Below are 114652 nucleotides of genomic sequence, written 5' to 3' on the forward strand. Positions count from 1 at the left end.
CACGCCGGGCTTTCAGCCCTCAGATCCTTCCCAAAAAAAGGAGGTCATCGGCCACGCCACTTTTTCCCTGATGGCATTGCGTTTACGCGGAACTCCAACCCTGTTTGAGACCTTCTAGGAAAGGTGAGTCCGTCTTGTGAGGTTGCCATCTGCTAATAGCATCATGCCTCCTCGATTTTCTTGGAGGCATTGATCCCAAACGACAGGATTCCTGCCAGGGTGAAGGCGATCGCGCAGGCGATGAAGAGTTCCTGTTGGTCACCGTTTTTGTCGAAGGTCTTCAGGAGCCATCCGGCGGTGGCGGCCTGGATGGCGGCGCCAAAGTTGCCCCACATGTTGGCCCAGCCGAAGATGGGGGCGACGTTGCGTCCGCCGACATCCTGGGCCCAGGCCCAGACGGCAGGCAGGGCGGAGTCGGTGGAGAAGACCATGAGTCCCAGGCACACGGCGAGCAGCCAGGGGCTGTCGGCCCACAGGCAGGCCAGGCACATGCCCGCTGAAAGGAAACGGGTGACGGACAGGGGAAGCAATCTTCCGAGCCGCAGGCCCAGCTTGCGCGTCAACCAGTCCGTGAGCAGTCCACCCAGGAGCAGGCCGAACATGCCGATAAACAGCGTGAGCGTCGAGATGTAGCCGTTCATGTCCTCACTCAGGTGGCGCACATCCCGCAGATAAGTGGACATGGAGTTGATGACAAAGGCCCAGCCGAAGTTGGTAAGCATCTGGTAGAAGCACATCATCCACAGGCTGCGGTCACGAAGGACCGCCTTGAGCGGAAACCGGTAGCCGGTGCCTGCTGGATTAGCGTCAGGAGTGGGAACCGGTCTGCCTTCTGCCAGCAGCGCGCGCTCTGCCTCATTACTGCCGGGGTGTTCCTCCGGCGTCTCCCGGAAGGCTAGCCAGAAGAGCCAGGCTACCAGCAACCCCGACAGCCCATACGCCCACCCCGCCCAGCGCCAGCTGCCGAAAAGGAGGATCACTTTCACCGTGATGAGCGGGGCCAGCACAAAACCCAACCGTCCGCCGAGCGATACCACGCCGCTGGCAAAGCCCCGCCAGTTGATATGGGCCCAGCGGCTCAGGAGGCTGCCACTGATGGGGTAGGCCCCTGCCTCCGCGATGCCGCAGCCGATGCGGGCGATGAAGAGCATCGCCACGCCATTGGCAAAACCGGACAGGGCGGTGAAGGCACTCCATAACACAATGAGCACGGTCATGAGGGTGCGCTTGCCAAAGCGTTCTGCCAACCAGCCAGCTGGCACTTGGGCCAGGGCATAGGCCCAAAAGAAGGCGCTCTTCAGGTGACTCGCCTGATCGTTGGTGAGATGGATCTCGTCTTTGAATGACTGGGAATCCAGCATCCATGCCAGACACGCGCGGTCGATGTACATCAGGAACGCCGAGAGGGTCGTGACGGCGAGAATCCAGTGGCGGACAGGCGTGGGCGAAGTGTTCAAACGGGTGACAAGTTCAAGCAACTACGCTGCCACTCGCACCGGGTCTTAGTGGATGAGCACTAATGTATCACAACGGGAGACATTGAGGTGGGGCAGAGGGGAGGGGCAAGAAACTTCAATATTCAAAAAGCAAACTCCAACGGGAGCCAAAGACACGAATGCTCCAGGCAAGGTGGTGGGGTCGGGCGGGTGTGAAGGTTCTCTCGCGTGATTCGCGTAGACGGCGGGGTAGGGCGGATCCTGCGCGAGGGAGCTCAACTTCAACGTGATGCAGAGAAATGGGCGGTCGGCACCTGGGAAAACGGGGCCGTCGGGGGCCGTCTGTCAAGCGAGTTTACCGTCAGGCTTGGCAAGCGAAAATCGCCCCCCTGCACGTTTTGGGTTGCCGCTGGCGGGTGGGGTCGCTAATTCACCCCTGCACGTTCCTCCCCCTCATTGATCCATGAATCTGAAACACGTTGAAACCATCGCCCGCGAGCTGAATGTCAAAGCTGCGCAGGTGAGTGCCACGGCCACGCTGATCGCCGAAGGCGGCACCGTCCCGTTCATCGCCCGTTATCGTAAAGAGGTCACCGGCTCGCTGGATGAGGTGGCCATCACCGGGATCCGCGACGGCATGCTGCGTCTGGCCCAGCTCGATGAGCGCCGTGAAGCGATCGTGAAGTCCCTGGATGAGCGCAAGCTCATGACGGATGCCCTCAAATCGAAGATCGAAAAGGCTGAGACCATGGCCGTGCTGGAGGACTTGTTTGCCCCCTTCCGTCCGAAGCGTCGCACCCGTGCCACCATCGCCAAAGAAAAGGGTCTCGAGCCCCTGGCCGACTTCATCGAGCAGAACCAGCCCATCTCCAGCGCTGATCCGGCCAAGGAAGCGGAAAACTATATCAAGACCGAAGACGTGGCGGATGACCTGAAAGTCGCCAATGCGGAAGAAGCCCTGGCAGGTGCCCGCGACATCATCGCAGAGCGCGTGAGCGATGCCGCAGAAGCTCGTGCTGCCATTCGGCGGCTCATCGCAGAGCAGGCCACCATCAGCTCCAAGGTGATGTTTGGGAAGGAAGAGGACAAGGACGCCGCGAAGTTCCGCGACTACTTTGACTGGAGTGAGCCGCTCAAGGCCATCCCTTCCCACCGGATGCTCGCGATCCGTCGTGGTGAAAAGGAAGGCTTCCTCATGATGCGCATCACCGCACCTGAAGGTGAGGCCATCCGGCTTCTCGAATCGCAGTTTGTGAAGGGGCATACCGCCTGCGCCAAGCAGGTGTCCGAAGCCGTGCAGGATGGTTACAAGCGTCTTCTGGCTCCCTCCATGGAGACCGAAGCTCGGCTTGAAGGCAAGAAGAAGGCGGACGCTGATGCAGTGAAGGTCTTTGCAGATAATCTCCGCGAACTCCTCCTGGCTGCTCCGCTGGGCCAGAAGCGGGTGATGGGCGTGGACCCCGGCTTCCGCACCGGTTGTAAGATCGTGTGCCTCGATGCGCAGGGCAAGCTGTTGCACAACGACGTGATCTACCTGCTTGGTGAGGGCAACTCACTTGTGCAGGCCCGAACCCTGATTCTCAACCTGGTGGAACGCTTCAAGATTGAAGCCGTGGCGATCGGCAACGGCACTGCCAGCCGCGAGACAGAGATGTTCTTCAACAAGATTGGTCTGCCCAAGTCCATTCTCATCCTCATGGTGAATGAGAGCGGTGCTTCCATCTACTCCGCCAGTGAAGTGGCCCGTGAAGAATTCCCCAATCACGACATCACGGTGCGTGGTTCTGTATCCATCGCCCGCCGTCTCATGGATCCCCTTGCCGAGCTGGTGAAGCTCGATCCCAAGTCCATCGGGGTGGGCCAGTATCAGCATGATGTGGATCAGACCCTGCTGAAGGACGGGCTGGACGACGTGGTCATGAGCAGTGTAAACGCCGTGGGTGTGGAAGTGAACACGGCGAGCAAGCAGCTTCTGTCCTACGTCTCCGGATTGAACCAGAGCTTGGCTGCCAACATCGTGGCGTACCGCAATGAGAACGGTCCTTTCAAGAGCCGTGCTGAGCTGCGCAACGTGCCGCGTCTTGGTGACAAAGCATTTGAGCAAGCCGCCGGCTTCCTGCGCATCCGTGCTGCGGAAAACCCGCTGGACTCCAGCGCCGTGCACCCGGAGCGCTATGAAGTGGTGACCCGCATGGCGAAGGATCTCTCCTCCGATGTGAGTGACCTTCTGACCAAAGAAGAGCTGCGCAAGAAGATCGACCTTAAGAAGTACGTCACGGAAGAGGTCGGCCTGCCCACCCTTCAAGACATCGTGAACGAGCTTGCCAAACCCGGGCGTGACCCGCGCAAGCAGTACGAGGTGTTCAAGTTCCAGGAAGGCGTGGAAAAGCCGGAAGACCTTAAGGTCGGCATGAAGCTCCCGGGCATCGTCACCAACGTGACCGCCTTTGGTGCCTTTGTGGACATCGGCGTGCACCAGGACGGTCTCGTTCACGTGAGCCAGCTCTCAGATCACTTTGTGAAGGATGCCAGCGAGGTGGTGAAGGTGCAGCAGAAGGTGCAGGTGACCGTGACGGAAGTGGATCTCCAGCGCAAGCGCATCGCCCTCTCGATGAAATCCAATCCCGACTTTGAGAAGAAGTCCGGCGGCGGCGGCGCGGGCGGTGGCAATCGCCAAGGCCCTGGTGGTGGTGGCGGCGGCGGCGGAAATCGCAGCTTCGGTGGTGGTGGCGGGAACCGTGGCAGTGGCGGTTTTGGCGGCGGCTCCGGTGGCGGTGGTGTGGACTGGTTCTCCGCAGCCGTGTCCAAGGGCAAGAAATAAGCGGTTGCCCGGTGCCGCGTTGAGATAGGAACGATTTATGAAAACCCCGGCCTGCATGATGCGGCCGGGGTTTTCATTTTGGTGGACGCCTTTCGAGTAGCGAGACAGGACCAGAGTTCGTCGAGGCCTGGGGAGCGCACGCATCCTGCGTGCTGTTCCAGGCATCTTGCCGGGAACGTCAGTCCGCGTGTGGCCTCGCGAGCGGCAACCAAACCAAACATTCGAGTGACGTGGAGGCGTTGAAGACGGTGGGTAAGAAAGCGGATGCTGTCGGCCTTCCCACCTGAGCTCCATCGTTGGATGGTACCCAAGGTAGACTCGCTTACGGCTCGTCCAACCTTGGGCTGTGCTACAAATCCCCTTCGGGGATTGGCTGCGAACTGAACCGCAACCTGCTTGGTCGAAGCTCTTCCTCGAAGAGAATGGAACGACAAGCCCGCAGAGAGGCCACCTCGGTTGACAACCGGACAAGTGGCGGTTTTGTCTTCGCGCTTCGCCTATTGGAACTCACTCTTTGTCTGCCACAATGAATGCCCAACAATCAGCCACGGTGTTTCAGGTGTCCAACCTCGATGCCGCCCTCAAGCATTACGTGGAGGTGCTCGGCTTCAAGGAGGATTTTCGATTTGGAGAGTACGCGGGGGTGACGATGGGTGAGGTGTGTGTGCACCTTTGTGCGCATTCCATCCACCAGCGCCCGGTGGGTGGGGGTACGGTCTGCATCTTCTGCGATGAAGTGGACTCCTATTACCTGCAGATCCTGGCCAAGGGTGCGCAGCTCAAGACGAAACCGCAAGATTACCCCTACGGCATGCGGGACTTCATGGTGGTGGACCCAGATGGGAATCACCTGTCCTTCGGTTGTGAAACGAAGGCATCATAGATTCTATTGGGCATCGGCTTTGGCAGCCAGTGCAGAGGGGCACTGGCTGCTGACGATGGCGGGAGCCTCGTGGATCAGGGCATCGTTCCTCAAGGCCTCTACCATGAAGAGAGCGTAGTCGGTGCGTCGGGTGCGGTTGCTTTGCAGCACGGGATCCCCCACATGATGGCGCCATACAGGCAAGCCTTCGCTCGGGCCCTCTTCGAGGTCACTGCCGCGTACCACCGTCCAGCGCCGACCACTGGCGAAGATGCGTCGACAGGCTTCAACCTGGTCATCGATGTCAACGGCGCGAAGCAGCCGGGCCAACCACGTCACGACTTTCACGGTCACAAGAAAAGTGCGGGAGTACTGGTCCTTCCCGTCCTTGGTGATGTGCCAGCCGCAGGAGAATACCAGACGAGCCTCAGGCGGAGCAAAGTCCAGCACCGCTTGGGCGGTGCCAGAGGAGTAGTGTTGCATGCCCCATGGCGCAAGCACCGTGAGCACGCCATCGCACCCCTTCACTGCCTGCTGAATCACTTCCCGGTCGTCCGTTCTGCCCGGCAAGATGGTGATGCGATCTTTAAATCGATCAAGCTTGGGGACGCTGGTTGGGCGGCAGACTCCCACCACTTCATAGCCTCTGTCGAGGGCGTGTTGTATCATGTATTGCCCTGATTTGCCGGAGGCGCCAACAATACAAACTCTACCGGATTTCTGCGAATGCATAAGGGGGGATTTTGGAGGAAACTGTTCCGGGTTGTGGAGTCCCCGTCAAGCAAACTGAAGGTAGGGCGAGGTTGCAATTGCTTCACCACAAAACCGAACCAGCCCCGGGCCACAGGCATTGGGCCTGTGGGCAGCCGACACAAGGTCGACACTTCCGGGACTGGTTTAATGGTCTAAATCTTGGATGGCAGGGAAGTGGTAATTCTACTTCCCATGTTCAGAAACTAATTCGTCTGCCGAGCGTTACTGGATGCCCAGGGATTCGAGGAGGTAACTGTCCACGCGCCCGGTCACCGGTAGGTTGTAGTCCTGCTGGTAGTTGATGATGGCGGAGCGAGAGCCTGGGCCGATCTGGCCGTCCACCTCTCCGTAGTAGTAGCCGGCGTTCGCCAGTTCCACCTGCACGGCATACAGGGTCTCCATGTCATAGCCGTAGCCATCATAGGTCGAACGTGCCGGGTAGCTGTAGCTGGGCTCATAGTAGGTGGGGCCGCTCGTGTCGAAGATGAACGTGGCCATCAAGTCGTTGTAGTAGCGGTGGCGGTGGTTGACGCGATAGTAGTCGTAGTCATAGTCCCAGCCGTTGTTGCGGTACCAGTCGTGCGAGTGGTGCTCATGACGGCTGTGATAGTGCCCACGATCACGATGGCGGGCATTGTGGCTGTGGCGGGGTTCGCGATGGCTGCTGACGTAGCGGTTGCGATCCCGGCTCCGATCACGATCGTTGTCGCGACGGACAACGTGGTTCCGGTCAGAATCCCGGCGAACAGGGGCGCGGCGAATGTCGCGATGACGGTCGTTGCTGCGAGCCAGCGCACGGCTCCGGACTTCTCTCTCACGTTGAGAGATTGCAGAAGACCTCTTGGGAGGGGAACTGCGGCTCACGCGGTGGTCGCGATTGCGATCATTGTCACGTCGATGGACGGATGCGGAAGCCAGACGGTGCTGGGGCGCACGGCTGCGCGGTGAGGAGCGCGAGGCCACATGCCGTTCGGCAGGCTTGCGGTGGATCGTGCGCGACGGGCTGGGCCGGTGTCGGTTGCTGGCCACGGCGTGGCTTCTTGAACTGTGGCTTCGCGAAGTGGAAGACTTGCGGGCGACGGTCTTGGGGCTACCGCGGTTTTCACGGTGTTGCACGCTGGACCGGCTTTTCTTCTTGCCGTGGTCATCATCCTTCTTCTTCGCTTCCGCCGCAGGAGGGACGCTCAGGCCCAGCGCCAGCATGGCCGCCAGAGCTGGCGTGAGATATCGTGTGGGGGTCGTTTTCATGTGAGTCATCATCTTGGTTCACAGGTTTCGACGCCCTCTCATCATGAGGTATTCAAGTATTGGGAAAGATAGAGAGACATTTTGGCACCAAAAAAGAGGGCCGTTTGGAGACGGCATACGTACCGCCAATATATTATGGATCGGGAATAATTGACCAGATTGAGCGATGTTAACTCATCGAACTTGGTGTGATCGAGGACACAACGAAAAAGCCGCTCCCCGGTAAAGGGGGCGGCTCAGAGATGCAAAACCGCGTCTGGCGTTGATCAGAGGCTGATCTTGGTGCCCAGCACTTCCAGGAACTTGGCCAGGAAGGCAGGATGGGCTGGCCAGGCGGGGGCGGAGACCAGATTGCCATCCACGAAGGCTCCATCGACGGCGATGTTTTGAAACTCGCCCCCGGCCAGCGTGACTTCAGGGCCGCAGGCATAGTAGCCAGCGCACTTACGCCCTTTCAAGCCGCCCGCTGCCGAGAGGAGCTGCACGCCATGGCAGACGGCGGCAATGGGCTTCTTCGCCTCGACGAAGTGGCGCACGGCCACCAGCACCTCTTCGTGAAGGCGGAGGTACTCCGGGGCGCGACCGCCGGGGATGAGCAGGGCGTCATAGTCAGCGGGATTGATCTCGGCAAAGGTCGCATTGAGCGTGAAGTTGTGACCGGGCTTTTCCGAATAGGTTTGGTCGCCTTCAAAGTCGTGGATGGCGGTGCGCACCTTGTCGCCAGCCTTCTTGTCCGGGCAGACGACATCGACCTGATGCCCCACCATGACGAGCGCCTGATAGGGCACCATCAGTTCGTAGTCTTCGACGAAGTCACCAGCCAGGCAGAGGATCTTTTTTGCGCTCATAGATGGCAGGAGATTACGAAACGGGCACTCGTTTGGGCGAGCAGAATCGCGACAGGGCTGGGATGTCACCAAATTAGGTTCTCCGAGTCGAATCCCTGCTGAAGCGGTGAAGGATGATTTGGAGAAGTGGCGTTTGTGAGAATCATGCATCGCCATTTCGCCGCCATCATTGCCGTCCTGCAGGTCTTTTCCATCGTGGCCTCCGCAGACAATGCGGTCGCCGTAAAGGAGCAGCTGATCGCATTGGGCGGCAAGCTGGTGGAGAAGGGCGGTGCCATCACGGAGCTTACGATCACGGACTGCAAGAAGCTTGGCCCCGCCGAGTTCAAGCTGATCGGCCAGGTGACCTCATTGAAGAAGCTGACTCTCTACGGCGGTTGCCATGGGTTGAACGATGAAACGCTGCCCAGTCTGGCGGGCCTGAAAGAGCTCGAGGCCATCGGCACCGATGGCCTCAAGGTCACCGACGACGGGCTGAAGCATTTTGCCGCGTTCGGCAACCTCAAGCAGGCGTCATTCTTTCACACCTCCTTTGGCATGCCGGGCTTCACTGGCGTGGGCTTTGGGCACCTGAAGGCCTGTCCCAATCTGGAGCGGCTGACCGTCGCAGGAATCTCCATGGGAGACGATGGATTCGCGGCCATTGCGACCATCTCCCAGCTCAAGGACTTCTCCACCTGGCACACATACCAGACCGAGGCAGGAAATGCCCACATCGCCAAACTTCCCAATCTCCGCTCTCTGAAGCTGGGGCAACGTCTCCCTGGCAAGGACCGGAAAGCCACCAGCCTGAGCGATGCCTCGCTACCGACCCTCGTCGGCATGAAGACGCTGGAGGATCTGAAGATCGGTGAAGCACGCTTCACCCTGGAAGGGGTGAAGGTGCTGAAGGCTCTCCCTGCTCTGAAAACACTCCTGCTTTACGAAACCGACTTTCCTGAAGCGGCTGTCGAGCCTCTGAAGCAGGCGCTGCCAAACGTGAAGATCACGCTTGAGCCTCTCACTGAGGCTCAGCGGAAAAAGTTGGACCAGTACGTGCCCTTGTGAGCAGGGGGTGGGATCGGGGCGCTGACCGGCCGGACCAAATCTCTCAATAAGGTGGCCAAGTCATCCATCAGGAGCCTCACCTTGGCGGGATCATACATCTTGATGTCGAAGTGGGCGTGTAGGTCCGTGCTCTGGTTCGTCTCCAGCCCCACGAGATTCATCCCCCAGGGAATGGATGGTGTGCCTTCCTTGGTTCGCCAGTTACCCAACTTCAACCCGGTGGCGAATTCTTCCGGCAGATCCGGACGACGTCGGTGGTTGATGATGATCATCGGGTGAGGTGCGAAGCGGTTGTCCTTCTGGCGGGCCAGAACCAGTTCTTCAAAAGGCAGATCTTGGTGCAGGGTCATCTCGTGCACCAGAGCCGACAGCTCTTGCAGCGCTTCGCGAAAGGTGCCTTTCAACTCCGGCAAGGGCATGACCACTAGATTGACGTAGAGTCCTGGCAGAGGATTCAGCGCAGGACGGCGACGGTCCGTCACGTAGCGCCCGATGAGTGCTCTGGGGGCGGTGCCATGCCGGCCCAGTGCAATGAGCATGGCCGTGAAGATCACGTTCGCGAGGGTGGTGCCCTCAGCCAGGGACAGATCTCTCAAGCGTTGCACCTCCTCCAGGGGAATCGTGTTCTTCACCCGACATTGGCTTACGTCCGGAGTCGCGGGTGGGTCATTTTGCCAGCGGAGTCCGGTGCAGGCGGGGGCGGGTTCCTTTTTGCCCAGGAGTTGGTTCCACCAGTTCACATGTCTGCTGTAGGCCGGGCCGGTGGGTTCAAGCCATCTACGCTGCCAGCTGGCAAAGTCGGCAGTCTGGACCGTGAGGTGGGGCAGGGGCGTGCTTGCCGCATTGTCTTCTCCCATGCGTTCCCGGTATATCTGGGAGAGGTCTTCCAGAAGAATGTTTACAGACTCCCCATCACAAAGGATGTGATGGAGGATGATGCAGAACCGGTAGTCACCTTCACCCACCTTGATGAGATAGAATCGTGCCAAGGGGCCGGTCGTGAGGTCGAACGGCAGGCGCTTGAGTTGAATCAGCCGGGACTTGGCCTGTTGTTCAGCATCCTCCTGGTCGGAGAAGTCAATAATCTCAAGGGGACTTAACGGCGTAGGATGAACGCGTTGGGAAGGGATGCCGTTCTCGTCAGTGAAGGTGGTGCGCAGCGCCTCGTGCCGCTCGATCAGCCGGGTCACACTTGCAGAGAGTTGCTCCAGGTGGAGTTCAGCCCCTGTCAGAGTGAGCTTTCTCAGCACGGTTTGCCGGGGGTCGGGACCTTTTTCCACGTACTCCCTCCACATGCGTTCCTGGGCAAAGGTTTGAGGAATTGCGGAGGTCCGGGCGACGGGGATGATGGGAGGTTCGTCGAGTTCGGCAGGAGAGACGCTGAGATGGGTGGCCAGGGCATCAATGGTGACGTGCTCCCACAGCAGGGAGGGGGGCAGCTCCCTTCCCAGCCAGGAGGCGAGGTCACCCGTGATCTCCAGCATGGCCATGGAGTCCATGCCGAGGCTGGTGAAGGGTTCCGCAGCCTCGATGTAGCGCTCAGGCTGCTGGAGGATGGTGGCGATACGAGTCGTAAGCCAGGCTGTTATTTCCTCTTTGGTCATGAAACGGGTCTGCTTTTCAGGTGTTGATCAAGGTAGAGGCGGCGGGCGGCGTGCCGCTGGATCTTGCCGCTGGAGGTTTTGGGCACGCCCATGGGCGGGAGCAGCACGAGGTCATGCACGCTGATGCCATGTTGCTCGGACACGCCCTGGCGGACGCTTTTCAGGATTTCGTTCCGCAGTGTTTCTGCGTTTTCCACGGCGGGCGGAGAAACGGATTTCTCTGGGAGTTTTTCAGGGCGTCCCAATTCTGCCAGGACCACCAGCCGCTCGGTGCCGTCCACTTCAACGGAGAAGGCCGCACTGGCATTTGATCTCAGGCGGGAGTGACTTGCCTCGACCGTCTGTTCGACGTCCCCAGGGTGGTGATTTTCCCCGGCGATGATCATGAGGTCCTTGAGGCGGCCTTCCACCCACAGTCCGTCTTGCGTCACGCATCCCAGATCGCCAGTGCGCAGATACGGGGCGTCATCGCCCTCGGCCAGCCGCGCCTGGAAAGTGAGCGAGGTTGCTTCTGGTTGATTCCAATAACCGGCGGCGACATGTGGGCCTCGCACCCAGATTTCACCGGTGGTGTCGGGAGGCAACTCGGTCAATTGCTGGGGATCGACGATCAGGATCTCGCTGTCGAGCCAGCCTCGTCCACAGGAAACCTTGTCGGAGCCTGGACTCGCTCCATTGCCCCGTGTGACGGGAATTTGACCGGGAGTTCCACCAGCAACAAACAGGGTGGCCTCAGCAAGCCCGTAGCAGGGATACAGCGCGGTCTCCCTGAATCCGAAAGAGGAAAATGCCCGGGAAAAGTTTCTGAGCGTCTCCGCGCGGACGGGTTCTGCCCCGTTAAATGCGACCTTCCAGCAGGAGAGATCCAGACCCTCCATTTGCGCGGGGGTGACCTTTCTTGCGCACAGGTCATAGCCGAAGTTCGGGCCTCCGCTGGTGTGGGCCCGGTAGCGGGAGATGGCACGGAGCCAGCGCACCGGCTTGGTGACGAAGGTCTCCGGCGGCATGAGCACCGCGTGTGCACCCAGATAGAGAGCCTGCATCACGTTTCCGATCAAGCCCATGTCATGAAACAACGGCAGCCAGACGACGATGGTGGAGCTCGCGTCCTGGGCGAATGCATGTCTCAGCATCTCATGATTGGCCATGAGATTGGCATGAGTGACAATCACCCCTTTGGGCGCTGAAGTGGACCCTGAGGTGTACTGGAGAAATGCGATGCTTCCGGCGTGCAGAGCAGGTGGTTGCCAATGCCCGGCCGTGTGGATGGATAGCGTCTCCGTGGCCATCCAGGGGATGCTCTGCATCTCTGGTGCCGCATCCCTCTTCGAGAGCATGGCGGTGGTGGTAAAGACGCAAGTGGGCCGGGCGTCGTCGAAGATGCACTGGAGCCGCTGGAAGTTGCGGTTCATTCGCGGCGGGAACGCGGGCACGGCAATGACGCCGGCGTAGAGGCAGCCAAAGAACGCGACCATGAACTCCAGGCCTGAGGGGTAGAGCAACAACACCCGCTCTCCCGGCAGAATCTGCGCAGCCTGGAGATGCGCCGCGATGGATCGCGCTCTCTCGTCCAGCTCGGCATAGGTGACTTTTGCGGTCTCGTTTTCACCATCACCCAGGAGGGTGAGAGCGGGAGAGTCACCGTGGGCTGCCGCGGCACGTTGCAGGTGCTCCACCCAGGTGCACGAGGGCGATAGACCGGGGGTATCGGGCAAGGCGGAGTTGGCGAACAAGGCTGGCAAGATCAGGCGGCGATGGAGGGTTTCCGCGGCAGGATGCGACTGGGCAGGCCATGCCTCTGTCGGAGGGTGAGGAGGGGGGCGATTTCCACCGAATGGGCACAGGGCACCACCTGGAAGCGCTGTGCCAGTGCTGCGAGAATGAGCGGCCCCTCCAGCATGGCGAAACCCATGCCGAGACATTGGTGCCGGCCTGCTGAGAAAGGCAGGTGGGCGTACTTGTGCCGGGTGGAGGAGGGTGCTTCCTCGAACCTTTCCGGGCGGAACTCCCAGGGTGAATCCCAGTGCACCGGATGACGGTGGGTGGTGTAGGGGCAGATGAGCACCGAACCTCCGGCAGGGATCTCCTGCCCCCCGATGCTGGCGGCTGAAAGCGATTTGCGCATCATGAACCACACTGGAGGATAGAGCCGCATCGCTTCTTGAAACACACAACGGGTGTAGGTGAGTCGGCCCAGATCAGCATGAGACGGCGGAGCTCCCATCAGCGTCTGTTCCAGCTCCTGGACCAAGCGGGTCTCCACCTCGGGATGAGAGGCCAGCAAGTGCCACGCCCAGGTGAGGATCACGGCCGTGGTTTCATGACCGCCCAGGATCATGGTCACCACCTCATCCCTGATCTGTTTTTCCGTAAGCGGCTCGCCCGTGGTGTTGTCGATTCCCCCCATCAACAGCGGCATCAGGTGAGATTCGTGCACGCCATCCGACGATTGTTTCCTCGCTTGTTCCATGATGCCCTGCACCAGAGCGTCGAGCTCCGCCAGGGCTGACTTGAAGTCTGTGTTCCTTCCAGGGGAGAACTTGTGGGGCTGGTTGAAGAAGGTCCCGGCAAGCTGTCCCAAGTCGTCGATGATCGAGGTGACTGATCGGTCCACCCGGGCCAGATCCTCTCCGAGCCCCGTGGAGAACAGGCATTGCAGAATGATATCGAGGCTGAGTTGCCGCATGTGTGCCGACACATCGATCACCTCTTCCGCACCGGCTGCGCTTTCCCAGCGCCTGAGCCAATCATCCGTGCAACGTCTGACCACGGGAAGAAAGGAATGAACGCAAGGCTCGCGAAAGGCCGGCTGCATGAGCTTTCGCTGGGATTTCCAGTAGGGGCCGTCACTGGCCAGCAACCCTTGCCCGAGCAAGACGGTCACCAGCGGTGTCCTGACAAAATTCTGGCTTTGCAGGATATTGCGGATGTCAGTTGGGTCGTTAAAGAAACTAATTTCTCCATAAGCAGACCGGTACCGGGCTTGATCTCCTTGTTCGTCCAGAAGGGTGAACAGAAACTCAAGGGAACCCGGAAGAGGAGGGCGCTGGTTGGTCGCGGTGGCGGACCTGGAGGGCGTGTCTTGCGGCGCTATGAACATGCGTGGGCTAAATTCCCATCATGATCATTGATCGATCTCTTGCCAATCTTCATATAATTGCATCATGACAATTATTGCATGTTCGATGCAAACATCCTGCTAATGCATCCAGCTTCTCCATGATGGAGAGGCTTAAGAAACTATAGTTTCTCTTTTGGCTAGGTCTCTTTCTCGACCAATTTCAAAAGGCCGGGGAACCGCTCGTCCAGCTCTTTCTTCCTGAGAGAGCTCATGCAGCGGGTGCCCTCAGACTGTGTGTGGATGATGCCGGCCTGACGCAATACGTCGAAGTGGTGTGACCGGGTGGCCTTGGAGATCTCCAGCGGCACTTCATGACAGGCCAGGGACGCATCTCGCGAAAGCAGCTCCCGCACGATCGCCACGCGGCATGGATCCGCCAGTGCCTGCATCACAGCAGGCAGGGTGACATCTTCCATGGCAGGGTGGTGGTACGTTTTCATTTCTTTCGGACTTTTGATTTACCACTGAGGGTGGAGTTCGACAATGGATGGAAATTTTTTCACGGAATGGATGCGTCCATGGTTCGACGAAGTTCGAACTTGCTGGGAATTCATTATCATATGCCTTCCCTTCAAGATCCTCTCCAAGTCGGCGCCTGGACGCTGCCCAACCGCATCATCATGGCTCCGCTCACGCGTTGCCGCTCCAGCGAGGGCCGGGTGCCCAACGCGATGATGCAGGAGTATTACGCGCAACGGGCTGACGCAGGACTCATCATCTCCGAGGCCACCTCCGTCACCCCAATGGGAGTGGGGTATCCTGACACCCCGGGAATTTGGTCGGAAGCCCAAGTGGAAGGCTGGAAAGGCGTGACCGACGCCGTCCACGCCAAGGGGGGGCGCATCATCCTACAGCTCTGGCACGTGGGACGTGTCTCGGACCCAGTGTATTTGAATGGGGAGTTGCCCGTGGCTCCCAGTGCGGTCCAACCCGCCGGGCACGTCAGCCTGATCCGCCCTGAGAAAGCATTCGTCACCCCGCGTGCGCTGGAGCTTGATGAAATCCCCGGCATCATCGAAGCCTACCGCAAAGGTGCGGAAAATGCCAAGGCGGCAGGCTTTGACGGGGTGGAGATCCACGGGGCCAATGGCTATCTTCTGGACCAGTTCCTTCAGGACAAAACAAACCTGCGGACGGATGAGTACGGCGGCAGTGTGGAGAATCGGGCCCGTCTGATGCTGGAGGTGACGGACGCGGTGATTTCAGTGTGGGGAGCAGATCGCGTGGGCATGCATCTGGCTCCGCGTGGGGACGCTCATGACATGGGGGACAGCCACCCGCTCTCCACCTTCGCCTATGTGGCCAAGGAACTGGGCAGCCGGGGCATCGCTTTCATTTGTGCCCGCGAATCGCTGGGAGACAAACGTATCGGACCGGCCCTCAAGCGCACCTTCGGGGGCGTGTACATCTCCAACGAGCGCTTCACGAAGGAAACCGCCGAGCAGGTGCTGACCGCCGGGGAGGCAGATGCCGTGGCCTTCGGCGTGCCCTTTATTGCCAACCCGGATCTCGTGGAACGCTTCCGCCAGGACGCTCCTCTGAACGCCCCGGATCCCTCCACCTTCTACGGCAAGGGGCCTAAGGGCTACACCGACTATCCCACGCTGGAAGAAGTGACAGTTCTGGCCTGAGCCCCCAACGATTCCCCACCAAAGAACACTGATAATTGCCACTTCACTGACAGAGACATCCCGAACCATGAGCACCCTCTCTCACGCGCCTGACCTCACCCAGCGCCCACCCCGTAGTCCTCGCGTCCGTCTCGGAGGCTATGTCATCCTGCCTCGCATGCTCGACAAAGGGCGTGCTTCGCTCATCGGCAAGAGCGGCGAATACCACTATGCGTGTCCCCTGGACCAACGGTTCCTGGCTTTTGCCGGCATCGACCAAGAGAAGCTGAAGGATCTGCTCGCCACTGGAGCGGGTGATGAAGAGGTTCTGAACTGGATCACCGAGAATAGCACCACCAAGCCTCAGGATTGGGAAATCGCCCACTGGACCCAACACCAGGAACAGCGCACCCCTTCCGACGTGGAGACGAAAGGTTATTTCATCAAGCTCCAGGCATCGGTGAGCGAAACCCGGGAGGACATTCTGACGTGGTTCGACCTGCTGGACGCAGAAGACTTTGTCAGCTTCGGCGGCAAACGGTAAGACGAATTATTCGGGCTCCAGGCTGAGGCATGGAGCCCGAACTTTGTCTGGCCACTCTTCCCGCCGCCTGCTTCTTTAGACATTGCTGCAATCCGACCCACAAACCCTCCTCCGATCCATTCTCATATGAAAGCCGCCCGTGGTTACGCCGCTCAAAGTGCTGACAGTCCCCTCAATTTTTACTCGTTTGAGCGCCGGGATCCGCAGCCTCATGATGTGCAAATTGAGATCCTTTATTGCGGAGTCTGCCACTCAGACCTGCACCAGGCGCGCAATGAATGGCAGAACACGATTTACCCCTGCGTGCCTGGGCATGAGATCGTGGGCCGGGTGACGGCGGTGGGGGGCAGTGTGACGAAGTTCAAGGAAGGGGATCTGGCCGCTGTGGGCTGCATGGTGGACTCCTGCCGCGAGTGTGAGAACTGCAAGGCAGGGGAGGAGCAGTACTGCGACCACGCCCCGGTTTTCACCTACAATGGCCCTGACAAGCACTCCGGCACCCAGACCTTTGGCGGCTACTCGGACAGCATCGTGGTGGATGAGGCCTTTGTGCTGAAGGTGCCCGCCAATCTGGATCTGGCCGCGGTGGCGCCTCTGCTCTGCGCCGGCATCACCACCTACTCCCCGCTGCGTCACTGGAAGGTGAAGAAGGGGCAAAAGGTCGGCATCGTTGGCCTGGGTGGGCTGGGACACATGGGGCTCAAGTTTGCCCATGCCTTTGGCGCGCATACCGTACTTTTCACCACCTCCCCCAATAAAGTGGAGGATGCCCTCAGGCTGGGTGCAGATGAGGTGATCATCTCGAAGGATGAAGATGAGATGAACAAACACGCGTTGAGCTTCGACTTCATTCTGGATGCGGTGTCCGCCCAGCATGATCTGAACGCCTATCTCAATCTCCTGAAGCGGGACGGCACGCTGACGCTGGTGGGCGCTCCGGAGCATCCGCTGCCCGTGTCCTCCTTCAGCCTGTTGTTCAAACGTCGTCAACTGGCCGGATCACTGATTGGCGGCATTGCCGAGACTCAGGAGATGCTGGACTTCTGCGGCACTCACAACATCGCGTCGGACATCGAATTGATCAAGATCCAGCAGGTGAACGAAGCCTATGACCGCCTGCTGAAGAGCGACGTGAAGTATCGCTTCGTGATCGACATGGCTTCACTCAAGGAAACCACCGCGGCTTAGCATGGGAGTGCGGAACCTGGGAAATCCTCCTCGCTCGCCTCGGAAGTGGTGTAAGAAGAGGGCGCACTGAATTTGCGCGTGCCCATGACTTCCTCTTCAACTGCCCGTACGGCTGATGTCCTCCACCGTTCTACTCTGTGGATGATGGCGGCGGCGTGTGGGGCTTCAGCCGCGAACATCTTCTACAACCAGCCCCTGCTGGGGAAGTTCGCGCTCGCTTATCAGGCCAGCCCGTCGAAGGCGGGGCTGGTGGCGACTGCGGCGCAGGTGGGCTACGGTCTCGGGCTCTTCCTCTTTGTGCCCTTGGGGGACCTGCTGAACCGGCGCAAGGTGGTGCTGCTTCTCATGAGCCTGTGCACGGCGCTGCTGGCCGCCACGGCGGCTGCGCCAGGCCTGCAGACGCTGATCTGGCTGCACTTGCTCATCGGGATCACCACCATGAACGCGCAGATCCTCATCCCCTTCGGCATGGAGCTCTCCCCGCCGAAGGAGCGGGGGCGCACCGTGGGGGTACTCATGGCGGGGTTGCTCTGCGGCGTTTTGCTGGCCCGGGTGGTCTCTGGCTTTGTCGGGGAGCACATCGGCTGGCGCACGGTGTACCTCCTGGCGACCGGCGTCATGCTCGTCATCCTCGTTTCCTTGTACCGGGGGCTGCCGCACCGGCCGCCGGTGGCGGCGCACATGGGCTACGGGAGGTTCATGAAAGAAATGTTCCAGCTCTGGGCGCGGCTTCCGGCGCTGTGGACTGCGTCCGCGGTGAGCGGCCTTTCTTTTGGCTGCTTCACCGCGTTCTGGACCACGCTTTCATTCCTGCTGATGGATCGCTTTGGCATGGGCGCCTCAGCCGCCGGGGCGTTTGGGGTTATTGGTCTGGCGGGCGTGCTGGCCGCACCGCTGGCGGGCAGGGTCTCAGACCGTCGCGGCCCCCGCTTTACTGTGACCGTTTCGCTGCTGCTGATTGCTCTTTCCTTTGTCGGCATGTCCCTGTGGCTCAGCCTGCCCATGCTGGTGTTGGGGGTGATCTTCATGGATCTGGGGGTGCAGGCCATCCAAGTGGCCGCGCAGACTCGCGTGATGTCCCTCGTGCCCGATGCCGGGAGCCGGCTCAACACTTTCTACATGGTGTTCCGGTTTGTCGGGGGAGCCTTGGGTTCCTTCCTGGGCGCGACGGCGTGGGCCCACTGGCAGTGGGCCGGCGTCTGCTGCGTCGCGGTGGGGTTGGTGCTGGCGGCGCTGGTTGTTCATGCATTGGACCGGGGAGGTCGGTGATTCGGTAAAACGGTAAATCAGTAATTCGGTGAACCAGTAGCCCAGTGATGGATGGGATAATCGTCTCGTGAGGCCGTTGGCAGGTTCAAATCTCGCGGCAGCGTCTTGGAGTACGGTGGCTCGACACCGTTTTCTGGCCGCAGACGCAGGCCTCCAGTCTGCTCGTAGTAACAAGGCGATACGAGCTCCAACCACCACCCGGCGGCTGCGTTCAATTAGGCCCACACCCTTCCGGCTGGCGAAAACGGTGTCGAGCCACCGTACTCCAAGACGCTTCGCGACGGTTGAAAGTCTCAGGGTGGGTGGGAAGGGTATCGGTGCCGTACAAGAGTTGTGCCATGCAAAGGCACGAGAGATGGTTGCTACCTCAAAGTGCATGCTCATCCAACAGCACGCGAACCTTTCTCGCGCCCCCTTCAAACTTCAAACACGCCCTAATCAATGATCGTAGTGACCAGTTAGTCCTATGACACCAAGTGGCTGCAGTGAATCTTGAGCCACTGGAGGACTTCCTCCTGGAGTTCTTTGGTGAAGCCCCGCAATTCTACCGCTTCAGAGCTGCTCACTGTGCCGACTGCGTCATATTCGGCAGTGTTCCGCTTGATACGGCAGACGTCCAGATAGTCTGCCGACCCCTGATGCTTGGATCCCAAGATGAGGGGTAGGGCCGATCGGCAAGGTCGAGCGTTGGTCTTGGTTGCCTGCGCAACTTTGCTAGCAAAAAGCGAACGAATGTTCTCTGATTGTGAACATTTTGTCCGATGCACTGCGCCGGATGGGGAACGATGAACTTTGCAGGAAGGGCAGGTGCAGACCTCGCGGCAGCGTCTTGGAGTACGGTGGCTCGACACCGTTTTCTGGCCGAAGTGGCATGTCTCCAGTCTGCTCGTAGTAACAAGGCGCTACCGAGCTCCAACCACTACCCGGTGGCTGCCTTCAATTGAGCCGACCCCCTTCCGGCTGGCTAAAACGGTGTCGAGCCACCGTACTCCAAGACGCTTCGCGACGGTTGGGAACACAGGGCGAATGGGAAGTCAGAGCGCGGAGGGGCGCAAAAAAACGGCGTCCCGGTGAGGGGGCGCCGTTTTGTGAATCTGACGATGGGCAGTTGTTTCCTGCTTACTTCTCGAGCCGCACCATGAGGTCCTTGCTCTCCAGGGTGCTGCCCACGGTGACGAGGATTTCCTTCACCACGCCGGTCACTGGGGAGGTGACGGTGGTGAACATCTTCATGGCTTCAAGCGTCAGGAGGGCGTCCCCTTCCTTGACCTTGGCACCCACATTGACGGCGATGCTGGCTACCATGCCCGGCATGGGGGCACCCACCTGCAATGGGTCAGCGGGATCAGCCTTGAGGTTGGTCTTCACTTCCTTGCCCAGGGCCTTATCCCGGATCTGGATGTGGCGGGGGTAGCCGTTGAGCTCAAAGATGGCGGTGCGCTGTCCGGCGGGGTCTGCTTCGGTGATGTTGAGGAGCCGGGCAAAGAGGGTTTTGCCCGCCTCGAGGTTGATGGTGATTTCCTCTTTGTCTCTCAGTCCGTAGAAGTAGGCCGGGGTGGGCAGCACGCTCACATCGCTGTAGGAACTGCGGAACTTCACGAAGTCTGAGAAGACCTGTGGGTACATGAGGTGACTGTACAGATCGTCATCGGTGACAGCGTCTGCAGCCACGCCCAGTGTGGTGGCGAGACCGGCGCGGGTCTTGGCCAGGTCAACCTTCTCGGCGCGTTCGCCTGGGCGGTTGGTGAAGGGCTTGCGTTTGCCCAGGATGATCTTCTGCACATCGGCAGGCCATCCGCCCATGGGCTGGCCCAGACCGCCCTGAAGCATGTCGATCACGCTTTCCGGGAAACTGGTACCGGAGGGCAGTTCGTGCAGATATTTGCGGGCCTCGCCGGACTTCACGCCGCGGGTCACCATGAACATACACATGTCACCCACGACCTTGCTGGAGGGGGTGACCTTGACGATGTCGCCAAAGAGATCATTCACCTCCGCGTACATGCGGGCGATCTCCGGCCAGCGGTGGCCGATGCCCATGCTCTCGGCCTGCTCCTTGAGGTTCGTGTACTGGCCGCCGGGCATCTCGTGGAGATAGACCTCTGCAGTGCCGTAGGGCTCGGCGGTATCGAAGGGCTTGTAGAAGGATCGAACCGCAGCCCAGTAGTCGCTGAACTCCTGAAGCGCGTCAGAATCCAGGCCCGTATCGCGTGGCGTGTGCTGGAGGGCGGCGACGATGCTGTTGAGGTTGGGCTGGCTGGTGCAGCCGGAGAGGCTGGAAAGCGCGGCGTCACAGACGTCCACACCTGCCTCAGCAGCCATGAGGATGCTGCTGGCGTTCAAGCCGCTGGTGTCGTGCGTGTGGAAGTGGATGGGGATGCCGATCTCTTCCTTGAGCGCCTTCACCAGCTTCTTGGCGGCCATGGGGCGACAGAGGCCGGCCATGTCCTTGATGCAGAGCATGTGGGCCCCCATTTTCTCCAGTTCCTTGGCCAGCTTCACGTAGTACTGCAGGGAGTACTTGTCGCGCTTGGGATCGAGGATGTTGCCTGTGTAGCAGATGGTGCCTTCGCAGATGGACTGCGTCTCCTCACGGACGGCCTGCATCGCTTCGGTGAGGTTCGGCAGGTAGTTGAGGCTGTCGAAGATGCGGAAGATGTCCATCCCGTTCTGCGCCGCGTGCTTGATGAAGCCGCGCACGACGTTGTCAGGATAGTTCGTGTAGCCAACGGCGTTGCTGCCGCGGAAGAGCATCTGGAAGCAAATGTTCGGGATGCGCTCGCGCAGATCGCGCAGACGTTCCCAGGGACACTCACGCAGGAAGCGCATGGCAGTGTCGAAGGTGGCCCCACCCCACATCTCCATGGAGAAGAGCTGGGGGGCGCGGCGCGCCACGGCATCGGCGATGGCCAGCATGTCATAGCTGCGCACACGCGTGGCCAGCAGGGACTGATGCGCATCCCGCATGGTGGTGTCCGTCAGGAGGAGGCGCTTCTGCTTGCCCACCCACTCGGCGAACTTCTCGGGTCCGAGTTTAGTGAGGAGTTGCTTGGTGCCTTCCTGTGGCGTTTCCAGGTGGTTGTACGGCACCTTGGGGGCGGCGGCGAAGGCCTTGGCGGGTTTGTAGCCCTTGGCGTTCGGGTTGCCGTTCACCGTGACATCGGCCAAGTAGCCCAGGAGCTTGGTGGCGCGGTCCTTGCGCTTCTCGAACTGGAAGAGCTGCGGATTGTTGTCGATGAAGCGGGTCGTGGCCTGGCCAGCGGAGAAGATGGGGTTGGAGATGACGTTCTCCAGGAAGGGGATGTTCGTCTTCACCCCGCGGATGCGGAACTCACGCAGGGCGCGGTCCATGCGGCTGAGGCTTTGCTGGTAGGTACGGCCGAAGGTGGTGACCTTGACCAGCATGGAGTCATAGTACGGCGTGATGACGGCGTTGTTCGTGCCCAGGGCACCATCCAGACGCACGCCGAAGCCACCGGCGCTGCGGTAGGTGAGGATCTTGCCAAAGTCAGGCGTGAAGTTGTTTTCTGGATCCTCCGTGGTGATGCGGCACTGGATGGCATAGCCGCTCTTTTCCACCTGATCCTGTGCGGGCAGCCCGATGGGCTCTTCATGAAGCTTGTGCCCCTGGGCGATGAGGATCTGGCAGCGTACGATGTCGATGCCTGTAACCTCTTCCGTCACGGTGTGCTCCACCTGGATACGGGGGTTCATCTCAATGAAATACCAGTCCCCGGAGTCCACATCCACGAGGTACTCCACCGTGCCGGCGTGGGAGTAGTTTACCTCTTTGGCGATATTGACCGCAGACGCGCAAAGGCCGTCGATGATGTTCTGGTCAATGCCGTAGCTGGGGGCCTGCTCGATGACCTTCTGGTGGCGGCGCTGCACGGAACAGTCGCGCTCATGCAGATGCAGCACGTTGCCATGCTTGTCCGCCAGGATCTGGACTTCAATGTGCTTGGCGCGGCCCACAAACTTCTCCAGGAAAACGGCACCGTTGCCGAAGGCTCGCTTGGCCTCTGTCTGGGCTTCGTCCAGCAGACGCTCCAGGTCTTCCACCTTCTGCACCACGCGCATGCCGCGACCGCCGCCACCGAAGGCGGCCTTGATGATGAGCGGGAAGCCGATCTTCTTGGCAGCGGAGAGGGCTTCTTTGCGGTTGTCGATCGGGTCGTGCGTGCCCTGCAGGGTGGGGACCTTCAGCTTGTCCGCCACGTTGCGGGCCGCGGTCTTGTCACCCATCATGTTCAGCACCTTTGGATCCGGTCCGATGAAGATGATGCCTTCGCGCTCGCAAGCGGCGGCGAAGTCCGGGTTCTCAGAAAGGAAGCCGTAGCCGGGGTGGATGGCGTCCACGCCTTTTTCCTTGGCAAGGGCGACGATGCCTTCGATGTCGAGGTAGGCACCCAGGGGGCCTTTTTCCGTGTTGAGCTGGTACGCCTCATCCGCCTTGAAGCGGTGGGGGCAGAAGCGGTCCTCATTGGCGTAGATCGCCACCGTGCGGATGCCCAGTTCCGTGGCTGCCCGCATCACGCGGATCGCGATTTCTGACCGGTTGGCCACCATCAGCTTTTTGATCGGCCGGATCGCTGGGGCGGCGGACTCGGCGGCAGGTGCGGCAGTCTTGGTCTTGGCAGTCTTGGGCATGGTCGGTTGAGGAAGGAGGATGGGAGTCCAAATGGGAAGCTCGCGATTGTCGGATTGGATGCCGGGGTTTGCAAACAGATCATGGGAAACGTCAGAAACCGACCCTATTTTGAGCAGGATTGGCCCAAGATGGCGATTGGCATTTTCCCCCGGGGGCGCTTCAATGGAGGAATGAAGACGCCCGGAGTTGCCCTCGTCACTGGAGCTGGAAAAGGCATTGGCCGGGAGGTGGCCCGGTTGCTGGTGGAGAAGGGGGTGGAAGTCTGGGTGGCAGCGCGCAACGCCGGGCAAGCCGCGGAGGTGGCGGAGGCCCTTGGACCGCAGGCGCACGCGCTCACCCTGGACGTCACGCATGACGGCTCCGTGCGGGCTGCGGCAGCGGAGGTGGAGCAGCGTTCCGGCCGGCTGGACGTGCTGATCAACAATGCCGCCGTCCTCCTGGACCGGGCGGATGACATTGCGGAGGTCTCGGTGGAGGTGCTGCGGCACACCCTGGAGACGAATGTGGTAGGAGTCTGGCGGGTCATCCAGGTGTTCCTGCCTCTTCTGGAAAAGAGCACCGCGCCGCGGATCGTGAATGTCTCCAGCGGGGCCGGTCAGCTCAGTGACCCTGGCAACTGGGCACCCGCCTACAGTGTCTCCAAGACGGCACTCAATGGCGTGACCACCCAGCTCGCGGTGGCGCGTCCGCACATCGCCGTCAATGCTGTGTCTCCCGGCTGGTGCAGGACGGACATGGGCGGTTCCGGAGCAACCAAGTCGGCGGTGGAAGGTGCAGACAGCATCGTCTGGCTGGCGGTGGAGGCTCCCCAGAGTCTAAGCGGGAAGTTCATCGCGGACCGGCAGGAGATGGCCTGGTGATCAGGGGCGGGGGGGCGTTTTTTAGACAGGATTGACAAGATTCTTGAAGGATTAACAAGATGGGGATTTGGGTTGCATCTTGAGGGGGGAGGAGACTATCGGCATGAACAGCTGTTTTGCCGAAAACTGAAAACTGTGCTCCCCCATGTCGAAGCGATCTCACTATCTGGCGGTAACTGGTGCTTGGATACAGGTGTTCCCATTGGTGGGGATTGCGATCATGTCGGTGCAGATGAACCGCGCGGTGAAGGACATGCGGTTCGAGGATCCTGACAACACCGGCGCGGTGGTCGAAAGCATTTCGAAGGTCGCCCAACGGTTGGGGGAGGCGTCTCAGAGCGCGATGATCTGGGGCTTGCTCGGGATGTTGGGGATGGCGATGTTCTTGTTCGCCCTGATCAAGCTGCGCTACCGGCGGGTGTGGGCGTTTTGGTTCGCGGTGGTTTACGGTGCCGTATTGCTTCTGAGTTTTCCGCTGGGCACCGTTGTGGGATTGATGTCGCTGTCCTACGCCCTTTTTTGCAGGCGTGAGTTCTTTGAACCGCAGCGGGTCATTCTGGTGAGTGAAGGTGCGGCTCGAGTTGGTCGCCCACCGAGCCGGCGCTGGTCACGTTTTTGAAGGGCACAAGGCCCGGCCTATTCCAGGTAGATGGCATCTCCCAGACGGAGTTCATCGAGGTAATAACTCTTCAGGTAACCGAGGGTGGGGTGCGTATCAAGATCGCCCGTGTACTTAAAGTGGACCGGCACCCATGGGTCACCGGTAGAGGGGAGCTGCACCGGGGATTTCAGGGAGCGACTGGTCTGCGTCAGTTCCACCGGAGCTGAGAGCAGCGGGGATGTGACAGTGAGGGCGGACTGGCTGCGGTTCTCTCCCATAAATCGCACGCGCAACTTCAGCACAGGTTCACCTATCAGATGGCGAGGCAGCTCCAGCCACAGGGTGCCCTCTTGTTTGCCCCAAATAAGCAGATGACCGTCTTTGGTCCTGGGTTTGGTTGAAGCAAAGTCACCCCAGTGGATCTGAGGCTGCAGCCCCAGGTTCTGAGTCAGCGTGGGGGGCGTCAGACGAAAGAGGCGTTCCTCACCCAGCTGGACTTGATAGGCGCTGCCAGGGGTCTTGCGGAAGAAGAAGAGGCTGTCTCCAGCTTCGCCTTTCACGGGAGGTACGAGCTCGATGAGAGACATCTGGGGGTGCATCGCTTCAAGGGTGGATTCATGCCATTGGCGGCTGGCGATGATGAACCCTCTTTCAGCGGGGTGATTGAGCACGGCGGTGCGTGAGAGCGCTCCGCCTTGAGGGCTGTACACCAACCTGGTATAGCTGCTGTTCAGTTCGAGATAGGGTGTCTTATCAGGGGCCTCCGAGTAGGTGAATAGAGGGAATTCGGCAGATGGCTTGCCGGGGCTCTCCTTGAGCGTGGTGCCGATCTGGCTGAGGACTGCTTTCGAATAGAGCGACATTTCGAGATGGCGATGGCCTCCCAGGTCGCTGAAATGGGCGCCTTGATCGAGGCGGAACATCATGATGCCTCGGCCCCGGCCAAACTGATGCCACCCGAGTGCGGCCAGAAACACGAAGCTCAGGCTGCCCGCGAGCAGTGGCTGCCAGCGTTCTGATTTGACCAGGATCCTGCTGCCGCGATCCACGACAACCAGCAGGCCTCCGAGTGCGGAGAACGTGGCTAGCGGCCCCCAGCACCAGTTGGGGATGTCCTTGGCCAGATCCCAGAGGTGTTGGGGGTGGAAAGGCAGGGGGACGTGGGGCAGATGGGCCACGACGAGCGATGGCAGCAGCGCCGCAAACGGGAATACAAGTATGGCAGCCAGGCCTGGTTGCCAAGGCTGGCGACGCCAGTGCACCAGCATCACGAGCATGCCCGCCAGGGCCACCCCCACATACGGACGTGTCGCCCAGTGGTTCAAAAAGAAAACGTGCGTGAAATCCGACTTCCCGTCCAGGGGCGAGCGGGAGCAGGGCGTGAACTCCACTGGCAGCAGCAGCCAGCAGGCCGCCATGGAGGCTACGAGTACCGCCATGCCCATGCCAGCTTGTTTTCCTTGAACCCGCTGATGCCAGGAGCCAAGGATGGAGTCGATGGGTTTGCTCAAGAGCCAGAGAGCTGCCACCCCTACCACGGTGCCCACGCCGGCAAGCCATTGGGGCTGGTGCAGCATGGTGGCCAGTGAGAAGGAGAGGGGGAGCCCACACCACCACGCGACGGCGAGCAGATGCCGGCCCGGCCGCGGCAGGGGCTGGAGCACGAGCACGAGACAGAGAAACACCGCCAGATAGGGGATGGTGATGGCTCCAAACCCAAAGGCCAGACTGAAGAGGGCCCCGGCCTCCACCCCGGCCTGGCCTGACTCACCCCGCGCAGCCGCCCAAACCCACCTGGCCATTCCGGCAAACAGGAAGAGCACGGCGAAGGGCGTCTCCTTGGCACTGATGAAGAGCCCGTAGTCCCCCATCATGGTCGTCAGGAAAAGGATGTAGAGGACGACCGGGGCCCATGCGCGGCTGGCACCGGGAAGGAAGGCGCACAGGCGTTTGGAACAAAAGAATGCCAGAAGATTGAGCACCAGTTTGCTCCCGGCTGCGACCGTGGCCGCAGGGATGGTTGGAGCCAATAACACTGAGGGCCAGTAGAGCCAGGCGATGTAACCCGGTGAACCTTGGGCCGCCAGAAAGCTCACGCCGGGCTTCATCACCGCACCCGCCATCCAATACAGGGCGGCGTTGTCCGAAGCGTAAGGGAACTGGAAAATGGCAAAGGCGGCAAATGACAGTGCAAGGACCATCCCTGCCAGGTTGAGAGGCTGGCAAAGCTGTCTCACCAGACCCGTCAGCAGCCCGATGTAATTCTTCCAGAATCCCGGGCTGGACAGGCTGCAAAGAGCGATCAAGGCCGCATCCGTCCCTTGTTTGACAAGCCAGGCGGTCGCAGGCTGGCCCTTTAGATCCAGCGCCAGGGCATGCACCACGAAGAATTGCAACGTGGACCAGAGCAGGCCGAGGGCCATGGCGTGCACTGCGGTGTCTCCTGCGGCTGAGGAGAAGGGGATCCATTTTTCGCACCGGATCCGGAGGGCGTATCCCGGCAGCATCAATCCTGCGAGAAACCAAAAGACGGTAAGCGATGACGCAAGGATGAGAGCGGACATGACAGCCCGCCCCCTCTACCCGTGGAAGGCCAAACGTGTCAACGCCCGGTGCGGAGATTCGAGATTCAGGAGTCTCTCGCAGGACGGTTTAGCGGCATGAGGATGGAATATTTGGCCGACTCTTTCGTATGGTGGTTGTTCGCAACCTCCAACACACCATGACGCGCCGACACTTTCTCTCTGCCACCGCTGCCGCTGCGGCATCCCTGCCCTCCCTTCATGCCGCCCAGGAAGGCAGGCTGCGGGTGGCCGTGGTCGGGCATTCGGGGCGCGGTGCCTACGGGCACGGACTGGACACCATGTGGCTGCAGGTACCGGAGACGGAAATCGTAGGGGTGGCTGATGCGGATGCAAAAGGGCTGACTGGTGCCGTGACGAAGCTCAAGCTGAAGGAGGAGCAGGGCTTTGCGGAGTACACCAAGATGCTGGCAATGGTGAAGGCTGACATCGTCGCCATCGGGCCGCGTCACGTCGACCAGCATCGCGACATGCTGATCGCCGCCATCAATTCTGGTGCCAAGGGCATCTACATTGAGAAACCGTTTGTTCGCACGCTCGCTGAGGCGGATGAAGTGCTGGCTGCGGCGAAGGCGAAGAACGTAAAGATCTCCATCGCGCATCGGAACCGCTTCCACCCCGTGCTACCGGTCGTGCAGAAGCTCATCAATGACGGGACCGTGGGGCAGGTGTTGGAAATGCGTGGTCGGGGCAAGGAGGACCAGCGTGGGGGCGGGCTGGATCTCTGGGTGCTGGGTACTCATGTGATGAACCTGGCCTGCTATTTTGGGGGCAAACCCCTGGAGTGCTCCGCGGTCGTATTGCAAAACGGAAAGCCGGTGACCAAGGCGGACGTGGTGGAAGGGGCCGAGGGCATTGGCCTCCTGGCCGGGAACGAGGTGCATGCTCGCTATCAGATGGAGCGGGGCATGACCGTTTACTTTGATTCCATCCAGAACGCCGGAGTGAAGGAAGCGGCCTTTGGCCTCCAGATCATCGGCACCAAGGGGATCGTCGATTTCCGGATTGATGTGGAACCGCTCGCCCATTTTCTGCCAGGCAATCCCTTCCGTCCGGTCAAGGAGGCCCGGGCCTGGCAGCCGATCACCACTGCAGGCATCGGTCAGCCGGAGCCCATTGCAGATCTCGGCAAGAAAGTAGGAGGTCACCTCACGGCCGCGGCGGACCTGATCGCCGCCATTCGGGAGAATCGGGAACTTCTCTGTAGCGGGGAAGAGGGGCGCACCACCGTGGAAGTCGTGGCCGGGGTCTTCGAATCCCACCGGCTGGGCGGAGCCAGAGTGGCACTGCCTCTGATTGATCGCGAGAATCCGCTGGCGAAGCTGTAGAGAAAGAGAGGGGTGAGTATTCCAGAAATTATTGACAAAGAGAGACGATCTTGTGCACCTTCTCAAAACTCGTGTTTGACAGGGGCGCTAAAATGAATTTCATCGCCTATGGGCGAAATCTCATTGTCTCTCTCTTTCGACGACGTGCTTCTGCTGCCTGGCAGAAGCGAAGTGCTTCCTGGTGAAGTCTATTTGGGTACGCAGCTGACCAAGGCGCTGCCTCTGAACATTCCCGTGCTGTCCTCCGCCATGGACACGGTCACGGAAAGTGAACTGGCCATCGCACTGGCTCGCGAAGGCGGCATGGGGGTCATCCACCGCGCCTGCACCATCGATTTTCAGGCAGAGCAGGTGGCCCGCGTGAAGCGCTCTGAGAACACAGTGATCCAGAAGCCGCTCACAGTCCGCCCCGACACCACCCTGGCCGAGCTGGCCCGCCTGATGCGTGAGAAGGGCGTGAGCGGTTTCCCCGTGGTGGATGAGCACAACGTCCTGGTGGGCATGGTGACGAGCCGTGACATGTGGTACCTCGAAGACGAGTCCACTCCCGCTCACAAGATGATGACCCCCCGGGAGAAGCTGGCGGTGGGTGAGCCGGATACGAACTGGGAAGAAGCTCTTAAGATCCTCTATATCAACCGTATTGAGAAGCTGCCGCTGGTGGATGCCGCCGGGCATTTGGCTGGTCTGATCACCAAGCAGGATATTGAAAAGCGCCAGATGTTCACCAGCGCCGCCAAGGATGGCCAAGGCCGTCTCCGTGCTGGCGCCGCGGTGGGCGTGAGCGAGGACTGCGTGGATCGCGCCCTCGCCATGCAGGCTGCGGGTGCAGATGCCATCTTCATCGATGCTGCTACGGGGCACACCTCCCGTGTCATGAATGTGATCAGCCGGCTGCGTGAAGCGCTGGGCGATGGCACCCCAGTTATTGCTGGCAATGTGGTCACGAAAGACGGGGCCAAAGACCTTTGCGACGCTGGTGCGTCCGCCATCAAAGTGGGTGTGGGCCCAGGCTCCATCTGTACCACGCGTATCATCTCCGGCGTGGGGATGCCGCAGTTCAGCGCGGTGCAGGAAGTGGCTGAAATCTGCCGCCCTCGCGGTGTGACGGTGATCTCCGATGGCGGCATCCGCTTCTCTGGCGATGTGGTCAAGGCCATCGCCGCCGGTGCGGATCTGGTGATGCTGGGTTCACTCCTGGCGGGCACGGCGGAAAGTCCTGGGGCCATGGTCAAGTGGCAGGGCCGCACCTTCAAGGAGTACCGTGGCATGGGCTCCCTCAAGGCCATGCGCAAAGGCGCTGGCGACCGCTACGGCCAGAACTCCTCTGGCAAACTGGTTCCTGAAGGCGTCGAGGCCCGAGTTCCCTACAAGGGTCCGCTTGCCGACGTCGTCTTCCAACTCATGGGCGGTCTCCGCTCCGGCATGGGCTACGTGGGCGCTGACAATCTGCACGAACTGCGCGAGAAAGCCCGCTTCGTCCGCATCACCGCCGGCGGTCTCAAGGAAAGCCACCCGCACGATATCGTGATCACGGAAGAACCCGTGAACTACGAAGTGGGTTGATCGTCGATCCGAGTCAATAAATCAGAGATCTGAGTTTGAAGCCTTCCGCATCGGTGCCGCTAGTCGGCTGGTGCGGGAGGCTTTGTGTTTAGAGCTTGCTCGCCAGACATTGAACCGCTGGTTCGCGAGTGGAGTGAAGAACTTGAGAGTTCTCCGATGCGGCAGTTCCCATTTGTTCGTGAAATGCTTTAGTGCCTCCTATGGAACAAAACGCTTCTCCTGCCGCTTTTGAGTTTGCCTCGCTCTGGGAGCGACTGGCCGCGCATCTCATTGATGGCGTGATCATGATCGCCATTTTTCTTGCTTTCATGTTCCTGTTTACCCAGCTGGGCTCTTACAGTCCGCTTCCGGAAAACGCTGCATTGGTAGGGACGATGGTCTTGGCAGTGGGGTATCGGCTTTTCGGGGATGCTTTAATGGGTGGGCGCGCGATTGGGAAGAGGCGGATGGGAATTAAGGTCGTTGACGCAACCACTCGGAAAGCTTGTGCTTTCTGGCAGGGTGCACTTCGGAACGTGCTGTTCTTCATCCCGTTGCTGAATCTCCTTGATCTCCTCTTTCTGTTGCTGGGGAGGCAGGAGCGACTTGGCGACAGACTCGCCCGTACTTATGTGATCCGGGATGAACTTCTAGGGCCCCGACCTCAGAAATCCCTGTATTGAAGGTGCCACCATCTGGGAAGGTTCGGCGTAGTGACGGGCTTGGGCAGCTCCAAGAGAATGGAAGGCCTGGATGCGTATCTCGCCGGACCTAGGCAACTCACTTAACCCCTCCCCAATGCCTGATTCAGAGCCGCGATTGCTGTGTTGAGTTCTTGGAGATTACATCCTCCACCGAAGCCAATCACGCGATCGCTGAGGACAATGATGCCACGGTGCTGGACCTCGGTGGTCTGTTGATTTCCAGAATTGGATTGGATGGTTTGGAAAATGCCGGTGCGGATGTCCTGAACCTCTGCAGCGGGGACGAGGGTTTCATGCTGGGTAGCTCCGCAGGTTTCCAGGACTTGCAGCGCCTCAGGCGTGGCCGTGATCTGGTGATGCGTGCGGCTCATACGCCAGCCTGTGATCATGACCCCCAGTCCCATGACGCCGAAGGTGGCCACTCCGCCGCACCAGAAGAGGCAGAATCCGTTCCACAGGAGTCTGAAGAACAGTGGTGGACCATCTGCAGAGGTAATCCACATGCGTGCTCCCATCACGATCATGAAGGTGGCCACCGCCACGAAGGCAGTCCCCATGATCAGAATGCCCTTACCGATCTTTCCAGGAGAGATGTGGACCACGCTGCCGCGGCCCCGGCGTTCCACTTTGATCCGTGAGCTTGGGGCGGGGCCCAGTATGGAAGTGTTATCGCGCAGAGGGACCTCGGCAGATGCTGCCAGGGGGGCGGCCGTGTGGCGGAGGCTCACGGCTTGACGCAGTTCCTCACAAAGCCAGGCCTTCTCCTCCGCCGTCAGCGTGCTGCCAAACTTAATCTTCCTGGGGCCAGCCTTAATTTCAATGCCGTGGACCGGTTTGTAGTTTTCAGTGTAGAAGACCACAAGCTCGATGCTCGATATATCCTCACGAGGTAGTGATTTGCGCTTCGGTCGACCCAACGTCCGACGTTCATGGATGAGTTCCACAGCATCCACCTGCAGAACGTGAAAGCTGTGGGTTTGACGCAAGCCGGCATAGATCAACCCGACGCCGATCAGAACAAAGGTGCCGACGATCAAGATCGCTCCGAGGTCAATGCCCTCCGGTTTGTTCGCCGATAGCATGGCGACTACGAATAAGGAGGAGAACAGGAACCAGATGATGCCGAACAGAAGCATGCCGCTGCATCCGCCCTTTGCCGGAACCGTCCAGGTACGGGTGGTGCCGTTGTCTTCGACAGTGATCCGGGAACTGGGTGGCTGGACGGATTGGAGCCGTCCTTCTCCCAGCAAGTCCTCGGGAGTCTTGTCGCGATCTGCGGCGACTTCCATGAGCGATGTCGTGTGGCCGCAGTGGGGGCACGTGACCAGCATGTCCCAGACGGCATCATTTAACTGATGCGGGAGAGTTACGGCACCCTGGCATTGGGAGCAGGGGAGAGAGCGTTTTCCTTTGCGGATTTTACGTTCGAGGAACCAGCGCAACACGGCGCGCTGCCAACGGGGCAGAGTTTGGACTGACATGGTTGTCAGATGAATGGCTTGTTACTGAAATGATGATCCTCATGGGATGGATCCAACTGGTTCGCTGGAGGGGCCATGGGGGATGGATTTGATCTGCTGGCAGAACCGCTGTGGCCCGGGGAGGGCTTGCAGGGATCGGTCAGGGGAAGGTCACTCATGTCCCAGCGCTTGCTTGAGCGCGGTCGTGGTGGATTGGAGTTCAGAAAGGCTGCACTCACCGCCAAAGCTGATCACGCGATCTTGCAGGACGATAAGGGCGCAGTGGTTCACCTTGGTGGCTCTTTGCCGGTCCGAACCGGAAGCCATGGTGAAATAGATGCTGGTGCGGATGTCCCTCACGCCTGAGGCAGGGACGAGTGTTTCATGTTGCCAGTTCCCACGGCTCTCCAGCACCTGTAGAGCCTGGGGGCTGGCGGTGATCTTGAAGTGGGTGCGCAGCATGCGATAACCCGTGAGAAGGGTGCCCAACCCCAAGCCCACGAACAGGATGACGCTGAGGCACCAGAGGATGAAGAGGCCGTTCCAAATCAACAAAAAGGGCAGGGGCCAGGATCCCGAGAGCGGCAACCACAGGCCCCGTGCCATGATCAGCAAGAAGGTCGTGAAGGCGAAGATCACGCTGCCGAAGATCATGATCCCTTTGCCCAACTTCCCCGGAGCCACGTGAACGACGCATCCCTGTCCGGGAGTCTCGATGACCATGCGGGGTGCTGGTGCTGACCCGGGGCTGTCCGTGGTTGTAACCTCTGACGAGACGGGGTCCCGGCGCTGCCCCAGGAGGGTGCGACGCAGATCGCCACAGAGCCATGATTTTTCGTCGGGAGGGAGTGCGCTGCCGAACCGAATCCTCCCTGATCGACCCTTGATTTCGATCACATAGACGGGACGACGGTTCTGGGAGTACAGGCGCTCCAGCTCCACGCTGACGATGTCCTCACGGGGAAGAAACTGGCGTTTGGTGGAGCCGAAGACGTTCCTCTCGTGGACCAGTCCTGAAGCATCCAGTGACAAGACATGGCTTGAGAAACTCTGGAGCAGTCCGCCGATGAGCAGTCCGACGCCGAGCAGGACAAACCCCACGACGATCAGGGGTGGCACGTACCCCTGACTGGCGGCTTTTTCAGAAGAGAGAATGGCAAACGCGACGAAGGCGCAGAACGCCGTCCAAAGGGTGCCGAATTTGAGCAGCGGGTTCCAACTCTTGGGCGCGGGCAGCGTCCAGGTGTGAGTTGCTCCGTTGTGCTCGTGATGGATGTGCGAGGTGGCCGGGGGGCTCTCTTCTATGTGCTCCCCGGCAAATTCTTCTTTGACTCTCTTGTGGCGGTAGGAGGCGGTTTCCAGGACGGAGCACGCGTGACCGCATGCTGGACAGGTAACGACTGCCTCCCACAGGATTTCATCGCTCAGCCGATGCGGGGTGGGAATACTCCCCTGACATTGGGGACAGGGAAGAGAACGCACTCCTTTGCGGAGTTGTCGCTCTAAAAACCAGCGCAACACGGTGCGCTGCCAACGGGGCACTAGGTGTACTGACATGCATTGCCGGACCCTCCGGCACGGCTAGCAACGCGCATGGACGGAAAAAATCAACTCCTTCCTCGCGAAACCTTTGTCACTTGGTGGTGGATTCCCCGGGCGGTCGGTGGGACGGTGGCACCCCCACCATGCGAAGAAAAGCCCTTTCGGATGCCGAGATTGCCACGCTTTACCAGCGGTTGGCAGCGCATTTTATTGATAGCTGCATCATGGTCGCCGTCATGCTGGCGTTCGTGATTTTTGCGGGGACGATGGAGGGCGTGAACCGCTATTTGGCGGAAGGGCTGCGAATCTTCGGGGCTCTTCTGGCTCTGGCCTACCGGTTGCTGGCGGATGGTATCATGCGTGGTCAGGGGATCGGGAAGAGACGGATGGGAATCCATGTGGTGGCTGTCTCGACGGGGAAGCCTTGTGTGTTGGGTCAGTCTATGGTGAGGGCGTTGCCGATTTTCATCCCCTTCATCGGGCTGGTGGACGTGTTCCTGCTTTTGGTAAACAAGCGTCGACGTCTGGGGGATTTCCTCGCTCGAACAGAGGTGCTGCAGGGCAACCCGTCGCCACCACCCTTGCGGAAAACGAGAGCGCGGGCAAAGAAGAGCTGAGGATGGCGAGGGTGGTTTTGGGGTGTTGGCAACAAAATTGCTGCAACATGCCGCCAACCTGTAGAGAATCGGCGATGAAAAAAGTCAGCGGGGAAGGGCCTATCGTGTGTGTGGCCGTTGCCCGTGATCAGATAGCAATACCCTGGCACCTGCGATTTTCCCCATGACTGAGATCATCAAACCGACTGAACTGGAAACCGCGTCTGTCGCTCAACGGGTGGTGGCGCATCTCATTGACCTGGCGGTGATGATGGGGATTTGGATGTTGCCAGCTCTGGTAGGGGCGACAGGAAACTTTGCCATCTTGCTGTACCTCGTCGCCCTGGTGGCTCTGCTTACCTATCGTCTACTGGGCGACGCGGTCTTCGGCGGGGCCGCCTTGGGCAAACGCCTGCTGAGACTGCGGGTGGTGGATGCGGAGACCCGTCATCCTTGCTCCTACATGCAGTGTGCCATTCGTACCGGCATCACGCTCATTCCGCTGGCTCCCGTGGTGGAGTTCATCCTCCTCGCCATTGATGGCCAACAGCGCTGGGGTGATCAGCTCGCTCGCACCTATGTGCTGCGTTTGCACGCCAAGTCGGAGCCGTATCACGCTCCTTCGCATCCCATCGATTTTGCCGGGTTGAAGGAGACGGTGAGTCATCTGCATCCCCACGGTCATGCGGAGGAAGAGGGGAAGCGGTAGGTCGGTGATTCAGTAACTCGGTAGGTCAGTGCGTCAGTTGGGGTTCGACGTAAGTTTCTTTGGTGCTGGTCTCGCAGGAGTCACTTCTGCTTGTGCCCTAGTGGCGGGTTTCCATCGAGCCTACGTTGGGAATGAGGGCGGGAGGTTTCTACTCCGAAGGAGTTGTGGCGGTCTGACGGCCTTTCGCATGCAAGGTTCCCTGGCAGGCACTCGCTAAGGCGCCTGCAACCTTCGCCTTCGCGTCACGTCACCAAGATTCGACAGACGTTGGGGCTCCACGAAGGAGATCTGAGGCATGCTTGACGAAGTTCAGCCCTCATCAAGGCCGGGCTAGAGCTTTGGACAGTTTTTACTGACAAGTCTTGAATGTGAGTGAGTGCTTCAGGAGGGCGAGGTTCGCGAATCTGAGCCGACCGATAGACGTTTGATTTCCTGCCGCAGAGCTTCGTTCTCATTCTCCAGCAACCGGATCTGTTCGTAAATGGGGAGAGGTGGTGGGCCGGAACCTGATTGCACAACCCTCTCGTGACGGATCATGACATGGCGATGGGGGCCGGTCTGCGCAAGGGCTTCATGAATCCGGCCGGTCTGGTCCTGATATCTGATCCTGTAGGTGCGATACAGACTTCTCCCATTGAGGAATGCTTCGGAGTTGCATGACAGGAGGGTGTGTCCCAAGGCCGTCACATGGTGATCGATCAATCGGCGGCTTCTTCGACTCAACTCGCTGTAGCAGAGGACCGCCAGGGCCGCCATGAGCAACCAGAATGCAGGAAATAACACATGGAGAACGTCAGCTGTCATGCCGTTGTGGAGTGGCGTCGAGGTTCCTCGCTGCTCTGCAGCTCTGCCAGACGGTGTTTCAAGAGGCGATTTTCCTCCTGAAGCCTGAGGAGATGTTGCAGATCCGATTCTGAGGGCAGGTTGATCGCGCAGGTTGGCGTGTAGATGGGGGCCCAGTATTCCTGCGGTGCCTGATCCGGGGGGGCTTCTTCTTTGGAGTTGAGGGGCTTCTGTTCACCGATGAACACGCCAGCGATAGGAGTCACGGATGCGACAGCCTCATATTCCTGCCCTTCCGCGTCGCGGTAGCGGATCGTATAGAGCGCCCCATCCAAGACCGCGTGAGCATGCTGAGAGCGCCTTCCCGCAGTCAAAGTCAGGCCTCTGAGAGCCAGATACTCGCCGATGCGTCGAAGGTACTTCGGTTTTCCAACGCCGTACTTGCAGTAGAGAAAGGGCGGCAGAATTGCGATGGCCGCCAGAAGCGGCCAACCAATCGTATAGATGAGATTTCTGGCGAGCTCCGGTGCCATGCTTTGGTCGAACATCTTAGGGAATGCGAGTGACGGGGTCAAGATGCACCGGCAAGGCTGTCCTTTGCAAGTCGTCATCTAAGAGAGAGGGCTTGCCGAGTTCTGGGGAAACTTGAGATATGCGAGCTGAGAGCCGACCGTATCTCCTTGGCAATTCTGGATGCTCATCAGGAGAGTTTTTTCGAAATGTGTAAAAGCCAACGATTTTGAGAAAGAGAAATTCAGCAAGAATGAACCCAAGGGAGGCGTAAAAACCACGGAATATTTTGCCGATACGTGCTAAAAGTGTGTCGGTCACATTCGCCTGATCCAGTTTAATTATCTCCCCCAAGTTCTAAATCATGCGCTACTTGCTTTCCCTTGCCCTATTGAGTCTGGCCTTTGCCTCTGTTTGCACAGGGCAAACGGTTGGCCATTTCGACCAAAAAACGGCCAAGGGGGCATTCTATGTGTCGGTCGATGATCGGGCGACCCTTTACATCAATGGCATGCTCATTCACAGATGGTCGGTGGGGGAAGAACGTTCTCCTGAAATTGAGATTCGAACAGGAGATCGAATCACTGTGAAGCTGGAAGATGACGGTGGAGAAAAGAGGTTCATGATGATCTTCGCTTCCACAGATGGTCAGACGGTAGTGAGCTTTCGGAACCGGGATTTCAAGATCATCCCGGAACTTGATGCGACGGATTTCACTCCTGAAGAGTTTGAGAAGTGGAAGAAGTTTGCCGTCCAGTTCAAACACAAAGACCGCTTGCCCATAAAGAGTTATTCAGACTGGGTTTGGGGAGATTTGAAGAACTCGATTCTTGGTTGCGTGCTCATGCCCAAGATGTTTACACAGAAACCCAAGTAACCCTTGTCAGCCCCCGTTTCTCAAGTTCCCTGGGGGATATTGCCTGGCGCTTTGAATTGAGACGCTGTGGATGGTGCTTGTGCTGTGAGGCATGGGTGCCACCCACATGCTCGTTTTGACATGGTGTCGATAAACCGTCTCGACAAAATAAAACCGCTCCGCCGGAGCTAGGCTCAACAGCAGAGCGGTTTAGAGTCCCACTTGTGTCGTCTCAGAAGCTGGCTGCCGTTCCCAAGGAAAGCGACAGGGCGGGGACCTGCAAAAAGTACGTTTGCCTTCCAGTTAAGGCGTGGCAGCGGTACCCAAAGCACAGTCCCCTTTGCTATCAATTATCGGTTCGGGCCATGTGCGTCTGTAAAAACGAACACTGCAGGAGAGGGGATTCCGTTTCCGGAAAAGTTGATGTCAAAGATCGGAGGGAGAGCTCCAAGAAGGGCTCTTACCGGATGGTAGCGGGGAGCGTGCCAACCAGCGTTTTCAGCACACGAGCGTGCGCTTCATCCACTTCTTTCGTCGCCAAGGTGCGGTCGGACGCACGGTACGTCAAGCACCACGCCACGGACTTTTTGTCACTGGCGAGCTTTTGTCCCGTGGCGTCTGTGAACACGTCAAAGAGCGTGGCTCCAGAGAAGAGCGGCTCTTTGAGGGTGCTGAAGAAGGCGGCTACTTTGGCCGTGGCGAGGTCCGCCGGCACCTCCAGGGCGACATCGCGTGTCACGCTGGGGAAACGGGGCAGATCGGTGAACTTGGCCACGCCTTGAGCCCCCTGCTGGAGGGCGCTGATGGCAAGCTCTGCCACGAAGACAGGGCTGCGGGCATCCAGCGTGCGGGCGCGGGCAGGATGCACCTGCGCCACCCAGCCGAGCGTTTTGCTACCGCGCTTCACTTCAGCGCTCAGGAGCCAGCCCGGGAGGGGCTTGGGCACCAGTTCCAGTCCAAGTCCGGCCAGGCCGGGCAGGGACTCGAGAACGCCGCGGAGATCTGTGAATTCCACCACGGGGCTTTCCTTGGCATGCCAGCTGGGTGGCAGGGTGGGGCCACTCAGGAGGAGGGCCAAACGCTCTTCCTCACGAGTGCTGCCATTGGGGTTCTTCAGGAAGACGCGACCGATCTCAAAGAAGCGCAGGCGCTGGAGGCTCTGACGGATGTTCAAGGCGGCGGTGGCAATGAGTCCTGGCACGAGGCTGGGACGCAGGAGGGTGTGATCCTCGCTAAGGGGATTCTTCACTCCCACGGCTTTCTCCGGCGTCAGAGCGGGGCCCAGAACGTCGGCAAGCTGGGCTCCGGAGATCAGGCGCAGAGTCTGAGCCTCAAACACGTCCCGGTTCACCAGGGCCTGGCGGAGGGTCATGGTGAAGTCGTAGGTGCGGTCAGGAGCGAGGCTGGGTGAGAAGGCGGCTGCCGTGCGGCTGGGCACGCGGTCCAGGCCGATGACGCGAGCCACTTCTTCCACCAGATCCACCGAGCGCTGGAGATCCCCACGGTAGGAGGGGATGTGCCAGAGGGAGGTGGTGTCTGTTTCGCTCTTCTTCGCCAGCCCAAGTCCGGTGAGCACTTCATGCATCTCTTCGCGGCTCAGGTCGGGGATGCCGATGAGATTGCGCGCCCGGGTTTCGTCAAAAGTGACGTCCTGGGTGAGTTGAGGGGCGGTGCCGGCCACGAGCAGATCTGCCTCAGCAGTGCCGCCGCAGATCTCAAGGATGAGCTTCACCGCGAGGTCAGAGCCCGCCTGGGCGCCCTGCGGGTCCACGCCACGCTCAAAGCGGTAGCTGGAGTCTGAGCTGATGCCCAGACGGCGGGCGGAGCGGCGGATGAAGCTGGGGGTGAAGTAGGCGGACTCCAGCAGGAGGTCTGTGGTTGTTTCCGTGACACTGGAGGCTTCGCCACCCATGACGCCAGCGATCGCCACCGGAGCGCTGGTGTCGGCAATGACGAGGTCATCCGTGGTGAGCGCATACGTGGCAGCATCGAGCGCGACGATTGTCTCACCTTCCACGGCTTGGCGGACGATGATGCCGCCGTTCAGCTTGTCGAGATCGAACGCGTGCAGGGGCTGGCCGACTTCGAGCAGGACGAAGTTGGTGATGTCCACCACGTTGTTGATGGGGCGCAGGCCCACGCTCTGGAGACGGCGCTGCAGCCATTCCGGGCTGGGGCCCACCTTCACGCCTTTGATGATGCGGGCGCTGTAGAGCGGGCAGCGATCAGTGGCGTCCAGCCGCACCTGGTCCGGTGTGGCCTCCTTGACGGTGGCCTGGGGTACGGGGGACTTTGGTTCGAGACCTCTCTTGGTCAGGGCGGCCAGTTCACGGGCCAGACCGGTGTGGCTGAGCAGGTCCGGACGATTGGGGGTGATCTCCAGGTCGAACACCACATCGGGAGGGACAACTTCTGTGAACGGCGTGCCCACCTTCAAAGAAGGATCCAGGATCATGAGACCTGCGTGGTCATCACCAATACCCAACTCACGGCCGCTGCACATCATGCCGTTGGAGACCACGTCGCGGAGTTTGCCCGCCTTGATCTCCAGTCCTCCGGGCAGAATCGCCCCCGGCAGCGCCAGCGGGATCTTGTCGCCCACCTTGTAGTTCTTCGCGCCGCAGACGATCTGGCGCGGGGTGCCGCTGCCATCATCCACCTGGCACACGCTCAGGCGGTCGGCATTGGGGTGCTGCACGGACTCAAGAACCTGCGCGACCACGATCTTGTCGGAGTCAACACCCCGAACCTCAATGTCCTCCACCTCAATGCCCGCGAACGTGAGGAGATCACGCATGCTTTCAACGGTGGTGCCGGAGAGGTCGAGGTGCGTTTTAAGCCAGGAGAGGGAGACTTTCATAGACAGGATTAACAGGATTTTAAAAGATTAACAGGATAGTTTCCTAGGTAAGGGGCAGCTTCGGAAGCTCTGGAGCTTGGCGATGACGAACGTGGTCTGAATCAGCGCAAAGCTTGCTTCTGTTTAAATTTCCGGAATTTTCGTTTTGTTTGCAGGCTTTCGGAGCCGAAATTGAGAAGTAGTCCGACATCGATGCCGGTGGCGGCTAGGTAGTTGACCAGCTGAACTTCGTGAACAGGGTTGATGGTCTCGATGGCTTTGAGCTCGACGATCAACTTCGGAGGAATGAAAAAGTCGGCAATGAAGTTGCGTACAATCTTGCCCTCATAGAACACGTTGAGTTTTTTCTCCGACTCGAAGTCAATGCCGTGGGCGGCGAGCTCAATCTCCATGCTCCTGTGGTACACGGATTCAAGGAAACCATGACCCAGGGCGTTGTGAACCTTCATGCCACATCCAATGATCTGGCGCGTTATTTCGTCATCAAAAGGAGCCATCCTGTTAATCCTCTCGAAATCTTGTTAATCCTGTCTAGAACTGGGACAAGAAACGGACGTCGTTCTCAATGAGGTGGCGAATGTCGGTGATGCCGTGCAGGATCATCGCGAGGCGGTCGAGGCCCATGCCGAAGGCGAAGCCGGTGACTTCTTCGGGGTTGAAGAGGGTGTCACCACGCATCTGGGAGACGGCCTGGAAGACGGCGGGGTCCACCATGCCGCAGCCGGCGATCTCGATCCAGCGGGCTTCCTGGCCTTTCACCTCGAGCTTGATGTCGATCTCGAAGCTGGGCTCGGTGAAGGGGAAGAAGTGCGGGCGGAAGCGGACCTGGGTCTGGGGGCCGAAGATCTCCTGGAAGAAGGCTTCCAGCGTGCCCTTGAGGTCAGCGAGGCTGACGTTCTTGTCCACGTACAGACCTTCGAGCTGATTGAAGACGCTGAGGTGGGTGGCGTCGATCTCATCACGACGATAGGCGGCGCCGGGGGCGATGATGCGCACGGGAAGCGCCTTCACGGACTCCATGGTGCGGATCTGCACGGAGGAGGTGTGGGTGCGCAGCAGGCGACCGTCGGGAAGGTAGAAGGTGTCCTTCTCATTGCGGGCCGGGTGGTCGGCGGGCGTGTTCAGCGCATCGAAGCAATGCCATTCGGTCTCGATCTCTGGACCATCGGCGACGGCGAAGCCCATGCGGCGGAGCGTCTGGATGGCACGGTCCCGGATACGGGAGAGCGGGTGGAGCGTGGCCCCGGGGGAGGGGCGGCCGGGCAGGGTGACATCGATGCCCTGAACGGAGGCTGCGTCCTTCTCGGCCTGGATGGCACCGAGTTTGTCCTCGATGCCAGCGGTCAGGGCGGTGCGCACCTCGTTGAGTTTGGCACCGACGGCGGCCTTTTGGTCGGGAGGGACGTCGCGCATCTGGGAGGCGACGGCAGTGAGACGGCCTTTTTTGCCCAGGAGATTGACGCGCAGGGCTTCGAGCGCGGTTTCATCGGTCACGGCGGCCAGGAGGGTCAGGCCTTCGAGCTGGATGGTGTCGAGTTCAGCGAGCATTGGGAAGGGAGCGGAAAGGGGATGGGAGGACTAAGGCCAAAAAACAAAAAAGCCGGAGCAAAGCAGCCCCGGCTTTCGTTGAATCTTTTGGAGGGGTAAAGTGTGCTTTTCGTCGCGAAACCGGCACACCTTACAAGGTTGGCACCGGATGCTTAAGCAGCAGCCTTCTTCTCCAGGGCTTTTTTGGCTTGCTGGATGATGGAGGTGAAAGCAGCGGCGTCTTTGACAGCGATGTCAGCGAGAACCTTGCGGTCAATCTCAATGCCGGCGGCTTTCAGGCCTTCGGTAAATCGGCTGTAGCTCAGACCCTGGGCGCGAGTGGCGGCGTTGATACGCTGGATCCACAGCTTGCGGAACTCACGCTTGCGGACCTTGCGGTCGCGATAGGAGTAGGTCATCGCCTTGCGGACGGCGTCCTTGGCGTAACGGAACAGTTTCGAACGGAAACCGCGGAAACCCTTGGCTTTCTGAAGGGTACGCTTGCGGCGGGCGCGACTGGCGGGTGCGTTGGTGGCTCTTGGCATTTTCTTCTTTCCTGGATCAAGCTGTTGGTTTGGATCTCGACGGTGGCCTCACTTGATCGAAGGTCTCGCTAAAAGAAGCGAAACCAGGCCGGGTCGTCGTGGCTGCAATAGCAGCCTTCATGGTCACTTGGAAGCGAGCATCAGGACCAAGGCATGTTGGCCTTGACTGCTGCGGCGTCCGTGTGGTCCACGAGGACGGTCTTACCGAGGGAGCGTTTCCGTTTGCGGCTCTTATTCTGGAGCAAGTGACGCTTGCCCTGCCGGCGACGGAGCACTTTGCCCGTTCCGGTGATTTTGAACCGCTTGGAAACTGCTTTCCGCGTTTTGGCGATGCCTGCGTTTTTGGACATAGGGGTCGCGAGGATACGGGAAAAGAGGTGCGACGCAAGGGAATTCTGCCCGGCTAGGCAAGATCCTTTCCGCCTGGGTGGCGGGAACGGAGACTGTTTCCATAAAAATCCCGCACTTCAATAACGCCTGCGTCGCATTTACCATAATCTGGTCGAGAGCGAAAAAATGGCTTTGCCCAAAAGCTCGCAACATGCTAAAAGCTAAGGACTGTTAACTATTATGGCCGACCAGTCCGCCCTCGCCGTCGAAACTCCCCGCTCGCGCGTCTGCGCAGCTGCCGACACGGGCGCAGATCCGTTGAAGACGGCTCATTTGGCCAACTCCTTTTTGCGTACCGCGCTCGATCAAGCGAGCGAAGGCATCATGATTGTGGAGGCGAACCTTTCGCATCGCCTGGGACCCCGCATCCTCCTTCATAATACCCGCATGGCCGCCATGGTGGGGGCCGAGCCCGAGTCTGGGTTGAGGGAGCGTTTTGTCACGCAGCTTGTGGCCTCCCAGAGTGAGGCGGACGATCTCATGCAGACACTGCGTGGGGCTGTGAAGCAGGGGGGTGCCTCCCAGTGGGAAGGCGGCCTGAAGACTCTCTATGGGGGCGGCACGCAACGCTGTGCCTGGCGGATCCGCGCGGTGCAGGATGAGCACGGCAGTGTCTATAATTACACCCTCACCGTGGCCCCCGCGCTGGCTGCTCCGGCGGCGAGCCCGGCTGGTGGCCCTGGCGTGGTGGAGGTGGATGACAGCCGCCGCCTGCGCAATGACAATCTGGCCACTCTCTCCCTGGGGGTTTTTCATGACCTGAACAACCTGCTGGGCATCATGATGACCAACCTTTCTGAGGCGGCCCGGCTTTCCCCGGGTGGCGTTCCGGCGGTGGGGCATCACGTGGACGAGGCCCTGGCGGCTTCGCAGCAGGCCCGGGCTTTCATCCAGCAGACCATGAAGATGGCCAAGGATATCCCCGCCTCACGTGAGCCGGTGGACATGGCTGACCTGATCCGTGAGACCTCCCGTGTGGCGCAGAGCGGTAGCGGTGTCACTCTGCACATGCATCTGCCCAAGGACCTCTGGTGGTCGGTGGTGGACGGTGCGAAGATCACTCAGGTCCTGCAGAACCTGATCATCAATGCCATTCAGGCCATGAACAACCATGGCTACATGGACGTGCTGGCCCGCAATGTGGTCGTGCCTCAGGGGCATCACCAGTTGCAGCCAGGGCCCTATGTGGAGCTGCTGGTGCGTGACCGCGGTTGCGGCATGGATCCGGATGTGGCCCGCCGCGTCTTCCAGGAATCCTTCACGACCAAGGCAGACGGGAACGGCATCGGCCTGACCACCTGCCGCCGCATCATTCTGGAGCACGCCGGCCACATCGTGGCTTCGTCCATGAAGAACGTCGGTACGGAAATCACCTTCTGGTTGCCGGCTACCCAGCCGCGCGCCAAGCAGCCTGCTGCTGCGCCTGCCAAGCCTGCCTCTCGCGGCCTGCAATCTGGTGTGGGCACGGTGCTCGTGGTGGATGATGAAAACCGTCTCCGCCAGGTGATTCTGGCCGTGCTCAAGCAGTGCGGTTATAAGGTGTACGAAGCCGAGAGCGGGGAACAGGCAGTCTCCACCTACCGGAGCCTTCTTCTGGAAGGCGAGCAGGTGGACACGGTGATTATGGACCTGACGCTGAAAGGCGGCCTCAACGGTGAGGAGTCCATGAAGGCCATCAAGGCTCTGGACCCCGCAGCCCGGGTCATCGCTTCCAGCGGTGGCATGGTGGAAGAGGCTCGTGAGAGCTACATCTGCCAGGGTTTCGACGACATCCTGCCCAAGCCCTACCTCGCGCCCGACGTGGCGGCCGTGGTCCACCGGGTCCTGCATCAGGGCAAGAGTGCCCCGAAAGGCGACATGGTGGCGGCTTGAGGCAGAGGGGGGCGATCTCAAAGAGGCATGGCACCAGCCGGGACAGGGGTGTCCCTATCTATTGGGTTGGCAGCAATCCAGGGTGGGTGCCATTCAGGCGCAGTCTTCTCTGGCGCTCTCCAGCGTCCCAGCTCAGGTCTTCTGTCTTGTGTCTTTTTTGAACTTGCTGCCTGCGGTCTCGCTGCGATAGAGACGCCATGAATATCTGGGTTGCTGCCATCATTGCCATCGCTCTGGCCTATTTGAGCGGCTCACTGCCATTTGGCTACTGGGCGGGATTGATGAAGGGCGTGGATATTCGCAAGCATGGCAGCGGCAACATCGGTGCGACCAATGTGATCCGTGTGCTGGGCAAGAAGACGGGCATTCCGGTCTTCATCCTGGATATGTTGAAGGGGTTGCTGCCCACGCTTTTCGCCCAGGCCTGGCTGAGCAGTCTCGGAGCTGCCGGGACCATGGTCACCACGGTGGCGGTGTTGTGCGCCGCGGCATCGGTCATTGGGCATAGCTTCACTTTCTGGCTCGGGTTCAAGGGGGGCAAAGGCGTAGCCACCTCGGCGGGGGCGTTTCTGGGCCTGGCTCCATGGGCACTGCTGGTGGCCTTCGTGGTCTGGTTGGTTCTTTTCTTTACCACGCGTTATGTGGCGCTGGCTTCCATCGGTGCGGCCATCAGTCTGCCGATCTCCATGTATGTCATCATGCTCATGGGCGGCGGGCTCAATGTGGGGGCTTACATCCTGCTGGCTCTGGGGCTGGTCATGGGCATCCTGGTGGTGGTGAGGCACCGCTCCAATATCAAGCGGATGATGGCCGGGACCGAGAGCCGCTTTGATCGCAAGTCCAAGGGCAAAAAGGGGGGCGCGAATCTATAGTCATGGGGGCAGAAACGGCGAAGATGGAACGTGCGATCGTGATGGGCGCAGGCAGTTGGGGCACCGCCCTCGCAGCCATGCTGGCTCAACGGGGACTGAAGGTGCAGTTTTGGGGGCGCGACGAGGCGCTCATGCAGGAGATCGCGACCAGCAGGAGCAACGAGCGGTATCTGCCGGGCCTGATCATCGAGGGTGAGGTCGAGGCTACGCATGATCTCCGCCGTCTGCAGCCGGCGGATCTGGTCCTGTTTGTCACCCCGTCCAAGGCTATGCGCAACGTGGCGGGGGCCTTGCGGGATGCCGGGGTGCTTTCTGGTGCGGAAGTGCTGGTTTCCTGCACGAAAGGAATCGAGCTGGCCACGGGGCGACGCATGTCACAGCTCTTGGGGGAGTACTTTCCTCAGCACCATCTTGCGGCGCTTTCCGGGCCGAATCATGCCGAGGAAGTCTCGCGCAAAATGCCCTCTGCCGCGGTGGTGGCCTGTGCGGATACTTCGTCTGCTGTGGCGCTGCAGAGCTGCTTCACGCTTCCGTGGTTCCGCTGTTACACCAGCGAAGATGTCTCGGGTGTAGAGTGGGCAGGGGCCTTGAAGAATGCGTACGCCATCGCCGCGGGCATCGCCCAGGGGTTGAATCTTGGCGACAATGCCATCGCGGCCCTCGTCACACGTGGACTGGCGGAAATGGTGCGTCTGGGCGTGGTCTCAGGCGGGCAGGTGGAGACCTTCTATGGCCTCAGCGGGGTGGGAGATCTGGTGGCGACCTGCTATTCAGAGCACAGCCGGAACCATCGGGTGGGTAAGTTGCTTGGTCAGGGCATGCCCCTGGCGGAGATTGTCGCCAGCACCCGCATGGTGGCAGAAGGCGTGCCTAATACGGAGAGCCTCTGGCACGCCGCCCGGGCTGCGAAGGTGCGCACCCCGCTCCTGGACGAAGTGTATGCTGTCCTCTACCAGAACAAATCACCGAAGCTCGCACTAAGGGAATTGCTCGGTCGGGACCCGCGTCCAGAAGTAGACTGAAACCGTAGTCACTATGATTTTGGAAATCACGTGGACATGGAGTGATCGCTCAGGGTGCCAGTGTGACTGTTTCTTGTTCTAACACGCTGAATACTACTATTGGTGCTTTCGTGATTTAGTGGGATCAAGCGCTTGCAAGATGTGCTTGCCTGTTTCAAGCTCCCGCGCGCTCCGCCCTTGGAGCACCCTGAGTTTCTCTCTCATGCTCGACTTCAGCCCCATGCCCAGTAGTTCACTTACCCTGCGGACGCGCCCCTTTATGCGCGTTTTGTACGGTATGTACAGGGTACAAACGGAGAGCTAAGGTCCCGCCGATGTGTGCCGCGTTCGTGGTCTCGCATTCGTCATAAATGTATCATTCGAAATTAACTGTTCATCCCAGGAGGTCCCAAACGTGAAGTTCAAGTGCCCATCATGTGACATGAGTCTGAAGGCCGAGCCGGAGTGGGCTGGCAAAGTGGTCCGTTGCCCCGGCTGCAATACAAAGCTGCAGATTCCTGAGAACATTGGTGGTGCACCCCCGCCTGCTGCCGAAGCGTCCGCTCCCTCTTTCAGCAGTGCCGCTCCTCTGCCAGACGCAGCCCCGCCGCCCATTGGTGGCGGCTTGGATAACTTCGTGCAGAAGCCTGACCGTCTTGGATGGAAGGAAAGCGATCCGACGAACCCGAATGGCTACCTGAGCTTTGCCATCGGCGTCGTGCTGACCATTGCGTGGTTCGGCATTGTGTATCCCTTCCAGGCTCCGGCTGCCAAGGCTGTGGCGGAGTACAGCTCCATGGAGACGATCGCGAACGTGTTCTTCAAGCACTTCCTGATCAGCTTCATCAACACGATGTTCTTCTTCTGGGCGGCTGCCATTCTCTATCTCAAGCTCGGCAAGCTGAAGCATCAGCGTGAAGCGTTGTTCCTTGATGTGCTCCCGGCAGAACTGGGGCGCGAAATCAACGGCCAGAACGTTGGCAGCTTCATTGACCACCTCTACAACATGCCGACCCGTCTGCGTGACAGCTTGATGGTGAACCGCATTCGCAAGGCGCTGGAGCTCTTCGAAGTTCGCCAGAATACACCGGATGTCGGCTCCATGATGTCCAGCCAGTCCAGTATCGACGGTGCTCGTATCGGCGGCAGTTATATCATGCTGAAGGCCTTCCTTTGGGCCATTCCGCTTATGGGTTTCATCGGTACCGTTATCGGTCTGTCCCACGCCATCGGCGGCATGAGCTTCGCCAACATGGATGACGTGAGCGCCATCGTGGGATCCATCAGTGCGGTGACGAGCGGTCTCGGCACGGCGTTCGATGCGACGCTGCTGGGCCTTGTGCTTGCCGTGTTCTTGAACTTCCCGATGAACGCCCTCGCCAAGAACGAGGACGAGATGCTCAACGAAATTGACGCCTTCTGCAACGAAGTGCTCCTGCCTCGTTTGAACGACGGCGCTGGTGCGGGTGGTGGCGATGTGGCGGCGATTGCTGATTCCGTGATGCGTGGCCTGGCCGGTGCTCAGAAGGAGTTCCTTGTGGATCTCAACGAGCTGTCCAAGCGGATGAACGAATACGCCGCCAATCTGGACAAACGCTCTGACGCCTTCCAACAGGTGGTCACCAAGGAATTCATCAACAACACCACCCAGATGCGCACGGAGATGCAGGAATCCCTCAAGGACTCCCTCAAAGTGGTTTCCCAGTACATGGGCGCGCTGGAGACGGGCGTTCGCGGCTTGAACACCGTGCTCAAAGAGCTGGGTGAGAAGCAGGTGATCGTCCAGCAGGTGAAGAAAAAGGGCTGGTTCGGCCGCGATTGATTTCTTTCCCTGTGCCCGTGCTGACATTCCCTTCGTGCATATTGAGCCGCTGATTGCTGATCCATGAGCCGCCGCCGCCACAAGACTGAGGAGCTTCTCCTAATTCCCTTCCTGGACATTCTGTGTTCCCTGATCGGGGTGCTGATCCTCATCATTGTGGTGCTGTGCGTGGCCCAGTCCCAGCAGACCAACGGCCGTACGCCAGAGGAGCTGGCGATGTCGAAGGAGTTCGTGGAACTCCAGAAGCAGCAAAAGCAGGACGTCAGCACGGAGACGCTCATTAAGGAAAGACTCGCCGCCCTGGAGAAGCTCAAGAAAGAGCTTCAAGAGAAGGAAGAGCGCTCGGCCAAGCTGCGCAAGCTGCTGAGCACCGGGGCGGACATTCAGAAGATGAATGAGGAACTGAGCCAGAACCTGATGAAGGAACTGGACAACCTCCTCCTTGAAATCGAAGGCCTGACCAAGACACAGGCGGAGATGAAAAAGGAGATCGCCGCGCTCATGGATGAGCTGAAGAAGCTCCAGATTCCGCCGGACAAGAAGCCCCCGCCGGTGATGGTTCAGCCCGGTGGCTCCGGCTTGGCGAAGGGTGCCAAGGTCTTCTTTGTGGAAGCAGGCGGTGGCCGTATCATTCTCTATTGGGATGCCAAACAACGCACTCAGGTGAGTGCCGCGGCGGAGGTCATTGTGGCAGACGCCGCCTACAACCACTTCCTCAAGGAGGTGAAGAATGTGCCCAACTCCAAGATCATCTTCCTCATGCGTGATGATGGCACCGGTGCCTTCAACAACGCTGCAGGCTGGGCTCAGGCCACCTATGGCTATCAAGTGACTCAGATCGGCAAGCTGCTCCTGCCGGGCCGTGGGGACGTGGATCTTCAGATGTTCAAGGATTTCCTCGGCACCCTGCCCCCACCGGCAGATGCCAAGCTGATGCCACCTGCCGGGTCCACCCCGGCGGCTCCGCCAGCTGCTCCCAAGCCTGCCGCCGCGCCGGCCCCTGCCCCTGCAACGGCCGCCCCCGCCGCTGCTCCTGCTACCGCTCCCAAGCCGGCTGGTACCTAGTCCGGCCCCGGCAAGTCCCTAATTTTCAGCCTCAGCCCCTTACTGCCATGGCCAAACGCAGAGAAGCTCATGACGAAGAATTGCCCTTCGTCGCCCTCATGGACACCATGACCAACGTGGTGGGCGTGCTGATCATCGTGCTCGTGATGATCGGTATCAGCCTTGCCCAGGCCGTGCGCAAGGTTCTCTCCGATCTGCCACCCGTCACTAAAGAACAGCTGGAAGAGCTGAAGAAGGTGGTGGTCAAGGATACTCCCAAGGAAGATCCCAAGAAGCTCGAAGAAGAGATGAAGGAGACTCAGCAGGCTCTTAAGAAAGCCACTGAAGAGCTCAAGACCATGGATCTTTCGACTACGAAGGACTCAGCCAAGCACATGGATTTGGACGAGCTCCGCAAGCAGCTTGAGGAGCGCAAGAAGGTGCGCGACACCAGCAAGGAGGACGTGGACAAGCTCCTGGCTGAACTGGACCGGCTGAAAAAGGCCATCGATACCACTCCGCGCTATGTGCCCCCGCCCGCAACGGTGGTGAAGCTGCCCAACCCGCGTGAAATTCCAGAGAACGCCACGGTGCAGCGGTTTATCGTCACCGGCGGCAAGGTGTATTACCTGAACGACATCGAGTTCATGAAATATATCGTGCAGGAGATTGAGAAGAATCAGAAGAGCCTCGTGTTCGGTGAGGTGCCGGTGAAAGACACCTTTGGCAACCCGGTTATGGAGAAGGTGCGCGGCAAGGACGTGCCCAAGATGAAGACCGTGTTCGACCAGAAGAAGATCGTGCAGCACTTCGTGAACTTACGGCTTCCGGTGCGCGATCTGAAGGTAGAGCTGGTGGAGGCGCCCAATGCCCCCCGTATGCCCATGCGCCTCACTCCCAATCCCCAAGGAGGTGAAAGCGTCGAGCAGTTCAAGAACCCGGCCTCCACGTATCAGCGTGCGGTCCGCAAGTTCAAGAGCGAGCCCAACACTGTGATGTGGTTCTACGTCTTCAAGGATTCGGTGGAAGCCTTCCTTGCTGCCCGTGACTATGCCGACACCGAAGGCGTGCCCGTGGTGTGGGAGCTCTACGGCAACCCCTACTACCAGAGAAACGTGGCCGAGTATGAGGTGAACTTCACCCCGCCCAAGCCACAGCCGCCACCGCCTCCTGGGGCCGTGAAGATCGCTGCTCCAAAGATGACGGCGGACTAAGCAAGACGAAAGACTTTATGAGCTGGGGCGACGATGAGTCGTCCCAGTTTGCGTTTGGGGACTGCAGTCGGCGGAAGCTGAACCGCGAGGGAGTGATGGGTTGGAGATTTTCCTCGCTCTCAACGTCGGATGGCACCAACAAGCTTCACGACAGTGTCTTGGAGTGCTGGCGGCTTGACGCCGCTTTCGCCGAGTGAAGGGAGGTGTTGTTCACTGGAGCCGTGGCCTACTCTCTGGCCATCTGCTTTCACGTCCGCTCAACCATTGTCGTGGTGCGTTTGCTGACCGCGGTTAGAAAACGGTGTCAAGCCACCGTACTCCAAGACGCTTCGCGAGGTTTGGGGATGCTGGGGGTGGTGGAAGGGCTGCAGTCGGCGGAAGCTGAATCGCGAGCATGCGATGGGTTCGAGATTTTCCTCGCTCTCACTGTCGGCTGGCACCAACAAGCTTCACGACAGTGTCTTGGAGTGTCGGCGGCTTGACGCCGCTTTTCGCCGGGTAAAGGGAGGTGTTGTTCGCTGGAGCCGTGGCCTACTCTCTGGCCATCTGCTTTCACCTCCGCTCAGCCATAGTCGCAGGTCACCGAGGATCACGGTTAGAAAACGGTGTCGAGCCACCGTACTCCAAGACGCTTCGCGAGAATTGGGGGTGCTGGAGTTGGTGGAGGGGCAGTCGTGGTGCGGACTGTCCATCCCCTTGGCGAGAATTCCTCTCGGGCTGAGCCGCACTTGTATTTTTCTACGTGGCAGACATGGTCAGGCGTGCACGCGAAGCGCCATATCAAACACTGGGCTTACATCATCGCGGCGACGTTGCTGATTCTGTGGGTCTTGCCCCTGGCATCAATCTGGCCTTGGCAACTGTGGCACGGATGGTGTTCGGTCAGCGCTACTTCCTCGTTTCGGGAGCTGGATCCCGCCACTCTGGCCCCAGAACTGCGCAATTCCTTGCAATCGCACCATCAAGAACTCGGATTGCAACTTGAGGCGGTGGGTTTGTTGACTCACGAAACCGAGCGCCGCTATACCTTCACGGGCAGGATCGAGAAATCTTCGCTGACCTCCGTTCTCTGCTGCTATTCAATCGCTTCTCAGGGAACCCTCGCTGACGTGGTGCGATGGCAGAAGAGGAGCTACGCCCAGAACGAGATGAGGAGTGGGGGACAAGGGGGGCACCCCGGCTGGTGGCCTGAGCGCGGGATGATGATTCCTCTCCGCAGGCATACTCTAAACCACCTGTACTGGTGCGAGCCGGGGAAGCCCAACAGGCTTTATGAGGAAGTTCATCTCGCGAACGTCACCCACCCGACGAATGCGAGCACGGGCACGAGCATGAGCAGTGAGTACCCGAACAAGTAACCCAGAAAGCCGGGGGTGTGCACGCCGGTCTTTTCCGCGATGGCTTTCACCATGAAGTTCGGGCCATTGCCGATATAACTGCCAGCTCCAAAAAACACGGAGCCCAACGACACGGCGACCACAAACGGAGCGTGGGTGGCAAGGAAGGCGCGAACATCGCCGACAGTGCCGACATCCAGTCCGGCATTTCCCATGGCAGCAGCGAGGAAAGTGAGATACGTGGGTGCATTGTCCAGAAACGCCGAGAGCGATCCACTTGTGAAGTAGTATTGGAGCGGGGTGCTGAGGTGTAGTCCCTGACCGGAACCTAGGAGTTGCAGGGCAGGCACCATAGTGAGGAAGATGCCGATGAACAGGAAGCCCACTTCTTTCACAGGGCCGAAGCTGAAATCATTGGCTTCATGCACCGGACGGGCGGTGGTGAAGTAGGAGATCGTGGCAGCGGCGACCATGACAAGTGATCCGATGCTCAGCGAGAAATGCTCTGTGCCCACTTTCCAGGTTTGTGGAAAGAACACTGCCGCCAGCACGACCAGCAGAAGCGCGCCGTTTTGCAATCCGCGAAACTGCCAGGTCTCGTTAGATGTGTTCTCCTCAGCGATGCCCCTGGGCGCCCGGGCATAGTTCCGCCGGTCCAGGATGTAAAACAGCGCCAGGAGCAGGCCCATGGCCAGCAGCCATGCGGGCCAGACATGCTGAATCACCCACCAAAATGGCACCCCGCGGAGAAAGCCAAGGAAGAGAGGGGGATCGCCGATCGGAGTGAGTGCGCCGCCCACGTTGGAAACTATGAAAATGAAGAACACCACGTGGAACTGCGTGATGCGGTACTTGTTCATCCGGATCCAGGGGCGGATCAGCAGCATGGAGGCGCCCGTGGTGCCCACGAGATTGGCCACGACTCCGCCCACCAGGAGAAAGAGAGTGTTGATTGCCGGAGTGGCTTCACCCTTCACCCGGATGTTGATGCCGCCCGAGATGACAAAGAGGGAGCCGATGAGGGCCATGAAGCTGAGGTACTCCATCATCGAATGGAGTATGGCATTGCCGTGGTGGAGGCCAAAGACGTAGTAGGCCGTGGTCACCAGGCCCAGGCTGATGGCGACTTTAGCGTAATGATGCTCCCAGAACCGGGCTGCGAACAGCGGCATGAGGGCGATGCAGAGCAGCAGCACCACGAAAGGGAGAACCATCCACGGAGACGGAAGTGTCGTTGCGGTGGACGTGGACGTCGCGGTTGCAATGAAAGTGAGAAGACCCATGAGGATGCGCGTGTTCACATCCTGACGGGGCGGGAGTCCAAGTCAAGGGGCGGCGATGATGCCTCCAGCAAGGACAACGGTTGAAGGAAATACCTTGGCGGACGGTGGCAGGGCAGAAAAAAACCCGCGCCTTGTGCAAGGAAGCGGGGTGGGCTGGAGCCTGATTGATCTACCAGTGCTGCTGGTGTTGGACTCCTAGAGCAGCGCCCGCATGGTCACGGGAAGCGTTGCGGCAAGACGGTCGCGGCGGCTGACAGGCAGCGGTGTGGTGAGCGCGCGCTGACCGGGCAGGACGATGCGCCGGGTGGGGGCGTCGGCACTGAGATCGTTCTCCATGGCTGCGGGGGCGACGAAGTTGGCACCTGCTGTCTCGACGATCATCCAGTAGCGGAGGGCGCGAAGAGGAACGGAGACTTCGAACTTCTCCATGAGCCATTTGCGGGTTTCTGTGACGTTTTGCCACTGATGGCGCTCGATGCCTTCGCGGAAAGCGAGCACCACGTGCTGGGGGAGACGTGAGACTGCTGTGCTGTCCAGGAGCTTGGCAAAGCCGCCATTGCGCCAGGCGGCCAGGCAGCCAGCCACGCTTGCGCGGGACATAGTGCCAGCGTCGGCCAGGCGGGTGAGACTCCGCTCGCCCATCAGGGCCAGCCGGAGGACATTCAGGCGTTCCCTGTGGCGGCGGGGGCTGCGGGCGGCGCACAAAAGGCGTTCGACGGCAACTGCTTCACGGGACGGGGTGGGATGGTGGGGGGGCCGGTTTCGTGTCATGAGCAAAGGGGTTCGGGTTGTCATGCTCAGAGCATCGGCCATGCCATAAATGAAGCATTGAGGGGAGACCTTCGGGAAAATGATTCTTTTGTGCTCGAAAAATTCGGGAGTTTTTGCATTGACCGTCCCCGTACAAGCATTTCTGTATTAGATCAAGTCACAATCCTGTTGCAGAGGTCATGTGCTTGTCCGCTCTTGCTCAACAGGTTGTGAGTTTTTCCGGGGCACTGGAGAATGCCGCAGATTTTAGCCTGTCTTGCGTCACATTTTGGTGTTAGAACAAGAGGGTGAAATCACTTTTCGTCGCCACAGGGAACCCGCACAAAACGGGGGAGATTCGCAGCATGCTGGGGGATGCCTACGAGGTGTCTGACATGACCGCCCATCCGCATCTGCCACAGCCGGAGGAGACTGGCGACACCTTTGAAGCCAATGCCACGATCAAGGCGCTCGCGGCGAGCATGGCACTCGAAGACGCGCTGGTGCTGTCAGATGACTCAGGTCTGGAAGTGGACATATTGGACGGTGCCCCTGGAGTTATTTCTGCCCGTTACGCTGGTGCCAATGCGACGGATGCCGACAATCGCACCCTGCTGAAGGAGCAGCTCGCGGAGATCGCCAAGCAGACGGAGTCACCCTTGTTCACAGGTCGCTTTAGATGCTGCATGGTGCTCGCTCAGAATGGCCGGGTGCTGGGCGTGTTCGATGGTGCGGTGGAAGGCCGTCTGCTTCTGACGGAGGATGGCGCAGGTGGCTTCGGTTATGACCCCCTCTTTGTACCTGAGGGGCATGACAGCAGTTTCGGCGTGTTGCCAGTGGAGGTGAAGAACCAGCTCAGCCATCGCTCACGGGCCCTCGCCAAGGTGGTGGCCTGGCTGGCGGAGCAATCTTAGTCCGACAAGTGCAAATGGAAGGCCAGCGTATGAAATTTCGTCGGCCTTCCGTGTTGTTGGTGTTGTGCTTCACACTGGCTCTGTCGTGGTTGCCGGCAAGAGCGCTTCTGGCCGCGGACCGGGAGGTCGTTACCCTGGACACTGTTGTTTCCTTGGGCCGCGGTGCTTCTCTGGTTCGTCGATCGGTGGGGAGCGCGGGAAACCCGGCTGCGGCGGTGCGGTTTCAGGTGATCACATTTGACTCGTCCCGGGTGAGTCTGGTGGTGAACGCTCAGGGGAATCGGGGCACTGCGAAGAATCTGGACGAATGGATGAAGCAGCAAGGTGCCATCGCAGATGTGTGTCGCGGTCAGGTTTGATGAGGTAGGCATTCATTCCTTGGGCGGTGCGCCAGGTTGGTATGATGCCGGACCTCTAATCCTTCTTGTTCCGCACCAGAACTCCCGCTTGTAAATCTGGGCGGTTCCCGTTCCTTTCTGGCATGCGTCTGTCGGCCCGGCTGTCTTGTTTCCTTGTTACACTCTTCATGGTCTGGGTTTCCGGGCCGCTTTCGGCTCAGTCGGCGTGGAGGGTGAGCTCTCAGGAGGCCCCGGTCACATTGGTAGGTGGGGCGGTGCTGCTGAAGCGAGGTGTCTCCGGCCCCGTCGAGGCGCAGGTGAACCTCATCGTCTTCAGCGCGGCCAAATATGACCTGCGGGTGGTGACCCAGCCTGATCGGGCCGGGGCAGTGTCGCTGGCTTCGAAGATGAAAGCCTTGGGCGCGGTGGCGGGGTGCAACGGCGGGTACTTCACCCCGGAGTTTCAGCCTCTGGGGCTGGAGGTGGGTGATGGCGTGCGCACGGGTACCTGGGGGCGCGGTCCTCTGTTGGGTGGGGTACTGGTGGTGCGGCAGGGTAGGGTCTCACTGCTCTGGCGGGATGAGTATGCGGAGCAGAAGGGGGTGACCCAGTTGCTCCAGGCCGGGCCGCGCCTGGTCCACGCGGGGCAGGCCATTCAGGGGTTGGAGCCCACCAAGCGGCGGGCGCGGACCTTTGTCCTGACGGATCAGGCAGGGAAGTGGGCGATTGGCACCTGCAAGAGCGTCTCTCTGCAAGAACTGGCCACGCTCCTGGCCACGCCCGGCTTGTTCCCGGAAATGCCGGTGAAGCGGGCGCTGAATCTGGATGGCGGCAGTTCCACCGCCCTCTGGTGGCGGACTTCCGGAGGAGAGGCTCGTGGCGAGAGTGAGTTTGGCCGGGTGCGAAACTTCCTCATGCTCACACCAAGGACATCCCCGATGAAGGGCTCGTCGTAGCGTCTTTTGCAGGTGCTTTCGCGCTGAATGCGAAACACTGGGGCTTGATTGATTCCTGCCCTTGTGCCCTGAGTCAGCTTTTGGTTTTAATGTGCAAGATCACGAAATAGAAACAACCTCCGGACGCTGCCCGTCCGCAACAACCTACCCACCGCCTGAGCCCCATGCTTGAAGCTTCCGCCAAAGAGTTCCTCCTCGACTACCTCGATACCCCCAGCCCAACCGGCTTCGAATGGCGCGGTCAGCGCAAGTGGGCCGACTATGTACGCAAGTTCTCCGACAAGGTGGAGAGCGATGCCTACGGCACGGCCTGGGCCACCCTGGAAGGCAGCGGGAAGAAACCCAAGCAGATCATGCTGGAATCCCATGCAGACGAGATCGGCTTCATGGTAAAAACGATCACCAAGGACGGCTTTCTGTACCTGGACCGAGTAGGGGGCTCCGATGCGGCGACGGCCCGGGGACGTCGGCTGGACATCCTAGGGGACAAGGGCGTGGTGCGCGGCATCATTGGCAACACGGCCATTCACATCCGCGATCGTGAGAACGAAAAAGCGCCCCAGGTACATGAACTGTATGTGGACATTGGTGCCTCGAACCCGAAGGAGGTGGCTGAGGCGGGCCTCCGCGTGGGGCATCCGGCAGTGTATTCTTACGGCGCCGAGTTGCTGGGCAAGAATCTCATTCTGGGCCGGGCGCTGGACAACCGCATCGGCGGATTCATCATCGCACAGGTGATGAAGCGCCTGAGTGCGAAGAAAAAACGCCCGAGCGCCACGGTGGTGGCGGTAAATGCCATTCAGGAGGAGATCGGTGGCAACGGAGCCAAGATGATTGCCAATCGCCTCATGCCGGATGTGGCCGTGGTTCTGGATGTCACGCATGCCACGGACACCCCGGGCATCGACAAAGCCAAGCACGGGGACGTGACCCTGGGCGGCGGGCCGAGCATCACGCACGGCACCTGCAACCACCCCATGGTGGTCCAGCGTCTCATGGACTCCGCGGAGAAGGCCGAGGTGGAGATCCAGCACGAGTCCTCCTCCCGCTACAGCGGCACGGATACCGACAGCATCTTCACGGTGGGGAACGGCATCCCCAGCGCCTTGATCTCCCTGCCGCTGCGTTATATGCACTCGGTGGTGGAGATGGCGAACCTCAAGGACGTGCAGCAGGTCATCGATGTGCTGGTCGCGTTTGTCGAAAGCGTGGGTCCGGACGACGAGTTCAAGATCAAGATCTAGTCTTGAGGCCCGGTCTCGTGTAGAGGTGGGGCAGGATCTGGATCTTGATTCGAGTCTCGATCGTGATGTGAACCTCCATCTCCACTTGTGACGCCTCCGCCCGCCCCCCGTCTGCTTTTGAACCTCCGTGATGGCTCTCCCGTGCTGTTGCGGATGTTCACCCCGGCAGACCGGGCCGCCGTGCAGGAGGCCTTCCGCCGGCTGTCACTGGATTCCCATTACTACCGGTTTTGGACCCAGCACCGCGAACTGCCTGACTCGCTGCTCACGCGATTTCTCAATCCCGAACCGGGATTGCACGAGACCTGGGCCGTTCTTGATCCTGCCCTGCCAGATGAACCGGGGCAGGGAGGGGGATCTTTTTGGCGGCTGGAAAAGGAGCCTTGGCGGGCTGAGATCTCTTTCACGGTCGCCGATGAGGTGCAGCATCGTGGGGTAGGTAGCATGCTCCTTGCCCTCTTGTGGGTGCGAGCCCGCGAAGCTGGCATCACCCAGTTCTTTGGAGTGGTGTTGCCAGACAACTACACTGTGCTGGACTGGTTTCGCGCACTAGGAGCCCGCGTGACGCTGCAGGGTGGGCAGTATGTGTTTGAGCTGGAACTGGAGGAGCCAAAGCTCAAGCCCACACCCACGACGGAGCGATTTAAGGAGCGTTTGCGGGAGGTGGAAGCCGCTCTGGCGCAAACCCAGGACGAGAAGCCTCAAGATTTGAGTTTCTGAGCCGGGTCCTTTGTTCTCAATCGCCCAGCCCATAGGCTTCCGCCAGAATCTCCTCGTCTTCCTCCCAGAAGGAGATGCTCATGGGGCGACAGCAGACTTCACAGTCGTAGTCCACCGTGCACGGCACTTCAGAAAAATGCGGGGCCGGAACCTCGAACTCCTCAAAACAAGTTGGGCAGGTGACGGAGGTCATGGGGGAACGAGGTTAGGTGTTAGGCGTTAAGGGTTAGGAGACCGGGCAAAGAAGTGTCACGTCTGATTGCTTCATGCCGCGAGCTTTTTTCTCATAACCCATAACTCATAACTTCTAACCGGTTTCATTACGGCAACTTCCACGCGGCGCGCATTTTCTGGTACTCGCTCTGGGGGAGGAGGACGTAGTAGGGGTATTTGTCCGTCTTGATCCAGCGGATCATGGATTCCAGGTTCTCAAGCGCCATGGTGGTGCAGCCGGCACTGGGGCGGGTGGGGCCGCGGCGGACGTGGAAGAAGATGGCGCTGCCGTACCCGGGTGAGGCGGGGTTGGTATTGTGGCGAATTTCCAGGAGCCACTTGTAGGCGTCATCTCCCAGGCGCATGCGCTGGCTCTCGAACCACGGGGGCACGTTCCGGGGATCCACCCGCACGTGCTCATTATAGTGAGGCAGGCGGGGATCGTCCACCCAGGCATCCCAGGGGCCGACCTGCAGGTAGGGCCAGGAGGCACCTTTCGGTGGGGCGGTGGCTGCACCGTGGAGGCGACCCAGTTCGAAAACCCCGGCAGGGGCCTTCCCGTCCTTTTCCACCTTCCAGGGGATTTCGGGGTTACTAGGCTGGAATACTCCACGCCCCCATGCCAGTCCGTTCCGACCCAAATTGACCGGCCACGCGTTTTTAAAGACCGGCCGCCATCCGCTCTCCGCTGTCGGGCGCTCCCAGCACTGGAGGGTGGCGGTTGGGCTCTCCCAACTGGGGGCCACGGCCACGATCACCTGCCGTGCCGAGTTGGGAATTTGAGAATATGCTCGTCCGGAAGACAAAAAATTCGCGATCGCCAACAAAACAGCGGCACATGTAAGGACGGAGTGATTACAATGAGGGGTCATTGACGGGAAATCTTTGGTTAAGGAGCTGTAATGTAGAGATTTTTCTTTGCACAGAGAGGGTAAGTAGGTATTTTTGCACAAAGCGATCCCGTTGATCATTGTCCTCTAGGTTTTGGGGGTTTTTTTTCCTAGAGTCAACCCAGCGGGATCGCTTTTTTATGCCTAAATGAGATTTTCTTGGGTATCAAAGGGGTTGGGACGGGCGCACATGCCTTAATACGCATCCACTTTGGGATTGGACGGGGGGAGGATGCAACAAAAGCAAAAGGCAAGAATAGCCGGGTTGCGACGTATTTTTGCCTCCTCTCTCACGCGAATTCCGCGCTTTTTCCATGATGGCTTTCCAGATGCCTTCTTTGGTGACCACCCTATTGGTGGCATCCTCCGCAGCCCTACTCGCGGCAGGCGATGTCCCTGCTCGGCGCATCAGCTTCAACCGGGATATCCGGCCTATCCTTTCCGACAACTGTTTTGCGTGCCACGGCTTCGATGCCAAGCACCGGAAGGCAGGTCTTCGTCTGGATGTGGTGGAAGGTGCCAGGCAGCCCAATGACGATGGTCAGGTGGCGATCAAACCGGGGGATTTGGCCTCCAGCATCGCCTGGCAGCGCATCATTACGACCGATGCCGATGACCTCATGCCTCCTCCAGATTCCCACAAGACGCTCAAGCCGGAGCAGCGGGAACTCATCCGCCGCTGGATCGAAGAGGGTGGGGAGTATGAGCTTCACTGGTCTTTCATCGCACCCAGTTTGCCGAAGGTTCCCGGTATTCCGGCTGCGCAGACGGCCGTACCTGTCGGGGCCTTGGACGCCTTCGTGCAGGCACGTCTTGCCGCCGAAGGCCTCAAGCCATCTTTAGGGACAGATCGCGAGACTTTAATCCGCCGTGTGACCTTTGATCTCACTGGTCTGCCGCCTACGCCGATGGAGGTGGGGGCCTTTTTGCAGGATGCCACACCCCAAGCCTATGACCGGGTGGTGGACCGGCTGCTGCACAGCACCGCCTATGGGGAGCAGATGGCGCGCTACTGGCTGGATTTGGCTCGCTATGCGGATACGCATGGGCTGCATTTGGACAATGAACGGTCCATGTGGCCGTATCGGGATTGGGTGGTGCGGGCCTTTAACGAGAATCTGCCCTTCGACGAGTTCACGGAGTGGCAGCTTGCAGGGGATCTGATTCCCCAGGCCTCTCGAGATCAGGAGATCGCCTCAGGGTTCAACCGTTGCAACGTGACCACCAGTGAGGGCGGCAGCATCAACGAGGAGTTCATCTTCCGATATGCGGTGGACCGCGCCTCCACGGCCGTGGAGGTCTGGATGGGGCTCACGGCGGGTTGTGCGGTCTGCCATGACCACAAGTTTGATCCCATCTCGCAGAAGGAATTCTATTCCCTGTATGCGTTCTTCAACAGCGCGGCGGATCCTGCCATGGACGGCAACATTCTGCTGACCCCGCCAGTGCTAAAGCTGACGAGCGCCGAGCAGGCCCGCCAGTTGAAGGAGTACGATGAAAAAATCGCTGCCCTGAGCGCGCGCGCGACATCGATACTCGCGCAGATGCCGTACACGGACCCGGCGACGGTCCAGCCCCGGCCTCCGGTTCAGGAGTCGGAGACCGTGTGGGTGGAGGACGACTTTCCCGCAGGAGCCGCGGCGCAGCACGCCGGGCAGCACCCTCTGCAATGGATCGCCGACGCTGCGGGCAAGATCTTCAGTGGCAAGAGAGTCATCATGCGGAAGGACACGGGGCTGGCGCAGGACTTCTTCTCCGGGGTGAAGGATCCGTTCGTCATCCCAGCAGGCGGCCGGATCTTTGTTCATGTGTACCTCGAACCCGCGGACCTGCCCAAGGCGGTGATGCTGCAACTGCATGTGGATGGCTGGTCCCACCGGGCGGTGTGGGGTGATGTGAATGCGATCCCTTTTGGCGAGGTGAACACGGAGCAGCGCAAGAGCATGGGACCGCTGCCCAAGGCTGGCGAGTGGGTGCGTCTGGAGGTGCCGATGGAGGCGCTCAAGCTCAAGGCGGGAACGAAAGTGACCGGGCTGGCCTTCACGCAGCAGGGCGGCACCGTGTACTGGGACAAAGCTGGCGTGCAGAGCCGGGTGGATCCGGTGACCGCAGAGGAGGAGTCTGAGTCCGCCTGGCTGGCCAAGTGGCAGGGCAAGCGGCATCCTGAGGCTCCAGACGACGTGCGCGACATCCTGCGGACCAAGAAGCCCGAGGAGCGGACGGAGGAGCAGAAACAGCGGCTGCACACCTACTGGCTGGAAAAGGTGAGCCGGGCAGGACGGGCCTTGGTCGCGGAGCTTCAGGCCGAACGCTCGCCGATGGAGCAGGCTCGGAAACAGCTGGATGAGGCGATCCCGGCCACGCTCATGATGAAAGACATGCCCACTGCGCGGGACAGCTTTGTCATGAAGCGGGGCCAGTACGATCAGCCTGGAGAAAAGGTGTTGCGCGGTACGCCGGCCATCCTGCCCCCGCTGAAAAAGGATTCGGGGAATGGGGCGGCCGACTACAATCGACTGGACCTCGCTCGCTGGCTGATGAGCCCGGAACATCCGCTCACGGCACGGGTGGCAGTGAATCGCCTGTGGCAGCAGTTCTTTGGCATCGGTCTGGTGAAGACGAGCGCGGACTTCGGCTCCCAAGGGGAGCCGCCTAGCCACCCGGAACTGCTGGACTGGCTGGCCGTGACCTATCGTGAGAGTGGTTGGGATACCAAGGCCTTTGTCAGAATGCTGGTGACTTCCCAGACCTATCGTCAGAGCAGCCGGGTGACTCCGGAACTGCTGGCGCGGGATCCGGAAAACCGCCTGCTGGCCCGGGGACCGCGCTTCCGTCTGGACGCGGAGCAGCTACGGGACAACGCTCTGTTTGTGAGTGGGCTCCTCGATCCCACCATGGGTGGCAAGGGGGTGAAGCCCTATCAGCCGGAGAACATCTGGGAGCCGGTCGGCTTTGGGGGCAGCAACACCCGCAACTATATGCAGGACAAGGGGAGTGCCCTGTACCGCCGCACGCTCTACACCTTCCTGAAGCGCACCGCCCCGCCGCCCAGCATGACCACGTTCGATGCGCCGAACCGCGAGCAGAGCTGCACCCGGCGTGAGCGGAGCAACACGCCCCTGCAGGCGCTGCAGCTCATGAACGACGTGCAGCACTTCGAGGCGGCGCGGCAGTTTGCCCAGCGCATGATCAAGGAAGGCGGTCGTGCCGGGTGGGAGCGCCTCGCCTGGGGCTGGCGGGTAGCCACCTCACGCCTACCCACGGATGATGAAATGGCCGTGGTTCAGGATACGCTCAAGCTGCATCTGGACCGCTACCGCTCCAGCCCGGACGCCGCGAAGCTGGTGATCAGTGCTGGAGAGTCGAAGCCCGACCCGGCCCTGGACCCCGGAGAGCTGGCTGCCTATACCATGGTGGCGAACCTGCTGCTGAACCTGGACGAAACCCTCACCCGGAACTGATTGCTTCCATGAACCCGTTTGTTGACTATCACCAGCAGACCACGCGCCGCCGCTTCTTCCAGGGCACTGGCTTGCGACTGGGTGCTCTCGGCCTGAGCTATTGCTTGGGGGATCGCCTGTTGCTGGGAGCTTCTGGCGTGGGACCCGTGGCCCAGGTGCATCCTCCGCAGCCGGGATTTCCGCATTTTGCGCCGAAGGCGAAGCGTCTGATCTACCTGCACATGAACGGGGCTCCGTCGCAGCTGGATCTATTCGATTACAAGCCGGGGTTGCGGGAGTACTTTGACAAGGATCTTCCGGACAGTGTGCGCAATGGCCAGCGCATCACCGGGATGACTAGTGGGCAGTCCCGGCTGCCGGTGGCACCTAGCATGTTTGAGTTCAGCCAGTGTGGTCAGAGTGGCACCTGGATGAGCGAGCTGGTGCCGCACATGCAGACCGTGGCAGATGACCTGGCGATGATCCGCACCGTGCACACCTCCGCCATCAATCATGACCCGGCTTGTACCTTTGTCATGACGGGCAGTGAGGTGCCCGGCAAGCCCAGCCTGGGCTCGTGGCTGAGCTATGGCCTGGGCAGCGTGAGCAACAACCTGCCAGCGTTTGTCGTCTTCACACCCACCTTCCCGTCCACAGGCAATGCACAGGCGCTGTTCACGCGCATGTGGTCCAGCGGCTTCTTGCCCACCAGTCATAATGGCGTGGCGTTGCGCGGTCAGGGCGATCCGGTGTTGTACATCAAGAATCCGCCGGGCGTGGAAGGCGGAGACCGGCGTACGATGCTGAACGCGCTGAACAAGCTCAATCAACAGAGCTTTGACCGCTTTGGTGATCCAGAGATTCAGACCCGCATTTCCCAGTATGAGATGGCGTTCCGCATGCAGACCAGTGTGCCTGAACTCACGGATTTGAGCACAGAGAGCAAGGCCACTCTGGACCTGTACGGGCCGGATGTGCAGCGCATGGGCTCCTTTGCCTCCAGCGCGTTGTTGGCCCGTCGTCTGGTGGAGCGTGGCACACGAGTGGTGCAGATCCTGCACCGCGGTTGGGATCAGCACAGTGGCCTGCCCAAGAACATCAAGGCGCAGTGCCTGGATGTCGATCAGGCTTGCGCCGGTCTGATCAAGGATCTCAAGCAGCGCGGTCTGCTCGATGACACCCTCGTGGTGTGGGGCGGCGAATTTGGGCGCACGGTGTACTCCCAGGGCACCCTGACCAAGGACAACTACGGTCGCGACCACCATCCACGGAATTTCTGCATGTGGATGGCCGGCGGCGGAGTGAAGGCCGGGACGACCTATGGCGAGACGGATGACTTCAGTTACAACATCGTGAAGGACCCCGTGCACATCAATGATCTCAACGCCACCATTCTGCATCAGATGGGCGTGGATCACTCCAAGTTTAGCTTCAAGTTCCAGGGGCTCGACCAAAAGCTGACGGGCGTGGAGGAAGCCAGGGTGGTGAAAGCGGTGGTGGGGTGAGCGTGGGCTTCTGGGGACAGGATTGACAAGGTTTTTAGAAGATTAACAAGATCGGGTGAATGGGAGTTGGTGTGGCTGCAAACGGAATGAAAGGGGTTCGCGGAGTTACGGTGTGGATCGTCAAGAGAACCTTGCCAGGGCAAGGAAGCCCAGCATGGCCAGCGCCACGACCGCGAGGCTCTTTGCCCGGCCTTTGACTGTTGAAGTAGCGAGCCATCCTCCGGTGCCAATGGCGATCAGGAGAAGGATCAATGGAAAGGCGCCCATGATTCCAAATAGCGTGTCGGCGAATGGCTCGCCGCCGTCGCTGTCGAAGATCAATCCCCAGACCACGATTGAGGCCATCAGCGTGATGGAGGAGGCAATGATGCCCAGAAAGATGTCGAAGATATCGCGCATAGGGGAAAAGTGACGGTGCAGACTCAGCCTTTGAGCTTCCTCGACTGGCCGGTAGCAGGATCCACTTCGTAGATATTGCCTTCCTCGTTGGTGACTCGAAGGGTGACGTTCCCGCTCGAGGGGCTTCCCGTAGGCCAGTGGACCTCCATTTTCTTGATGAATACCCACTGAACGTCTTGCTCGAGGAATGGATTCATCAGGACGGTGTACATTTTCTTTTCCCACAGCTTCTTGCCGGTGCGGATGTCTGTTGCCGTGACGATGCCCATGGTGCCGGGCTGATTGTCGACAGTGAACTTAACGCCGTTGAGGGTGATTGGCGGAACCGGAGGAGGAGCGACGCGCTTGGCGTGGAGGGCAGTGGTGCCTGCTGTCACGATGAAGAGAATGAGAGATAATGCGGTCAGCAGCTGGCGGCGAGAGTAGTGCATGTGAAGGGGAGTGGGATTGTTTCGACAGAACGTCGTGCTATTTGCTCAGGCTGCGACTGAAGCAGGATGAAATCCTGCAATACCGACAGGTTGGAAACCTGTCCTACCAACGCGGACTGAACCGGCGGACGCCGGTACCACGCACCGGCAAGATGCCGGTGTTACTCGCAGGCAAGAAATGCGTTGAACGGCTGAAGCAGGATGAAATCCTGCTGGTACCGACAGGTTGGAAACCTGTCCTACCAATGCGGACTGAACCGGCGGGACGCCGATACCACGCACCGGCAAGATGCCGGTGTCACTCGAAAGCCAAAAAAAGGGCGTTGGACGATTCACGGTCCAACGCCTTGACGCACTGACTACTGACGCACTGCCCAATGGCACGCAACATCAACGAAGCGTACCAGCTTTCAAACCACTCAGCGCCTACCGACGCCTTTTGGCCGTTTTCCGCCCGGTCATGATGGCCTTGGCTTTGTCTTCGTTGTCCAAGACGGTGGTGAACTTGTACTTGAAGCCGTCGAGCTTCCGGCGCTCGATCTTCTGATCGATGAGGCGCTCGATGGAGTGCACATAGGAGATCTCGTCCGCAGCAAAAAGGGTGAAGGCATCGCCCTCTTTTTGCGCACGGCCGGTACGGCCGATGCGGTGCACATAGTCTTCCGGGTTCTCGGGCACCATGTAGTTGATCACGTGGGTCACGCCGCTGACATCGAGCCCGCGGGCGGCAAGGTCGGTAGCCACAATGATGTCGAAGGCGCCATCGCGGAAGCCCTGAAGGGCTTTCTCACGGTCACGCTGATTGATGTCCGAGTGCATCACTGCCACCTTGTATTTGTTGGTCTGCTGGATGGCAGCAAAGAGACGGTCGGCATGCACCTTCATGCGGGTGAAGATCATCACGCTGTGGAACTCCGTGCTCTGCAGCAGGGCCAGCAGCAATTCCTCACGCTGATCGCTCGCGACAGGGTACATGTAGTGGCTGACCGTTTCCGCAGGGGAGAAACGCAGGCCCACTTCGATGCTCTCGGGCTCGCGCAGGGCCCATTCGGCCAGGCCCTTGATCTGCGGGGGCATGGTGGCGGAGAAGAACAGAGTCTGCCGGGACTTGGGGATCTCGCTCACGATGCGGCGCACGTCGGGCAGGAAGCCCATGTCGAGCATGCGATCCACTTCATCCAGAATGAGCACTTCGACGTCGGCGAGGTTCACCGTGCCATCGCTCATGAAATCGAGGAGGCGGCCTGGAGTGGCCACTACGATGTCCACCCCGCGCTGCAGACCTTCGCGTTGCTTGCCGTAACCGACGCCGCCGTGAACCAGGAGGGTGCGGAGACCCGTGTGGCGGTTGAACTTGTCGAACGCTTCCACCACCTGGGCGGCGAGTTCGCGGGTGGGCTCCAAGATCAGGCAGCGAAGTTTGCCAGGAGCGCCGAGGCGGGAGAGAGTGGGCAGACCAAAGGCGGCAGTTTTGCCAGTACCGGTCTGGGAGGCGCCGATGACATCTTTACCGGCGAGAACAACGGGGGCGGTGCGGGCTTGAATTTCAGTGGGCGTTTGGTAGCCCATGTCGCGCACCCCGGCGAGAATGGCGGGGGAGAGCCCCAAAACTTCAAATGCTTCTGGATAAGGACCTTCGGGAACGGGAGGGGCGGGCGGTGGCGGCTCGGCGGCGACGGCGGGAGCATGGCGGCGGTCTCCGGCTTCGCGTTCTTCGCGGGGAGCCCGGTCACGATCGCGTTCACGACCTCCACGGGCTGGGCGGCGATCCTGGTCGCGGCCGGAACGGGGGCGTTCACGGTCACGGCCCTGCTCCCGGTCTCCGCTGCGGGGAGGTCTGGCGGCACCGCCTTCACGCTGGCGGTCCCGTCCGCGGTTGCCGTCACGGTCTCGTTCGCGCTCCACCTTGGGCCGATGTTCGGCGGCGTCCTTGCGGGTGGCGGCCTTCGCGGCGTGTAATTTCTCCGGGTGTTTTTCGTGATGCTTCGCGCTGTCGTCAGCGGTTTTCTTCTTGCCCAGGCCCGTGAGGCGTTTGAGCCCTGACGTGATTCGTTGAAGCAGGGAGGGTTTGGTCTTGGTCGATTGGCTCACGAGCGATAGATGGGGAAGAACAGGGGGGCACTAGATAGAAGAACCCCTAATCCGATGTCATCCCACTTTTTTACACCTTTTGCAAACGGAGATGTGCCCCGGGGCGGGAATCGCCCCAGGGACGGGTGTTTTTCTAGTGCATTTCCACCGCGCAGGAGCCCAAGCCGCCGCGGAAGTAGTTGAACTGGACATTGGGATGGTCCGCCAGCAGGGACATGGGCACGGCGGAGTCGGCCAGGCCCTTCGAGATCATGAGGGCAGTGAGGCGCTGACCCAGCGGGTTGTCGTGGGTGCCGGCCTGCCAGATGCTGACCTTCTCTGCGAGCCAAGTCTCTTTCGGTCCCACGGTGATGGCTGTCTTCGGCACCATGGTGATGTTTCCGCCGCCGCTGGTGCGGGCATTCTGAGCCAGAGTGATGGGGTGAAGCTCCACGATGCGAGTGCCGAGTTTCCGATACTCCTCCGGAGTGGGGGGCTCGTTCTTGTACTTGCCCGTGCGTTTGAGGGGATCGTTGAAGGCCCAGTGTTTGATGTCGCCTTGGCCACCTTGCATGACTGCGCAGCGCACGCCGGCGTTCCAGCTCTGCACGTATTCCTTCACGTCACCCTTGGGGAAGTGGAGGTTGGCATCCGGCATGGCGAGCTTCTTTTGAATGCGGTTGAAGAGCAGCTCACGGTCGGCCTTCTCAAAGGAGAGGGGATGGGTGATTGGCACTTCTTTCTTGGTCTCCACATCGTACCACTCGTCCATGCCCCAGAAGTGGGAGGTCTTCAGGCTGAGACCCAACTCGTTGATGAGACGGGCGACGAGTGGGAGTTGCTCGGTGGGCCCGATGGGACCGCAAACGCCCACGGGATTGTCCGCCGTGGACTGACGCCAGGCGGCGATGTATTCCAGTGCCTCAGCCAAATAGAAGTCCTCCAGCGTGTCATACATCACGACCTTGAACCCCGGACGGGAGAGCTGACGAAGATCCTTCTCCGTGAGCTTGGCGGCGTCGTTGATGAGGCTGCTGTCCAGGGTGGTGTAGTCCCACCAGTCGGGGGCGATGTGGCTGAGTTTGCGAGGCATTTGGGGAGCAGTGAAAAGTTAAGAGTGAGAAGTTAAAAGTGGGGAGTCTGAGGCAGGGGACGATTGTGTGTCTTGGCGAGAGAAAAGAGTGAAGTTTGGAATTTGAATTTTGAAGCTTCGACAGCGGAGCGGTCGGCTATTCCTCGAGCCAGCGTTCGCAGGCCTCGTTGATGAGGCAGTCGTCGCCGAGGGCTTCTTTGAGAGGGTCGGTGTCGCTGGCACTGAAGCCGAGATGGAGGTGGCGACGCCAACCTTCGGCGTGGGTGAACTTGCCTGAGAGGGTGCCGACTTTTTGAGCGGCCTCGTCCATGGAGATGAGGTAGGAGTCCATGCCCTGACTCACATCCAGCCAATGTTTCTGGCTCTCGTGGGCGGCGAGGGCATTGCGCTTGATTTCATGAACCGGGGCGGTGTTCACATAAGATCCGGCGTGAATGCGTTTGCGCAGCGGGTCCCGCAGGCCGTGGGGCATGGCGTGATACACGGTGACGTCATGGAAATAGGCGTCGCGTGGGGGATCGGTGATGAAGTTGGGAATGCCGTGGGTAAACGCGGCGGTGACGGCCAGGCGGCTGGCGGCCATGTGATCTTCCATGTAGTCGCTGGGAGCGTGGGTGAGCACGATGCGCGGCTGGGCCTCGCGCACGATGGCGGCGACTTTTTTGAGCGCCTCCGGGTTGTAGGTAAGAACCAGATCGTCGCTGATGGGCGGGTAGAATGCTGACCCAAGGATGCGGGCGGCCTCTTGGGCTTCATCAAGGCGCTTGCGAGCGGTGGTGGGGCCGTCCATCTGCACGGAGCCGCCATGGCCGTTGCAGAGGTTCACATAGTGCAGGTCCCAACCCCGGGCCTTGAGCTGGAGCATGGTGCCGGCGGCGACGAATTCGATGTCATCAGGATGGGCAAAAATGGCGAGGACGGAAGGCATTGGGGAGAAGGAAAAGGGAAGAGGGGGAAGGGATAATGGGCTTCAGCGCGGGAGCGAAGGCGGCCGCTTGGAGATAGGCGCAGGGGGCAAGGGTTGCCGTTTGAACTGCACTGGCGAGATCGAGGCGATCACGTCGTCGGGGCTTTCCTTTGATGGGCCCGGTTTGCTGGGAGGGCCGAAGGCGTCTTCGATGAATCCGTCAATGGTATCTGGGCTTGGAACCTTGCTGGAACGCTTGGGTTTCGATGAAGTTCTGCCCAGCGGGTTTCTGACGTAGTAAGTCACCTCCAGAAAGTGCTCCGGATCCAGTCGATGTGTTTCTTTCTCGAATGGGTAGGTCCATATTGAATAAGCCGCGACCGCAACGGGAGTGGCCACTGGCTTCTCCATGGGAGGCAGCACGGCGTAGAGCTGCCGGCGGTACATGCCGGGCTTGATGCACTCTGCCAGTTCGCCGTAGCCCTTCTGGCGATCCGTCTCTTGAGTGGACGCGCAGGACACCATGGTCACCGCAAAAACTGCCACAGCCAGCGCCTTGATGAGGGGCCGCGTGGTCTGTGGCAGTCGGATCATTGCAGAGAGGTCGGGAGGGGAGCGGGGCTAGGCCAGCTCGCTGATTTTCACGGGACGGCCGCCTTCCTGGGCGGACTTGTCGGCGGCGAAGAGGACTTCGAAGCTCTTGAACGACTCACGCAGACTGGTGAGGGGCATGGCTTCGCCCTTCTCCAAAGAAGCGAAGAAGGTCTCAAACTGCGTCTGGTACGGGTGATCGCTCACATCGCCGCTGTCGAGCATCTTCATGTTGAGGTTGCTCCAGCCCGCCTTGTTGGTGTGGAGCTTCATGGAGTGAAAGCGGTTGTCCAGCAGGCTGCCCTCGCTGCCGCACAGGTGGGTGTGGAAGTAGTAGGGCTGCAGGCAGTCCACCACGGCGGAGCACTTGCCCACCTTGCCGTCCTTGAAGTGGACGAGGGTGACGCTGGTGGTGTCGTACTCGTAGGGGGCGAAGATGTCGCTCTTGGACTTGGTGGAGAGGCTGGTGACGCTTTCCACCTCGCTGCCCATGACCATGAGCAGGGCGTCCAAGGCGTGGCAACCGGCGGTGAGCAGGGCGCTGCCGCCGTTTTCCTTGCCAATGTTCCAGCGGAACTGGCCGTACCAGGGCCCGATGCCGTGGTAGTAGTCCACTTCGCCATAGTGAAGCTCTCCCAGCAGGCCCTGATCGAGAATGGCCTTGGTGGACTGGAACTGGCCGGAGAAGCGGCACTCAAAACAGACGCAGCCGAGCACATTGTTGGCCTCGGCGGCGGCGATGATGTCCCGGCACTCCTGCAGGGACATGCCCAGGGGTTTCTCGATAATCAGGTGTTTCCCTGCGCTGGCGGCGGCCACAGCCTGGTCGCGATGCTGGGCCGGCATGGAGCAAATGTCCACCACCTGGATGTTGGCTGCGAGGAACTCGTCGAAGTCGGTGTAGGTCTTCACCGGGCAGCCGTGGCGGGCGCTGACCTCTGCGTTGTCGAGCTTGCGGGAGGAGAAGATGGCGGTGACCTGGGCGTGCGGGGTGGCGTTGATCGCCGCGATGTGGGCACCTGCGGCCCAGCCATATCCGATGATTCCGACGTTGTATTTCTTCATGTTGTTGCGTTAGAAAGGGCCTTGTGAGTGTGTTCTTTGTGACATCAAACTCATGTCCGCCTTATGAAAAATGATACGCTTTTTAAGCCAACAATTTGTCAGGCGGGCAGGGGCCTGTTGACCCTGGGAATAGTGCTCTCTGGTTGGTGTTTGCAAGGACCGGCGCAGGAGCCCGTGCCGCCCCGCGCGCTACGTGATTTAAATACCAGTTACTTTCCTTTCACACCAGTCAAGGATGCGGCTGCCTGGGAGAAACGTCGGACGGAAATCGAGCACCGGGTGCGGCTGGCGTCCGGGCTGTGGCCCATGCCGGAACGTCCGCCTCTCAATGCCGTCATTCACGGCCGCATTGAACGGGATGATTACACCGTGGACAAGGTTTACTTTATGTCCGTTCCCGGTCATTTTGTGACAGGAAACTTGTACCTTCCCAAGAACCCTCCGGCGAAGCTGCCGGTGGTGCTCTGTCCGCACGGTCACTGGCCGAACGGACGCTTCATGCACGCCGATGATGCGACGGTGAAAAAGGAGCTCGCCACCGGGGCGGAGCGTTGGGAGAACGGGGCGCGTTCACCCCTGCAGGCCCGTTGTGTGCAACTCGCGCGCATGGGGTGCGCGGTGTTCTTCTATGACATGCTCGGGTATGCGGACAGCCTCCAGTTTCCCGAGCACCGGCACGGGCCGCAGGAGGAGGGCTTTGTGAGTGTGGATGCGGAGCAGAATCTGTACGGATATTTCCCGCTCCAGATCTGGAACGGCGTGCGGGCGCTGGACTTCCTGCTCTCCGTTCCGGGGGCTGATCCCACCCGTGTGGGCTGCACGGGGGCGAGTGGCGGTGGCACGCAGACGATGGTGCTGGCGGGCATTGACTCCCGGATCACGGCGGAGTTTCCATGCGTGATGGTGTCCACATCCATGCAGGGCGGCTGCACCTGTGAGAACTCGAACCATCTGCGCATCAATCAGGGGAACATTGACATCGCCGCTCTCGCTGCCCCGCGACCGCTGGGCCTGACGGCTGCCAACGACTGGACGAAGGAGCTGGAGACCAAAGGATTCCCGGATCTGAAAGGGCTCTACCAGATGACGGGCAGCCCGGGGAATGTGAGTGCGCTGTTCGCCACGCACTTCCCGCACAACTACAACCACGTGGCGCGCACCGCCATGTACAACTTCTTCAACAAACACTTCAAGCTGGGGCTGACGGAGCCGGTGCTGGAGCGAGACTTTGCACTCTCCAGCAAGGACGAGTTGAGCGTCTGGGATGCGAAGCATCCGGCACCCAGTGGCGACCAGGTGGGGAAGCCGCACGAGGTGGCGGTGGGCAAATGGTTCAAGGAGCAAACGGCGAAGAACCTGGCTCCGCTGCTGAAAGCGAAGACGGATGCGGAACTCGCCAAGACCGACGAGGTGGTGGGTGAGGCCTGGCGCATCCTGGTGGGGCGCGCCCTGCCGGGCGAGGGGGACACCTCGTTTGATGTCGGGACCAAGGAGGAGCGGGGGGATCACTTCCTCATTCGTGGTCAAGTGCACTACAAGGACACGGATCACATTGACGTCACTTTCCTCTATCCCAAAAACTGGAACAACAAGGCACTCCTGTGGCTGAGTGGGAAGGGGCCGGAGTCCCTGGTGAGTGCGCAGGGCGATCTAACGGAGGCGGGTCGCAAGCTGGTGGCGGAGGGCTACGCCGTGGCGTGCCCGGTGCCGTACCTGGCCGGAGCCTCCCGTAACCCCAATGTGTACGGGAAACGGAAGCTGCAGACCTATGAAGGCTATGCGGGCTATCACTACGGCTACAATCCCAGCGTCTTTGCCGAGCGGGTGCGGGATGCGTTGTCGGTGATCGCGATGATTCGCGACCATGACAAGTATCACACCGACCAGATCTTGGTGGCTGGGCTGGAGGGTGCTGGCCAGGTGGCGGCGGCCACCGTGGCCCAGGCGAAGTCGGTGGTGGATCAGGGGGTGGTTGCCACGGGAGGTTTCCGGTTTGGGAGTTTGAAGGACGTGTGGGATGTGAACTTCGTGCCGGGTGCCGTGAAGTATGGGGACGTCCCGGCCCTGCTTACGCTGTGTGCTCCGGTGAGCCTGAAGGTGCTGGATGAAGCGAAAGGCGGCGAGGTGGAGTTTGTGCTCGGGTCGCTGGGGCGTTGAGGGCCACCGGCATCCTGCCGGTGGTTCGAGGTATGCGCGGAGGTGCAGAGTGGTTGATCGTCAATCACCGCCGACTGAAGTCCAATGCCCCTTCAGAAGGGCCGAAGGTCCGGCTCCAAAGCAGCCTTGGGCAACACCCAAGGAATCGATGGCCAAACAACCCATGAGGGCTGAATGCCCGGTCTCATCAAGCCCGCCCACGACGAGCATCCCGTCTCGCATCTTGCAAGGTGCCGGGCAGGTTGCCCTGCAGGTTGCGGCGATGGAGGCCGCATGGAGGCCGCATGGAGTGAAGGTGTTGTGATTGTAATGTGTTGAAGGTGAGCGTGTTGGTGTTTCGTTTGGGCTGATGGCGCGGCTTATGCACTGAAGGATGCATCCCCGGAGTTTTTGCGTCGGGGGTATGAGGCAAAGACCCCAGGTTCTTCAATCTAACCAAGCTCAAATCACTCGCATGAAAACGCACCTTCTTGCCGCACTGGCAGTCGCACTGATCCTCCCAAGCTGTGCCACCAAGACTGTGGCCGACAGTGGCACGCCTGCTCAACCTCTGGCCATTGACCGGGCCGAACGGAAGATCTACGCCACGCCCACACCGGTTTCGGAGGATCCCACCTCGCCCTTATATCATGTGGAGTCCAATGGCAGTGCTGCCAGTGTGGCCTTGGCCAGCTTTTAGCAGCTGATTTCCAAACAAGGGCCAGTTTAGGCTCGTGTTTGCGGAACCGTCTGGCTAGACTGACTCAACAACTGATTCATGAAAACGACGCTGGTCTTCTCCGCGCTGGTCCTATTCGCCACGAGCCTGCTTTCAAGCTGCGCTTCCAGTGATCCCACCTCCTCCGGGCAGCCGGAAGCCGCCCAACGAGAGGAGGCGAGGAAGTATGGCACCCCAACGAGACTTTCGTCTGACCCGTCCTCACCGTTGCATGACCTGGAGTCCAACAAGGGGCAGGTCAGTACAAAGATTGCGGAGTTCTAGGAAATGCGGAAGCGTTTTAGACAGGATTTACAAGATTCTGAAAAGATTAACAAGATGGGATCTCGGGTTGGAGGGGCCAACCCGAGGGGGCAATGCTGGGTGGGCTACTTGGTTTCCTTCAACCGTGACTGCCATCCTACGGGCTGCGTCCAGGCCATTTCGCTCTGGTCTTCGTAGCTGGGGCGGGGATGCGGGCGGTTTGAGGTGATAATGGCGCGGACGTAGAGTTCTTCGCCTTTCAGGTGGTATTCAGCCACGGGGCCTTCCACGGTGGCAAAGGTCTTGCCCACGTCGGCCGAGTAAACAATCCGCTCGGGGCGGAAGTCGTCGGGGGGCGTCTTGACGGTGGTAGTAGTTTTATCGAACCCGACCGGGGTGCCGACGAATTTGATGGTGTAGGTGACGCCTGTTTGGGGCTCGACCTGGACCTTGAGTACGCCATCCTTGAAGGTGACGTCCTGCAGGGTCACACCGCTTGAGGCGTAGAAGTCACCGGCCCGCATGGCGGCGATGATCTTGTCAGTCTCCAGGGATTCGCTGCGCACCATGACCCAGCCGCGACCAGGGGCGCTGTCTTCGCCATGGTAGTGGTGAGCATCGTCGGTGCCCACGCCATAAAGCGGTGGGGCGTTGAACTGGGTGAGGCGCAGGGTGTTGGCGACATCCCAGATCGTTTCGTGTCCGGGACGTGTGGCATCGCCCTGGTAGTGGATCATGGGGTGGCCATTGTAGATTTCGAAGAAATTCTCCTCCAGGACAGCGGCGAGGTCTTCGGGAGTGAGAGCCCAGCGAAAGTTGGGGTGGTTCACGTGAGCGAGCACTGGGCGTCCCGTGGCCTTGCCCTGGGCGTGAATGGCCTGCAGGCTCTTGCGCATCACGTCCTGAATGCTGGTGCCATCCGGAGGCAAGATGGCCTCCTGAATGTTGATCGCATTGATGTGGATGGGGACCCGTTTCTTGAGTTCCATCGCATAGTTGGCGCTGAGCTCCTCCGCCTGAATGAGGAGAAACTCACCTGGGCGCTCAAACTTGGGCCGGTACTCCTCCAGCTTCTTGAGCCGGATCTCCTTAATCCCGTCTTTTTCCCGGGTCTCCACCCATGGGGAACCGAAGCGGGCCAGATACTTGTCCAGAGCAGGTGTGCTGCCGGGGGCGGTCTGGCGTTTTTTTACGAGTTCTTCCCCCACCCAGACCTCCTTGGCCTGAAGGACGTTGTGATCAGAGATGGCGAGGAACTGATAGCCGTTCTTCTGGTACCAGTCGGTGATCATCTCTGGGAAGTCATTGCCATCGCTCCAAAGGCTGTGGGTGTGGGTGTTGCCCTTGTACCACTTTTTGACTGGCGTGGAAGATTCGGCGGCGGTCAAAGAGAGGGAAAGGGCCAGGCTGGCGGCCCCAAGGGTGGCGCTGAGGGCGAATGTCCGACGGGTTAAGAGGCGGGTGGGAGTCATGAGGGAAGCGCGGTTGAGTATTTGGAATACTGGAGGGCGGGCGCGTTTCTTCTTGGGAAATGGCGGTGAAGGGGGTGAGGGGGCTCGGGGTGTTGGAAGGTGTGACGAGGATGTGTCGCGATTGGAGGCCAACACCTGGATGCGAAGCATCTTTCGGAGTGCGGCGAGCATCGCCGCTTTCGGGAGTCCTGTGTGGGTCGAACTAACGAAGCGCCCTGGCGGAGCGCGTGGCCTCATTCGTCTTCGGCGTCCGGCATCAGGTTTAAGGTTGTCACAAGGCGTAGCCAAAGCGGTGATGCTCACCGCAGTCCCAAAATCCTGCTGCGCAGGATCAGGTGTTGGGTGTTTGGGATAGGATGGTGATTTTGGGCGGCTTACCAGATCGAAGACGCAAAAAGCAAAAAAAGGCCTGCGATGCGCCGGAGCGGCATCGCAGGCCTAGGGGGGTGTTTTTTTATGGCCCTCTCACAGGCCGGGTGGTTCGCACGGGGGTTCTTTATTGCACCGCAATGACGCGCGGTTTGGCGGCTTCTCTGACGGGAAGGTTCAAGGTAAGGACACCGTCTTCCAGCTTGGCGGTGAGCGCGGCCTCATCCACCTTGGCGGTGACCTTGAGCTGGAGCTTGTAGCTGGAGCTGCCAAGTTCCCGATGAAGGGACTTCCAGGAATCTTGGGCGACAGGTTTGCGCTGAGCGCTGAGGGTGAGGACGCCCTGATCAAGCTTGACCTGGACGCTGTCCTTGGCTGCGCCGGGAAGGTCCACTCGGACTTGGTAGGCGTCTTTGGCGCTGTCGACGGAGTAGCGCGGTTTCACGAAGTTCTGCGACTGCGCGGTCGTGTTTGTATTCGTAGTGTCGGTGGCGCAGGCGCTGGCAGGAGTGCAAGTGGTCATGGTCGTAGGAGTTGGGGGAAAATGGGGTTTGTTTGGCCGTAGGTTCGTTTGTGCTTTGGTGACTCGCCGCGGCCGGGGGGGGGCTCAAGGGCAGCGCCCCGACGCGCGGATGGGGATTTTCAGCGGTTAGGTGGCGATCACTGAACCTCAATACTGCGAGGTTTGTGCGCTTCGGCTTTCGGCAGAGTGACCGTCAGAAGGCCGTCTTCCACTTTGGCTGCGATGGCATCGTATTTGACGCTGTCCGGCACAGAGACCGAGCGTGTGGAAGTGAAGCTGGATTCGCTTTCGCCATTCTTCTCCTTTCGCACGACGGTGACGGTGAGAAGACGGTCGTTGAACTCGACCTTCACATCTTCCTTCTTCACGCCGGGAATTTCGAAGGTGGCGTAGTAGTTGTCCTTGTCCTCGTGGATGTCCGTGGCGAGGCGTCCGGTGGCTGCTCCGCCGAAGGCAGTGTCCCAATCGAACACGCGAGCGAAGGCGGGCAGGTTGCCAAACGGGTGATTGAGCCAGGCTTCGAGGCTGGAGGCAGGATGATTGTAGCGGGTAAGTTTCATGGTGTTTGTTTTGTTGGACCTAAGAGTTGTCTTAGTAGGGTGATGTCTACGTGGCCTATTCCCGCAAGCCTCGTGCCATCGGCATCGTGATGGGTGTAAGACGTTGAAAATGAGGTGAAACGAGACCTGAGGCACTCCTTGGGAGCCTCGACCTGCTGTATGGAAAGAGACAAAAAGACTCTTAAGTGAAATTTTGCATCGCCCTTGTTAAGAGACAATATGACTCTAGTTGTTTCAGGTTATGCTCTTTACCTGTGTTGAGTTTGCCAGACTACCAAAGTGGTTGTACGCCTTTGTGGTTGCAATTACCATAATTACCATTATTGTGAATTGACCTGCGAACTCACCGTCCAAGGCATCATGAAACTCCTCCTGAAAATCGCCATCGTCGTGGTTGTAGCCCGCTTTATGGTTCACACGCCAAAGGGGGCAAATCAGACCCTGGATGCGGTGAATAGCTTCACGCTCCGTGACATGGCGATGCGGGTGGACAGTGTCTTTGTCTTTGTGGAAGAGACCGTGATGAGCTGGTTCTCCTAGCTTCTGGAATTAGGAATGATGAATTAGGAATTAGAAATGAAGCCTCCCCTTCAAAGCTGGTCTGGGGGATTCTGAAGGAGCTTTGCCGATGGGATGGCAGTATTTTAAATTCAGCATTCCTAATTCCTAATTTTTGCCTCTCTCTGTGTCTCTGTGGTTATTTCCAGCATCCTTCTCTCAAGCTTTCTCCAGGAATAGCCGCCCTGCCTTGCGGCGCAGGCGGAGCTGGCTGGGGAGATTGACGCGGGCCACGTGAGGGGAGGTGAGGAGCTCCAGTGCGCTTTCGATTTCGGCGTTGCCGATGTTGGGCACGGCGTGGACTTCACGCAGCCACCACCGGAAGATGCGGCTCTGCAGGGCGGGATGGGCGGTCTTGAGAGCGGTAGTGACGGTGAGACTGCGATCAGGCTGGAGGAGCTGATGCTCCTTGAGAAAGGCGCTGGTGGCAGACTGCAGGTAGTCTTCGTCGCGGCCAGCCAGTCGAGCAAAGCGCTGGAGGGTGCCAGCGACTTCTCGCTGGAACATCTCCTTCAAAAAGGGGAGCACGCGGTGACGGATCCGATTGCGAGTGGGGGCTCCCAAAGTTGAACCTGCGTTGGTGGAGTCCTCCCGGAATGTGAGTCCGTGAGCGGTGATGTAGGTATCAATGTCCTCGCGAGTGATTTCCAAGAACGGTCGTGTGATCAGAAGACCTCCGGGGGAGCTGGAGATGGGATCCATGCCCCGGATGCCGCGCAGACCACTGCCGCGGAAGAGGTGATGCAGGATGGTTTCCACATCGTCGTCGGCATGGTGGGCCAGAAAGACATTGCGACTCCCGTGGCGGGCGGCGACCTCGTCAAAAAATGCCCGACGGGCGTCTCGTCCGGCCGTCTCCATCGACGCCTTGGTACGCGTGGCTTGAGCGATGATGTCCACGGTCGCTTCCTCGTAAGGCAAACCGTGAGCTTCGGCCAGATCCCTCGCAAAGCGGGCGTCGCCATCGGACTCTGCACCGCGCAACTGGTGATTCAGGTGGCAGACTATGAGTTTCCTGTATCCCTGCAAGAAGAGGAAGTGCAGCAGCGTCACGGAGTCCCGGCCGCCGGAGACACCTACCAGCTGCGGCGCATCCAGGGAAAGCTCCGGCTGTTTTGCCTGAAGATTCCGCAGGGTGGTGCGGGCTTTGCGTTCCAGCCGGGTGAGGGCCGTCGACGCGTGGGGACGCGTCGACGGGGAAACTGAGGGGGCCGATTCGGGATCAGCCGATTTTTTCCGAGCCGAAGTAGCGCTGGAGCGGGGCTGGGATGGCGATGCTGCCGTCCGCTTGCTGGTACGTTTCGACGAGGGCGACGAAGAGGCGCGCGAGCGCGGTGCCGGACCCGTTGAGCGTGTGGCAGAATCGGTTTTTGCCATGCTCATCCTTGTAGCGCAGATTCATGCGGCGCGCTTGGAATTCGCCAAAATTGCTGCAGCTGGATACTTCCAGAAAGGAGCCCTGACCGGGGGCCCAGACCTCGATGTCGTAGGTCTTGGTCGAACCAAAGCCCACGTCTCCCGTGCAGAGCTCGATGATGCGATAGTGCAGGCCCAGGGTCTGAAGGACGACTTCGGCATTGGCGGTCAGCTTCTCCAGTTCCTCCATGGAGGTCTCCGGGGTCGTGATCTTCACGAGTTCCACCTTGTCGAACTGGTGCATGCGGATGAGGCCGCGGGTACCCAGGCCGGCGCTGCCAGCCTCCCGGCGGAAGCAGGGCGTGTAGGCCGCATACTGGATGGGGAGAGCTTCGGTTTTCACGATCTCCTCACGATGCAGGTTCGTCACCGGCACCTCGGCGGTCGGCACAAGGTAGAGATCATCTTCCTGGCAGTGGTACACCTGATCGGCGAATTTCGGGAGCTGGGTGGTACCCACGAGGGCGTCCGCCTTCACCACGAATGGCGTGTTCACTTCAGTGTAGCCGTGTTGGGTCGTGTGGAGATCGAGCAGGAAGTTGATGAGGGCGCGCTCCAGGCGGGCACCTTGGCCGCGATACACGACGAAGGCGCTGCCGGTGATTTTGGCACCTGCTTCGAAGTCGAGGAGCCCGTGCTGGGCACCGAGGGTGACGTGGTCCTTGGGCTGGAAATCGTAGGAGGGCTTCTCGCCCCAGACTTTCACCTCGGGATTTTGCTCGGCGCTGTCGCCGATGGGGCAGGCGTCATGCGGGAGGTTTGGGATTCCCAGCATGATCTCACGCTGTTTGATATCCAGAGCGTCGGCGTCGCGACCGATCTGCTCGATCCGGTCGCCGATGCCTCGGACCTGGGCCTCAATGGCGCTGGTATCTTCGCCCTTCTTCTTGGCGATGCCGATCTCCTTGCTGATGCGGTTGCGGTCGCCCTGGAGCTTCTGGCGCTCCGTCTCAGCTTCGCGACGCTGCTCGTCCAGGGAGGTCACCTCGTCCACCATCGAGGAAAGGCCGGCACCACGGGTGCTGAGGCGTTCTTTGACGTAGTCGGGTTTCTCACGGAAGAGGCGGATGTCTAACATAGGGCGGGCAGACTAGCGTGGAATGGGAAAATGTCGAGCCGCAGGGAGGGAGGAGGATGCCGGGACAAGAAGAAACTGGCGCAAAGGGAGATTTTGCGCTTTGGTGGGCGGTTCGCGGCCTAGTCAGGTCTGCGGTTCCTGCCCTGTGAAACTCCATCGTCACCTCATCGAACAGATCATTGCCACCATTGCGGAGATTTTCGCACGCGGGGTGCATGCCGACAAAGCCATCGAGCGGATGATGAAGGCGCACCCGAAGTGGGGCGCTCGGGATCGGCGATTCTTCGCGGAGACCTCCTACGAGCTCGTGCGCTGGTGGCGCTGGTACTGGTACCTCGCCGGGTTGCCGGATTCGGAGTACAACAAGGTGGAACTGCTCAACGATGGCAAGGTGTGGCGCGTGTGGGCGGCCTACTGGATGGTGCAGCATGGCGAGGCACCGCCCTTTGCGGAGTGTCGGGGCTCTTGGAATGCCACCGTCAAGTCCAGGTATGACGCGGACGTTCTGCCCGCCATCCGGCTTTCCATTCCCGACTGGCTACAGGAGCGTGGGACCAAGGAGTTTGGCAGGGAGTGGCCAGAGCTGATGAAGGCGCTCAATGAGCCGGCGGATGTTTTCCTGCGGGCCAACACCCTGCGCATCACCCCTGTCGAGCTCCAGGCCCGGCTGGAGGGCGAGGGCGTGGAATCGCATCGCGTCAAGGGGTTGCCGGATGCGCTGCGATTGAGCGTGCGCAAGAACGTTTTTACCACCAAGGCGTTCCAGGACGGCCTGTTTGAAGTGCAGGATGCGGCTTCGCAGAAGATCGCTCCGTTTCTGGAAGTGGCTCCCGGGCAACGGGTAGTGGATGCCTGCGCCGGTGCTGGCGGCAAGACGCTGCACCTCGCGGCGCTCATGCAAAACAAAGGCTCCCTCGTGGCGATGGATGTGCACAAGTGGAAGCTGGATGAGATGCGCCGCCGGGCTCGTCGCAATGGTGTGAGCAATGTGGAGCCGCGCCTCATTGAGGATACCAAGGCTATCAAGCGTCTCGCAGACAAGGCTGACCGTGTGCTGCTGGACGTGCCATGCAGTGGTCTGGGGGTGATTCGTCGCAACCCTGATGCGAAGTGGAAGCTGAGTGAAGAAGAGCTGGACCGCCTCCAAAAACTTCAGCAGGAGATCTTGGAAAGCCACTGCCGCATGGTGAAGCCCGGCGGCAAGCTGGTATACGCAACGTGCAGCCTCTTTCCCAGCGAGAATGACCGGCAGGTGCAAACCTTCCTGGCCAGTCATGGGGAGGAATGGAAGCTGGAGGAGGAGCTGAGCCTCCGGCCGGATCGCGAGGGATATGATGGATTCTATGCCGCGCGGTTGGTGAGGACGGCTACGGCTTCGCCGGGTTGAGGCGGCCGCAAGCGGCCTGTTGAGACGCTGCGCTGGTTGAGACGGCTGCGCCTGGTTGAGGTGGCACAGCCGTCCCGGCTGTGAGTGGGACCGGCATCTTGCCGGTGGGGCGCTCGTGGAGGTCGCTGATCTTATCCTCACACAAAGGCACGAAGATCTCAGAAGTAGCGCGGACTGGCAGTCTGCTGTGCCGCCGATTGGCAAGCGGCACCTTTCTCGCGTCGGTGGAAGTTCCAGATCGACTATGAGCCTGGTGCAGTGACCGTCACCGTTTGTGTGACAGAGTTGTTTCCACGATTTGTGTCGTTGAGCCGTCTTGCTTCATCGACAACCAATCTAAACTCGTAGCTACCGGGAGCGGGTGCAGTCCAGCCGGAGCTTCGTGTCAGGGTTTCGGTTTTGCCCGGCTCTGGCAGATGCAGGGGTTCATCCAGCCAGCGTTCACCGTTGATGTAGAGGCGGATGGAAGTCTCGAGATGTCTGGCGGTGTTTGTGCCTGCATTTCGCAACTCCAGCTCTGGCACCACCACCTGGCCTGTGCTTACCGAGGTGCTGGAGAGGCGAAGTCCCACCGCAAAGTCTACTGGCGTGGTATCAGGCCGCCTCAGAAACGCGAAGATACTGATCGCGCAAACGAGGAGGGTGAGCGGGATGCGCCAGCGAAGCATGGGAACTGATAGTGACATCGAAATCGACCGGTGGACACTGTTTTTCGGTGGCGACAGTGTCAGACAATGAGCCGGACTGGTTGCCCGGAGAGGTTCGGGAGGGCGCAAATCGTTCCCAGTTGATCCGGGCGTGACAATGCCAAACACTTTCGCTTAGGATGCCGCCATGAAGTTCGTCCATGCAACCGCCTTCTTCTGCATTGCCACGACTGCTCTTCCCCTTGCGGCAAAGGAGATTCACGAAGCCGCACGGATCGGGGATCTCACTCAGTTGGAGCGCTTGCTCGCAGGAGGGCAAAAGGTCGATGAGCTGGAGGATGGCTTGGGCGTGACCGCCTGGCAGATCGCGTCCTACCATGGCAGGAAGGAGGCTCTGGACTTGCTGGCGAAGGCAGGGGCGGATGTGCAGCGCCCTTTCCCCGATCCCCAGGAAATTGTGGATCGGGTTCTCTCGCTTGCGGTGAAGAAGAAAGGTCCCGGATTTGCTCTGTTGGCGGCCCGAGATGGGAAGGTGCTTTATGCCAAGGGCTACGGGCTGGCGGATCTAGAAAAAGGTGTGCCCATCACCCCAGACACCGTGTTTCGCATCGGGTCGGTGACCAAGCAGTTCACGGCCACGGCGGTGCTGCTTTGCCAGCAAGACGGACTGCTCAAGCTCTCGGATCCGTTGACCAAGTATTTTCCAGGCTACCTGGACGGAGACAAGATCACGGTGGCCCACCTGTTGTCGCATCGCTCAGGCATCCGCAACTTCACCTCGTTTCCCACATTTTCTGAACAGGTCACCGGCCCTCGGACTCAGGATCAAGTCATCGCGACCTTCCGTGACATGAGTCTGGAGTCGGAGCCGGGCACACGCTATGCCTACTGCAATTCGGGTTATGTCTTGCTGTCTGAAATCGTAAAGCGAGCATCGGGGGAAAAGTACGATGACCTGCTGGAGCGGCGGGTGTTTCGCTCTGCGCACATGTTCTCCACCGGTGTGCATCGGCCCGAACTGGCCCTGCAAGGGGAGGCCCTCGGGTATGCCAGACGGGAGGACGGAAAGGGAGGCTGGCGGCGGGCTTTGAATTGGCACATGTCTCAAGCCGGGGCGGCAGGGGAGTTCTACTCCACTGTGGGCGATCTCTACCGATGGAACGAGGCGGTCTTCAACGGGAAGGTGCTGTCTCCCGAGTCTCTAAGCATGGCGCATCGTCCCGCGGCACCCCAAGATGAGGCCAGCGCGGAGATGACCGGCCTGGCGGCAAAGTACGGCTATGGCTGGGTGGCGGATGAGGAGCGGGGGCTGCCCAAAATCTTGCACACGGGCGGGCTGCCCGGCTTTTCTTCGATCTTGATCAGGTATCCGGCACAGAATTTCACGGTGGTGGTGTTCTCCAACACCCTGGAATCCATCGGTGGCCAAACTGCATCCGCCCTTGCCGGGGTGGTGGCCCGGCAGCATCTCTGGCGGGAGATGGGCTCGCAACCCTGTTTCCGCGAACTACCGGTGCCGGAGGGGGTGCATCTCACCGACTACGCGGCACCGTTTGATTTCGGTGGACTGGGAGTGATGCGGTTCCGCGTGCGAGATGGCCGCCTTGAAAGCAGGCTCGCCGCCCAATCGTGGGGAGCCGTGCGCTACCACGGAGTGGATGAGTTTCGCAATGACAGCGTCGATGCCACATTCACCTTCCGGCGCGATGAAAAGGGCATGGTGAATCATGTGAAACTGCTTCAGCACGGCTCCCTCCTGGAAGGCGATCGGTTTGACGAGCCCGAGACGAGCAAGCTCTCGCGTGAGGCGTTGGACGCGGTGGCTGGCAGCTACGAGTTGCCGTTTGGCCAGATTCACTTCCGGGTGGACAACAAGAGCGGCGACTTGAGGGGACGGGTGAAAGGGCAGCAGGAGTTTTCCTATTACCCGGTTAAGGGCGACGACGGGCGGTTCATGTGCAAAGCCGTGCGAGCCCAAGTCATGTTCCTCCGGCCTGATGGCGCGAAGGAAGGACCGGCTACGGGGCTGATCATCCAACAAGGCGGAGGGATGGTGCCCGGACGGAAGGTCCAGTAATTCAGTAAACCAGTGCGTCAGTGGGCAAGGTGTTGGACGGGATGTTCTCTTGAGTACAGGCCTCAGCTTGCGGTTGTGGATGCCCACTTCGCCCCTGATCTCAAGTCTGATATCTGGGGTCTGGCAGTCAGGTGTCTTTCACTCGTATTCCCACTTCTGTGCCCAGGGGTCGCCCATGGTTTCCTGAAACTTCTTCAGGCGGGCTTTGTATTCCTCCAGGGTCTTGGCGAAGGCGGGGTCGAGGGCGAGGTTCTTGGTTTCGTCCGCATCGTACTGCATGTCGTACAGCTCAAAGGCGGGGCGATGGATGTATTGTCCCACCGTCTTCTGGCCATAGGGGGCGTTTTCGCCTTTCTTGAGCTGGGCCTGCCAGGTGGAGGCGGCCCAGAGATCGGTGGAAAAGGGGAAGGGTAGGGGGTGGGCGATGTTCCAGATGAGCTTGAACTTCTGGTCCCGCACGACACGCATCGGGTAGTACATCTGCACCTCGTGAAAGGTGTGGGAGGCAAAGATCTCTGTGCGGGTGGCGTCATTCTCCTGGCCTAGGATATTGAGCCAGGATTTGCCGTGGTAGGCGGGGTAGCGCTTGCCGCGGTTCTCGTACTTGGAGATGCCGCGTTCTTTCCAGAAGGCGTCGGCATCCACGGGTTTGATGGGCGCATTTTTCTCCCGGTCCAGGCCGCCGGCGAAGTCGAGCATGGTGGGGGTGAGATCGGTGTGGCTAACCAGCGCGGCATTACTTACCCCGCGCTGTTGCACGTAGGGATTGCGGACAATGAGGGGGACCTTGAGTCCAGGTTCATAGACAGTGGTCTTGCCGCCGGGAAAAGCCATGCCGTGGTCTGACGTGACGATGATCATCGTCTTGTCATAGAGGCCTGCCTCTTTGAGCAGCTTGACCAGATGACCAATGCCGAAGTCCACCCGTGAAACGCTTTGGTAGTACTGGGCGAGTTCTGCCCGGGACTCGACAGTGTCAGGAAGAAAGTGCGGAACAACGACGTCCTTGGGATCATAGAACACCTCGGTGATCCCTGGAATGCTGCCGCGATTGGGCTTGTTGCCAAAGGCATTGGGGCTACCGTCAATGTCCAGCTGCGGTCCCCCGCGATGAGGATCAGCACTGGCGATGTAGGCGATGAAGGGTTTGTCGTCTTTGGCCGTGATGAACTCACGGGCGTTCTCCATCAGTTCGCGGGTATTACGGCCCTTCTCCGCGACCATCACATCGTACGTGAAGATCTCCGTGGGGGCGACGTGGTGCTTGCCGAAGATGCCCGTGCGGTAGCCCGCTGCTTTCATGACCTGGGGGAGAGCCAGGGAGACGACGTTGGGGTAGCAGGAGAAGTGCCCGGTGTCGTGCTGGTGGCCATACTGGCCGTTGGCATGGTTGTGTAGACCGGTCATGACCACGGAGCGGCTGGCGCTGCAACTGGCTGTGGTGGCATACGCGTTGGTGAAGATGGTGCCGTCTGCTGCCAGGGCATCGATGTTGGGGGTCTTGATGGCCTTGTTGCCATAGCAGCCCAGCTCCGGGCTCATGTCATCCGCGATGAAGAAGACGATGTTCTTCTCGGCAGCGAATGAAGGCGATGCCAGAAGCAGCAGGGCAAAGGCTGAAGCCAGTTTCAGGCAGGACAAAATGAGGGGGCGCGCAGGCATGGCGGGTTAACGACGGTGGTTCGAGAGTATTTCAGTCTGAGGAGAGGAAATGCCTCCCTCCCTATGACTCTCCCGAATTGCTTGGGACAAGAATCTGTCCTTCAAGCGATTTTGTTCACCGCCGTTGGTACCGCAGATTCGGATCGATGGTGCGAATCTTCGGCATGGCTCGCGGACTCCGTGGAGTTGCCTGCGTCGTGGGCATCTTGCTGAACGAGGGGTCTCCTGGGGAGGCAATGATGCCCGAGAGGCACACCCCACCTGTCGTGACGGCATGGTAGGTCCCGGCGGGCAAGGGCGGGGTGATGACCTGGAATTCGCTGCCCCGCCCCTCTCCAGTCGTTGTTGGGGGAGGCGGTACGGGGCGCGGAGGTTCAGCCGCCGAAAGGGTAGTCACTATCGCCGCCAGTACGGGAATCAGAAAGTTCAGTGCCGTTTTCATGACACAAAAAAGTGTGATCAGGCATTTTACCATGCCAGATCACCCTGTGTCACGGGTCAACGCTGGGGATGACCCTCGGTTCAGGCCCTGAAAATTCGGGGCTGAATTCCACTATTCAATTCGCCCAGCCGTTGGCCTTGGGCCGTTTGCCCACGCGCTGGGGGGCTGTCACGGTACTATTGGGCGGCTGCGGCTGCCGCGGGCATCCAATTCGCTGCGGTGGGGTAGCCATAGTCAGTGAATTGTTTGAGGGCGGTTTCGGGTTGCAACTCGGCGAGTGCTTGCGCGGGACTGTCAAACACATCCAGCGGTCTGGGCATGGCCAGATGGACCAGCGCAACGCTCTGGTTGGGCTGTAGGTTGAGATCATAGCGAATGAACAGACCGCGATTGCCTTCCAGGACGAGTTTTCCTTGAGCGGTGCCCAAAGAGGAACCCGTAGCGAGCAGCAAAGCTGGATGGTTGGCTCCCTTGAAGACTATGGCCACTTTCCCACCAGTCTTTGAGGCATCCACCGGAGTCGTGATGGTGATCGGTTGTCCGTCTGCTCGCAGGAGCGAGGCGATTTGATCGCTGGCAATCACCGCCAGATCCAGCCGGGTTTGGAGGGGCTGGTTCGTTTGATTGGTGAGCGTGTCGTGGACAACGTAGAGACCTTGCTCCTTGGACCACTGATGGCGACGGCGGATGGCAGTAGTGCCTGCGCGATCCGCAGCGTCGGAGTTGTAGCGCAGAGGAGACTGGCCGGGAGTTTCAATGTTGGTCTTTCCCATGATACCAACCGGGGCACCGTTCAGCCAGGGCACCAGGAATTGCTCGGCCCCCAACTCCGACTTCATGCCGTCGAACGGGTGCCCCAGGGTGCGCCATTTGAAGCCCAGAGCGTCGGGCATCATTCCATCGGGCGCGTAGGCCCCATTTGGCGGGAGCAAGCGTTGGAAGGCTTGTTGAGCGTCCTTTTCGACCGTCACATTCGCGAGAAAGGGAGTATGCAACCGGAATGCATTCAGGGCCGCGATGGAAGGTCTCCAAGAGGAGAGCGATTGATCCGCGGGCACGGTTGAGGCCTTTTTGCTGATATTGACGACGTGGCCGAAGGTCAGACGCTCGAAGGGGGCCAGTCGGAGATGCCATGTCGAGATCACTGCCCGAAGGTCGGTGTCCCAGCTGACGACGGGACGATGGGTGGCGGAGGGAGTGGCGAAGTTAGCCATGACCACCCGTTGGGTTTCACCCTGCCGGATGGCGCAGGCTACAGCGTCAGCACCGAAGAAATCACCCGAAAACGGGGAGACTTGCATGCCGTTGTCGGTGGTTCTGGAAATAATGAGGTTCGCCGGAGAGCCGCCAAGCCTCGTAATGAAGCTAGCGGTGATCTCCACAGGATTGGCGTTGTTGTTCTCCAGCATGTCCCGCCAGTCGAAATTTCCATCGTTCCTGCTGGTGATGAATCGTCGCATGCGAAGTCCTGGAACGGGGCAGTCGAGATCCGAACCGGACAGAATCATGCTGCCGGAAGCGAAGTTCACTTTGGAGCTTTGGGTCTTGTGAACCAGAAGAGGAGATCGATTGATGATCCACTGACCTAGATGAAGTTTGGCATCGTCGCAGCGGTGGGTGCCGTCTGGTTCGATCACAAAGGTCTCTCCAGTTTTCAGAGTCAGCGGAGGTGGCGGCTGTCCCTCTGCCGTTCGCTGAGGAGAGCCCTTTTCAAAATTCACGGAGCGAATTGGTTCAGGGGCGGTCGCAAGCTGAAATTCCGTCGGAGCCCCTTGTGCGGCCATGGCTGCGACGCTCCACAATGAGACGGAGCCGTCCGTAAAACCCACGGCCAGCCCCTTGCTGTCCGGGCTGAAGGTGGATGCATTCGGGTCGTTCTGGAGCGGTGGCGAAACGTACACAGGGTTGCCACTCTCCAAATCGATCAGGCAGAGCTTGGTGCCGTCCTTGGGGGAGATGGATGACAGCAACCAGCGCCCATCTGGCGAAAACGATTTTGGCGACTGCCAACCGCTGGTCTTCGGCGGGAAGATCTCTTTCACCACGGCGAAGGTGTCGCCATCCACGATGGAGATGTGTTTCGTGTCGTGGACGGCAAGCTGGTTCTTTTGACCGGAGTAGCCAAAGATCTTGCCATCGACCTTGTTGGCCGACTGGCGGAAAGTGTCCTTGTCCAGATCATAGCCGTAAAACGTTCCGTCGTGCATGTAGAGCAATTCGTTGCGCAGGGAAGAGAAGAACGAAGCGTAAACGGGGTACGGTATGTCTCTGGGCAACTTAAGTCTCCTGACGACTTCGGGGCGGTCGGGGTGCCGGATGTCTGTGAATCTGGCATGAAAGCCCGTGGAGAAGAGGCACTGGCCGGTTTTTGGGTCCATGCGGACGCGGCGGAATCCCCTACGGAGATCCGGGTCCTCTGATTCGAGTGCCCTCTTGAACAACAAAGTGCCGACGATGGGAGGAGAGGGGGGCGATGGGCTGCTGGCTGGGATCTGCCATTTCAGATGTTGGTTGACGTCTCCTCCGATCAGCGTCCTGCCATCCGGCATCCAGGCCATTTCTGTAGGAGAACTGGGCTCTGGGCTGACCAGGGTGTATTCCTGGGTGCCGTCGCTGGTGCGCCAGACGGCGACGCCAGTGGTGTCGGCTGTAACAAGCCGTTTTCCGTCTGGGCTAAAAGCCATGTGTTGAATGCGGTTGCGATGGCCGGGAGAACGGTCCGGCTCATGCTGCCAGGTTTCAGTATTCACCGCGACCAGGGGGTAGCAGGTGTTCCAGAAGCGCGGGCCTGACGGGGCGAAAGTCCCGCAGAGACATTCGGTCGTGGATTCATGCAGCACTTTGCGATCCGCCAGCCGGATCACCTTGTGCATGCCAATTCCTGATATCACCAACGTGCTCTCATCTGGGGAGAGGGTGATGCGGTTGAAGCCGCGTCTTCCGCCACTGGCGGTGAGAGACCAGATGGACACCCTCTGATTGGGGTCGTGATTTACGGCACCTTCGAATTCCTTTGCGTATTGCGTCCCTTGCCACTGAAAGACGATGTACCGCCCGTCGTCCCACAGCACCAGCCACCGGCCGCTGGCACTGAGGGTCAGCTTCCCTTCGGTCCAGTCCTCCTGTGGCTCACTGACAGGGGTGGGGGACCATTTTTCAGAACTGAAGCTGGTGATCCGGTGCTGGGGATCGAACGCCGGAGAAAGCAATACCTGCCGGGGGCCGAATGCCACCGCCTCATTAATGAGCACTCGTGGGGAGGTGGCCACCTGGGTTTGGGCGAGAACGGAGCCGGTCGTGGCATCAATCTTGGAGACGAGGACGGCGCCAGCAGAGTGTTCGGTGACGAGGGCCAGCGTTGCCGACTGGTCGGTAAAACCTTTCCAGCTGACGGTTGGGACACGTAGTGCCCAGAGTCCGCTGAGATCTGCCGTGTTGTTCATTCGTACCTCTGAGGTTCTCGCTTCTGTGGAGTATCCCAGAGTGAGAATTCGGCCGCCGTCAGGCGAAAGCGCCCAACTGCCGGGGCCTGAGATCCTTCCAGTCCGCTGCAGTTCGCGGTTGTCCACGGAGGGTTGCCAGATATCGATATCTGATCCGGCAACGCTGCTGGCGAACAGTTTTGTGCCGTCCGGCATCCAAGCGGTCTGTTCGATCTCGTCCGATCTCTTCGTGGGATCACCCAGCCAGCGGATCAGTCCTGAAACAGTGGTTTGTGGGGGATCTACGACGAGAGCCGGGGGAGTGTCCGCCTTGGGGAAGGGGACTTCCAGTTCCTGCGAAGAGGCAGGACTGAGGGATGCCAAAGCGATGCAGAGAATGCTGGAAGGGCCCGAAAACGCGAGGGCAATACGACGGAGAGAAAGTCGGGGGTAAGGTGGGGACATGGGGGATTCCTTTTTCATTCGTGACTGTGCCCGATGGGTTCCTGCTTTCTGGGGACTCGATGGGGTGCCAGTCATGAATTTACTGGGCGGATGTATTGGTGCCTGGCGACCAGTTCGCCGCCGCAGGATAGCCGTATTCAGTAAACTGCTTGAGGGCGGGTTCGGGTTGCAACTCGGCGATGGCTTGAAGGGGGCTGTCGAAGGCATCTAGTGGCCTGGGCATCGCCATGTGAACCAGAGCGACACTTTGGCTGGGTGCCAAGTCCAGATCGTAGCGAATGAACAAGCCGCGATTGCCTTCCAACACGAGCTTTCCCTGAGAAGTACCCGAGGGTGAACCTGCGGCCAGCAGCAAGGCCGGTTGGTTGGCTCCTTTGAAGATGACGGCCATTTTCCCGCCGATCTTGGAGACTTCGACTGGAGTCGAGATGTCAATCGGACGACCATCTGAAGCCAGGATGGATTGGATTTGATCACTGGCGATCACCGCCAGATCGATCCGGCTTTTAAAGGGTTTGTCTGTCAGATTCGTCACGGTATCGTGGACAATGTATTGTCCCAGCTCTCTGGACCACGCGTAACGGCGGCGGATGCCTGTGGTGGCCGTGCGGTCCGTCGCTTCAACATTGAAGCGCGGGGGAATTATTCCTCGCGTTTCGAAGTTGGTTGTCGTCAACATGCCCACAGGCGCGCCGTTGAGCCATGGGACAAGGATCTGCTCTGCCCCCAGCTCGGAACTCATCCCATCGAAGGCATGCCCCAAGGCGCGCCATTTGAAACCAAGCGTGTCAGGCATTGTGCCATCCGGCGCATAAGGACCGTTCGGAGGAAGCACCTTATCGAAGGTATCTTGGGAGCTCTCTTCCAGCGTTACGTTGGCAAAAAAGGGTAGATTGAACTGGAACGCACTCACTACGGCATCGGTGAGGTGCCAATTTCCAAGTGACTGGCTCGCTGGCTGTGTCGCGGCGGTTTTTGTCACGTTGACAATGTGTCCAAAAGTCCGACGCTCGAATGGAGCCAGCTGCAGGTGCCACGTTGAAACAACCGCCTGGAGACCGGCATCCCACTTCACGGCCGGGCGGAGTGGAGCCGAAGGGGTGGAGAGGCCGGCCAAAATGATCCGCTGAGAATCCCCCTGCCGGACGGCGAAGGCGATGGCACTGGCATCAGTGAGAGTGCCGGAAGAGGGCAGCTTCTGCGTGTTCGAGGGGGACGTGGGGAGAATCAAGTCCTTCTCGGCGGCCCCCGGCTGAATCACGAATGACGCCGTGACCGTGACGGGTTTGGAGCTAATGTTTTCCAGGCTATCGCGCCAGTGGAACTGTCCTTGAGACCTGGCGACGAGCGTGCGGCGCATTCTCACGCCAGGAATGGAGCTATCCAAGTCCGAGTTTAAAGTAAGCTGGTTTCCAGCGGGAAAGTTGACCTTTTGGGTTCGGAACTTGTGCACCGTGGGAGTGGTGCCGTTGATCATCCACCGACCGAATTGAAGTTTGGCGGCATCGCAATCGATGGTGCCATTCGGATCAATGATCATTTCCTCCCCGGTCTTCAAGGTCAGTGGAGGCGGCTGATCACCCTCAGACGATTTTTCCGTAGTTCCTTTTTCAACCCAGGAGACCCGGCCAGATGCCGACGCTTGGGCGAGCTGGAAGTCCTGCGGCGCTCCTGCGGCGACCATGTCCCTGACACTCCAGAGCGAGGCGGTACCGTTGTTGAATCCGATTGCAACCCCCTGACTGTCGGGACTAAAGCTCACGCTGGTTGGATATTCCTGCGGTGGTGAAACGTACACTGGCTTGCCGCTTTCGAGATCAACCAGGCAAAACGTGAAGCCGCGGGAGTTGTAGCTGGGCGTAAGTGTGGCAACCATCCAGCGACCATCCGGAGAGATGTCAGCCCCTTCACTCCAATGTCGGTTCACAGGAGGGAAGATCTCCTTGAGCACGGCGAAGGAGTCCCCATCAACGAGGGAGATGCGCTTGGCATCACGTACTGCCAGTTGGTTCTTTTGACGGGAGTATCCACAGATGAATCCGTCCACCGTATGGGCAGATTTGCGCAGGGACTCTTTTTCCAGGTCGTAACCGTATATGACGCCGTCGGTGGCGTACAGCAGCTCGTTTCGGTTGGAGGAAAAGAATGAAGTATAAAAGGGGTAAGGGGCACCTTGGGGCAGTTTGAGCTCTCGAACCACGTTGGGGCGGTCTGGATGCCGGAAATCGGTGTAGTTGGCGTTCCGGCTGGCGGAGAAGAGGCAGAGGCCGGTCTTGGGGTCCATGCGAACCCGACGGATCCAGGAATAACGGAAGTCCTCCTGTGCTACCACCGAGTGCTTGAACAGGGGGGTGCCCTCGATATTGCGTGCGGGGCTAGTCGGCGGGCTTGGCGGGATCTGCCACTTCAGTTGCTGGATCTTGTCACCGCCAACGAGAGTCTTGCCATCGGGCATCCACGCGAATTCGGTCATGGGGCCGTCCCCGGAACTGGTCAGCGTGTATTCCAATGTTCCGGAATGGGTGCGCCAGACGGCTAGGCTCTCAGCGTCTCCGGTGACGATGCGACTACCATCCGGGCTGAACTCCAGGTGACGAAGACGCTCGCGATGCCCTGGTGTGCGGTCGGGGACGCGTTCCCAGTTTTGAGTGTTCACGGGGGTGAACGGGCGGCAGGAAGTCCAAAAGCGGTTGCCTGAGGGAGAGAACACGCCGCAAAGGCACTGAGTGGGAGATTCATGCAGCACTTTGCGATCCGCCAGCCGGATCACCTTGTGCATGCCGACGCCGGAGACAATCAGGGTGCTTTCATCCGGCGATAGCGTGACGCGGTTGATTCCCCGTCTCGAACCATCGGAATTGAGTGATGAGATCGTGACGGGACTGTCGGGATCGTGATTGATTCCGCCGTCAAAAGCTTGATCGAAGCGGGCTCCATTCCATCGCATTACTACGTAGCGAGCGTCGTCCCAGACCACGAGCCAGTTGCCGCTTTTGGCGAGGACGAGCCTCCCTCTCGACCATCCGTCAAAAGGTTCAGTTATCGGAGTGGGGTTCCAGTTTTCCCCGGTGAAACGAGTGATCCGGAATTGAGCATCAAAGACTGGTGCCAGCAGCATTTGGTCCGGGCCAAACGCAACCGCTTCATCGAATGCCCCTTCTTTGGGACTGGCAATGCGTGATTGGGACTTCAACATTCCCGTGGTGGCATCGAGCCTCGACAGATGAAGAACTTCGGGCGAGTAGCGCGTGATGAGGACCAGCGTTTGCGCATGATCCGTGAATCCCTTCCACCGGATGTTAGAGGCGCGCACCGCCCAAAGGTCAGAGAGGTCAGCAGTCTTGTTCATGCGCGCGGCAGCTCCGTCAGGGGAGACGGTAAACAAGCGGCTGCCATCCGGGGAAAGGCTCCAGGTGGTGACGCCGGTGAGCCTGCCGGTTCGCTCCAGTTCAGTGTCGTCGGCGCAATGCCGCCAGATGTCGAGACCGGGCCCGCCAGATCTGCTGGTGAAGAGCTTGGATCCATCCGGCATCCATTCCAGTTGGGTGATGTCACCGGATCGTTTGGTTGGGGAGCCCAACCACCGGACCAATCCTGGTGCGGAGACCTGGGGCGGGTCGACGACGACAGGAGGCGGGGAATCCACCTTCGGGAACGGCATCTCCACCTCCTGGGCGGGAGCGATGAGGAAGCCTGTCAGGGTGGCGCACAACACACCGCAGGAGCCTGACAGCATCCGGCGGAACCGGCGAAACGAAGCAGTGAGGAGGATGGGGGGCATGAGAGTTATTTCCTTTTGATCATGGCGAACCCTGCTCCTGACTTTTTCCAGAGCTTGAGCATGAGCGGAGTTTCGGGGGGCAGCTTTTTCAATGCCTCATCGAGTGTCCGGCAGTCGCTGATGTTGGTTCCGTTCAGAGTAGTGATCACGTCACCCGGAGTGACCTTGGCAAAGGGGCGGCCGTCCTCGTCGGCTTTGGTGATCAGGACACCTTTGATGTCCACGGGGATCTGTTGCGTGGCGCGGGTGATGTGGTCGATGTCGACCCCTTCGAGCCCGGCACGGAGGGTAAGGCGCGTCTCAGAGGCAGGCGCAGACGGTGCTGACTTCGCCGGAGTCGGAGATTCCACCAGTGTGCATTCGAGAGAGAGTTTCTTTCCCTCACGCAATACGTCGAACGTGGCTTTGCTCCCGGGGGGCAGGGCCGCCACTGCGAAGCGCAGCCTCGCCGTGGTCGGAAGGTTTGCTCCGTTGAACCCGGTGATGATGTCTCCATACGCAAAGCCTGCCGTGTCGGCGGGGGACGATGCCACGATCTCTATCACCTTTGCCAAGCGGTGCTCGTTGCGAAGCGAGAAGGCTGCGGTCTCTTGCGGTTCCGTGTCCACCCAACGAAGCCCCACAAAACCTCGAACCACATGACCACGCGTCTGCAGATCATTGGCAACCCTCAATGCGAGGTTGGCTGGGACTGCGAATCCGATGCTGTTGGCAGGTCGCCAGCCGCCACCCGGATATGCGGCCGTGTTGATCCCCACCAGTCGCCCCAGGCCGTCTACCAGAGCTCCGCCGCTGTTTCCAGGATTGATGGGGGCGTCGGTCTGAATGAAGTCTTCATAGCCGCCTTTGATGAAGTTCATCGTGCGGCTGGTGGCGCTGACGATGCCGAGCGTGACGGTCTGTTCCAATCCGAAAGGACTCCCCAGTGCCAGGACGACATCGCCACGCTGGAGGGTGGAACTGTCCGACACCGACATGGGGTGCAAGTCGAACGCGGCGATTTTCAGCAGCGCGATGTCAGTTAGGGGATCCCGGCCAATGAGAGTGGCTTCCAAGTCCTGCTGACTTTCCGCCAGACGGACATGCAGCGTGTCTGCATCCTCCACGACATGATTGTTCGTGATGATGTGGCCTTCCTTTGTGAGGATGACCCCTGATCCGCTGCCCCGTTTTGCCTCCAGCATTCGGGGCTCCTTTTTGCCGGTACCAAGGTCCAGGCTTCCGGAGGAGGGCTCGATTTGCCCCCCTGGATCTTCATATTTCACTGCTAGTACGGTGACGACGCTGGGCAGGCACTTCCGTACTGTGGCGGCGTAGCTCAGGGTCACCGCCCCGGAGTTTTCAAGAGGGGCCGGATCTTTTCCGATCAGGGAATCCAGGCTGACGGTCGGCGTAGCATCTGCCCATGCAGATACCGTAGCGACCGTGCCCAGAAAAAACAGGGGGAGTTTTTTCGGCAATGGCATGCGGTGGCAAAAATAGGGGGAACCCTGGCCAGCTGCACGCCTTTTTCCCTATGGAGGTGAAGATTTTCGCCTCCATAGGGAATCAAAAACATCTCAATTCGCCCAGCTGTTGGCCTTGAGCCACTCGCCCACGCGCTGAGGCCATTCGTTCACGGGATTGGGGCCTTTTTTCATCCCATAGCCGTGGCCGCCTTTGCTGAAGATGTGGAGTTCAGCGCTGAGGTTGGCCTTCTTGTACTCAAGGTAGAGCAGAGCGCTGCCTGCTGGCGTGATCTTGTCGTCATGGGCATGAATGAGGCAGATGGGGGGAGCCGTGGGGCCGACCTTGAACTCGGGCTTGAGCTGGAAGTCGTTTCCTTTCTCCGTGAGGTAGGCCGGATAAACGGGGATGGAAAAGGCCGGGGTGGCATCGGCCACGTCCAGAGCGGGATCCTGCGGGTAGGTGCGGTCGTTCGGGTGCAGGGTGGCGTTCACACACAGATGCCCGCCGGCAGAGAAGCCGAGGATGCCGATCTTGTCGGGCTTGATGCCCCACTCCGCAGCGTGTTTCTGCGCCAGACCAAAGGCGCGTTGGGCGTCCTGAAGGGGTTCTTTGCCTGGATCGGACTCGTCGCGCTTGGGCACACGATACTTGAGAAGAATGCCGGTGACACCGAGGGTGTTGAGGTACTCACACACCTGGGAGCCCTCGTGTTCGATGGCCAGGATGCTGTAGCCGCCGCCAGGGCAGACGATCACCGCCGTGCCGTTGGGCTTCTCCGGGCGGTACACGGTGATGGTGGGGTCGGTGACGTTGGTCACGCGTTTCACATCGGACTCGTTCTTCGGCGGGATTTCCTTCTCGGCATCCATTTTGAAGCCGGGTTTCTCAGGGGCTCCTTGGGGCCAGAGCTTGAGGACAACGGGCTGATCTGCGGCTACGGCAGAGCTGAAGCCGACGGCAAGCGCGGCCGCCACAGGGAGGATGCGGTGGGAGATGTAGGTCATGCGGGTGAGGGTACGGTGGGAGGGGGCGGTTTTCAGTTTCAAGTTTTCAGTTTTCATTGATGGAGGCGAACTGGAAGGGGGAGGGCTTTGTTTTGCGAATGGGTTGCGAGTTGCGTGCATCTCGTGTCGTAGGGGTTGGGATGTTGATTTTTCGTCTTTCCTCAATGGTGATCCCTCTTCTCGGAGTGGGGGCGTTTCTGGGTGCCGCTGTTCATGCGGCCGACGCGACTGACCCGGTGGCTGTGAACGTGGAAAAAGCACACGGCGAGATCTGGCGTCGTTTCATGGATCCGTACCACCTGCTGCTGGACTCCACGGAACTAGACGGCAAGTACGACCGGCCGACGCCTGAAGAGTGTCGGGAGGGCAAGCCCAATGCCCTGGCTTGGTGGACGCCGATCGAGAACGGCGCGATGTTCAATGGCTCCTACATGGAGGCGGCATGCCTCCGCTGGCAGCAGACCAAAGCGGAGGAGGACCGGGGGAAGGCTCGCAAGGTCTCTCAGGGGCTGATGCTGCTGGCCTCCGTCAGCAAGGTCCCGGGTTTCATCGGCAGAGGGGTGGCGACGGATGGCAAGACGCCCTATCCCATGGGGTCCAATGATCAGACTTCGCCCTGGTTCTACGGCTTGTGGCGGTACGTAGATAGCGGCATCCCGGAGACGGCAGAGCGCCAGCAGATCGTGGCGAAGATGGAGGAAGTGGCAACGGCGCTAGAAGCGACGGGTTGGCTGATGCCGTGCAATCCGCCGGCGCCATCTCCGTTCCGCGGTGGCTACGCGCCCTTTACTTGGGAAGGGGCACCTCGTCTGCTCTTCCTCTGCAAGGTCATGCATCACCTCACTGGCAAACCCAAGTGGGATGCGCTGTACCAGAAGCTGCTGCGGGAGAGCGGCGGAACCCCCGCGCGGACCCGCCTGCAGCTCTGCGAAGCGGGCATGCATTTTGACAATGAGAAGCACCGCCAAAGCTGGACCGGTGCCAGTGGGGTGACGGTGTTACGCGGGCTGTGGGAACTGGAGCAGGATCCAGAAGTAAAGGCGGCTTATGGTCGTGGACTGGCCGCCAGTGCCGCCTTGGCTGCCGGGGGGCTGGAGATGCATGCGAAGTTCAAGGTAGACGCGCCACAGAAATTTCATCACGACTGGCGGGTGCTGAACCAGTGGTGGAGGCCGCAGCGCTCTGAACAGGAGGCAGTGGACGTGGCGATTTTTCAGGTCAAGGAGCTGGGCAAGCTCTCGCCCCAGCGGTATCAGGAGCATTCGTTTGTCCGCGAACCGTGCTATGCCGCCTGGGTGGTGACTCTGTGCCCAGACCCGGCGGTGGTCGCGGCCCATCGCGATGCCATCCGTGCCGTGCTGGGACACTACAAGTATGACCGGCTGTACTACTCCCAGTTCTTCCCGGTGGAAGCGGCGTGGTATCGCCTGCGGCAATTGCCTGCGGCTGAGGCAAAATCTTAGTCGCGTTGCGCTTTTGGTTTGTTGCGCAAGAATGGCGCATGGCGAGCCCCCGCACTAAGACGAGCAATTGGATCTGGCCGACGGTCATCATGGCCGTCTGTCTGGCCGTTTACATTGCCCGTGCGGTGGCTTTTCATCCGGACATTTTGACCATGGATGAGGAGCGTTATCTGGACTGTGCCAAGCGGATCTGTGCGGGCTATCTGGTGACGGATGACAACCCGGACTTTGTGAATGGGCCGGGTTATCCCCTGGTGCTGGCTCCATTTGTGAAGGCCGGGGTTTCACTGTACTGGGCACGGGCCATGAATGCGGTGTGGATTGGGCTGTGCGGTGTCTTTCTATTTGCGACGATCCGACGCTACTCCAACACCGCCTGGGCGGTGACTGGGGCTCTGTGGACGGTCTTGCAGCCCAGCTTGATGCGGTTGGGGCCGTTTCTCATGTCGGAGGCGTTCATGATGTTCTGTGTCGCAGTCTTTGTCTGGGCGTTCTGCCGGGCCCAGCGGGCTGAGGGGCGGGTGTTCTGGCACTGTCTGTTGGCAGCATTCTGCCTTATGGCGATGGTGATGACGCGGGTGATGTTTGGCCACGTGACGACGGTCATGCTCATACTGAGCTTGGCGGCGTTGCTCCTGCCTCTGCCTTTCTTGAAGAAGCTGCGCCGCCCCTTCGGCCGCACCGCCGTGATCATGGGGCTGGGCTTGGCGATGTGCCTGCCCTATCTGGCGTACACGAAGGAAAAGACTGGTAAGACCTGGTGCTGGTCCACCAATAGCGGGGAACTCCTCTACTGGGCAACGAGCTCGAATCCCGGTGAAAACGGTTTCTGGTACTGTGAGTATGATGCCTTGAACCACCCGGATCTGGCCCCCAATCACCGGGCCTTCTATGAGCGGGTCATGAAGCTCCCGGTGCTGGAGAGGGAGGCGGCTTTCACGCAGAGAGCCATGGAAAACCTCCGGACCGTGCCGCCGCAGCGCCTGGCGTACAACTGGCTCTGTAACGTCTGCCGCATGGCCTTGGGTTTTCCCCGGGCCTTCATGACGGAGGAAATCTCGCGGGGTGTGATGGTGGCGTTTAATGCGCCTCTGCTTCTCCTGCTGATGGCTGCAACCGTGGTGTGGTTGGTGCGTCCCAAGTCGGTCCCCCCGGAGATCTCCCTGCTGGGGCTGGTGGCACTGGTGTACCTGGGCGGGAGCACGCTGCCGCCGGCGCTGATCCGTTATGCCATGGTGGTGACACCGCTGGAGTGGGTGGTGGTGAGTGCCGTGCTGTGGCGGAATGTGGAGCTCAGGCTGAGACCGGCCGGTTTCGCCGGAGACAAAAGACTGTAAGGCGAAAGACAGGAGACCTGAGCGTGTCTTTGGCTCCCTTCGACGCCTTTCATGCGTCCAGGTCGCTCGGAGGCCATGTGGCAACCTGTTTGGCCGCTGCTCCAAGAGCAACGGCCTCAAAGGAGGTGTCGGCCACGCTGTCCGCTTGAGGATATTGTGAAACTGCCGGTACCATGATCAACTCATCACATGGGGCACAAACCGGCTGCCGTTGTCGGTGACGCGGCGCTCGCTTTCACGGATGCCGAGGCCGGCGGATTCGCCGTTCACGAGCCAGCTTCCAAGCATGGGGTAGCCACCTCCGAAATTGGGCAGATCGTAGAGCTGCTGATACACAGTCCCCTGAGCAGAGTAGCTGCCGCCGGTTTCATCCAGCACGTTGCCATCGCGGACGAGGAGGACATTTGCGCCTTCCCGGGAAAAGAAGGGCTTGCGCGCGTAGGATTTCAGATCGCACGGATTGCCGATGTAACAGGGGAGGAGGTTGGGATGGTTGGGGAACATTTCCCAGAGCAGGGCGAGCAGAGCCTTGCTGCTGGCCAGCATTTTCCATGCAGGCTCGATCCAGTTCACGTTGGTCTGCGCGGTCCTCGGGCCGAAGTCATCATGGATCATCCAGTCCCAGGGGTAGAGCTTGAAGATGGAGTTGATGACCTCGTCTTTCGCGTCCACGAACTTCCTGCGGAGGGCGCACCAGCCGATCTCTTCCACGGGGATCTCCGAGGTCTTGATGCCTGCCTGCAAAGCCAGGTCACGAACGTAAGTGAGCGTCATGTAGTCCTCGGCGGATTCGAAGCAGCCGGTGAAGTGCAGCCCGCCGGGGAGGGAGGGGCGCACTTTCTCCCATTGAGCGATGAAACGCTCGTGGATGGAGTTCCACTGGTCGCTGCCGATGCGGGTGTCCTTGTGCCACTCCCACTGCACCACGCTGGCCTCAAGAAGGGAAGTAGGCGTATCTGCGTTGAACTCGATGAGCTTTGCGGGCCCCTTGCCATCATAGGCAAGGTCAAAGCGGCCATACACACTGGGTGCCTTGCGGTGCCAGGAGTCTTCCACCATGGGCACGAGCCAATCGGGAACACCGAGGTCAGGAAGCACACGCTTCTCGATGGCGAGGGCGATGGCCTGCGCATACATGCCTGCGAGTTCATTCGTTGCGTGCTCAAGAGCGTCCACCTCCTGCGGAGTGAACGTGTAAAAGGCGCTTTCGTCCCAGTAGCAGGCGTCATTTATGGTGTGAAACACCAGACCGAGCTTTTCTACTTTTGGGCGCCAGTCGCGGCGGGGCGGGATGGAAGTTCGCTTCATGAATGATGGGGGGTTTAGGAAAATAGAAGGTGTCGCGGCACAGCCTCCCTTCACCGATCAGCGCGGGCTGCGCCGACCGGTCGAGTTGCGGGAGCTTGTTGACGGTTTGCGTTATGAAGCGGCGCTGCCGGAGTGGCCGAAGCCGCCTCGCGACACCGAGCTCTGGCTGGAGGAGCTGCTCTTGGTGCCGCTGCCGCCGCTGCTCGATGAACCGTAGTGGTAGCTGCCACCGCCACTGCCTCTGCCACCTCCTGCCCGGGTATCGTCGTCGTCCTCGTCTTCCTTTTGAGCCGTGTTCTTGGAAGGGGGGCCGGGATTGCGGTTGTATGATCTCTCCTGGCCACAGCTCGCGAGCAAGAGAGCGGCGGCTACGGTGGTGGTGATGGTCAGTGTCTTGGTCATGGATGGAATGAACTAGGGGGTTATTGGCTGAAGACGTGGGATGGTGGGCCATCCCCTGTCACCGCGAAATGCCGATGTCGGCGAGGTTGCGAGTGCCCGCAGTTCGAGAGCAGCGTGCAGGCATGGGTATGCACTGGCGCACGCGTCTCCGTCGTTGCTTCGGTGTACTCGCAGCCACGAGGGCTGGGTGACAGTATTTGCGGGCTTATTTCCCGCAGATGAGGTGCACTTGAATTCGCGACGAATAAGAGGATCAGGAAGCGAAGTTGCTCCTGCGTCGCGCTGTGTTTCCTACGGCACTTGTGTCATAGGTTTGTATCTTAGCCGTAGTGTATTCTTGGTCAAGAATAATGCGATTTCACCCTGACCGATTGTGCGCAAGTGCCTGTAGATGGGGCGGTTGGCGGTGGTGGGGCGGCTGCGCCGGAGCGGAGACAAAAGACTGGAAGACGAAGAACAGAAGACCTGAGATGCTAGGGGAGGTGCTTTCATGAACAACTCGCATGTTTGAAGACCTGGACAAGATTCCCTGGGCGAGCCTGCGTCATGCCTATGGAGCAGCGACGGACGCACCAACGTGGATTCGTGCTCTTGATTCAAAGAAGGAGGAGGACCGGACGGAGGCGATCTGTCATTTCCTCTGGAGCAGCGTGTTTCATCAGCACACGCTGTATTCTGCCACGCCATACGTCATTCCGTTTGTCATTGAGGCCCTCGGCTGTCTCGAGCTGGCGGATCGCGATAATGGTCTTGGCAAGCCGATGAAGCACGAGATGATGAAGTACCTGCGGTGTTGCGCCAAGGCTGGGGAGCCGGAAGGGATCAGTGCTGGGGCTCCCACTGTGGAAAACGCCATCAGGGATGGGAGGGAGACCTTCTTGGCGTACCGGGATGATCCAGATCAGATATTGCGAGACACGACGCAATGGCTGCTCAAGTTCTGCGAAATCGGAAGGGGACCTTGGATCTGGGACTGCCGTGAAGGATAGGAGGCTGGCTAATGCTGCAACGCGTACGGCGCAGAGATCCTCTGTACGAGAGGGGGGTGACCTTACTGACTGTGTCGCGAACTAGGGGATGATTCACGGACCGGCTCAGGATGCAGGACAATGCAGAGGTTGGGGTGGCGGAGAAAAGTGCGCTCCAAAAGGCGCCTAAAGTATGAAAATTATCAGAATAGAGGCGGTTGGGACGGCGTGAACCACCGGCAGCAGTGGCTTTTCAGCTAATGGACCCAAGGATTTGATGATCTAGCGCGGGTTCATTAGCAGTAATTATGGTTATTCCACGTTGCTTTTTGCGTTCATATCTTGCTCAGGATGAGAAAGAAAGTGATAGCCAAGTGCCTTTCCAGAGGCGGTTATTTATTTAATCGCTGCAAATATTCTTTATAAACTAAGCGCATTTTTACGAAAGTTATTGATTTTGCGTTTCATGACTGCCATATATTGCTCCTGTGAGAACGCTCGCAAAAGTGGCTATCGTATTTGGAACAAGGCCGGAGCTTATTAAGCTGGGTCCAGTGGTCCGTGAGGTGGAGCGTGTTGGCATGGAGGCTTGTGTGGTGAATACCGGACAGCACTCTGATCTCCTCACTCCGTTGCTGGGACACTTTCAGGTGAAGCCCAAGTATGACTTGGCCACGATGGAGCCAGGGCAGTCGCTCAATCGTCTCGGTGCACGCATTTTGGCTGGGGTGGATGAGGTGCTTACGAAGGAGCGTCCGGATGTGGTGCTGGTGCAAGGAGATACCTCGACCGCGCTCATGGGCGCGATGGCGGCATTCAATCATCGCATCCCGATCGGTCACGTGGAAGCGGGGCTGCGGTCCGGCAATCCCATGAACCCCTTCCCGGAGGAGATGAATCGCCAGATGATCTCCCGGATGGCGACCTTCCACTTTGCCGCCACCGACAACAATGCGCGGACCCTGTTGCGTGAAGGGGTGCCCGCAGAGCAGATTTACATCACGGGGAATCCTGTGGTGGACTCCCTGCGGCAGACGCTGGTGATGTGCCGGCCCAAGGGAGAGTTGGTTGATATCCTGAACCGCGTGGGGCAGCGCAAGATGGTGCTGGTCACGACCCATCGGCGGGAGAACTTCGGCACCACCATGAGGGGGCACCTGCGGGCGATCCGCCGGTTTGCCTCGGCGCATCCGGAAGTGTGTGTGGTTTTCCCTGTGCATCCCAATCCCAATGTGCGCGAGGCAGCGATGGCGGAGCTGGCCGGGCATGACGGCATCGTACTCACCCAGCCGGTGGGCTATGCGGACTTTGTGCACCTGCTTTCCCACGTCTGGCTCATTGTCTCCGACTCTGGTGGGATTCAGGAGGAGGTGACGGCGCTGGGCAAGCCTATGCTGGTGCTGCGCAACAACACGGAGCGGCCGGAGGCGGTCGAAGCCGGGGCGGCCCGCCTGGCGGGCGAATGCCCGGCAAACCTTCATCAGATGCTGGAAGCTGCCATGACGGATGTGGAGTGGTTTGTTCGCGCCAGCCACTGCCACAGTGTCTTTGGCGACGGGCACAGCTCCCGCCACATCGTGGACATCTTGAACCAGCGCCTGGTGCGTGCCGTGCAGGAGCTGCGTCTCGCGGCCTGATCTGTCTTCCTGCGTCTCTCACCTTAACCTCCCTGCGCCATGTCTCTGCAGCCTGCGAGCGTCTCGATCGATCTGGACAACCTCTGGTGCTACCTGAAGACGCAGGGGGAGCCGGGGTGGGAGACCTTTCCCTCGTATCTCGATCAGGTCACGCCGCGCATCCTGCAGCGGCTGGAGAGGGCGGGGATCAAGGCGACCTTTTTCATCGTGGGCCGGGATGCCTCCCGCGTGGAGAATTGGTCGGCGCTGCGCGCCATCGCAGATGCCGGTCACGAGATCGCCAATCATTCCTTTGATCATGATGTGTCGCTGCCCGGATTTTCCCGGCATGAGCTGCACCGGGATTTCTCGCGGAGTGAGGAGGCCATTCAGGACGCCACGGGGCAGATGCCAGTTGGCTTTCGCGGGCCGGGCTTCTGCATGTCCGGGCTGATGAAAGAGGTGCTCTTCCATCGGGGGTACAAGTATGATGCCTCCTCCCTGCCCACGTTTCTGGGGCCGGTGGCGCGGCTCTATTTCTACTACTTTTCAAACCTGTCTGCGGAGGAGAAGAAAAAGCGCTCCAGCCTCTATGGCGGAGTGGCGGGGGCGTTTCGCACGCTGTGTCCACATGCCATCGAAGGGGATTTCATGGAAGTGCCGGTGACGACCATGCCTCTGGCGCGGGTGCCCATGCATTTGAGTTACCTGCTTTTCCTGGCTCAGCGATCAGAGGCGCTGGCCCGTCTGTACTGGCACACTGCGGTGGGGCTCTGCCGTGCCTCCGGGGTGGGGCCTTCCTTGCTTTTGCACCCCACGGACTTCCTGGATGCGAATGATGTTCCGGAGATGGAGTTCTTCCCCGCGATGCGGATGCCTGCCGACCGCAAGATGACGCTGGTGGACCTCACTCTGCAATCCCTGACTCGCCACTGGCAGACGGGGACGGTGGCGGAGCATGCGCAGGCGCACCTGCCTGTGGAGGCGCTGCGTCCGGTCTTTGCCGAAGATGCGCTGGGTGCCTGATCCTGTTTCGTGCAGAAGGTCGTCTCGATTCGCGCGGCGGCGGTCTTCGTATTGTTCTTTCCCATAACCCCCCCCTCTCCCTAAAACCTCCTTGAACCTCAGCTCCCTCACTGTGAACGCCGCCCATCCGTCTTCCTCTCCCATTCGGGTGGTCCTGCCTGCTTATAATGAGGAGAAGGACCTCCCTCGTCTGCTCGACCGGCTGCAGGTCTCGCTGGAGGCCATCGGGCGGCAGTATGAGATCATCATCGTGGATGACGGATCCAAGGATCGCACGGCAGAGATTGCCGAAGAGGCGGCCGGACGCATGCCGGTGCGGCTGGTGCGGCATGCCGTGAACCAGGGCCTGGGGCGGGCCATGCAGACGGGTCTGACCGTTGCGGCGGAACTTGGTGGCGTGGTGGTGACGATGGATGCGGATAATTCCCACGACCCCTGCTACATCGCAGAGATGGTGGCGGTGCTGGAACGGGAATCCATGGGGCTGGTGATCGCCTCCCGCTTCCGGCCGGGCAGTCAGGTGCAGGGGGTGCCGTGGCATCGCCAGATCTTGAGCTGGGGTTGCTTCCTGGCCATGAAGCTGGTGCTGCCCTATAAGGGGGTGCGGGATTATTCGACAGGATTCCGCGCATACAGCCCGGCGGCCATTCGTGCTCTCGTGGAAAAATACGGCGACCGCCTTGTCGAGGTGAGCGGATTTGCCTGCATGCTAGAGATCCTCGCCAAGCTTCGTGCGGTGGGTGCTCCGGCCAAAGAAATTCCCTATACCCTTCGCTACGATGAGAAACAGGGGGTGAGCAAATTGCGCATCATGCGTACGCTCAGACAGTATGGATCCGTGGTGAGCCGTTTTTGGATGCAGGTGACTGCGGGCGCGTGGCAACGTTCTTTGCTGTTGCTGGTGGCGGATGTCTGAGTTTGTGCTTCAGTGCCTCCACTTCGACTGAGGCATCCCGTGACACAATTTTCTTTCCCTGAACCCGTGGCGAGTTCATCTGCGACGCCGGCGCTGGCCGGTTCAAGCCCACAACCTGACAACAAAGGTGTACAACCCCGGACGGTGGCCATCATCGGTGGCGGCATTGCCGGGCTTGTCTGTGCGCTGCGGCTGGCAGAGGCTGGCCGGCAAGTGACTCTGATTGAGGCTACTGACCAGCTTGGTGGCCTGGGTGGCACCAGTGATCATGATGGTCGCACCTTTGAAAAATTCTATCACTGCATGCTGCCGACAGATGGGCCGCTGCTGGACTTGCTCTCAGATCTGGGCCTGCGTGATGAGGTGTACTGGAAACCGACTACCTTTGGTTATGCCAGTGGTGCGACAATTTTCCCCCTCAACAAGGCACTGGATCTGCTTAAATTCGCGCCTTTGGGTTTTGCCGATCGCATCCGTGTCGGGCTGACCGGCCTGCAAGGGCGTCGGATTTCCAGCGAAGGGCTGGATGACATCACGGCGGTGGAGTGGCTCACCAAGCTCTCCGGCCGCAAGGCCTTCGAAGTGTTCTGGAAGCCGATGCTGCAGGCCAAGTTTGGCGACCGCTATGAGGCGGTGCCAGCATTGTGGTTCTGGTCGCGGTTCAATCGCGAGAAGGGGGACAAGAAAGGGGAGGTGAAGGGGTACATTCGTGGCGGCTACCGTCGGATCGCGGAAATAATTGGGAATCGTATCACTTCCCTGGGGGGTTCAGTCCGTCTGCGTGAGCGGATGGTGATGCTGGATCTGGACCGTGCGGGTCGACCGCTGGTGGTGACCTCCCGTGGCGAGGCATCATATGATCAGGTGGTGATCACCACCCCGTGGCAGGGCATTGACCGCACGCTGGGGGCGAACCTCCGCCGCGCGTTGCCACCGCTGGACATGAACATTGATTATCAGGGCGTGACGAACTGCCTGCTCTTCCTGCGCCGCCCGTTGAGCCCCCATTATTGGGTGGCCACACCGGAGTCCACCTATCCGTTTGATGGGGTGATTGAGACCTCAAATCTCACGGAGGAGACAGACCGTGGGGCCCGCCATGTGGTGTACCTCACGAAGTACATGCACCGGGATGATCCTCGTTTCCGGGAGGATGAGGACCTGCTCTCCATTGAGTGGTGGGTGGCGCTGAAAAAGCTGTTCCCGGACTTGCGTGACCAGGATCTGGAGCGTCGGCAGGTGTTCCGTGCCCCCTTCGTGGAGCCCTTGTACACCACTGGGTACAACGGTCGTCGTCCGCCTGAGGAATTGGTGGCAGGACGGGTGTTCCTCTCGAACACCGCCCAGGTGTATCCCACCGTGACCTCCTGGAATGGGAGTGTGACTCAGGCCATCAAGACGCTTGAGCATGTCCTGGTGAATTGCTAGCAGGTGGCAATTATTGAGGGGGTAAAGGAGTCTGGGAAAGGTCGTTGATCCGGGCGCGGCGGTTGTGCGTCAAGCACGCCGCCGGGAAGTTGCGCTGTGACCACTTGCTTGCCACGAGGGCTGTTGGCTCTGCTGATGGAGTGGGGGGATCTCCTGTCGGCAGGAGAAGGCGGTGTCGAGCCACCGGCACTGCAGGACGCTTCACGACGATGAGCGTGCTGGGTTGCGTAGAACTGTACTGAACCGGCTGGAAGCCGGTGTCACCTGGTTCAGCGGTGGCAGTTTACCATTTACCCGCTCACCACTTACCTCTTACCATTCACCGGCTTGGCTCACTCCGCCCAGTTGGAGGCGGGGTAGCTGCCGAGGATCTTGATGGCGTCGCCATCGCTGACCACCTCGTCGAGGGCAGTCTTGAGGTTGTCGTCATTGCAGTGGCCGGTCACTTCGAGGAAGAAGCGCACGTGGCTCTGGGCAGCGGACTCATCGGAAGGGACGGGCCGGTTTTCGATCTGGCGGACGTTGATGCCTTGTTTGACGAACGCTTCCAGAATCTCCAGCAGGGTGCCCACGCGATCGCGGGCGGTGACCATGAGGAGGGTGTGATCGTTGCCGGTGGGGGGGCGGGGCGGCGGCCCAGAATGATGAAGCGGGCCTGAGAGGCGCTGTCATCGATGGACGTGGCGATGATCTTCAAGCCCTGGAGCTCAGCTCCCAGGGCGGTGCCCAGTGCCGCTGAGTGGGGGTGTTCACAAGCGAAGGCGGCGGCCTGGCTGGTGGAGGGGGCTTCCCGCAGTTCTGCGTCGGGGAAATTCACCGCGAGCCACTTGCGGCATTGGGAAATCACCTGCGGATGCCCGTAGATGTAGTCCACCGTATCGCGTGGACCGTTCGACATGAGAACAGTCTCCGTACGCCAGAGGAACTGAGCGTAGATCTGCAAGGGGGATTCCACCAGATGGTCCAGCGTGTGATACACGGCACCTTCCGTGGAGTGTTCGATGGGGAGCACCCCGTAGTCAGCCTCCTGGGTGGCGACGCGCTCAAAGACGTCTTCCGTGCTGGCTTCAGGGAGATAGAGCACGCTGTTCCCAAAGCGGCTGATGGCGGCTTGGTGGGTCCAGGAGCCGGCGGGCCCAAGAAAGGCAATGCGCAGATCCTGCTCCAGCGCCAGGGCGGCGGAGATGATTTCCCGGTAGATGGCGCGGATGGACTTCTCTGGAAGGCGGCCTTTGTGCTCCTTGTTGGACTCGACCAGTTTGCGCAGCAGGCGCTCTTCACGGTCGGGGGCGTAGATTTCCAGGCCTTCCTTGCGTTTGATCTCGCCCACATGGTGCACGAGATCGGCCCGTTCGTTCAACAGCCTCAGTAGCTGTTGATCAACGTGGTCAATGTGTGTGCGTACCTCTTCCAGTGTCATCGTGTGCGAAAAATCCGCCACGATTAAGAGCAAGGCTTTGCAGGGAGGAAAGCAGAAAATGCATCAAGCTGAAACAAGTGTGGATCAGCGGGCCTGTTTAGGGTGATGGCGGGGTGGGATGGGTTGCTCCCGTGGGGTTCTTCTCAGCCGTGAGAGGGCTTTGTCAGTGCGTCAGTGGGCAGTGCGTCAGTGGTCAAGGTGTTGGAACTGACGCCGTGGGGAGGGCATGGCTGGGCCTCTGAGGCATTTATGCCTGACGACGGACCCAACTAAACTTCGGCGGATCGGGAGCTCTAGAGGCCAAGTTCCATGGCGTTCTCGGCCTTCTTCTCTTTCTCTTTGGCCTCGGCCTGTTCCGGGGAGGGGCTCTCGACGGTTTCCTCGGGTGTGGGGAGCTTGACGCGACGGAGTTCGGCTGCGTTGGGGAGATCGTCCAGATGGCGGATGCCAAAATGGTCGAGGAACAGATCGGTGGTAGAGAAAAGGAGGGGGCGACCAGGGAGATCGGCGCGACCGTCCACCTTGAGCAGGTTGCGATCGAGCAACTGCTGCACCATGGCGTCCACTGAGACGCCGCGGACGGCCTCGATGGCTGACTTGGTGATCGGCTGGCGGTAGGCGATGATGGCCAGAGTTTCCAGTGCAGGAGCGCTGAGGCGGGCTGGCTTCTTGCCGGGATAGAGGGCGCGGCACCACTCGCCGAACTCGCCACGTGCGCAAAGGCGCCAGCCAGCGGTGCGTTCGATGATGGTGAAGGACCGGCCGTCCTGCTCGTAGTGGGCTACCAGCTGTGCCAGAGCCTCGCGCACCTGGTCATCGGTGATGGCCTCCATCGCGACCTTCTGCTCATCCGGCTCGACGTTGCTGTCCTGAGCGACTTCCTTGGCCTCGCGCGCAGTTTCCCGGATGGCACGACCCATCTCCACAACAGAGAGGGGCTCTTGTGTGGCGAAAAGCAGGGCTTCAACAATCCGGGTAAGGTCCATGCGATGCGCGAGGTGAGGGGAACGGGGAATGTGGGGAGCGAAGGACAAAGTTCAAGCTTTGATTTCGCGGGAGGAGAGGGCGTTTTTTGGAGACAGGATTAACAAGATTTTGGAAGGATTAACAGGATGGGGAATTGGGGGATGGGGGATGGAGATTTTTAGACAGAATTAACAGAATTTACGGAATTAGGGGGAGGGGTGGCTGGGTATTGGGTGAAGGTTCGCGAGGTCGTGTTGTTTCAGGTCGGGTGTCTGGTGTCTCCCGACATCAGGAGGGGAACAAAAAAGCCCCTTCCGGGTGGAAGGGGCTCGTGGGGAAAGTCAGGCTAGGATTGGTAGCGCTGGCTCAGTTCGCTGTCGCCACCAGAGGGGTGGTGGAGCCGGCGACCGGAGGCGTCCAGGAATCGACGATTTGGACCGTGGTGCCGACAGGGGCGCGGTCGAAGATGAAGTGGGCGCTTTCCAGAGGCATGCGGATGCAGCCGTGGGAGGCGGGGTAGCCTGGGAGTTCACCTTCGTGCATGCCGATGGGCATTTCGCCCACTCGCATCCAGCCTGGAAGGGGGCACTTGTAGATGGTGGACATCTTGCCTTTGCGGACCTTCTCGGTGATCTTGAAGGTGCCACGCGGGGTCATGCGGGGGCCACGGCCGGTGGAGATGGGGGTCTCGAAGGCGATCTGGCCGTCCTTCACCAGGAAAGCGCGCTGGGCGCCGATGTTGACGATGACGCGCAGATCAGAGTGATCGCGGTCCAGCACGTCCCGGTAGTAGCGGGGCCCGTCCTGCACGAGCTTCTGGGTCTTCACCTCAAGTTTTTCCCCTGAGCGGGTCTCGCGCTGGAAGAAGGAGGTGAACTTGCCGCCGGTGGGACGGCCGACGCTGACGCCGTCATCTGCCTTGGCAGAGGCACCGCCGAAGACGAGGGCGAGCATGGCAGCGCTGAGCAGCGCTTCCTTGAGGCCGCGGCCTTCCACTTCAGCCGCATCAAGCAGGATGTAGTGGTTCTGACCGGCGGCGGCACCGTCGTGCCAGGACTGTCCTGGCAGGGAGGAGCGCATTTCCGCCATGGTGCGGCTGTCAGCCAGCCAGATGCCCAGGAAGGAAACGCCCACGCCCTGGGTCTCAGGATGCTGGCGAAGGGTAAGGAGCGGTACGGCCTCACCTGCAAAGCCGAGGGCGGCGATGCCAGCCATTTCGCGAACGGCTTCCGTGAAGACGCGGGCCAGTTCTTCTGGCGTGCCGAGGAAGTGTTCGTCCAAGAGGGCGTCAGACACCTCCTGCATGACTCCCGCCCAGTCGAAGTGGCTCATCGCGGGGCGCACGTTGATATGGGGCTCGCCGGAATCTTCGTCGCTGGAGACTTGGATCAACTGCAGGCTGCTTTCTTCATGCAGCTCGCCGTTAAATTGGACGTCGCCGTTGTCGAGCAGGAACTCGCCGGCGCGGGGGGCGGCGAAGTGCTGGAAGACCTTGAACAACTGACCCGCTGCAGGAGCGGTCGTATCGAAGGCGTTGAAGGACAGATCCTCTCCTTCACCCGGCAGCAGCGCGGCCGGAACGAGGATCGAGAGAGAGGTGGCGGTGGTGGCGACTGCGGACATGACGGTAGGGGTGAGAATGGCAGAAGTACGAGGGTGAGAGCAGGAACTTTGCCCTACGCACTGTTGTAGAGTGCATGTCAACCAGAAATTGTCTGTGACAGGGCAGTTGGAAGTTGAAGTCGTTTGCGCGGTGGGAGCCCGCTGGCGATCTGGTGAAGCAGCCCCTTGGCCTGAAGCGGAGAGAGGTGGGGGAAAATGGAAAGCATGCGGGCCAGCAATGCGGCAGCCCGCGGCGCGGCGAAACTGCTGCCCGTGGCATCACGCCGGATCCCGCCCTTCCACGGCACGTTCACATTCACGCCCAGCGCGGCAAACTCCACGAGGGTGCCGGGTTGATTCCGGAAGAGGCACTCGCGTTCGGGTGTGGCGAGCATGTTGACGGTGATCACCGAGGTGAAGTCGCCGGGCCACTCTGCACGGCGGAAGTCTTCATTGTTGCAGGCTGCCACCACATGGTGGCCGCTGAGGTAGGCGCGATCCACCCACGACTTGAACATCAGGACCTGGGCCTTGAGCCGGGCTCCGAAGCTGCAGTTGAGCACATGGTAGCCGCGTTCTATGGCAAGCTGGGCGCCAAAGCAGATCATCTCACTCTGGGACTGATTGCGGAGGTCCAGCACGCGGAAACTACCGATCTCGGCCTCCGGGGCGATCTCATGCAGGATGCCAGCAACGGCGGTGCCGTGGCCGAACACGTCCTCTCCCCCTGGAGAGGCGGGCACGGCCTCCAGACGGCCATCTTCCTCTACGATGACAAGGTCATCAGCGCGGCGGACGTTGGCTAGATCTGGGTGGCTCCATTCCACGCCCGAGTCCAGCACGGCGATACGAATGCCATGGCCGCGACCACGGCTCATGGCGGCGGCGGCTTGTTCCGGTGTGATCCACGAACCCACGATCAATCAATCAGGCAGGCAGTGTCGTGGGCTCAACTCTCATCCACGCCGATCGCGGCGCAGAGAAGCTTGTGATCGAGCAGGCGGCCGAGGAGTCGGGTGAGGAGGGTGACTTCCTCCATGGCCTCGGGTTCGAATGCGGGAGGTTCCGGGGCTTCCGGGCTGGCCTTGGTGCGGTAGCAGGCGATGAGCCCGCGCATCTGGCCGGAGATGAAGAACGGGGCGAGGATGCGGCTGCAGACGATCACGCCCAAGACTTCGTCCAGCTTGCTGGCACCGGATGGGTTGGAACTGAGGTTGTTTTCGCAGAAGGCCTGCTGAGTGGCGAGCACCATGCCCGCGACACCGCTGTCGATCGGCATGCGGAAGCTGAGGAGCCGACTGGAGACGGGCCCTTCCTGGTGGGCGCAGAGGAGATTGCGGCCGGAGGTGTCCATGAGCCAGATCACGCCCTCGTGAGCACCGGCATCGCTGAAGCAATCGTGAATCAGCCGGGTCATCAAGGGATCCAGGAACTCCTGGAGGTTCGCCGCACGGATCAAACCGGCGAACTGGGTGACGCGCTCCTCAATGGCCGGAACAAGCGGCACCACCCGGGGCTCCGGCAGCCAGCGCATGGTGGTGGTGGTGGAGAAATCGCCGTAGGCGGAGGACATGAGGGGAGTTTATCGTGGCGCCTTCCTGCCGTAAAGCGGGCAATTGCATGGCTCAAACATTGGTGGGAGTGACGATAGGGTGAAGATCGTGTTTGCGCCGATTTTCTCCTTGGTAGTATAGGTGCAGACTGTCGATCCCATGGCCTCCCGAAAAAAGTCCCACATCATCTGGATGGTGCCGACGGCAATTGCCATCGTCCTTGTCGGAGTGGCTTTGAGGCTACAATCGCAAAGTAGTCAAGAATACTACAAGCGTATCCGTGACGAGCTGGCGCAGCGCGCCGCGATGAACGAAGAGCATGAGAGATCCCTCTGTCTCCACCTTCGAGTTGGCGAAATGAATGATGCAGGTCGTTTGCTGTTCTGGCGCTTGAACGACGATTCTCGTGGAGAGCCGTTTTTCCTCGATGAGGAGGATGACTACGGAGCCATCCTGATCAATCAAGGTTCCGATAGCAGGCCACTCGCCCGGTATATTTTTGCATCTCAGTCCACGGGCAAGGTGCTGGATACGAGAAACTATTCCGAGTTCCGGCAGGCCCTGGCAGCAGTCTCCAAATCTTCCACCATCGGGATCTACGAGACCTGCAGCGTCAGTCGGGCTTACGGGCTGCCGAAGGAAATCATCGACAATTTCGACAAAGCCTTGAAACGTTCAGGTGCGAAAGTGGATAAGGAGAATCAGCGGGCAGTCTGCTATTGCTGGAAGCCGTAGTTCAAATGCCCGCCATCGAGCACTGCCAGATCTAGACCAGCGAATGTTGTCCGGGATCTGACAGTTCGAAGCGTCTGCTTGCTCTGACAACGCCGACTGGCTCGTGTAGTCTGTGCCGTCAAAGATGTCCATGGGCACCTGAGTGATGAATGTGGCTCCGGGTGCTTGTCGATGGGGCCTGGAATCACCTGGCGTGTCATGCTGGGAGTGGAGCTAGCTGCGATCTGAAGAGGCTCGATTTTTTGAGAAGATGGATGAAATTATTTTCTTGAACCAGGAGTCAGGCGCGACGCTTTTTCCACCTATGGGAAACTGGGCGAACAGTTTTGGCCACCGAGTCCGGAACGTTTCCTCGTCATCCTCCTGCCAGATGGTCCCGACGGGATCATCTGGGTCCGGGCAGAAACAGGATTCAGGCAGGTCACCTGCAAGTTTCTCGTGAACCTGTGAGGCCACGTACGCGAACTCCTCGAAAGTGGCGTCCCGATCTCCCAGGCCGGGGTAATCCGCCAGAGAGTCCGGGCTGATCAGGGCCTGGTGATACCATTCTCTGCCCCGGCTGATCAGCCAGGACCTGAAGTCTGCGAACCCGTCATCCGAACAACCGCCATTGATGAGATAGGCAGCACCCCAGAGGTCCCAAGAGTAGGCTTGGCGATGATAGGTCGCAAAATGCCGGGCAAATGCGGCGATCTCATCAGCGTGGAGTTTGTGAAGTTCGTTGGCGAGCGTCCCGGCTTGCTCATCCGTATTTCCGGAGCAGGCGTCAAAGCTCTTTTGAATGATCTGCCAGAAGTGTGCTTCCGTCATGTGAGATGGGGGCTATTCGTTCGGGGTAGGGTGTGTCACTTTGTACTTCTGCAGTTTGCCGTCGGTGCTTCTGATAGTGAGCAGGTCATCCGTGAGTGATACGAGATGCAGTTCGCCGCCAAGCTTGTCGTGGATCGGGTCATGGAAAAATAGACGGCCCCGGATGAGGCGCCATCCCATAAGTGGGCTCGTCACCTTGCCACCAGAGCCTGCGGTAACGGCAACATAGCCTCCCTTGCTGAAGGACATGTAGGTGTAATGGTGGGGATCCAATGAGACCACGGAGAGACCTTCGACTTGGTCCTTCCGCCATGGGATCGTATCGTGGAATGCCGTTGCCTCATCGGATGGGGGCGGGAGCATGCGGCACGAAGTTGCGATCAGAATCAGGGTGAGAATTGCCAGCTGGGGAATCATAACGGGGACTTCGGTCGCCAATCTGGTGTCTCAAGCCCGGAAGGTACAGTGCAATCGGTTTTTGTGGCGGATGGAAAAAAGTGCGCGTGGATGAAGTGGTGGCAGCGTGCCTCACCTGACGCGAAAAAGGCGGCACGCTGGTGCGTGCCGCCTTTTGGCAGTGGAAATGGTTGGTCGCCCCGGCTCTGGGGCGGTCGGGGATTGAGAGCCTTCGCGCTATTCCGACAACGCCGGTTGGCTGGTGTAGTCAGTACCGTCGAAGGTGTCCATGGGCACCTGGGTGAAGACTTTGTCGGAGGGGCGGATGACGAAGATCTCACCCAGCACGCGCTCTTGCTCGATCTTCAGGAAGTTGAGCTTCATGAGCTCCAGCATGGCGAGGAAGGTAATGATCACCTCACTGCGGCTGGTGGCCTCGGTGAAGAGGCTCATGAAGGGGACCTTGCCACCCACGGGGAGGACGGAGAGCAGGTAGTCGATCTTGTCGCTGACGGTCCAGCGGTCATCCACGATCTCACGCAGGGTGTGTACGTCCTCGAACTTCTTGAGCACCTTCTGGAAGGCGCGAATGAGGTCGAAGATGCCGATCTGCGGGAGCCCTTCCACGGGGGCGGTGAGGTCAGGAATCTCGGGGTTGGCGGCAAAGAACTCCGCACCGGAACTGTCGCGCACGTGCAGGAACTGCGCGGCGTCCTTGAACTTCTTGTACTCCACGAGCTGGCGGATGAGCTCCCAGCGGGGATCTTCCTCATCGGCCTCTTCATCGGGGGGCTGCACGTCCTTGGGCAGGAGGGTGCGGCTCTTGAGGTACATGAGATTGGCCGCCATCACGATGAACTCACCGGAGAGCTCAATGTTGAGGGCCTTGAAGGTCTCGATGTAGC

The 114652-nt window shown here is 59.9% G+C and carries 96 protein-coding genes and 1 pseudogene (1 of these 97 cut by a window edge); 43 read left to right on the forward strand and 54 right to left on the reverse strand.

Features of this window, described 5'->3' with window-relative positions; all coding sequences use genetic code 11:
- Positions 1-161: 161 nt before the first annotated feature.
- The gene (locus BV106_RS15380; protein ID WP_038166138.1) at positions 162-1457 is read right to left on the reverse strand and encodes an MFS transporter; all 1296 of its coding nucleotides are present in this window, start codon (positions 1455-1457) and stop codon (positions 162-164) included.
- A gap of 442 nt (positions 1458-1899) precedes the next feature.
- Here BV106_RS15380 and BV106_RS15385 point away from each other — a divergent pair, with 442 nt between their 5' ends.
- A complete protein-coding gene (locus BV106_RS15385; protein ID WP_038166140.1) occupies positions 1900-4257 on the forward strand; it encodes a Tex family protein in 2358 nt (785 codons plus the stop codon).
- A gap of 526 nt (positions 4258-4783) precedes the next feature.
- A complete protein-coding gene (locus tag BV106_RS15390) occupies positions 4784-5140 on the forward strand; it encodes a glyoxalase superfamily protein (RefSeq protein ID WP_038166141.1) in 357 nt (118 codons plus the stop codon).
- 3 nt (positions 5141-5143) lie between these two features.
- On the opposite strand, the gene BV106_RS15395 is transcribed toward BV106_RS15390, so the two are convergent.
- The 3 genes from BV106_RS15395 to BV106_RS15405 form a co-directional block, all read right to left on the reverse strand.
- Positions 5144-5851: an NAD(P)H-binding protein gene (locus BV106_RS15395; RefSeq protein WP_038166143.1), complete on the reverse strand. Its 708-nt coding sequence runs from the start codon at positions 5849-5851 to the stop codon at positions 5144-5146.
- 243 nt (positions 5852-6094) lie between these two features.
- Complete coding sequence (locus tag BV106_RS38530) at positions 6095-7120, reverse strand: peptidoglycan-binding domain-containing protein (RefSeq protein WP_265595707.1); 1026 nt, start codon at positions 7118-7120, stop codon at positions 6095-6097.
- Positions 7121-7386: 266 nt separating this feature from the next.
- Complete coding sequence (locus BV106_RS15405; RefSeq protein ID WP_038166146.1) at positions 7387-7968, reverse strand: DJ-1/PfpI family protein; 582 nt, start codon at positions 7966-7968, stop codon at positions 7387-7389.
- Between the two features lie 144 nt (positions 7969-8112).
- Here BV106_RS15405 and BV106_RS15410 point away from each other — a divergent pair, with 144 nt between their 5' ends.
- Entirely contained in the window at positions 8113-9015 is a 903-nt protein-coding gene (locus BV106_RS15410) for a hypothetical protein (protein WP_038166148.1), read from the forward strand.
- Here the strand turns inward: BV106_RS15410 and BV106_RS15415 are convergent.
- The 4 genes from BV106_RS15415 to BV106_RS15430 all read right to left on the reverse strand — a co-directional run bounded on the left by BV106_RS15415 (position 8979) and on the right by BV106_RS15430 (position 14156).
- Complete coding sequence (locus BV106_RS15415; protein ID WP_038166149.1) at positions 8979-10619, reverse strand: condensation domain-containing protein; 1641 nt, start codon at positions 10617-10619, stop codon at positions 8979-8981. The two genes, BV106_RS15410 and BV106_RS15415, sit on opposite strands and share 37 nt — an antisense overlap.
- On the reverse strand, positions 10616-12361 hold the full coding sequence (locus tag BV106_RS15420; protein WP_265595708.1) for a fatty acyl-AMP ligase: 1746 nt from the start codon (positions 12359-12361) through the stop codon (positions 10616-10618). Before BV106_RS15420 ends, BV106_RS15415 begins: the two co-directional genes overlap by 4 nt.
- 2 nt (positions 12362-12363) lie before the next feature.
- Complete coding sequence (locus BV106_RS15425; protein WP_038166151.1) at positions 12364-13719, reverse strand: cytochrome P450; 1356 nt, start codon at positions 13717-13719, stop codon at positions 12364-12366.
- Positions 13720-13877: 158 nt separating this feature from the next.
- Entirely contained in the window at positions 13878-14156 is a 279-nt protein-coding gene (locus tag BV106_RS15430) for a helix-turn-helix domain-containing protein (RefSeq protein WP_265595709.1), read from the reverse strand.
- 144 nt (positions 14157-14300) lie between these two features.
- Here BV106_RS15430 and BV106_RS15435 point away from each other — a divergent pair, with 144 nt between their 5' ends.
- The 4 genes from BV106_RS15435 to BV106_RS15450 all read left to right on the forward strand — a co-directional run bounded on the left by BV106_RS15435 (position 14301) and on the right by BV106_RS15450 (position 18351).
- Positions 14301-15371: an alkene reductase gene (locus tag BV106_RS15435; RefSeq protein WP_038166154.1), complete on the forward strand. Its 1071-nt coding sequence runs from the start codon at positions 14301-14303 to the stop codon at positions 15369-15371.
- A 67-nt stretch (positions 15372-15438) separates the two neighbouring features.
- A complete protein-coding gene (locus BV106_RS15440) occupies positions 15439-15894 on the forward strand; it encodes a DUF5069 domain-containing protein (RefSeq protein WP_038166156.1) in 456 nt (151 codons plus the stop codon).
- A gap of 126 nt (positions 15895-16020) precedes the next feature.
- Positions 16021-17082, forward strand: a complete 1062-nt coding sequence (locus BV106_RS15445; protein ID WP_038166157.1) for an NAD(P)-dependent alcohol dehydrogenase — start codon at positions 16021-16023, stop codon at positions 17080-17082.
- Positions 17083-17166: 84 nt separating this feature from the next.
- Complete coding sequence (locus BV106_RS15450; RefSeq protein WP_063767939.1) at positions 17167-18351, forward strand: MFS transporter; 1185 nt, start codon at positions 17167-17169, stop codon at positions 18349-18351.
- A 464-nt stretch (positions 18352-18815) separates the two neighbouring features.
- Here the strand turns inward: BV106_RS15450 and BV106_RS15455 are convergent, their stop codons facing one another.
- Positions 18816-19004 carry a hypothetical protein gene (locus BV106_RS15455; RefSeq protein WP_051945909.1) on the reverse strand — a complete coding sequence of 63 codons (189 nt, stop codon included), beginning with the start codon at positions 19002-19004 and terminating at the stop codon, positions 18816-18818.
- A 466-nt stretch (positions 19005-19470) separates the two neighbouring features.
- Positions 19471-23001, reverse strand: coding sequence for a pyruvate carboxylase (locus tag BV106_RS15460; RefSeq protein WP_265595710.1), 3531 nt, complete (start codon positions 22999-23001; stop codon positions 19471-19473).
- Positions 23002-23172: 171 nt separating this feature from the next.
- On the opposite strand from BV106_RS15460, the gene BV106_RS15465 reads away from it, so the two are divergent.
- Together BV106_RS15465 and BV106_RS15470 are read left to right on the forward strand one after the other, a co-directional pair.
- On the forward strand, positions 23173-23862 hold the full coding sequence (locus tag BV106_RS15465) for an SDR family NAD(P)-dependent oxidoreductase (protein WP_038166295.1): 690 nt from the start codon (positions 23173-23175) through the stop codon (positions 23860-23862).
- Between the two features lie 145 nt (positions 23863-24007).
- The gene (locus tag BV106_RS15470; protein WP_038166159.1) at positions 24008-24481 is read left to right on the forward strand and encodes a hypothetical protein; all 474 of its coding nucleotides are present in this window, start codon (positions 24008-24010) and stop codon (positions 24479-24481) included.
- Positions 24482-24498: 17 nt separating this feature from the next.
- Here the strand turns inward: BV106_RS15470 and BV106_RS15475 are convergent, their stop codons facing one another.
- Complete coding sequence (locus BV106_RS15475; protein ID WP_038166160.1) at positions 24499-27027, reverse strand: hypothetical protein; 2529 nt, start codon at positions 27025-27027, stop codon at positions 24499-24501.
- Between the two features lie 158 nt (positions 27028-27185).
- Between BV106_RS15475 and BV106_RS15480 the strand changes: the two genes are divergently transcribed.
- From BV106_RS15480 to BV106_RS15490, 3 genes are all read left to right on the forward strand, one after another.
- Positions 27186-28373, forward strand: a complete 1188-nt coding sequence (locus BV106_RS15480; RefSeq protein ID WP_038166296.1) for a Gfo/Idh/MocA family oxidoreductase — start codon at positions 27186-27188, stop codon at positions 28371-28373.
- 108 nt (positions 28374-28481) lie between these two features.
- Positions 28482-29939, forward strand: a complete 1458-nt coding sequence (gene guaB / locus BV106_RS15485) for an IMP dehydrogenase (protein ID WP_038166162.1) — start codon at positions 28482-28484, stop codon at positions 29937-29939.
- A 200-nt stretch (positions 29940-30139) separates the two neighbouring features.
- Positions 30140-30601 (forward strand): RDD family protein, encoded by a 462-nt coding sequence (locus BV106_RS15490; RefSeq protein ID WP_051945910.1) that lies wholly within the window; start codon positions 30140-30142, stop codon positions 30599-30601.
- A 101-nt stretch (positions 30602-30702) separates the two neighbouring features.
- Here BV106_RS15490 and BV106_RS15495 read toward each other — a convergent pair whose 3' ends face one another.
- Both BV106_RS15495 and BV106_RS15500 read right to left on the reverse strand, forming a co-directional pair.
- Positions 30703-32103: a hypothetical protein gene (locus BV106_RS15495; protein ID WP_265595711.1), complete on the reverse strand. Its 1401-nt coding sequence runs from the start codon at positions 32101-32103 to the stop codon at positions 30703-30705.
- A gap of 150 nt (positions 32104-32253) precedes the next feature.
- Positions 32254-33564: a hypothetical protein gene (locus BV106_RS15500; RefSeq protein ID WP_038166165.1), complete on the reverse strand. Its 1311-nt coding sequence runs from the start codon at positions 33562-33564 to the stop codon at positions 32254-32256.
- 203 nt (positions 33565-33767) lie between these two features.
- On the opposite strand from BV106_RS15500, the gene BV106_RS15505 reads away from it, so the two are divergent.
- A complete protein-coding gene (locus BV106_RS15505) occupies positions 33768-34241 on the forward strand; it encodes an RDD family protein (RefSeq protein ID WP_051945911.1) in 474 nt (157 codons plus the stop codon).
- 163 nt (positions 34242-34404) lie between these two features.
- On the forward strand, positions 34405-34929 hold the full coding sequence (locus BV106_RS15510; RefSeq protein WP_038166168.1) for an RDD family protein: 525 nt from the start codon (positions 34405-34407) through the stop codon (positions 34927-34929).
- Positions 34930-35310: 381 nt separating this feature from the next.
- Here BV106_RS15510 and BV106_RS15515 read toward each other — a convergent pair whose 3' ends face one another.
- Together BV106_RS15515 and BV106_RS15520 are read right to left on the reverse strand one after the other, a co-directional pair.
- Positions 35311-35733, reverse strand: coding sequence for a hypothetical protein (locus BV106_RS15515; RefSeq protein WP_265595712.1), 423 nt, complete (start codon positions 35731-35733; stop codon positions 35311-35313).
- On the reverse strand, positions 35730-36260 hold the full coding sequence (locus BV106_RS15520) for a hypothetical protein (RefSeq protein WP_038166171.1): 531 nt from the start codon (positions 36258-36260) through the stop codon (positions 35730-35732). The genes BV106_RS15515 and BV106_RS15520 overlap by 4 nt, the downstream gene beginning before the upstream one ends.
- A 326-nt stretch (positions 36261-36586) precedes the next feature.
- Here BV106_RS15520 and BV106_RS15525 point away from each other — a divergent pair, with 326 nt between their 5' ends.
- Positions 36587-37099, forward strand: a complete 513-nt coding sequence (locus tag BV106_RS15525) for a hypothetical protein (protein ID WP_038166173.1) — start codon at positions 36587-36589, stop codon at positions 37097-37099.
- Between the two features lie 439 nt (positions 37100-37538).
- Here BV106_RS15525 and pheT read toward each other — a convergent pair whose 3' ends face one another.
- The 5 genes from pheT to rpmI all read right to left on the reverse strand — a co-directional run bounded on the left by pheT (position 37539) and on the right by rpmI (position 42360).
- Positions 37539-39938 carry a phenylalanine--tRNA ligase subunit beta gene (pheT, locus tag BV106_RS15530; protein ID WP_038166175.1) on the reverse strand — a complete coding sequence of 800 codons (2400 nt, stop codon included), beginning with the start codon at positions 39936-39938 and terminating at the stop codon, positions 37539-37541.
- Between the two features lie 101 nt (positions 39939-40039).
- On the reverse strand, positions 40040-40435 hold the full coding sequence (locus BV106_RS15535; RefSeq protein ID WP_038166177.1) for a GxxExxY protein: 396 nt from the start codon (positions 40433-40435) through the stop codon (positions 40040-40042).
- A 34-nt stretch (positions 40436-40469) separates the two neighbouring features.
- Entirely contained in the window at positions 40470-41486 is a 1017-nt protein-coding gene (gene pheS / locus BV106_RS15540) for a phenylalanine--tRNA ligase subunit alpha (protein ID WP_038166179.1), read from the reverse strand.
- Positions 41487-41638: 152 nt separating this feature from the next.
- Positions 41639-42010: a 50S ribosomal protein L20 gene (gene rplT / locus BV106_RS15545; protein WP_038166182.1), complete on the reverse strand. Its 372-nt coding sequence runs from the start codon at positions 42008-42010 to the stop codon at positions 41639-41641.
- Positions 42011-42150: 140 nt separating this feature from the next.
- Positions 42151-42360: a 50S ribosomal protein L35 gene (gene rpmI / locus BV106_RS15550; RefSeq protein WP_009960242.1), complete on the reverse strand. Its 210-nt coding sequence runs from the start codon at positions 42358-42360 to the stop codon at positions 42151-42153.
- Positions 42361-42580: 220 nt separating this feature from the next.
- Between rpmI and BV106_RS15555 the strand changes: the two genes are divergently transcribed.
- The 6 genes from BV106_RS15555 to BV106_RS15580 all read left to right on the forward strand — a co-directional run bounded on the left by BV106_RS15555 (position 42581) and on the right by BV106_RS15580 (position 50225).
- Positions 42581-44272 carry an ATP-binding protein gene (locus BV106_RS15555; protein ID WP_038166186.1) on the forward strand — a complete coding sequence of 564 codons (1692 nt, stop codon included), beginning with the start codon at positions 42581-42583 and terminating at the stop codon, positions 44270-44272.
- A gap of 197 nt (positions 44273-44469) precedes the next feature.
- Positions 44470-45144 (forward strand): glycerol-3-phosphate 1-O-acyltransferase PlsY, encoded by a 675-nt coding sequence (gene plsY, locus BV106_RS15560; RefSeq protein ID WP_038166188.1) that lies wholly within the window; start codon positions 44470-44472, stop codon positions 45142-45144.
- Positions 45145-45167: 23 nt separating this feature from the next.
- Positions 45168-46166 (forward strand): NAD(P)H-dependent glycerol-3-phosphate dehydrogenase, encoded by a 999-nt coding sequence (locus tag BV106_RS15565; protein WP_038166300.1) that lies wholly within the window; start codon positions 45168-45170, stop codon positions 46164-46166.
- Between the two features lie 421 nt (positions 46167-46587).
- Positions 46588-47967, forward strand: coding sequence for a MotA/TolQ/ExbB proton channel family protein (locus BV106_RS15570; protein WP_038166190.1), 1380 nt, complete (start codon positions 46588-46590; stop codon positions 47965-47967).
- 63 nt (positions 47968-48030) lie between these two features.
- Positions 48031-49032, forward strand: a complete 1002-nt coding sequence (locus tag BV106_RS15575; RefSeq protein ID WP_038166191.1) for a hypothetical protein — start codon at positions 48031-48033, stop codon at positions 49030-49032.
- 47 nt (positions 49033-49079) lie between these two features.
- Positions 49080-50225, forward strand: a complete 1146-nt coding sequence (locus BV106_RS15580) for a hypothetical protein (protein WP_038166192.1) — start codon at positions 49080-49082, stop codon at positions 50223-50225.
- Between the two features lie 1282 nt (positions 50226-51507).
- Here BV106_RS15580 and BV106_RS15590 read toward each other — a convergent pair.
- Positions 51508-52776, reverse strand: a complete 1269-nt coding sequence (locus tag BV106_RS15590) for a sodium:proton antiporter (RefSeq protein WP_265595713.1) — start codon at positions 52774-52776, stop codon at positions 51508-51510.
- Positions 52777-53040: 264 nt separating this feature from the next.
- On the reverse strand, positions 53041-53616 hold the full coding sequence (locus tag BV106_RS15595; protein WP_265595714.1) for a hypothetical protein: 576 nt from the start codon (positions 53614-53616) through the stop codon (positions 53041-53043).
- 287 nt (positions 53617-53903) lie between these two features.
- On the opposite strand from BV106_RS15595, the gene BV106_RS15600 reads away from it, so the two are divergent.
- The 5 genes from BV106_RS15600 (at position 53904) to BV106_RS35660 (ending at position 57767) form a co-directional block, all read left to right on the forward strand.
- Complete coding sequence (locus BV106_RS15600) at positions 53904-54509, forward strand: non-canonical purine NTP pyrophosphatase (protein ID WP_038166197.1); 606 nt, start codon at positions 53904-53906, stop codon at positions 54507-54509.
- Between the two features lie 29 nt (positions 54510-54538).
- On the forward strand, positions 54539-54868 hold the full coding sequence (locus BV106_RS38535; protein ID WP_265595715.1) for a hypothetical protein: 330 nt from the start codon (positions 54539-54541) through the stop codon (positions 54866-54868).
- A 167-nt stretch (positions 54869-55035) separates the two neighbouring features.
- Positions 55036-55803: a phosphodiester glycosidase family protein gene (locus BV106_RS35655; protein WP_051945913.1), complete on the forward strand. Its 768-nt coding sequence runs from the start codon at positions 55036-55038 to the stop codon at positions 55801-55803.
- A 164-nt stretch (positions 55804-55967) separates the two neighbouring features.
- Positions 55968-57047, forward strand: a complete 1080-nt coding sequence (locus tag BV106_RS15610; RefSeq protein ID WP_038166200.1) for a M20/M25/M40 family metallo-hydrolase — start codon at positions 55968-55970, stop codon at positions 57045-57047.
- A gap of 87 nt (positions 57048-57134) precedes the next feature.
- On the forward strand, positions 57135-57767 hold the full coding sequence (locus BV106_RS35660; protein ID WP_265595716.1) for a GNAT family N-acetyltransferase: 633 nt from the start codon (positions 57135-57137) through the stop codon (positions 57765-57767).
- 16 nt (positions 57768-57783) lie between these two features.
- On the opposite strand, the gene BV106_RS38540 is transcribed toward BV106_RS35660, so the two are convergent.
- The gene (locus tag BV106_RS38540; RefSeq protein ID WP_265595717.1) at positions 57784-57960 is read right to left on the reverse strand and encodes a CPXCG motif-containing cysteine-rich protein; all 177 of its coding nucleotides are present in this window, start codon (positions 57958-57960) and stop codon (positions 57784-57786) included.
- A gap of 127 nt (positions 57961-58087) precedes the next feature.
- Positions 58088-58951: a L,D-transpeptidase family protein gene (locus tag BV106_RS38545; protein WP_306301626.1), complete on the reverse strand. Its 864-nt coding sequence runs from the start codon at positions 58949-58951 to the stop codon at positions 58088-58090.
- Positions 58952-59184: 233 nt separating this feature from the next.
- Between BV106_RS38545 and BV106_RS15625 the strand changes: the two genes are divergently transcribed.
- Entirely contained in the window at positions 59185-62331 is a 3147-nt protein-coding gene (locus tag BV106_RS15625; protein ID WP_051945916.1) for a PSD1 and planctomycete cytochrome C domain-containing protein, read from the forward strand.
- An 8-nt stretch (positions 62332-62339) separates the two neighbouring features.
- A complete protein-coding gene (locus BV106_RS15630) occupies positions 62340-63815 on the forward strand; it encodes a DUF1501 domain-containing protein (protein ID WP_038166202.1) in 1476 nt (491 codons plus the stop codon).
- Between the two features lie 120 nt (positions 63816-63935).
- On the opposite strand, the gene BV106_RS15635 is transcribed toward BV106_RS15630, so the two are convergent.
- From BV106_RS15635 to BV106_RS15670, 7 genes are all read right to left on the reverse strand, one after another.
- Positions 63936-64214, reverse strand: a complete 279-nt coding sequence (locus BV106_RS15635) for a hypothetical protein (protein ID WP_038166204.1) — start codon at positions 64212-64214, stop codon at positions 63936-63938.
- A gap of 23 nt (positions 64215-64237) precedes the next feature.
- Entirely contained in the window at positions 64238-64645 is a 408-nt protein-coding gene (locus BV106_RS15640) for a hypothetical protein (protein ID WP_038166206.1), read from the reverse strand.
- 426 nt (positions 64646-65071) lie between these two features.
- Positions 65072-66736 carry a DEAD/DEAH box helicase gene (locus BV106_RS15645; RefSeq protein WP_265595719.1) on the reverse strand — a complete coding sequence of 555 codons (1665 nt, stop codon included), beginning with the start codon at positions 66734-66736 and terminating at the stop codon, positions 65072-65074.
- A 133-nt stretch (positions 66737-66869) separates the two neighbouring features.
- A complete protein-coding gene (locus tag BV106_RS15655; RefSeq protein ID WP_038166212.1) occupies positions 66870-67808 on the reverse strand; it encodes a glucosamine-6-phosphate isomerase in 939 nt (312 codons plus the stop codon).
- A gap of 136 nt (positions 67809-67944) precedes the next feature.
- Positions 67945-68736, reverse strand: a complete 792-nt coding sequence (locus BV106_RS15660; RefSeq protein ID WP_038166214.1) for a PIG-L family deacetylase — start codon at positions 68734-68736, stop codon at positions 67945-67947.
- A gap of 42 nt (positions 68737-68778) precedes the next feature.
- Positions 68779-69309, reverse strand: coding sequence for a hypothetical protein (locus tag BV106_RS15665; RefSeq protein ID WP_038166216.1), 531 nt, complete (start codon positions 69307-69309; stop codon positions 68779-68781).
- A gap of 27 nt (positions 69310-69336) precedes the next feature.
- The gene (locus BV106_RS15670; RefSeq protein ID WP_038166218.1) at positions 69337-70371 is read right to left on the reverse strand and encodes a Gfo/Idh/MocA family oxidoreductase; all 1035 of its coding nucleotides are present in this window, start codon (positions 70369-70371) and stop codon (positions 69337-69339) included.
- Positions 70372-70677: 306 nt separating this feature from the next.
- On the opposite strand from BV106_RS15670, the gene BV106_RS15675 reads away from it, so the two are divergent.
- The 3 genes from BV106_RS15675 to BV106_RS38550 all read left to right on the forward strand — a co-directional run bounded on the left by BV106_RS15675 (position 70678) and on the right by BV106_RS38550 (position 73510).
- The gene (locus BV106_RS15675) at positions 70678-72528 is read left to right on the forward strand and encodes an acetylxylan esterase (protein WP_265595720.1); all 1851 of its coding nucleotides are present in this window, start codon (positions 70678-70680) and stop codon (positions 72526-72528) included.
- Between the two features lie 454 nt (positions 72529-72982).
- Complete coding sequence (locus BV106_RS15680) at positions 72983-73207, forward strand: hypothetical protein (protein WP_038166220.1); 225 nt, start codon at positions 72983-72985, stop codon at positions 73205-73207.
- Between the two features lie 78 nt (positions 73208-73285).
- Positions 73286-73510, forward strand: a complete 225-nt coding sequence (locus BV106_RS38550; protein ID WP_265595721.1) for a hypothetical protein — start codon at positions 73286-73288, stop codon at positions 73508-73510.
- 104 nt (positions 73511-73614) lie between these two features.
- Here BV106_RS38550 and BV106_RS15690 read toward each other — a convergent pair whose 3' ends face one another.
- From BV106_RS15690 to BV106_RS15700, 3 genes are all read right to left on the reverse strand, one after another.
- Positions 73615-74961: a hypothetical protein gene (locus BV106_RS15690; protein ID WP_051945918.1), complete on the reverse strand. Its 1347-nt coding sequence runs from the start codon at positions 74959-74961 to the stop codon at positions 73615-73617.
- A gap of 496 nt (positions 74962-75457) precedes the next feature.
- The gene (locus tag BV106_RS15695) at positions 75458-75853 is read right to left on the reverse strand and encodes an Hsp20/alpha crystallin family protein (RefSeq protein WP_051945919.1); all 396 of its coding nucleotides are present in this window, start codon (positions 75851-75853) and stop codon (positions 75458-75460) included.
- A 137-nt stretch (positions 75854-75990) separates the two neighbouring features.
- Positions 75991-76413, reverse strand: a complete 423-nt coding sequence (locus BV106_RS15700; protein WP_038166223.1) for an Hsp20/alpha crystallin family protein — start codon at positions 76411-76413, stop codon at positions 75991-75993.
- A 360-nt stretch (positions 76414-76773) separates the two neighbouring features.
- On the opposite strand from BV106_RS15700, the gene BV106_RS15705 reads away from it, so the two are divergent.
- Positions 76774-76953 carry a hypothetical protein gene (locus BV106_RS15705; RefSeq protein WP_265595722.1) on the forward strand — a complete coding sequence of 60 codons (180 nt, stop codon included), beginning with the start codon at positions 76774-76776 and terminating at the stop codon, positions 76951-76953.
- 177 nt (positions 76954-77130) lie between these two features.
- On the opposite strand, the gene tilS is transcribed toward BV106_RS15705, so the two are convergent.
- The gene (gene tilS / locus BV106_RS37350; protein ID WP_265595736.1) at positions 77131-78000 is read right to left on the reverse strand and encodes a tRNA lysidine(34) synthetase TilS; all 870 of its coding nucleotides are present in this window, start codon (positions 77998-78000) and stop codon (positions 77131-77133) included.
- Here tilS and BV106_RS38555 point away from each other — a divergent pair.
- Positions 77896-78177 carry a hypothetical protein gene (locus BV106_RS38555; protein ID WP_051945921.1) on the forward strand — a complete coding sequence of 94 codons (282 nt, stop codon included), beginning with the start codon at positions 77896-77898 and terminating at the stop codon, positions 78175-78177. The two genes, tilS and BV106_RS38555, sit on opposite strands and share 105 nt — an antisense overlap.
- 16 nt (positions 78178-78193) lie before the next feature.
- On the opposite strand, the gene serS is transcribed toward BV106_RS38555, so the two are convergent.
- Positions 78194-79465, reverse strand: a complete 1272-nt coding sequence (gene serS / locus BV106_RS15715) for a serine--tRNA ligase (RefSeq protein ID WP_038166226.1) — start codon at positions 79463-79465, stop codon at positions 78194-78196.
- 145 nt (positions 79466-79610) lie between these two features.
- On the opposite strand from serS, the gene BV106_RS15720 reads away from it, so the two are divergent.
- A complete protein-coding gene (locus tag BV106_RS15720; RefSeq protein WP_038166227.1) occupies positions 79611-80852 on the forward strand; it encodes a methyltransferase domain-containing protein in 1242 nt (413 codons plus the stop codon).
- 242 nt (positions 80853-81094) lie between these two features.
- On the opposite strand, the gene BV106_RS15725 is transcribed toward BV106_RS15720, so the two are convergent.
- Positions 81095-81520 (reverse strand): CARDB domain-containing protein, encoded by a 426-nt coding sequence (locus BV106_RS15725; protein ID WP_038166228.1) that lies wholly within the window; start codon positions 81518-81520, stop codon positions 81095-81097.
- Positions 81521-81686: 166 nt separating this feature from the next.
- Between BV106_RS15725 and BV106_RS35680 the strand changes: the two genes are divergently transcribed.
- Positions 81687-83576, forward strand: coding sequence for a serine hydrolase (locus tag BV106_RS35680; protein ID WP_051945922.1), 1890 nt, complete (start codon positions 81687-81689; stop codon positions 83574-83576).
- Between the two features lie 138 nt (positions 83577-83714).
- Here the strand turns inward: BV106_RS35680 and BV106_RS15735 are convergent, their stop codons facing one another.
- The 6 genes from BV106_RS15735 to BV106_RS15755 all read right to left on the reverse strand — a co-directional run bounded on the left by BV106_RS15735 (position 83715) and on the right by BV106_RS15755 (position 95858).
- Entirely contained in the window at positions 83715-85238 is a 1524-nt protein-coding gene (locus BV106_RS15735; RefSeq protein WP_051945923.1) for a sulfatase, read from the reverse strand.
- Positions 85239-85353: 115 nt separating this feature from the next.
- Positions 85354-85680 (reverse strand): hypothetical protein, encoded by a 327-nt coding sequence (locus BV106_RS38560; RefSeq protein ID WP_265595723.1) that lies wholly within the window; start codon positions 85678-85680, stop codon positions 85354-85356.
- 176 nt (positions 85681-85856) lie between these two features.
- On the reverse strand, positions 85857-89567 hold the full coding sequence (locus tag BV106_RS15740; protein WP_265595724.1) for a WD40 repeat domain-containing protein: 3711 nt from the start codon (positions 89565-89567) through the stop codon (positions 85857-85859).
- A 79-nt stretch (positions 89568-89646) separates the two neighbouring features.
- Positions 89647-93348 (reverse strand): WD40 repeat domain-containing protein, encoded by a 3702-nt coding sequence (locus BV106_RS15745; protein WP_265595725.1) that lies wholly within the window; start codon positions 93346-93348, stop codon positions 89647-89649.
- 5 nt (positions 93349-93353) lie between these two features.
- The gene (locus BV106_RS15750) at positions 93354-94814 is read right to left on the reverse strand and encodes a trypsin-like peptidase domain-containing protein (RefSeq protein ID WP_051945924.1); all 1461 of its coding nucleotides are present in this window, start codon (positions 94812-94814) and stop codon (positions 93354-93356) included.
- Positions 94815-94907: 93 nt separating this feature from the next.
- A complete protein-coding gene (locus BV106_RS15755; RefSeq protein ID WP_051945925.1) occupies positions 94908-95858 on the reverse strand; it encodes an alpha/beta hydrolase in 951 nt (316 codons plus the stop codon).
- Between the two features lie 107 nt (positions 95859-95965).
- On the opposite strand from BV106_RS15755, the gene BV106_RS15760 reads away from it, so the two are divergent.
- Positions 95966-97264, forward strand: coding sequence for a hypothetical protein (locus tag BV106_RS15760; protein WP_038166232.1), 1299 nt, complete (start codon positions 95966-95968; stop codon positions 97262-97264).
- Positions 97265-97302: 38 nt separating this feature from the next.
- Complete coding sequence (locus tag BV106_RS15765) at positions 97303-98601, forward strand: hypothetical protein (RefSeq protein WP_038166234.1); 1299 nt, start codon at positions 97303-97305, stop codon at positions 98599-98601.
- A 177-nt stretch (positions 98602-98778) separates the two neighbouring features.
- Here the strand turns inward: BV106_RS15765 and BV106_RS15770 are convergent, their stop codons facing one another.
- Both BV106_RS15770 and BV106_RS15775 read right to left on the reverse strand, forming a co-directional pair.
- Positions 98779-99909 (reverse strand): glutathionylspermidine synthase family protein, encoded by a 1131-nt coding sequence (locus BV106_RS15770; protein ID WP_038166236.1) that lies wholly within the window; start codon positions 99907-99909, stop codon positions 98779-98781.
- Positions 99910-100020: 111 nt separating this feature from the next.
- Entirely contained in the window at positions 100021-100311 is a 291-nt protein-coding gene (locus BV106_RS15775; protein ID WP_038166237.1) for a hypothetical protein, read from the reverse strand.
- Between the two features lie 503 nt (positions 100312-100814).
- Between BV106_RS15775 and BV106_RS15780 the strand changes: the two genes are divergently transcribed.
- The 5 genes from BV106_RS15780 (at position 100815) to BV106_RS15800 (ending at position 106265) form a co-directional block, all read left to right on the forward strand.
- Entirely contained in the window at positions 100815-101300 is a 486-nt protein-coding gene (locus BV106_RS15780; protein ID WP_038166238.1) for a hypothetical protein, read from the forward strand.
- A gap of 467 nt (positions 101301-101767) precedes the next feature.
- Complete coding sequence (gene wecB, locus BV106_RS15785; RefSeq protein WP_265595726.1) at positions 101768-102916, forward strand: UDP-N-acetylglucosamine 2-epimerase (non-hydrolyzing); 1149 nt, start codon at positions 101768-101770, stop codon at positions 102914-102916.
- Positions 102917-102955: 39 nt separating this feature from the next.
- Positions 102956-103921, forward strand: a complete 966-nt coding sequence (locus BV106_RS15790) for a polysaccharide deacetylase family protein (RefSeq protein WP_051945927.1) — start codon at positions 102956-102958, stop codon at positions 103919-103921.
- Positions 103922-104012: 91 nt separating this feature from the next.
- Positions 104013-104837, forward strand: coding sequence for a glycosyltransferase family 2 protein (locus BV106_RS15795; RefSeq protein ID WP_051945928.1), 825 nt, complete (start codon positions 104013-104015; stop codon positions 104835-104837).
- 66 nt (positions 104838-104903) lie between these two features.
- Positions 104904-106265: an FAD-dependent oxidoreductase gene (locus BV106_RS15800; protein WP_265595727.1), complete on the forward strand. Its 1362-nt coding sequence runs from the start codon at positions 104904-104906 to the stop codon at positions 106263-106265.
- A gap of 332 nt (positions 106266-106597) precedes the next feature.
- On the opposite strand, the gene BV106_RS38565 is transcribed toward BV106_RS15800, so the two are convergent.
- The 6 genes and pseudogenes from BV106_RS38565 to BV106_RS15825 all read right to left on the reverse strand — a co-directional run bounded on the left by BV106_RS38565 (position 106598) and on the right by BV106_RS15825 (position 111826).
- Positions 106598-106858 carry an ACT domain-containing protein gene (locus tag BV106_RS38565; RefSeq protein WP_265595728.1) on the reverse strand — a complete coding sequence of 87 codons (261 nt, stop codon included), beginning with the start codon at positions 106856-106858 and terminating at the stop codon, positions 106598-106600.
- A 92-nt stretch (positions 106859-106950) separates the two neighbouring features.
- A pseudogene (gene pheA / locus BV106_RS15805) lies at positions 106951-107685 on the reverse strand (chorismate mutase); the annotation flags it as partial.
- A 293-nt stretch (positions 107686-107978) separates the two neighbouring features.
- Positions 107979-108671 (reverse strand): SMC-Scp complex subunit ScpB, encoded by a 693-nt coding sequence (scpB, locus tag BV106_RS15810; protein ID WP_051945931.1) that lies wholly within the window; start codon positions 108669-108671, stop codon positions 107979-107981.
- Positions 108672-109017: 346 nt separating this feature from the next.
- Complete coding sequence (locus BV106_RS35685; RefSeq protein ID WP_051945932.1) at positions 109018-110274, reverse strand: L,D-transpeptidase; 1257 nt, start codon at positions 110272-110274, stop codon at positions 109018-109020.
- 77 nt (positions 110275-110351) lie between these two features.
- A complete protein-coding gene (locus BV106_RS15820) occupies positions 110352-111170 on the reverse strand; it encodes a S8 family serine peptidase (RefSeq protein WP_038166332.1) in 819 nt (272 codons plus the stop codon).
- A gap of 32 nt (positions 111171-111202) precedes the next feature.
- Entirely contained in the window at positions 111203-111826 is a 624-nt protein-coding gene (locus BV106_RS15825) for a GAF domain-containing protein (RefSeq protein WP_038166243.1), read from the reverse strand.
- A gap of 139 nt (positions 111827-111965) precedes the next feature.
- Here BV106_RS15825 and BV106_RS15835 point away from each other — a divergent pair, with 139 nt between their 5' ends.
- Complete coding sequence (locus BV106_RS15835) at positions 111966-112541, forward strand: hypothetical protein (RefSeq protein ID WP_265595729.1); 576 nt, start codon at positions 111966-111968, stop codon at positions 112539-112541.
- 213 nt (positions 112542-112754) lie between these two features.
- Here the strand turns inward: BV106_RS15835 and BV106_RS15840 are convergent, their stop codons facing one another.
- From BV106_RS15840 to BV106_RS15850, 3 genes are all read right to left on the reverse strand, one after another.
- Entirely contained in the window at positions 112755-113351 is a 597-nt protein-coding gene (locus BV106_RS15840; protein WP_051945933.1) for a DUF4240 domain-containing protein, read from the reverse strand.
- Positions 113352-113363: 12 nt separating this feature from the next.
- Positions 113364-113714, reverse strand: a complete 351-nt coding sequence (locus BV106_RS15845) for a hypothetical protein (protein WP_265595730.1) — start codon at positions 113712-113714, stop codon at positions 113364-113366.
- 270 nt (positions 113715-113984) lie between these two features.
- A protein-coding gene (locus BV106_RS15850; protein WP_038166252.1) for a segregation/condensation protein A crosses the window boundary here: on the reverse strand, positions 113985-114652 show its 3' portion. 139 nt of this gene lie beyond the right edge of the window; only the last 668 of its 807 coding nucleotides appear in the window; its start codon lies beyond the right edge, outside the window — the gene reads right to left on this strand; it ends in the stop codon at positions 113985-113987.

Origin of the sequence: Verrucomicrobium sp. BvORR106, assembly GCF_000739655.1 — a bacterium.
Classification (GTDB): Bacteria; Verrucomicrobiota; Verrucomicrobiia; order Verrucomicrobiales; family Verrucomicrobiaceae; genus Verrucomicrobium.

Excerpts from the sequence above, each read along its gene's own strand:
- BV106_RS15610 (WP_038166200.1), top strand. The coding sequence starts at position 55,968 with ATGCTTGAAGCTTCCGCCAAAGAGTTCCTCCTCGACTACCTCGATACC.
- BV106_RS15630 (WP_038166202.1), top strand. The coding sequence starts at position 62,340 with ATGAACCCGTTTGTTGACTATCACCAGCAGACCACGCGCCGCCGCTTC.
- BV106_RS38545 (WP_306301626.1), bottom strand. The coding sequence starts at position 58,951 with ATGATCAACGGGATCGCTTTGTGCAAAAATACCTACTTACCCTCTCTG.
- BV106_RS15410 (WP_038166148.1), top strand. The coding sequence starts at position 8,113 with ATGCATCGCCATTTCGCCGCCATCATTGCCGTCCTGCAGGTCTTTTCC.
- BV106_RS15700 (WP_038166223.1), bottom strand. The coding sequence starts at position 76,413 with ATGAAACTTACCCGCTACAATCATCCTGCCTCCAGCCTCGAAGCCTGG.
- BV106_RS15565 (WP_038166300.1), top strand. The coding sequence starts at position 45,168 with ATGGAACGTGCGATCGTGATGGGCGCAGGCAGTTGGGGCACCGCCCTC.
- BV106_RS38565 (WP_265595728.1), bottom strand. The coding sequence starts at position 106,858 with ATGGTCACCGCCCGCGATCGCGTGGGCACCCTGCTGGAGATTCTGGAA.
- BV106_RS15435 (WP_038166154.1), top strand. The coding sequence starts at position 14,301 with ATGCCTTCCCTTCAAGATCCTCTCCAAGTCGGCGCCTGGACGCTGCCC.
- serS (WP_038166226.1), bottom strand. The coding sequence starts at position 79,465 with ATGTTAGACATCCGCCTCTTCCGTGAGAAACCCGACTACGTCAAAGAA.
- BV106_RS38550 (WP_265595721.1), top strand. The coding sequence starts at position 73,286 with ATGAAAACGACGCTGGTCTTCTCCGCGCTGGTCCTATTCGCCACGAGC.
- BV106_RS15505 (WP_051945911.1), top strand. The coding sequence starts at position 33,768 with ATGCGAAGAAAAGCCCTTTCGGATGCCGAGATTGCCACGCTTTACCAG.
- BV106_RS15745 (WP_265595725.1), bottom strand. The coding sequence starts at position 93,348 with ATGCCCCCCATCCTCCTCACTGCTTCGTTTCGCCGGTTCCGCCGGATG.
- BV106_RS15510 (WP_038166168.1), top strand. The coding sequence starts at position 34,405 with ATGACTGAGATCATCAAACCGACTGAACTGGAAACCGCGTCTGTCGCT.
- BV106_RS15680 (WP_038166220.1), top strand. The coding sequence starts at position 72,983 with ATGAAAACGCACCTTCTTGCCGCACTGGCAGTCGCACTGATCCTCCCA.
- plsY (WP_038166188.1), top strand. The coding sequence starts at position 44,470 with ATGAATATCTGGGTTGCTGCCATCATTGCCATCGCTCTGGCCTATTTG.
- BV106_RS15480 (WP_038166296.1), top strand. The coding sequence starts at position 27,186 with ATGACGCGCCGACACTTTCTCTCTGCCACCGCTGCCGCTGCGGCATCC.
- BV106_RS15775 (WP_038166237.1), bottom strand. The coding sequence starts at position 100,311 with ATGACCAAGACACTGACCATCACCACCACCGTAGCCGCCGCTCTCTTG.
- BV106_RS15525 (WP_038166173.1), top strand. The coding sequence starts at position 36,587 with ATGCGCTACTTGCTTTCCCTTGCCCTATTGAGTCTGGCCTTTGCCTCT.
- BV106_RS15770 (WP_038166236.1), bottom strand. The coding sequence starts at position 99,909 with ATGAAGCGAACTTCCATCCCGCCCCGCCGCGACTGGCGCCCAAAAGTA.
- BV106_RS15490 (WP_051945910.1), top strand. The coding sequence starts at position 30,140 with ATGGAACAAAACGCTTCTCCTGCCGCTTTTGAGTTTGCCTCGCTCTGG.
- BV106_RS15760 (WP_038166232.1), top strand. The coding sequence starts at position 95,966 with ATGGTGATCCCTCTTCTCGGAGTGGGGGCGTTTCTGGGTGCCGCTGTT.
- BV106_RS15440 (WP_038166156.1), top strand. The coding sequence starts at position 15,439 with ATGAGCACCCTCTCTCACGCGCCTGACCTCACCCAGCGCCCACCCCGT.
- BV106_RS15640 (WP_038166206.1), bottom strand. The coding sequence starts at position 64,645 with ATGCACTACTCTCGCCGCCAGCTGCTGACCGCATTATCTCTCATTCTC.
- BV106_RS35680 (WP_051945922.1), top strand. The coding sequence starts at position 81,687 with ATGAAGTTCGTCCATGCAACCGCCTTCTTCTGCATTGCCACGACTGCT.
- BV106_RS15395 (WP_038166143.1), bottom strand. The coding sequence starts at position 5,851 with ATGCATTCGCAGAAATCCGGTAGAGTTTGTATTGTTGGCGCCTCCGGC.
- BV106_RS15460 (WP_265595710.1), bottom strand. The coding sequence starts at position 23,001 with ATGCCCAAGACTGCCAAGACCAAGACTGCCGCACCTGCCGCCGAGTCC.
- rpmI (WP_009960242.1), bottom strand. The coding sequence starts at position 42,360 with ATGTCCAAAAACGCAGGCATCGCCAAAACGCGGAAAGCAGTTTCCAAG.
- BV106_RS15495 (WP_265595711.1), bottom strand. The coding sequence starts at position 32,103 with ATGTCAGTCCAAACTCTGCCCCGTTGGCAGCGCGCCGTGTTGCGCTGG.
- BV106_RS15470 (WP_038166159.1), top strand. The coding sequence starts at position 24,008 with ATGTCGAAGCGATCTCACTATCTGGCGGTAACTGGTGCTTGGATACAG.
- BV106_RS15515 (WP_265595712.1), bottom strand. The coding sequence starts at position 35,733 with ATGACAGCTGACGTTCTCCATGTGTTATTTCCTGCATTCTGGTTGCTC.
- BV106_RS15625 (WP_051945916.1), top strand. The coding sequence starts at position 59,185 with ATGATGGCTTTCCAGATGCCTTCTTTGGTGACCACCCTATTGGTGGCA.
- BV106_RS15750 (WP_051945924.1), bottom strand. The coding sequence starts at position 94,814 with ATGCCATTGCCGAAAAAACTCCCCCTGTTTTTTCTGGGCACGGTCGCT.
- BV106_RS15670 (WP_038166218.1), bottom strand. The coding sequence starts at position 70,371 with ATGAAGAAATACAACGTCGGAATCATCGGATATGGCTGGGCCGCAGGT.
- BV106_RS15755 (WP_051945925.1), bottom strand. The coding sequence starts at position 95,858 with ATGAAAACTGAAAACTTGAAACTGAAAACCGCCCCCTCCCACCGTACC.
- BV106_RS15390 (WP_038166141.1), top strand. The coding sequence starts at position 4,784 with ATGAATGCCCAACAATCAGCCACGGTGTTTCAGGTGTCCAACCTCGAT.
- BV106_RS15635 (WP_038166204.1), bottom strand. The coding sequence starts at position 64,214 with ATGCGCGATATCTTCGACATCTTTCTGGGCATCATTGCCTCCTCCATC.
- BV106_RS38560 (WP_265595723.1), bottom strand. The coding sequence starts at position 85,680 with ATGAAAACGGCACTGAACTTTCTGATTCCCGTACTGGCGGCGATAGTG.
- BV106_RS15385 (WP_038166140.1), top strand. The coding sequence starts at position 1,900 with ATGAATCTGAAACACGTTGAAACCATCGCCCGCGAGCTGAATGTCAAA.
- BV106_RS15520 (WP_038166171.1), bottom strand. The coding sequence starts at position 36,260 with ATGTTCGACCAAAGCATGGCACCGGAGCTCGCCAGAAATCTCATCTAT.
- BV106_RS15580 (WP_038166192.1), top strand. The coding sequence starts at position 49,080 with ATGGCCAAACGCAGAGAAGCTCATGACGAAGAATTGCCCTTCGTCGCC.
- BV106_RS15660 (WP_038166214.1), bottom strand. The coding sequence starts at position 68,736 with ATGCCTTCCGTCCTCGCCATTTTTGCCCATCCTGATGACATCGAATTC.
- BV106_RS38540 (WP_265595717.1), bottom strand. The coding sequence starts at position 57,960 with ATGACCTCCGTCACCTGCCCAACTTGTTTTGAGGAGTTCGAGGTTCCG.
- BV106_RS15445 (WP_038166157.1), top strand. The coding sequence starts at position 16,021 with ATGAAAGCCGCCCGTGGTTACGCCGCTCAAAGTGCTGACAGTCCCCTC.
- BV106_RS15430 (WP_265595709.1), bottom strand. The coding sequence starts at position 14,156 with ATGGAAGATGTCACCCTGCCTGCTGTGATGCAGGCACTGGCGGATCCA.
- BV106_RS15840 (WP_051945933.1), bottom strand. The coding sequence starts at position 113,351 with ATGACGGAAGCACACTTCTGGCAGATCATTCAAAAGAGCTTTGACGCC.
- rplT (WP_038166182.1), bottom strand. The coding sequence starts at position 42,010 with ATGCCAAGAGCCACCAACGCACCCGCCAGTCGCGCCCGCCGCAAGCGT.
- BV106_RS15595 (WP_265595714.1), bottom strand. The coding sequence starts at position 53,616 with ATGACACGAAACCGGCCCCCCCACCATCCCACCCCGTCCCGTGAAGCA.
- BV106_RS15590 (WP_265595713.1), bottom strand. The coding sequence starts at position 52,776 with ATGGTTCTCCCTTTCGTGGTGCTGCTGCTCTGCATCGCCCTCATGCCG.
- pheT (WP_038166175.1), bottom strand. The coding sequence starts at position 39,938 with ATGAAAGTCTCCCTCTCCTGGCTTAAAACGCACCTCGACCTCTCCGGC.
- BV106_RS15725 (WP_038166228.1), bottom strand. The coding sequence starts at position 81,520 with ATGCTTCGCTGGCGCATCCCGCTCACCCTCCTCGTTTGCGCGATCAGT.
- BV106_RS35685 (WP_051945932.1), bottom strand. The coding sequence starts at position 110,274 with ATGTCCGCAGTCGCCACCACCGCCACCTCTCTCTCGATCCTCGTTCCG.
- BV106_RS38530 (WP_265595707.1), bottom strand. The coding sequence starts at position 7,120 with ATGAAAACGACCCCCACACGATATCTCACGCCAGCTCTGGCGGCCATG.
- BV106_RS35655 (WP_051945913.1), top strand. The coding sequence starts at position 55,036 with ATGGTCTGGGTTTCCGGGCCGCTTTCGGCTCAGTCGGCGTGGAGGGTG.
- guaB (WP_038166162.1), top strand. The coding sequence starts at position 28,482 with ATGGGCGAAATCTCATTGTCTCTCTCTTTCGACGACGTGCTTCTGCTG.
- BV106_RS15555 (WP_038166186.1), top strand. The coding sequence starts at position 42,581 with ATGGCCGACCAGTCCGCCCTCGCCGTCGAAACTCCCCGCTCGCGCGTC.
- BV106_RS15845 (WP_265595730.1), bottom strand. The coding sequence starts at position 113,714 with ATGCTCCCGCCCCCATCCGATGAGGCAACGGCATTCCACGATACGATC.
- BV106_RS15655 (WP_038166212.1), bottom strand. The coding sequence starts at position 67,808 with ATGCCTCGCAAACTCAGCCACATCGCCCCCGACTGGTGGGACTACACC.
- BV106_RS15425 (WP_038166151.1), bottom strand. The coding sequence starts at position 13,719 with ATGTTCATAGCGCCGCAAGACACGCCCTCCAGGTCCGCCACCGCGACC.
- BV106_RS15780 (WP_038166238.1), top strand. The coding sequence starts at position 100,815 with ATGTTTGAAGACCTGGACAAGATTCCCTGGGCGAGCCTGCGTCATGCC.
- BV106_RS15475 (WP_038166160.1), bottom strand. The coding sequence starts at position 27,027 with ATGTCCGCTCTCATCCTTGCGTCATCGCTTACCGTCTTTTGGTTTCTC.
- BV106_RS15735 (WP_051945923.1), bottom strand. The coding sequence starts at position 85,238 with ATGCCTGCGCGCCCCCTCATTTTGTCCTGCCTGAAACTGGCTTCAGCC.
- BV106_RS15675 (WP_265595720.1), top strand. The coding sequence starts at position 70,678 with ATGCCGGAACGTCCGCCTCTCAATGCCGTCATTCACGGCCGCATTGAA.
- BV106_RS15740 (WP_265595724.1), bottom strand. The coding sequence starts at position 89,567 with ATGTCCCCACCTTACCCCCGACTTTCTCTCCGTCGTATTGCCCTCGCG.
- BV106_RS15695 (WP_051945919.1), bottom strand. The coding sequence starts at position 75,853 with ATGACCACTTGCACTCCTGCCAGCGCCTGCGCCACCGACACTACGAAT.
- BV106_RS15465 (WP_038166295.1), top strand. The coding sequence starts at position 23,173 with ATGAAGACGCCCGGAGTTGCCCTCGTCACTGGAGCTGGAAAAGGCATT.
- scpB (WP_051945931.1), bottom strand. The coding sequence starts at position 108,671 with ATGGACCTTACCCGGATTGTTGAAGCCCTGCTTTTCGCCACACAAGAG.
- BV106_RS15835 (WP_265595729.1), top strand. The coding sequence starts at position 111,966 with ATGGCCTCCCGAAAAAAGTCCCACATCATCTGGATGGTGCCGACGGCA.
- BV106_RS15570 (WP_038166190.1), top strand. The coding sequence starts at position 46,588 with ATGAGTCTGAAGGCCGAGCCGGAGTGGGCTGGCAAAGTGGTCCGTTGC.
- BV106_RS15575 (WP_038166191.1), top strand. The coding sequence starts at position 48,031 with ATGAGCCGCCGCCGCCACAAGACTGAGGAGCTTCTCCTAATTCCCTTC.
- BV106_RS15450 (WP_063767939.1), top strand. The coding sequence starts at position 17,167 with ATGACTTCCTCTTCAACTGCCCGTACGGCTGATGTCCTCCACCGTTCT.
- BV106_RS15790 (WP_051945927.1), top strand. The coding sequence starts at position 102,956 with ATGTCTCTGCAGCCTGCGAGCGTCTCGATCGATCTGGACAACCTCTGG.
- BV106_RS15825 (WP_038166243.1), bottom strand. The coding sequence starts at position 111,826 with ATGTCCTCCGCCTACGGCGATTTCTCCACCACCACCACCATGCGCTGG.
- BV106_RS15415 (WP_038166149.1), bottom strand. The coding sequence starts at position 10,619 with ATGACCAAAGAGGAAATAACAGCCTGGCTTACGACTCGTATCGCCACC.
- BV106_RS15705 (WP_265595722.1), top strand. The coding sequence starts at position 76,774 with ATGAAACTCCTCCTGAAAATCGCCATCGTCGTGGTTGTAGCCCGCTTT.
- BV106_RS15665 (WP_038166216.1), bottom strand. The coding sequence starts at position 69,309 with ATGATCCGACTGCCACAGACCACGCGGCCCCTCATCAAGGCGCTGGCT.
- BV106_RS15765 (WP_038166234.1), top strand. The coding sequence starts at position 97,303 with ATGGCGAGCCCCCGCACTAAGACGAGCAATTGGATCTGGCCGACGGTC.
- BV106_RS15405 (WP_038166146.1), bottom strand. The coding sequence starts at position 7,968 with ATGAGCGCAAAAAAGATCCTCTGCCTGGCTGGTGACTTCGTCGAAGAC.
- BV106_RS15690 (WP_051945918.1), bottom strand. The coding sequence starts at position 74,961 with ATGACTCCCACCCGCCTCTTAACCCGTCGGACATTCGCCCTCAGCGCC.
- BV106_RS15535 (WP_038166177.1), bottom strand. The coding sequence starts at position 40,435 with ATGGCTCCTTTTGATGACGAAATAACGCGCCAGATCATTGGATGTGGC.
- BV106_RS38535 (WP_265595715.1), top strand. The coding sequence starts at position 54,539 with ATGAAATTTCGTCGGCCTTCCGTGTTGTTGGTGTTGTGCTTCACACTG.
- pheS (WP_038166179.1), bottom strand. The coding sequence starts at position 41,486 with ATGCTCGCTGAACTCGACACCATCCAGCTCGAAGGCCTGACCCTCCTG.